77 protein-coding genes, 1 riboswitch and 1 other annotated feature (1 of these 79 only partly in view) are annotated in these 86,141 nt (G+C 42.4%); of the genes, 41 read left to right on the top strand and 36 right to left on the bottom strand.

The window, feature by feature from the left end; genetic code table 11:
• Nucleotides 1-1,069, bottom strand: partial view of an anthranilate synthase component 1 gene (locus QQK21_RS02000; protein WP_284190535.1) — the 5' portion only. It extends 497 nt beyond the left edge of the window; the window shows 1,069 of its 1,566 coding nt (coding positions 1-1,069); its start codon is at nucleotides 1,067-1,069; its stop codon lies beyond the left edge, outside the window.
• Nucleotides 1,070-1,198: 129 nt separating this feature from the next.
• Nucleotides 1,199-1,302 (bottom strand) — a sequence feature (Trp leader region).
• On the bottom strand, nucleotides 1,249-1,374 hold the full coding sequence (gene trpL2 / locus QQK21_RS02005; RefSeq protein ID WP_284190536.1) for a tryptophan operon leader peptide: 126 nt from the start codon (nucleotides 1,372-1,374) through the stop codon (nucleotides 1,249-1,251). It overlaps the preceding feature by 54 nt.
• A gap of 81 nt (nucleotides 1,375-1,455) precedes the next feature.
• On the opposite strand from trpL2, the gene rnm reads away from it, so the two are divergent.
• The 5 genes from rnm (at nucleotide 1,456) to rluB (ending at nucleotide 7,299) form a co-directional block, all read left to right on the top strand.
• Nucleotides 1,456-2,307 (top strand): RNase RNM, encoded by an 852-nt coding sequence (rnm, locus tag QQK21_RS02010; RefSeq protein ID WP_284190537.1) that lies wholly within the window; start codon nucleotides 1,456-1,458, stop codon nucleotides 2,305-2,307.
• A gap of 123 nt (nucleotides 2,308-2,430) precedes the next feature.
• Nucleotides 2,431-3,051, top strand: a complete 621-nt coding sequence (locus tag QQK21_RS02015; RefSeq protein WP_284190538.1) for an L-threonylcarbamoyladenylate synthase — start codon at nucleotides 2,431-2,433, stop codon at nucleotides 3,049-3,051.
• Between the two features lie 129 nt (nucleotides 3,052-3,180).
• The gene (locus QQK21_RS02020; RefSeq protein ID WP_284190539.1) at nucleotides 3,181-3,822 is read left to right on the top strand and encodes a cupredoxin domain-containing protein; all 642 of its coding nucleotides are present in this window, start codon (nucleotides 3,181-3,183) and stop codon (nucleotides 3,820-3,822) included.
• Nucleotides 3,819-6,167, top strand: a complete 2,349-nt coding sequence (locus QQK21_RS02025; protein WP_284190540.1) for an EAL domain-containing protein — start codon at nucleotides 3,819-3,821, stop codon at nucleotides 6,165-6,167. Before QQK21_RS02020 ends, QQK21_RS02025 begins: the two co-directional genes overlap by 4 nt.
• 193 nt (nucleotides 6,168-6,360) lie before the next feature.
• On the top strand, nucleotides 6,361-7,299 hold the full coding sequence (gene rluB / locus QQK21_RS02030) for a 23S rRNA pseudouridine(2605) synthase RluB (protein ID WP_284190541.1): 939 nt from the start codon (nucleotides 6,361-6,363) through the stop codon (nucleotides 7,297-7,299).
• A 61-nt stretch (nucleotides 7,300-7,360) separates the two neighbouring features.
• Here rluB and QQK21_RS02035 read toward each other — a convergent pair whose 3' ends face one another.
• The 4 genes from QQK21_RS02035 to trxB all read right to left on the bottom strand — a co-directional run bounded on the left by QQK21_RS02035 (nucleotide 7,361) and on the right by trxB (nucleotide 12,815).
• Nucleotides 7,361-8,161: a PhzF family phenazine biosynthesis protein gene (locus QQK21_RS02035; RefSeq protein WP_284190542.1), complete on the bottom strand. Its 801-nt coding sequence runs from the start codon at nucleotides 8,159-8,161 to the stop codon at nucleotides 7,361-7,363.
• A gap of 75 nt (nucleotides 8,162-8,236) precedes the next feature.
• Nucleotides 8,237-9,961 carry a heme ABC transporter ATP-binding protein/permease CydC gene (gene cydC, locus QQK21_RS02040; RefSeq protein WP_284190543.1) on the bottom strand — a complete coding sequence of 575 codons (1,725 nt, stop codon included), beginning with the start codon at nucleotides 9,959-9,961 and terminating at the stop codon, nucleotides 8,237-8,239.
• The gene (gene cydD / locus QQK21_RS02045; RefSeq protein ID WP_284190544.1) at nucleotides 9,954-11,741 is read right to left on the bottom strand and encodes a heme ABC transporter permease/ATP-binding protein CydD; all 1,788 of its coding nucleotides are present in this window, start codon (nucleotides 11,739-11,741) and stop codon (nucleotides 9,954-9,956) included. Before cydD ends, cydC begins: the two co-directional genes overlap by 8 nt.
• Nucleotides 11,742-11,852: 111 nt before the next feature.
• Nucleotides 11,853-12,815, bottom strand: a complete 963-nt coding sequence (gene trxB, locus QQK21_RS02050) for a thioredoxin-disulfide reductase (protein ID WP_284190545.1) — start codon at nucleotides 12,813-12,815, stop codon at nucleotides 11,853-11,855.
• A gap of 332 nt (nucleotides 12,816-13,147) precedes the next feature.
• Between trxB and QQK21_RS02055 the strand changes: the two genes are divergently transcribed.
• Nucleotides 13,148-13,987, top strand: a complete 840-nt coding sequence (locus tag QQK21_RS02055) for a TauD/TfdA dioxygenase family protein (protein ID WP_284190546.1) — start codon at nucleotides 13,148-13,150, stop codon at nucleotides 13,985-13,987.
• Between the two features lie 13 nt (nucleotides 13,988-14,000).
• Here QQK21_RS02055 and QQK21_RS02060 read toward each other — a convergent pair whose 3' ends face one another.
• Nucleotides 14,001-15,023, bottom strand: a complete 1,023-nt coding sequence (locus QQK21_RS02060; RefSeq protein ID WP_284190547.1) for a hypothetical protein — start codon at nucleotides 15,021-15,023, stop codon at nucleotides 14,001-14,003.
• A 63-nt stretch (nucleotides 15,024-15,086) separates the two neighbouring features.
• Nucleotides 15,087-15,824 carry an SGNH/GDSL hydrolase family protein gene (locus tag QQK21_RS02065; protein WP_284190548.1) on the bottom strand — a complete coding sequence of 246 codons (738 nt, stop codon included), beginning with the start codon at nucleotides 15,822-15,824 and terminating at the stop codon, nucleotides 15,087-15,089.
• Nucleotides 15,825-16,041: 217 nt separating this feature from the next.
• On the opposite strand from QQK21_RS02065, the gene QQK21_RS02070 reads away from it, so the two are divergent.
• Nucleotides 16,042-18,792: a M16 family metallopeptidase gene (locus QQK21_RS02070; protein ID WP_284190549.1), complete on the top strand. Its 2,751-nt coding sequence runs from the start codon at nucleotides 16,042-16,044 to the stop codon at nucleotides 18,790-18,792.
• Between the two features lie 82 nt (nucleotides 18,793-18,874).
• Here the strand turns inward: QQK21_RS02070 and QQK21_RS02075 are convergent, their stop codons facing one another.
• The 4 genes from QQK21_RS02075 to QQK21_RS02090 form a co-directional block, all read right to left on the bottom strand.
• On the bottom strand, nucleotides 18,875-19,699 hold the full coding sequence (locus QQK21_RS02075) for a DUF2797 domain-containing protein (RefSeq protein ID WP_284190550.1): 825 nt from the start codon (nucleotides 19,697-19,699) through the stop codon (nucleotides 18,875-18,877).
• A 94-nt stretch (nucleotides 19,700-19,793) separates the two neighbouring features.
• Nucleotides 19,794-20,522 (bottom strand): SanA/YdcF family protein, encoded by a 729-nt coding sequence (locus QQK21_RS02080; protein WP_431313095.1) that lies wholly within the window; start codon nucleotides 20,520-20,522, stop codon nucleotides 19,794-19,796.
• A complete protein-coding gene (locus QQK21_RS02085; protein WP_284190551.1) occupies nucleotides 20,522-20,851 on the bottom strand; it encodes a DUF3392 domain-containing protein in 330 nt (109 codons plus the stop codon). The genes QQK21_RS02080 and QQK21_RS02085 overlap by 1 nt, the downstream gene beginning before the upstream one ends.
• A 43-nt stretch (nucleotides 20,852-20,894) precedes the next feature.
• The gene (locus QQK21_RS02090) at nucleotides 20,895-22,583 is read right to left on the bottom strand and encodes an NAD-dependent malic enzyme (RefSeq protein WP_284190552.1); all 1,689 of its coding nucleotides are present in this window, start codon (nucleotides 22,581-22,583) and stop codon (nucleotides 20,895-20,897) included.
• A gap of 145 nt (nucleotides 22,584-22,728) precedes the next feature.
• Between QQK21_RS02090 and QQK21_RS02095 the strand changes: the two genes are divergently transcribed.
• Both QQK21_RS02095 and QQK21_RS02100 read left to right on the top strand, forming a co-directional pair.
• On the top strand, nucleotides 22,729-25,074 hold the full coding sequence (locus QQK21_RS02095) for a helicase-related protein (protein ID WP_284190553.1): 2,346 nt from the start codon (nucleotides 22,729-22,731) through the stop codon (nucleotides 25,072-25,074).
• A gap of 187 nt (nucleotides 25,075-25,261) precedes the next feature.
• The gene (locus QQK21_RS02100) at nucleotides 25,262-25,894 is read left to right on the top strand and encodes an outer membrane beta-barrel protein (RefSeq protein WP_284190554.1); all 633 of its coding nucleotides are present in this window, start codon (nucleotides 25,262-25,264) and stop codon (nucleotides 25,892-25,894) included.
• 72 nt (nucleotides 25,895-25,966) lie between these two features.
• On the opposite strand, the gene QQK21_RS02105 is transcribed toward QQK21_RS02100, so the two are convergent.
• Nucleotides 25,967-27,157: an amino acid aminotransferase gene (locus QQK21_RS02105; protein WP_284190555.1), complete on the bottom strand. Its 1,191-nt coding sequence runs from the start codon at nucleotides 27,155-27,157 to the stop codon at nucleotides 25,967-25,969.
• A 203-nt stretch (nucleotides 27,158-27,360) separates the two neighbouring features.
• Nucleotides 27,361-28,854, bottom strand: a complete 1,494-nt coding sequence (locus tag QQK21_RS02110) for an HD-GYP domain-containing protein (protein WP_284190556.1) — start codon at nucleotides 28,852-28,854, stop codon at nucleotides 27,361-27,363.
• Nucleotides 28,855-29,661: 807 nt separating this feature from the next.
• Between QQK21_RS02110 and QQK21_RS02115 the strand changes: the two genes are divergently transcribed.
• Nucleotides 29,662-29,808: a hypothetical protein gene (locus tag QQK21_RS02115; RefSeq protein ID WP_284190557.1), complete on the top strand. Its 147-nt coding sequence runs from the start codon at nucleotides 29,662-29,664 to the stop codon at nucleotides 29,806-29,808.
• A gap of 45 nt (nucleotides 29,809-29,853) precedes the next feature.
• Here QQK21_RS02115 and asnS read toward each other — a convergent pair whose 3' ends face one another.
• Complete coding sequence (gene asnS, locus QQK21_RS02120) at nucleotides 29,854-31,254, bottom strand: asparagine--tRNA ligase (protein ID WP_284190558.1); 1,401 nt, start codon at nucleotides 31,252-31,254, stop codon at nucleotides 29,854-29,856.
• 302 nt (nucleotides 31,255-31,556) lie between these two features.
• Here asnS and queD point away from each other — a divergent pair, with 302 nt between their 5' ends.
• The 4 genes from queD to QQK21_RS02140 all read left to right on the top strand — a co-directional run bounded on the left by queD (nucleotide 31,557) and on the right by QQK21_RS02140 (nucleotide 34,987).
• Nucleotides 31,557-31,919 carry a 6-carboxytetrahydropterin synthase QueD gene (gene queD / locus QQK21_RS02125; RefSeq protein WP_284190559.1) on the top strand — a complete coding sequence of 121 codons (363 nt, stop codon included), beginning with the start codon at nucleotides 31,557-31,559 and terminating at the stop codon, nucleotides 31,917-31,919.
• An 88-nt stretch (nucleotides 31,920-32,007) separates the two neighbouring features.
• Nucleotides 32,008-32,658 carry a hypothetical protein gene (locus QQK21_RS02130; RefSeq protein ID WP_284190560.1) on the top strand — a complete coding sequence of 217 codons (651 nt, stop codon included), beginning with the start codon at nucleotides 32,008-32,010 and terminating at the stop codon, nucleotides 32,656-32,658.
• 385 nt (nucleotides 32,659-33,043) lie between these two features.
• On the top strand, nucleotides 33,044-34,198 hold the full coding sequence (locus tag QQK21_RS02135) for an amino acid permease (protein ID WP_284190561.1): 1,155 nt from the start codon (nucleotides 33,044-33,046) through the stop codon (nucleotides 34,196-34,198).
• A gap of 231 nt (nucleotides 34,199-34,429) precedes the next feature.
• Complete coding sequence (locus QQK21_RS02140) at nucleotides 34,430-34,987, top strand: type II secretion system protein (RefSeq protein ID WP_284190562.1); 558 nt, start codon at nucleotides 34,430-34,432, stop codon at nucleotides 34,985-34,987.
• Between the two features lie 84 nt (nucleotides 34,988-35,071).
• Here QQK21_RS02140 and QQK21_RS02145 read toward each other — a convergent pair whose 3' ends face one another.
• From QQK21_RS02145 to QQK21_RS02155, 3 genes are all read right to left on the bottom strand, one after another.
• Nucleotides 35,072-36,433, bottom strand: a complete 1,362-nt coding sequence (locus QQK21_RS02145; RefSeq protein ID WP_284190563.1) for an L-serine ammonia-lyase — start codon at nucleotides 36,431-36,433, stop codon at nucleotides 35,072-35,074.
• A gap of 89 nt (nucleotides 36,434-36,522) precedes the next feature.
• Nucleotides 36,523-37,776 (bottom strand): aromatic amino acid transport family protein, encoded by a 1,254-nt coding sequence (locus tag QQK21_RS02150; RefSeq protein WP_284190564.1) that lies wholly within the window; start codon nucleotides 37,774-37,776, stop codon nucleotides 36,523-36,525.
• Between the two features lie 266 nt (nucleotides 37,777-38,042).
• On the bottom strand, nucleotides 38,043-38,648 hold the full coding sequence (locus QQK21_RS02155; RefSeq protein WP_284190565.1) for a CoA pyrophosphatase: 606 nt from the start codon (nucleotides 38,646-38,648) through the stop codon (nucleotides 38,043-38,045).
• Between the two features lie 84 nt (nucleotides 38,649-38,732).
• Between QQK21_RS02155 and QQK21_RS02160 the strand changes: the two genes are divergently transcribed.
• Together QQK21_RS02160 and QQK21_RS02165 are read left to right on the top strand one after the other, a co-directional pair.
• On the top strand, nucleotides 38,733-39,275 hold the full coding sequence (locus tag QQK21_RS02160; RefSeq protein WP_284190566.1) for a heme NO-binding domain-containing protein: 543 nt from the start codon (nucleotides 38,733-38,735) through the stop codon (nucleotides 39,273-39,275).
• A gap of 4 nt (nucleotides 39,276-39,279) precedes the next feature.
• Nucleotides 39,280-40,974 carry an ATP-binding protein gene (locus tag QQK21_RS02165; RefSeq protein ID WP_284190567.1) on the top strand — a complete coding sequence of 565 codons (1,695 nt, stop codon included), beginning with the start codon at nucleotides 39,280-39,282 and terminating at the stop codon, nucleotides 40,972-40,974.
• Here the strand turns inward: QQK21_RS02165 and pabB are convergent.
• Nucleotides 40,971-42,347: an aminodeoxychorismate synthase component I gene (gene pabB / locus QQK21_RS02170; RefSeq protein WP_284190568.1), complete on the bottom strand. Its 1,377-nt coding sequence runs from the start codon at nucleotides 42,345-42,347 to the stop codon at nucleotides 40,971-40,973. The two genes, QQK21_RS02165 and pabB, sit on opposite strands and share 4 nt — an antisense overlap.
• Before the next feature lie 205 nt (nucleotides 42,348-42,552).
• Here pabB and QQK21_RS02175 point away from each other — a divergent pair, with 205 nt between their 5' ends.
• From QQK21_RS02175 to QQK21_RS02210, 8 genes are all read left to right on the top strand, one after another.
• The gene (locus QQK21_RS02175; protein ID WP_284190569.1) at nucleotides 42,553-44,073 is read left to right on the top strand and encodes a fumarate hydratase; all 1,521 of its coding nucleotides are present in this window, start codon (nucleotides 42,553-42,555) and stop codon (nucleotides 44,071-44,073) included.
• 123 nt (nucleotides 44,074-44,196) lie between these two features.
• Entirely contained in the window at nucleotides 44,197-44,382 is a 186-nt protein-coding gene (locus tag QQK21_RS02180; protein WP_284190570.1) for a hypothetical protein, read from the top strand.
• 132 nt (nucleotides 44,383-44,514) lie between these two features.
• On the top strand, nucleotides 44,515-45,891 hold the full coding sequence (locus QQK21_RS02185) for a YcjX family GTP-binding protein (protein WP_284190571.1): 1,377 nt from the start codon (nucleotides 44,515-44,517) through the stop codon (nucleotides 45,889-45,891).
• Nucleotides 45,888-46,937: a YcjF family protein gene (locus tag QQK21_RS02190; RefSeq protein ID WP_284190572.1), complete on the top strand. Its 1,050-nt coding sequence runs from the start codon at nucleotides 45,888-45,890 to the stop codon at nucleotides 46,935-46,937. The genes QQK21_RS02185 and QQK21_RS02190 overlap by 4 nt, the downstream gene beginning before the upstream one ends.
• A 102-nt stretch (nucleotides 46,938-47,039) precedes the next feature.
• Nucleotides 47,040-48,584: a transcriptional regulator TyrR gene (tyrR, locus tag QQK21_RS02195; RefSeq protein WP_284190573.1), complete on the top strand. Its 1,545-nt coding sequence runs from the start codon at nucleotides 47,040-47,042 to the stop codon at nucleotides 48,582-48,584.
• Nucleotides 48,584-49,162 carry a ribosomal protein S5-alanine N-acetyltransferase gene (gene rimJ, locus QQK21_RS02200; RefSeq protein WP_284190574.1) on the top strand — a complete coding sequence of 193 codons (579 nt, stop codon included), beginning with the start codon at nucleotides 48,584-48,586 and terminating at the stop codon, nucleotides 49,160-49,162. Before tyrR ends, rimJ begins: the two co-directional genes overlap by 1 nt.
• Nucleotides 49,159-49,758 (top strand): HD domain-containing protein, encoded by a 600-nt coding sequence (locus tag QQK21_RS02205; protein WP_284190575.1) that lies wholly within the window; start codon nucleotides 49,159-49,161, stop codon nucleotides 49,756-49,758. The genes rimJ and QQK21_RS02205 overlap by 4 nt, the downstream gene beginning before the upstream one ends.
• The gene (locus QQK21_RS02210; protein ID WP_284190576.1) at nucleotides 49,759-50,232 is read left to right on the top strand and encodes a DUF2947 domain-containing protein; all 474 of its coding nucleotides are present in this window, start codon (nucleotides 49,759-49,761) and stop codon (nucleotides 50,230-50,232) included.
• Between the two features lie 62 nt (nucleotides 50,233-50,294).
• Here the strand turns inward: QQK21_RS02210 and QQK21_RS02215 are convergent, their stop codons facing one another.
• Complete coding sequence (locus QQK21_RS02215; protein ID WP_284190577.1) at nucleotides 50,295-52,460, bottom strand: S9 family peptidase; 2,166 nt, start codon at nucleotides 52,458-52,460, stop codon at nucleotides 50,295-50,297.
• 252 nt (nucleotides 52,461-52,712) lie between these two features.
• On the opposite strand from QQK21_RS02215, the gene QQK21_RS02220 reads away from it, so the two are divergent.
• Nucleotides 52,713-53,231 (top strand): hypothetical protein, encoded by a 519-nt coding sequence (locus tag QQK21_RS02220; protein WP_284190578.1) that lies wholly within the window; start codon nucleotides 52,713-52,715, stop codon nucleotides 53,229-53,231.
• Between the two features lie 101 nt (nucleotides 53,232-53,332).
• Here QQK21_RS02220 and QQK21_RS02225 read toward each other — a convergent pair whose 3' ends face one another.
• From QQK21_RS02225 to QQK21_RS02245, 5 genes are all read right to left on the bottom strand, one after another.
• The gene (locus QQK21_RS02225) at nucleotides 53,333-55,174 is read right to left on the bottom strand and encodes a hypothetical protein (protein ID WP_284190579.1); all 1,842 of its coding nucleotides are present in this window, start codon (nucleotides 55,172-55,174) and stop codon (nucleotides 53,333-53,335) included.
• Between the two features lie 45 nt (nucleotides 55,175-55,219).
• Nucleotides 55,220-56,143, bottom strand: a complete 924-nt coding sequence (locus QQK21_RS02230; protein ID WP_284190580.1) for a DUF7916 family protein — start codon at nucleotides 56,141-56,143, stop codon at nucleotides 55,220-55,222.
• A gap of 301 nt (nucleotides 56,144-56,444) precedes the next feature.
• The gene (locus tag QQK21_RS02235; protein WP_284190581.1) at nucleotides 56,445-56,699 is read right to left on the bottom strand and encodes a Rho-binding antiterminator; all 255 of its coding nucleotides are present in this window, start codon (nucleotides 56,697-56,699) and stop codon (nucleotides 56,445-56,447) included.
• Between the two features lie 67 nt (nucleotides 56,700-56,766).
• Nucleotides 56,767-57,063 (bottom strand): Dabb family protein, encoded by a 297-nt coding sequence (locus tag QQK21_RS02240; RefSeq protein ID WP_284190582.1) that lies wholly within the window; start codon nucleotides 57,061-57,063, stop codon nucleotides 56,767-56,769.
• Nucleotides 57,064-57,272: 209 nt separating this feature from the next.
• Nucleotides 57,273-57,947, bottom strand: coding sequence for a tail fiber domain-containing protein (locus tag QQK21_RS02245; protein WP_284190583.1), 675 nt, complete (start codon nucleotides 57,945-57,947; stop codon nucleotides 57,273-57,275).
• Nucleotides 57,948-58,276: 329 nt separating this feature from the next.
• Between QQK21_RS02245 and QQK21_RS02250 the strand changes: the two genes are divergently transcribed.
• Nucleotides 58,277-58,897, top strand: a complete 621-nt coding sequence (locus QQK21_RS02250; protein WP_284190584.1) for a DJ-1/PfpI family protein — start codon at nucleotides 58,277-58,279, stop codon at nucleotides 58,895-58,897.
• A 135-nt stretch (nucleotides 58,898-59,032) separates the two neighbouring features.
• On the opposite strand, the gene rplY is transcribed toward QQK21_RS02250, so the two are convergent.
• Nucleotides 59,033-59,311, bottom strand: coding sequence for a 50S ribosomal protein L25 (gene rplY / locus QQK21_RS02255; protein WP_284190585.1), 279 nt, complete (start codon nucleotides 59,309-59,311; stop codon nucleotides 59,033-59,035).
• 376 nt (nucleotides 59,312-59,687) lie between these two features.
• Here rplY and QQK21_RS02260 point away from each other — a divergent pair, with 376 nt between their 5' ends.
• Nucleotides 59,688-60,590 (top strand): hypothetical protein, encoded by a 903-nt coding sequence (locus QQK21_RS02260; RefSeq protein ID WP_284190586.1) that lies wholly within the window; start codon nucleotides 59,688-59,690, stop codon nucleotides 60,588-60,590.
• 75 nt (nucleotides 60,591-60,665) lie between these two features.
• Here the strand turns inward: QQK21_RS02260 and QQK21_RS02265 are convergent, their stop codons facing one another.
• Nucleotides 60,666-61,502, bottom strand: coding sequence for an alpha/beta fold hydrolase (locus QQK21_RS02265; RefSeq protein WP_284190587.1), 837 nt, complete (start codon nucleotides 61,500-61,502; stop codon nucleotides 60,666-60,668).
• 71 nt (nucleotides 61,503-61,573) lie between these two features.
• On the opposite strand from QQK21_RS02265, the gene QQK21_RS02270 reads away from it, so the two are divergent.
• Together QQK21_RS02270 and ribB are read left to right on the top strand one after the other, a co-directional pair.
• On the top strand, nucleotides 61,574-61,753 hold the full coding sequence (locus tag QQK21_RS02270; RefSeq protein WP_152430610.1) for a hypothetical protein: 180 nt from the start codon (nucleotides 61,574-61,576) through the stop codon (nucleotides 61,751-61,753).
• Nucleotides 61,754-62,281: 528 nt separating this feature from the next.
• A riboswitch (FMN riboswitch) is annotated at nucleotides 62,282-62,423 on the top strand.
• Between the two features lie 111 nt (nucleotides 62,424-62,534).
• The gene (ribB, locus tag QQK21_RS02275) at nucleotides 62,535-63,191 is read left to right on the top strand and encodes a 3,4-dihydroxy-2-butanone-4-phosphate synthase (protein ID WP_284190588.1); all 657 of its coding nucleotides are present in this window, start codon (nucleotides 62,535-62,537) and stop codon (nucleotides 63,189-63,191) included.
• Between the two features lie 54 nt (nucleotides 63,192-63,245).
• Here the strand turns inward: ribB and QQK21_RS02280 are convergent, their stop codons facing one another.
• Nucleotides 63,246-63,695 (bottom strand): DUF417 family protein, encoded by a 450-nt coding sequence (locus tag QQK21_RS02280; RefSeq protein ID WP_284190611.1) that lies wholly within the window; start codon nucleotides 63,693-63,695, stop codon nucleotides 63,246-63,248.
• A 136-nt stretch (nucleotides 63,696-63,831) separates the two neighbouring features.
• Nucleotides 63,832-65,379 (bottom strand): hypothetical protein, encoded by a 1,548-nt coding sequence (locus QQK21_RS02285; RefSeq protein ID WP_284190589.1) that lies wholly within the window; start codon nucleotides 65,377-65,379, stop codon nucleotides 63,832-63,834.
• A 700-nt stretch (nucleotides 65,380-66,079) separates the two neighbouring features.
• Here QQK21_RS02285 and QQK21_RS02290 point away from each other — a divergent pair.
• The 4 genes from QQK21_RS02290 to QQK21_RS02305 all read left to right on the top strand — a co-directional run bounded on the left by QQK21_RS02290 (nucleotide 66,080) and on the right by QQK21_RS02305 (nucleotide 68,492).
• Entirely contained in the window at nucleotides 66,080-66,745 is a 666-nt protein-coding gene (locus QQK21_RS02290; protein ID WP_284190590.1) for a winged helix-turn-helix domain-containing protein, read from the top strand.
• Nucleotides 66,738-67,187 carry a hypothetical protein gene (locus QQK21_RS02295; RefSeq protein ID WP_284190591.1) on the top strand — a complete coding sequence of 150 codons (450 nt, stop codon included), beginning with the start codon at nucleotides 66,738-66,740 and terminating at the stop codon, nucleotides 67,185-67,187. The genes QQK21_RS02290 and QQK21_RS02295 overlap by 8 nt, the downstream gene beginning before the upstream one ends.
• Before the next feature lie 170 nt (nucleotides 67,188-67,357).
• Nucleotides 67,358-68,047, top strand: coding sequence for a winged helix-turn-helix domain-containing protein (locus QQK21_RS02300; RefSeq protein ID WP_284190592.1), 690 nt, complete (start codon nucleotides 67,358-67,360; stop codon nucleotides 68,045-68,047).
• Nucleotides 68,040-68,492: a hypothetical protein gene (locus QQK21_RS02305; RefSeq protein WP_284190593.1), complete on the top strand. Its 453-nt coding sequence runs from the start codon at nucleotides 68,040-68,042 to the stop codon at nucleotides 68,490-68,492. Before QQK21_RS02300 ends, QQK21_RS02305 begins: the two co-directional genes overlap by 8 nt.
• A gap of 1 nt (nucleotide 68,493) precedes the next feature.
• Here QQK21_RS02305 and QQK21_RS02310 read toward each other — a convergent pair whose 3' ends face one another.
• The 4 genes from QQK21_RS02310 to radD form a co-directional block, all read right to left on the bottom strand.
• Nucleotides 68,494-69,837, bottom strand: coding sequence for an ATP-binding protein (locus QQK21_RS02310; protein ID WP_284190594.1), 1,344 nt, complete (start codon nucleotides 69,835-69,837; stop codon nucleotides 68,494-68,496).
• Complete coding sequence (locus QQK21_RS02315) at nucleotides 69,827-70,486, bottom strand: response regulator transcription factor (RefSeq protein WP_284190595.1); 660 nt, start codon at nucleotides 70,484-70,486, stop codon at nucleotides 69,827-69,829. The genes QQK21_RS02310 and QQK21_RS02315 overlap by 11 nt, the downstream gene beginning before the upstream one ends.
• Nucleotides 70,487-70,498: 12 nt before the next feature.
• Nucleotides 70,499-70,897, bottom strand: a complete 399-nt coding sequence (locus QQK21_RS02320; RefSeq protein ID WP_284190596.1) for a PepSY domain-containing protein — start codon at nucleotides 70,895-70,897, stop codon at nucleotides 70,499-70,501.
• 105 nt (nucleotides 70,898-71,002) lie between these two features.
• Nucleotides 71,003-72,739, bottom strand: a complete 1,737-nt coding sequence (gene radD, locus QQK21_RS02325; RefSeq protein WP_284190597.1) for a DNA repair helicase RadD — start codon at nucleotides 72,737-72,739, stop codon at nucleotides 71,003-71,005.
• Between the two features lie 72 nt (nucleotides 72,740-72,811).
• Between radD and rsuA the strand changes: the two genes are divergently transcribed.
• The 4 genes from rsuA to QQK21_RS02345 all read left to right on the top strand — a co-directional run bounded on the left by rsuA (nucleotide 72,812) and on the right by QQK21_RS02345 (nucleotide 76,683).
• A complete protein-coding gene (gene rsuA / locus QQK21_RS02330) occupies nucleotides 72,812-73,513 on the top strand; it encodes a 16S rRNA pseudouridine(516) synthase RsuA (protein WP_284190598.1) in 702 nt (233 codons plus the stop codon).
• A gap of 162 nt (nucleotides 73,514-73,675) precedes the next feature.
• Complete coding sequence (locus QQK21_RS02335; RefSeq protein ID WP_284190599.1) at nucleotides 73,676-74,881, top strand: Bcr/CflA family multidrug efflux MFS transporter; 1,206 nt, start codon at nucleotides 73,676-73,678, stop codon at nucleotides 74,879-74,881.
• A complete protein-coding gene (locus tag QQK21_RS02340) occupies nucleotides 74,881-75,540 on the top strand; it encodes a DUF2913 family protein (RefSeq protein WP_284190600.1) in 660 nt (219 codons plus the stop codon). Before QQK21_RS02335 ends, QQK21_RS02340 begins: the two co-directional genes overlap by 1 nt.
• A gap of 114 nt (nucleotides 75,541-75,654) precedes the next feature.
• Entirely contained in the window at nucleotides 75,655-76,683 is a 1,029-nt protein-coding gene (locus QQK21_RS02345; RefSeq protein WP_284190601.1) for an SGNH/GDSL hydrolase family protein, read from the top strand.
• Between the two features lies 1 nt (nucleotide 76,684).
• Here QQK21_RS02345 and QQK21_RS02350 read toward each other — a convergent pair whose 3' ends face one another.
• Nucleotides 76,685-78,136: a DUF2867 domain-containing protein gene (locus QQK21_RS02350; RefSeq protein ID WP_284190602.1), complete on the bottom strand. Its 1,452-nt coding sequence runs from the start codon at nucleotides 78,134-78,136 to the stop codon at nucleotides 76,685-76,687.
• A 338-nt stretch (nucleotides 78,137-78,474) separates the two neighbouring features.
• Between QQK21_RS02350 and QQK21_RS02355 the strand changes: the two genes are divergently transcribed.
• The 3 genes from QQK21_RS02355 (at nucleotide 78,475) to nhaA (ending at nucleotide 82,872) form a co-directional block, all read left to right on the top strand.
• Nucleotides 78,475-79,146, top strand: a complete 672-nt coding sequence (locus QQK21_RS02355; protein ID WP_284190603.1) for an ABC transporter ATP-binding protein — start codon at nucleotides 78,475-78,477, stop codon at nucleotides 79,144-79,146.
• Complete coding sequence (locus QQK21_RS02360) at nucleotides 79,127-81,331, top strand: ABC transporter permease (RefSeq protein ID WP_284190604.1); 2,205 nt, start codon at nucleotides 79,127-79,129, stop codon at nucleotides 81,329-81,331. Before QQK21_RS02355 ends, QQK21_RS02360 begins: the two co-directional genes overlap by 20 nt.
• A gap of 374 nt (nucleotides 81,332-81,705) precedes the next feature.
• The gene (gene nhaA, locus QQK21_RS02365; RefSeq protein WP_284190605.1) at nucleotides 81,706-82,872 is read left to right on the top strand and encodes a Na+/H+ antiporter NhaA; all 1,167 of its coding nucleotides are present in this window, start codon (nucleotides 81,706-81,708) and stop codon (nucleotides 82,870-82,872) included.
• A 54-nt stretch (nucleotides 82,873-82,926) separates the two neighbouring features.
• Here nhaA and QQK21_RS02370 read toward each other — a convergent pair whose 3' ends face one another.
• Both QQK21_RS02370 and QQK21_RS02375 read right to left on the bottom strand, forming a co-directional pair.
• Nucleotides 82,927-83,544, bottom strand: a complete 618-nt coding sequence (locus QQK21_RS02370; protein ID WP_284190606.1) for an OmpA family protein — start codon at nucleotides 83,542-83,544, stop codon at nucleotides 82,927-82,929.
• A 2-nt stretch (nucleotides 83,545-83,546) separates the two neighbouring features.
• Nucleotides 83,547-84,860, bottom strand: a complete 1,314-nt coding sequence (locus tag QQK21_RS02375; protein ID WP_284190607.1) for a TolC family outer membrane protein — start codon at nucleotides 84,858-84,860, stop codon at nucleotides 83,547-83,549.
• A gap of 305 nt (nucleotides 84,861-85,165) precedes the next feature.
• Between QQK21_RS02375 and QQK21_RS02380 the strand changes: the two genes are divergently transcribed.
• Nucleotides 85,166-86,141 (top strand): cadherin repeat domain-containing protein (locus QQK21_RS02380; RefSeq protein ID WP_284190608.1); only part of this gene is annotated, 976 nt, incomplete at its 3' end.

Below are 86,141 nucleotides of genomic sequence, written 5' to 3' on the forward strand. Positions count from 1 at the left end.
GCAGTTCGAGTTCGATGCGGCTATCCAAATCAAAATCAATTTGGCCATTGGGCTGTTTGCCTCGTGGACGTGTGCCTGCAATCGGATAGATTTCAACTTGATTGGTGTGTGTTTCGTACTTAAGGGCACTTTCAGGTGAGGCACCAAACAGAGTAAATAGCTCATCTTGCATAAAGAACATATATGGGCTGGGATTGCTTTGCTTTAATTCTTTATAGGCAACAAGTGGAGATGGGCAAGGAAGAGTGAAGCGGCGAGATGGAACGACTTGGAAAATATCACCTTTGACCACATACTCCTTAAGGTCGCGGACTATTTGACAAAAATCTTCATCATTGATGCTTGGTTTAGGTGATAAATCACTTCTTTTTTCGGCGACAGGTGAGTCTTTTAAGTGAGCACACTGATGTTGGATATCTTGTATACGTGCTTCTAAGTTGGCCTTTTCATCACTTGCTGCAAATAGGGTCGCTTGGACATCGCATGATTCACGTTGATGATCAACAACCAGCAAGGTTTCAGCAACGTAGAAGACATAATCTGGGCATTGATTGGAATGTACTGCGCTGCCAAGAGGTTCAAAGTTTGCTACTAGGTCGTAGGCAAACAGGCCACCAAGAAAGATAGCATGTTTATCTTGTTTGCTGATATCAAAACTGTGCTGTATCAGACGCAGAGCATCAAAAGACGACGCCTCACGCAGTCGAGAGTCTTCATCCAGCGTATTGCATGGTTCTTCAAATTCTAACGTGAGTTTTTCACCATCAAATGCATGATTGATGTTGCTGTGAATGTTTTGTGTTAAGTGCGCAAGCAATGATCGGCCGTTGTTGGTGAGAGCATGCATAGTGACAGTGTGTCCATAACAAACAATCCGCACCGCAGAATCGACAATTAATAGGCTTTTCAAGTTTTGCTTGGAGTCTATCTCAGCCGACTCAAGCAGCAGGCTATCGGTTTTGTTTTCGCACAATGTGTGGAATAAACGAGTAGGGTCCAGCGTGTAGGGTGCTGTCGTATGAATGACTTCCAAATCGCCTAACGTTTTGATTTCAATGGCCTTGTTCACAAGACCTCCTTTATTATTGATCATTTTACACTTCCCGCCGCATATAGTCGCACAAACAAGACAATCACCCAATGTGGAATTTGACCTAATTGTGATTGTAAGACCAGCTAAATGCATTATATTCGACAAAACAAAAAGCCCGCTTTATATAGCGGGCTTGATAACATTAATTGGGTAAATTAAAAGTATGTATCGGCCCACCTAGAACTTGTCCAAGAACGCCACCAAGAAACGCTTGCACTGCGATCGTGTTGACCGTTATTTGCAAGATTCGCTTTTTGATTTGAGTTAAATTCTTGTAACATGGTAAGTCCTAAATGAAATACTTTGTATTTGTGTACTAGTAAACTAGTTCATTGATAAAAAGTCAACTAAAAAATAAGTTTATGAAAATTGATTTACATAGTCATACGACTGCGTCTGATGGGCGATTATCAGTCAGCCAGCTGATAGACAGAGCAATCGAATTTGACATAGATGTGTTAGCCATCACAGACCATGATACCGTCGATGGACTGCAGCCTGCACATCATTATGTTGACTCAAATCAGTTACCGATCATCATTATCAATGGCATTGAAATATCGACCGTATGGCAAAACAAAGACATTCATATTGTTGGCCTTAACATTACCCCTTCATCTGATGCACTGACCGAGCTCATAGAGCAGCAAAAGCAACATCGTCACGTACGTGCACAATTAATTGCTCAACGTCTGGCCAAAGCCACTAAGGATGGGCTGTACGGGGAAGTGAAAGTGATTGCTGGTGAAGCCCCAATCACTCGCGCGCACTTCGCTAAGTGGCTAGTTGACAATGGTTACGCTAAAACGATGCAGCAAGTGTTTAAGAAATACCTGACTCGTGATAATCCGGGTTATGTTCCGCCAAATTGGTGTTCAATGAAAGAGGCGGTTGATGCAATACATCATGCTGGAGGCTTAGCGGTACTTGCTCATCCTGGACGCTATAATTTAACCGCAAAGTGGCTAAAAAGGCTAATCAGCGCATTTGTTGAAGCAGGGGGCGATGCTATGGAAGTTGCCCAACCACAGCAGGGACAACAAGAAAGACGTAATCTGGCAGATTATGCGATACAATACAACCTATTGGCTTCTCAGGGGAGTGATTTCCATTATCCCTCTCCATGGACAGAGTTGGGTAGAAACCTCTGGTTACCGTCTGGTGTCGAGCCAGTATGGAAAGATATGTCGTTTTATCACCCCACAGAAGGCTAAATTTTTTGGTCTAAATTTGAACACTTAGTTTGAGTTTATGGTTTGGTTGTTGATTAATAAGGTCGCAAGACTATAGCATTAACAAAATTATAGAGTCGAGAGACTCAGTGATGAGGAATTGTAATGAGCCAGTTTTTTTATGTACATCCAGAAAACCCTCAGGCTCGCTTGATCAATCAGGCTGTCGCCATCATACGCAATGGTGGTGTTGTCATTTACCCCACAGATTCAGGATACGCGTTAGGTTGTCAGCTGGAGAATAAGCAGGCGCTCGATAGGATCTGTAAAATTCGTAAATTGGATGAAAAGCACAACTTTACTCTGCTGTGCCGTGATTTATCCGAGATATCAATCTATGCGCGTGTTGATAACAGTGCCTTCCGTCTTTTAAAAAATAATACGCCGGGTCCTTATACGTTCATTTTTAAGGGAACCAAGGAAGTGCCGCGACGCTTGATGAACAGCAAACGTAAAACGATCGGTATTCGTATCCCAGACAATCGTATTGCTCTCGACTTACTTGAAGCGTTAGGTGAGCCGCTTATGTCGACGTCTCTTATCTTGCCTGGTGCCAATATTACGGAATCTGATCCAGAAGAAATCAGAGATAAACTTGAGCATGCCGTAGATTGTATTCTTAACGGCGGGTATCTAGGAGAGCAACCTACAACAGTCGTCGATTTTAGTGAAGATGAGCCAGTTATCGCTCGCTTAGGCTCTGGTGATCCAGCTCCTTTTGAGTGATTTGATTTTTAATCCTGCCAATTATGACTAGACAGAGCATAAGACATTGATGTTTATGCTCTGTCGAACCGCAAACTTGCCAACTGACTGCTATGCTGATTGTTAGGTCAAACCAATCACATATCAAATATGCGTTATATCATTTTCACTTTTTGTTTTATTTGTGCCGCTAGTTTTGCAACGCCAATCGACGTACGTGTGTTGGACAACAAAGGTGATCCAGTCAAAGATACCGTCGTCTATATAACAGCAACAAACCTACCGCGTGATGAGCCCTTGGAAAGTAAAACACTGGTCACTGAAGTCGCTCAGGATGGCCGAGCGTTTAAGCCTTATGTGTCGGTAGCAAGGGTGAATCAGACGGTATTATTCACCAATAAAGATGACTTCTCTCACCATATATATTCTATTACAGGCCCTGTTGAACTGTCTTTCATCATTCGAGCACAAGATCATGAAGTAAAGAAAAGCTTTCCTACTGAGGGGGTGGTTGCGATGGGATGCAACATCCATGATTGGATGAGCGGCTATATCAAAGTGATTGATACGCCTTATTATGCCATTACAGATTCGTCTGGTATGGGTCAGATTCATGTGCCTGTCGGTTTGGAGAATGCTGACATTATTGCTTGGCATCCGCAGATGAATGAAAGTGTAGAACAAAAATTAGACCAACAAACAACCGTTACGTTTGAGCTACAAAACGACATGTCACCCATACCTAAGCAAAAAAGCACTCAGGCAATCAGTTTTTACGGGTTATCTAAATGAATCAGTTTAAGAGCATACAAACGCAAATCCTTTTGTCTTTTTTGACTGTTTTGGTCGCAGTTCAATGTGTTCTTTTTTACTCACTGTTTCAGTCCAATACGAAAGAAAAGGACGAGCGGGCGCAGATACATCTTACGACAGCGCGGGCTGTATTTGAGAATCAGTTTTCGCAGCGAACGCAAAACTTAACCGCATTTGCTCAAACGGTGGCTAAGGATTTTGGTTTAAAGCAGGCATTGAAGGAGGATACTCGTAGCTTTTTGATTGCTTTAAATAATCATAGGCAGCGGGTGATCGCGGATTTGGCGATTGCCATTGATGCTAATGGTGAGTTTATCGGAAAACTTATCTATGACAAGCGAAGCAATCAGACAAGTGCAGATACTGATCCCAGTTCACTCAGCTTAAAGACCGATGTTCTGCCTGATGAAAACCGTCTGATCCTTTATGAATACAAAGGCATTGTTTACCAGTTAGCATTGGTGCCAGTCCAAAGTGGCGCTCAAACGGTTGCTTGGATTGGCTTTGGCTTTGCGGTCGATACCGACTTAGCTGAACGACTTTCGATATTAGCAGGTATGAACGTTGATATTGGCTATCAGAAGGGGGGGCAATGGTCATTGTTGGCCAGTAGTGTGAAAGGCAGAACCAATGGACAAGAATTAGAAGTCAAACCGCGATCGAGTGATAGCCATTTTATCGCAACGTCAGTCACCGTGGGCTTTAATGATGGCAAAGAACTGGTGGTGTCTTTGTATCTTTCTAGAGAAGATCTGTTCATTAGGCTGCAGAATCGTTGGTTACAAGTTGTTTTAATTGTATTGGCAACCTTTGGGTGTTCTCTTATTGCGGCGTATTTTTTATCAAAAAATCTCGCTAAACCGCTCCAAGAACTCGTCAAAAAGGCCCAACAAATTGCTCGGGGTGAGACTGGTATCGAACTCAATATTCAGCGTAGAGATGAATTGGGAGTATTAGCTCAGGAGTTCAACATAATGAACAAAGCGGTTAATGAACGTGAAGCTGAACTCAATTTTCGAGCCTATCACACTGATATCACCCAAATGCCGAACAAGGCGAAATTATTTGAAGATATAGAACACTTGGTAAGTATCCAATGTGACGGTTTTGTATTGATTCGCTTTCGGGTGCTGGAATTTGAGGAGCTGAATTACAGCTTGGGTTTGGATACCGGAGAAGAGCTGCAAGTGGCAGCGGCCAATCGTTTAATGTCACTTGGTGAAGGAGTGCAGTTTTATCAATTGGACTCGTCAGAATTTGCACTACTAACGACTTGTAAAACAACACTGACGGATGAGCAGAGTGTCAATGTTGTCCTACAGTGCTTATCGGGCGTGTTTGAGTTAAAACGCATATCGGTCACTATTCATACTGTTTCGGGTTATTGTCAGTACCCTAAACATGGAGAAACCGCTCGCCAGTTATTGCATAATTCAGGGATTGCTTTGCAACAGGCCATGAAAATGAAAGTATCCGGTTTGGAGTTTGCATCTAGTATGGCGAAGAGTGCGATTGAAAGAGTGCGTCTAACTCATGAATTGACTGAGGCTATTCAAGATAATCAATTGGTCCTTTATTATCAGCCCAAACTGAATTTAAACACATTACAAATTGATAGAGTAGAAGCTTTGGTTCGTTGGATTCACCCAGAACTTGGTATGATTGCGCCGGATGAATTTATCGAAATTGCGGAGACAACTGGGCAAATAGATGCGTTGACCGATTGGGTTATGCATAGCGCGTTAGGCCAACTTCAGGTATGGAAGCAAGCGGGGTATAAGCTCGGTATCGCAATTAATGTTTCTGCGGTGAATCTCAAACAAAAACAATTTGACGCTAAGGTCCTTCGGTTGATTTCTGAGTTCGATTGTCAAGAGAGTGAACTGACAATAGAAGTCACGGAAAGTGCCTTGGCTGATGACCCAGAACATGCGCTGTCAATGCTAAAAAGGTTGTCTGACAGTGGATTATCTATATCCATAGATGATTACGGCACAGGATATTCCTCCTTGTCGCAGCTTAAGCACCTTCCAGCTTCGGAGCTTAAAATTGACAAGTCATTTATTCTCAATGTTGCTAATGACGAGCAAGACAAAACAATTGCCAAATCAACACTAATACTAGCGAAACAATTTGGGTTAAAAACGGTTGCCGAAGGTATCGAAGACCGAACTTCTCTTGATTGGCTAATAGAAAATGGGTGTGACTATGCTCAGGGTTATTTTATTAGTCGACCACAACCAGCAGATCAGCTAACCACTTGGATGCAAACCCTTAATGACCAATCTTGGGTGAAAACCGAACAAAAATTAAATGCACACTGAGATTTCAGTCCGAGAGAGGAAATCGTGAATCAAGAGTATGAAATGGGCACTTTGTTAGAGGGTTAAGTGGCCTTTTAATGTAAAAATAAAGCATGCGTTTAGGATAAGAGTTTGCGATAATATGCGGCCGCGATTTCGGTCGCAAATGAGAATCGACGTCTGAGAAGACGACACAAAGGTAGATAGTAGATAAATGAACGAGAAATTGCAGAAAGTGTTAGCGCGAGCAGGCCATGGCTCACGACGCGAATTAGAAGCTTTGATTAAAGCAGGTCGTGTGAGTGTAAATGGAGCTGTGGCTAAACTTGGTGAGCGGCTGGAAGATGAGAATGCCGTAGTTCGTATTGATGGTCACATTGTTTCTGCCAAGGCGCAGGAAGAAGTGATTTGCCGCGTATTGGCGTACTACAAACCAGAAGGTGAGCTTTGTACTCGTCATGATCCAGAAGGCCGTCGCACTGTATTTGACCGTCTGCCAAAGATTCGAGGCTCTCGATGGATCTCTGTTGGCCGTTTAGATGCAAACACGTCTGGTTTACTGCTTTTTACCACCGATGGTGAGCTTGCAAACCGACTTATGCACCCCAGCCGACAAGTAGAACGTGAGTATTTGGTCCGGGTGTTTGGTGATGTTGATGAGAAGAAAGTACGTAATCTTGTCAGTGGCGTTGAATTGGATGACGGCGTAGCGCGTTTTGAAGATGTGGTATACGCTGGCGGTGATGGTATGAACCATACCTTTTATGTTGTCATCAATGAGGGACGTAACCGAGAAGTGCGTCGTTTGTGGGAATCTCAAGATTGTACGGTAAGTCGCCTAAAGCGTGTTCGTTATGGTGATATTTTCTTAGATAAAAAGCTTCCTCGTGGTGGATGGATGGAGCTTGATCTGAAAGAAGTGAACTACTTACGAGAGTTGGTGGAGTTGCGTCCAGAAAAAGAAACGCTGCTTGACGAAAGTAAAGCCAATACGTCGCGTAAGCGTGAGCGTTCTCGAAGCCAGAAGATTCGTCGTGCGGTTAAGCGCCATGAAGAACGAGTGAACAGTTCTGGCGGCCGTAGCAATAATCCAGCACGTAGAAAGACACGTAAAAGTGCGGGAGAGCAAGGCGCCCGGAATAAGCATCGTTAAGCGAGGCTATGAGCATTCTGGCACCACACAAAAAAGCAGCATTACGCTGCTTTTTTGATTTTTAGGCAAATAAAGTTCCCTTCAATGATGTCACCGCTTGCCCTTTGATTTTTACGCGGCCATTGTCCAGATATTCGAGATCAAGATAACCACCTCTTGATGAGGCTTGATACGCAGTCAATTTTGATGCGTTGAGCTTTTCGAACCAATAGGCTGATAGCGCACAATGCGCTGAACCGGTTACTGGGTCTTCATTGACGCCTACCCAAGGAGCAAAATACCTAGAAATAATATCGTAATCTTGGCTGGTCGACTGTGAGGTCACGACGATACCACGCCCACTCTCTGACAAAAGAGATGAAAAATCAGGATTGAGGTTAACGATGACGTTTTCATCAATGACTTCGACCAGCTGCTTAGTTTCAAAGTCACATACGGAAACGATCTGATGCTCTGATAGCCCAAGAGCCATTCTCTTTTTGTCGGATAATGCCGTGTCGAATGCCATTTTAGGTGAAGGTAAATCGAGTTCATAGCTATCGTGCAAGACCTTAACTTTTAACTCACCAGATAATGTTTGAAAGGTAACCTTATCTCCAGTACTGAGTTTGCCTTGTGCTTTCAATACGTGAGCCACCGCTAGTGTTCCGTGTCCACATAACTTGACTTCTGTTTCTGGTGTAAACCACCTCAGATTCATATCTTGTAGAGATAGAAAGGCCGTTTCTGAAACAGCCATTTCTCGTGAAATTGACAGCATGAGTTCAGTATCGAGCGATTCTTGGGTTATGCACACCCCGGCAGGGTTGCCCTTGAATATCTTATTGGTAAATGAATCGACTTGATAAATCTCTAATTCCATTCGGGAATATCCTTTCTTGTTGGGGTAACCATGGACACCCCACAACTTATTATCTCGCGACGTTTGAGGTATGTGTTAGTTGAGAGTTTGATTGAGTTCGAAGTAACGACGCTTATTTGCCAAAAGATCCACATGAGATCCATATTCAACAATTCTGCCTTGTTCTATAAGGCATATGGCGTCCATTTTACTCAGTTCAACGAGCCTGTGTGTAATAAATACGACCGTTTTATTCTCAAAGTGTTGCTCAAACAACTGCATAATCTGACGCTCAGTTTGTTTATCTAGACCTTCTGTTGGTTCATCAAGAAGGAGAATAGGACCATTGTGTAGAAGGGCTCGAGCAATACCAATTCGGCGCTTTTCTCCCCCTGATAACTGTCTGCCACCATCTCCAAGCCAGCTCTCTAATCCTTGCTCGTCGATAAGCTTCGACAGACCGACTTTTGATAATGCTTGATGGAGATCTTGGTCAGTGGCGTGTGGTGAAGCCATTAAAAGGTTGTCTTTTAACGTACCATTGAGTATATCTACTCTTTGGCTAACCACGGTTATCGCTTGGCGAAGTTGGCTCTCACTCCACTTTGTAATAGGCTGCCCAGCAATCTGGATATGTCCTTTTTGTACATCCCAATATCGATTAAGTAGCTGCAATAACGTTGATTTTCCAGAGCCTGTTTGACCCAAAATTGCAATTTTCTGCCCTGCTGGGATAAAAAGATTTACCTCGCTCAAAGCGTTTGTGTTGCCATCAGGATATTGGAAGCTTACGTCCTTGTATTCAATAGAGTACGACGATTCATGTTCTGTTGATTGGCTCGGGAACTGAACGTCCGGTGTGGAGAGAATAATATCGTTCAGTCGACGGGCTGAGGTAATGGTCTGTCCTAGATGCTGGAATGCGCCTGCGATTGGCATGAGAATTTCGACGCTTGCCATAGTCGCAAAGACCACGAGAGCAATCATTGGATTGGGTGATTGGCCGCCAACGCCATCGGCCGCAAGCCATAACATAAGAGCAATGGTCCAGCCATTGGCGAGAATGAGGAGTGCTTGGGCAATGCCTGCGAAGTGAGCGTTAAAGCGTTGATTGGTGAGCAAACGTTGCTGCACATCGAAAATGGCATTTCTATAGCGTTCTTCGGCACCGAACAGTGTCAGTTCGCTGTAACCTTGTAACCAATCAAGTGTGGCAACTCGCAACGTGGCTTTATTGCTGGTTAATTCAGCGCCATTTCGTTTACCGAGTTTGTAAAAAACGATAGGCCACAGCAAGAGTAACGTAATCAAGATTGCGCCAAGAATTAAACCGAGCTTAGCATCAAACCAGCTGAGCAGGGCGGTAAGGCCAATAATACCAGCAGAGCCGACAACCATTGGAGTGACTAAGCGCAGGTACACATGATCCATTGCGCTTATGTCGGCGACCAATCGGTTGAGTATGTCTGCATCTCTGAGGTTGGACACTCGTCCAGGAATTAATGGGGCGAGTTTAGAAAAGAAGAATATTCTCAGGTCGGTGAGGAGTTTGAAGGTGGCATTATGGCTGACCACTCTCTCTCCCCAGCGTCCAGCCGTTCTACCCATGGCGAATCCACGAACAAAAGCACCGGGTAGCATGTAATTGAATGTTTCTCTTGCGATAGTCAAACCAGCAACAGCCGCTGCCGAAAGAAACCAGCCCGAAAGAGTGAGTAGCCCAATCGACGCAAATAATGTCAGTAATGCCAGCAGCATGCCGAGTGACAATCCGAACCAGTGTTTTTTATAGAGTTTTAAGTAGGGTAATAAATCACGCATCGAGATTCCCTTTGTCGGTGTCAGAGAGAGCTTGGTTGGCGATCAGCATATTGCGAAATAAACCAGCTTGGTTACTCAGTTCTTGATAGTCACCTTGCTGTACTAGCATACCGTTTTCCATGACTAAAATTTGAGAGACATTTTTCAATGGTAAGAGCTGGTGGGTCACCATTAATGATGTCCTTCCCTCTATTTGGTTAGATAGACCTTCCATCACCAATTTCTCACTTCGTGCATCTAAGCTTGCTGTTGGCTCATCAAGCAGCCAAAAGTCTCCGTTTTGTATCATGGCTCTTGCAAGCGCGAGGCGTTGTGCTTGGCCAACTGACAAGCCTTCTGAACGATCTGAAATTTGGTAATCAAGCCCATGCTGAGTAACAAACTCAGAAGCAAAAGATTTATCCAGAGCTGATTGTATAGCATCCTGTTTAACATCATCTTTGCCCAAGGTGACATTCTCACGAATTGTGCCATGAACCAACAAGGGATTTTGGCCAACCCAACTTATGTTGTCTCGCCAGTTACTCAGATTCAGTTGAGTGCGTTCAATCCCATTAATGGTGAGTGAACCTTGGTAGGGTAAAAAGCCTAATATCGCGTTAATCAAACTGGTTTTGCCAGCGCCACTTGGACCAACCAAAGCAGTATGTTGATTGGCTTTAATGGTAAAATTAACCGGGCCAAGCAGTTTTGTGCCTTGTGATGAAAAGACTTCCAAGTTCTGGGCGCAAATCGTGATACCTGATGTTGTATCGATTGTTTTATCACCCGAGCGAACGGCAGCGGCGTCCGTTTGCAAAAACTCCACAATACTATCTGCAGCACCAACGGCTTGCTGTTTTGCGTGATAGAAGGTCCCTAAATCACGCAGAGGCTGATAAAATTCAGGTGCAAGAATAAGAATAAAAAGACCCGCGATCAGGGTTACACCTAATCCATAATCACCAAAGTTAATTTCGCCAATAAAGGCAAAGCCAAAGTATACGGCAGTCAGGGCGATCGAAATGGAAGTGAAAAACTCAAGTATGGCTGAAGACAAAAAAGCAATTTTCAGCACATCCATCGTCCGTGAGCGAAAAACTTCTGATGCACCACGCATCACTTCTGTCTCTGCCTTGGTTCTATCAAACAAACGAATGGTGGTCATCGATTGCAAACGGTCGTAAAAATGGCCAGATAGACGTTGCATCGCTTTGAAGTTTTTGCGATTGGCCTCGGCTGCTTTCATGCCGACAAGGGCCATAAATAGTGGGACCAGTGGTGCTGTGATCAAAAATATTAAACCAGCTACCCAGTTGATGGGGAAAACAACCACAAGAATAACGATAGGTACCAACACGGCAAGTGACATTTGGGGTAAGTAACGAGCGAAGAAATCATGCATATCTTCTACTTGTTCCAGCAGCAAGGTTGCCCAAGCTCCTGCTGGTTTTTCTTTGATGTAGGCAGGACCGAGTTCTCGCAATTTATCAAGAATCAGTTGCCGTATATAAAGACGAATTTGTTCACCACAACGATAACCAGCAAGCTCTCTACCCCATGAGCACAGTGCTCGAATACCAATGATTGCGCATAACGCAAAAAAATATGGAATAAGCTGCTGCTTTGGAACCTGATCGATGATCAATTGCTGAAGGATAGTCGCAAGTAAGGCGGCTTGAGCCAGTAAAAATAGGCTTGAAACGACACCAAGACCGACTGCAGCGAGCAGCCAGCGCTTTGCTAACTTGCTTTGCTGCTTGAGCCATTTGTTCAAGCTGCGCTGTTTATTTTTGTCCATTATGAGGCTTAATGATAATTATTTTGATGACTCTAAGCTGGCGATTATACAAAAGAAAGCCTCATGGTAATACCATAAGGCTTTGCGCTTTTGACTCAAAAGTGAAAAATATTATTTACCTTCTGCAAGTGTGTCTAGGTATCTTTCCGCGTCGAGTGCCGCCATGCATCCTGTACCAGCAGATGTAATAGCCTGACGGTAGGTGTGATCCATGACATCGCCTGCGGCAAAAACGCCGGGAACACTGGTTTGAGTGGCATTGCCATTCAGTCCCGATTGGACAACAATGTAACCGTCTTTCATTTCCAGCTGGCCTTGGAAAATCCCCGTATTTGGTTGATGTCCAATTGCAATAAATGCGCCCATTACGTCCAGCTGTTCAATGGTGCCTGACTGGGTATCTTTGATGCGAACACCCGTCACTCCCATCTCATCGCCGGTGATTTCTTCTAATACTCTGTCTGTGTGAAGGAAAATATTGCCACTTTCGACTTTATCCATCAGTCTACGGATTAAAATCTTTTCAGCTCGGAAGCTATCTCGTCTATGTATCAAGTGGACTTCAGAGGCAATGTTAGATAGATAGAGCGCTTCTTCTACGGCAGTATTACCACCGCCCACAACCGCGACTTTTTGGTTGCGATAGAAAAAGCCGTCACATGTGGCACACGCCGATACACCGCGTCCTTTGAATGCTTCTTCAGACTCCAATCCCAGATATTTGGCTGAGGCACCAGTGGAAATAATAAGTGCATCACAACTGTATTCGCCGTCGTCTCCTTTGAGCACAAAAGGACGCTGACTGAAATCAACTTTGTTGATGTGGTCGAAAATGATGTTGGTGTCAAAACGCTCAGCGTGTTCCTTCATCCGTTCCATTAGTGCTGGCCCAGTTAGGCCTTCTGGATCTCCTGGCCAGTTTTCAACTTCTGTGGTTGTTGTCAGCTGACCGCCTTGTTGCATGCCCGTCATAAGCACAGGGTTTAGATTTGCTCTGGCAGCATACACCGCTGCCGTATATCCCGCAGGACCTGATCCAAGAATAAGAAGCTTGCTATGTTTAATGTTGCTCATTTGTGCCCCGCTGATAATTGATCTGAACATACTGCTCGATTGTATGGAATATGGGCCGATATTGAAAGTGCCATAGCGCGACCTAAGTGTAAGTAATGGTTATAGCTTAGAATGCAAACGTTATCTTTATGTGTTGAGTTGAAAATGCAGCTGACGTTTAATAACAATGTTGGCCCTTGAGATGCGGATCTGCTTTCATTAGGCGAAGGACGGTTGTGGCTGATTGACGTCACGCAGCTTTTATAGTGAGAAGTCAGTGTCCGTTTATCGCGATGAAATAAATCATGGGCTTATAGGGTCAATTGTACAAACGGATGAAGTAAGGAAGAAATGTGAATATAACCCCTTTGACAGCAAATATTGGTGCTTATGTTGACGGTGTCGAGCTTTCCAATTTGACTGATGATGAATTTGAGGCGCTTTATCAAGCCTATCTTTGTTATAAAGTACTATTTTTTCATAACCAAGAAATGACGCCAGAGCAGCACATGTCGGTGGCTAAGCGTTTTGGCTTACTTGAACCTGTCCATCCGTTTTTTCCTCATCTGGACGACCAAGAACAAGTGGTTGTAATCGAAACATCGCGCGGTAATCCACCCAGCCAAAGTTATTGGCATACCGATTTGACATGGCAAAAAATACCTTGTCGTTGTTCTATCTTACATGCTCAGCAATGTCCAGACAAAGGAGGCGATACAATATGGACTTCCATGGAAGCGGTGTGGCTCAGTCTAACGTCAGATGAACAAAATATGCTGAAGGAGCTTACAGCAACACATGCTTTGCATGCCTTTGAAGGAAGCCGCTATGATTCCGTTGCAGAAGGTGGGCAAAGCTATGTTGCTAAAGTTTCCAACCATTATCCGCCCGTTATTCATCCATTGGTTGTTCGTCATCCTGAGACGGGGAATGCAACGGTGTATGTAAACGAGCAGTTCACGCGCAAAATCAATCAACTGCCAGAACGAGAAAGCGAAAACCTACTGAAAAAGTTGTATGAACGCGCTAGATTGCCCGACTTTCAGGTGCGATTCTCTTGGCAGGTCGGCTCTGTTGCAATCTGGGACAATATATCAACTCAGCATTTTGCGGTCACTGACTATGGTGATAATCCGCGTCGTTTACACCGCGTGACGGTGAGAGGTAAACCTCTCGAATCGTATTCGCTTTAATAGCAGAAGCAGATCAATTTCTGCCATATACGCGTGGGCGCTTGAATCGGTAAAACCCTTGTTGTTCTTCTTTTTCAAGCGTGGACGCTTCGTCATCGAAGTAGTTCATTCTTAAACGCTTTAATTCATGATCTAATTCATCACCCGAGAGAGTATCTAGCAATGCCTGCCTTTCACGCATGTATTGATAGCCAATCTGCCAACGAAGCTCATTTTTTTCATCCTTAAGTGCCGCTTTCTCAATTTGACGTTCGCTAAATCCAAGGTCTCTGCGTATGCTATTGAGCTGCTCTGAGCGTTCATAAGGGGACATCTTCCCCAAATCACGCTGAACCGAATCTAAACTGAAGAAAGTACTGGCTAGCATCGCTGGGCTTAGAATTTGTCCACCAACCTGTTCAGAGAAATTGGTTTCTATTGTGGCTTTGAGTGCGAATAAGCGTTGATTGATCTCCATATCATAAGCATGGTTTAAGAGTTCAATCGATTTACGTGTGTCTGCCATTCGTTGCTCACGTTCGGCAAGCTCTGCAGACCAGAGTATATCGGCATCCGATGCAAAGAGTTCGCGGCGCTTTGCCCATATAGCGATTTGTTTTTGTTCAAAAGTCATAGTAAGCAAGGATTTCATTTCGGTAAGCAGCCAGTGTTCATATTTTTGCATACGCGATAAGTTGGCAAAAATTTGCTCCGCATATGTTGGGAAGGCTACTTGAATGACAGAATGAAAAAGACTGTCAGTATCATCTTGGTATTTGTCTCGTAGATGCTGGCGAAAATCTTCTAATCCCACTTGTATTTCAACATGCTGGATGCTTTCACCCAACTCCTGACGTATTGTTTGTGCTAATTCGTGTACAAGCTCAGAATTATCTCTTGGCTTTGGTAGAGAGATTGCCGCGATTTGGTCATCCAGCGGTAGGATCTTAGTTTGTTCAACTTCAGAAATTGTGGAACTCGGGATTGTTAAGGGAATGAACCAGATACCCAATAAAACAAGGGCACAAAAGCTGTAAACCCATATCCATTTACTCATTTACTTCTCCTTGCGATTCATGTCTAGCCCACAATAACCTAGGCTAGACGTAGAGTGGGGGGGTTAAAGTACCGCTTCTAGATATGGCCAGATCGCTTGAGCTAACTTCTGAGAACCTGATGTGTTGGGATGGATATTGTCAGACAACACATCTTCCGACGTGATATTTGATCTAGGGTCGACAAATTGACAGGATACAGTTGTGTTATTGCACGCATCAATAAGTCTCCTATCACCATAATCGATCGCTTGATGTAGGTCAGTCTTGTTGCCAGTTGTGTAGTAGTAGCCCAAATAAATGACCTGCTGAACATCATTTTGTTTCATTTGATTGAGGAGGTTGACGGTGTCCACGTATACGTCATCTACCAAGCTTGTACATTTGTCGCTTAACTCAGGACGGTACCAAGTCGTTTTGCATTCGTAGGGATCAAATATCATTGCAGGTAGCAAAATATCGTTACCACCACCGTCCATAACGATGACGTTAATATTGGGGTCGTCAGCTTGTGCATCTTGATATTGTTCAACAACGGGTTTTGCAACAATCCCTCCGCTTAGCTTAGCACCGCTTAATGTATAATCACGGAATGTGGTGTTTGCCATCTCAGGCCCTTCAAGAAATTGTTGAAGTTCACCCGATAGGTCAAATATTGAATCACCTAGTGTGATTACATCGTTACGCTCGGCGTGTCGCACATAAGGATTGCCAGCACAAGCAACGAGCGCTGTGCAAACGGCTGCAGTCGCGCTTTTTTTCAGTAATGAGGTAATACCAACTTTATTGTTAATCGACGTCATGTTTTCTACTCACTAATTAATTATATTGAAGCACACATTTATGGTGCATTAGTGAATTTAGCTGGCCTTTTTGATAATTTCAAAGCATTGAATTTATTGATAAAATAATCTCTCTTTCGGCTGGGTGTTTTTGTTACATAGAGTTCATTATTAACGCTAGACATTGATATTATTAACGGTATATTTCTTGTGAATATAAAAACAAAGAAGTATTACAATGAAAAAGTTTTTTGCCTTATGTTGGCTGCTACTTGCCGGATGTGCTCAGAATCATCCATCTGGACCAATCCCAATTCAACCCAATACAAACTGGTCTTCTGGAGTGTTGGATAATGGTATGAAGTATCACCTTTATCCCATGGATTCTGAAGGTATATCTATTAGGCTATTGATTCGAGTTGGATCAATAGCTGAAGAGCCTCATCAGTTAGGTTACGCTCATTATGTTGAACACCTTGCTTTTGAGGGAAGTGAAAACTTCACCCCCAAGGAAGTGGAACACCTGATGGAAGCGACCGGAGCCCAAAGATCGCATGGTGTAAACGCCCATACTCAATACGATAATACGACCTACAAACTCAATCTTATTAATCCAGAGCCATTTGATCAGGCGCTGCTTTGGTTGAGAGATGTGGCAAGCCGCATTACTTTTTCTCCTGTGGAAGTTGAACGAGAAAAAAGTATTTTGCTATCAGAAAATAGGTATAGTGATTCTGATGTGTCTTTTGAGCAAAAGTACTACCAAAATGAGATAAAGGGGAGTATTTATGCTCAAAGGGACCCAGGAGGAACAAGTGAGGTTATTCGGTCTGCAACCTCTGACTCTTTAAAAGCTTTCTACGATAAATGGTACCAACCACAAAATGCTGAGATCATTATTGCGGGCAACATTGAACGTTCTAAAGTAGCGGCTATGATCGAAAAGTTATTTTCTGATTGGGCGGTCACCCATTCAGAACATGCGCCTAAGCCGCCAATGTTGATAGCAAGTGAAGGCGATTTTGTCTCTAAGGTTGCCACTGACGAAAGTGCGGTTTTCGGCCTTAAATTTGCCCGAGGTAGCAGTACAGTCACAACACAAGAACAATTACTTAAGAGTAAACTTGACTATATCGTGGCTCAATTAATTGGTATGCGCTTGACGTCTGTCCTTGATGAAGAAGCGATCCCATTTCATCGTCTGTATTCAAATTCGTATTCACTGGAGAACCTAATTTTCTACGAAGCATCGCTGGCTTTTTCGGAAGCAAACAGAGAGCTTGTTCAGTCAACTTTCTTGAATATTTTGGCTTCTTTGAGAGATCATGGTGTTAGTCAATCGGAATTAGATATAGTCATGGCTGAATATAAAAGTTTGCGTAGACATGCTGATGAAGATTGGGAAGTGCGAAAGCCTGAACGTTTTGTTAATGAGAAAATCACGCAAATACTCACAGGGGCGCCAACTCAATCACGTAAAGACTATAAACTCAATCTCGACCATGCGATTCGCAGTGCTGACGTTAATACGGTCAATCAGCATCTAAACAATATGCTATCTTCTTCTTATGGAATGTTCGTAGGTGTTGGTGCTAATGAATCCGTCGAGCATATTGAACAAGCAATGCCAGAGTGGAAAAGCATGTATCGAATCACAGGAGTTGTAAACAACCAAATTAATTTTGATGTTAATGGGTTGGCTGAAGTGAAGTCTTCTGGCCCATTACCCGACTCAGTTGTATACGAGAATGGCGAACAGCTTTGGTCGTTAGACAATGGTGTAGAAGTTCTTTTAGACCCTGATGTAAATAGTGATTTTGTCAGTATTGTCTATATGTCTGCAGGAGGGACAGCGGTACTAGATAGAGATTTGTTACCAGCGGCACAAATTTTGTTTTCGGTTATAGCAAGAAGCGGCACAGGAAACTTTAACGGGACGCAGATGAAAGCGTTTACTCGAAAACACTCTATTGAAATACAGGGGTCTATCAACGACACAGAACACGGCTTTGAAATGAGTGTTCCTAGAGAACACTTCAGTAAGGCGCTGCAATTTTTGTATACGAACATAGCGTATCCCAAGTTTGATCCTAAGCAGGTCGAGGTAATAAAACGAGAGTTTGCTGAGCAATCTATGTCATACCTAAGGTCACCCGTCGGTCAATGGTATGATGCGATTGATACCAATACATATGCTACCAGCAGTGCGTATTTCCCCAATTACGCACGAGATTTTAACAAGGTGACGGTTGATCAGGTTCAGCAAGCATTTGAGCAATTGTTTAGGCAGTCACGTAATACAAAAATGGTGATTGTTGCTGATGTAAAGGCTTCAGATATTCAAGATTCGATAAACAATTATGTGGCTACTTTACCACTGCAAGAAGTGAGCACGCTTGACTATCATATTGATTACAACCCGCGACCTGATGCAAGAATTCATCTCGCCATCAACAATGAACAGAAAGGTCAATTTGTCCTCCGAACACACAACAAACATGCCAGAGCACAAGATGCACGTCTCGAAATCGTTGATCAGATAATTGAGAATATACTGGAAAGTCGGTTAAATAATTACGTGCGTGAAGATCTCAGCCTAGATTATTCTCCAGCTAGCTATTCGAAAATGAATTTTAACCAGCCAGTAACAGATTGGGTGATTGAATCTCAGGTTGCAGTGTATGATTTGCCAAAGGTAGAGAAGGCCGTAGACAAAGTCGTGGCTGATTTACAAGCCTCCATTACAAATGATGAGCTGTCGGTTGCCAAAAAGCAGCTTGAGGTGAATTTAGAAGATATGGTGAGCAATGCAGAAAGTAGTGCGTGGCTGCGAGCCCTGTATATGGTCAATGGTTTTGGCAAAGACGCACTGGTTAATGCTCAAAATGTAATCGTAGATGTTTCTATTGACGAAGTAAAAACACGCATCGACGAGTCTTTTGGACAAGAAACGGAGCGCTATCGATACATTTTAAGTCCACTTGACTGATTAGAGTTTGCTGTCTTTACTTGTTTGGCATCGAAAAGCCCCTAAATTTTGTTAGGGGCTTTTTTATTTGCTATATCGCTCATTAACGACTGAGTTCGACTTCATATGAGGTAAATTTTCGAATATTGATAACGCCTGTGTCGAAAATTAAATATTGCCCTTTTATTCCTTCTAGAGTGCCAGTCACTTCTGGATTCTTATCGAAGTTGTGTGATGTAATCTTAGTCGGATGTTGAAGCACTGGATACTCAATTGAGGTGATCTCACCATCAAGAACTTGAATGGCATCCTCACCAAATTTGTCTTTTAGTTCTTTAATCTTGGGCTCAATCAGTGGTAGCAGTTCGGCGAATTTTTGTTTTAGAGCGAGTGATTCTCCATCTTCTTTGAGCAAGGTTCTCCAGTTCGTTTTATCCGCAATATGCTTAGCAATTTCAACTTCAATCAGTCCTGAGATTTTGCGCGTTCGAACTTTGAAGATAGGTAAGCCTTGTGTCGCTCCTTGGTCTATCCAGCGAGTTGGGATTTGAGTATGCCGTGTAATACCAACTTTAACCCCAGAGGTATTTGATAGATAGACATAGTGATCGACCATGCAGTTTTCCTCTCCCCATATTGGCTCACGACAAGTGCCTTGATCATAATGACATGTCTCTGGTTTCATTATGCACATATCGCAGCTGGCAAGCTTTTTCATACAGATGAAGCAGTGACCTTGTGAATAGCTTTTTTTTGTTTTCTTACCGCATGAACAACAAAAAATATTGCCCGTATAGGTTAGAGTTAGAGACTGCCCAATAAATGGCTTAAGATCAATGGCTTGATCGCCAATGGGGAGTTGATAACTAACTTGTGAATCTAGTGAAGAACGCATCTTTTTCAGCGTACCTTTTGCGATGGAAGACATAGACATTGCTCTTGATTTTGTAATTTTGATTCAGTTTATCAGATAAGGGGGATTGAAGATAACCAAGGGTTAAGCTAATAACAATAGAGCGTTTTTATTGCTTATTGCTTATTACTGGGTTGTTACTAACGACTTCTTCACCATGTATAGGCTCTTTAGGACCAAGGAATTTGGGTCTTTCGCGCATAATGTAAAGGTCTATTACCGCTTTTGCTCTGGCAAAAACCTCACGCAACCGGACTTGGTAGCCTGAATGAGATGTCGGGCCGGGAACGGCAAAGCACTTGGCATTGATATGATGGAAATTGGCGATAAATAATGCCCGCTCACAATGAAATTTTTGAGTGATGATAAGAAAATTATCGGTTTCGAATATCTCTTTAGCCCTGACAATTGAGTCAAGTGTTCTAAAGCCCGCATAATCAAGAAAGATGTTGTCTTCTGGAATATCTGCTTTGAGCAGATCTCGTTTCATTGTCCAAGGTTCATTATAAGAACGATGAGCATTGTCACCACTAAGAAGAAAGTTTTCGACTTTTTTCCTCTGGTATAAATTTATGGCAGCATCAATTCGGTTACTGTAGTAATCATTGAGTACTTTACCTAAATATTTGCTGGTACCAAGCACGACCGCTACATCAAATTTTCCAATTTCCTCAGATACACTATAAAGCTGATCTTTGGTTTGGTACGAAACCCAACGGTCGATGCCAAATAACGCAGCAGAACCACACAAAACAAAAACTGGCAACCACTTGGCACCCTTTAGCAGAAATGCCAAATAGTTATCTGAGGGTTTAGGTTGGTGGAAAAGCCTTCTCACTAAATTTGTCGATTCCGTTGTGCCCATGAGCCGATAAATATAAAGCATACAACAACTATGGAGAACATGATGCCTGTATCTAGGCTATGTAATGTCCGAGTTAGGTAAGGTGTTGCTTTTACAATAATTAATCCGTACCCAAATGCATTGATCAAAATAAATGCGCTAGTCCTTAATAAAAAATGCTGATTACGAAGCATTTTTCTAAGTAAAGTATTGATCTCACCGCCAAAAACGACGAGTAGGCAGGCAATAAGAGCGATGGATATTTCATCCAAATAAGGCAGAAGATATTGCCCAGCTGGGGAAAAAAAGTCAAAAATCATCATATATCAGTAGGCCCCCGTTACCAGGGGCTTAAACAGTTAAAAGTTAGAAAGAGGTACGCTTGTATTTGCGGTAAACAGGTTGCCAGAAGTGATGCTCAATAGACTCTTCTAGTGCATCATCAGGGATCTCCAGTGCAACCCCTTCTTCAATGGCTTTTTTGGCCACAGCAAAGGCAATTTTCTTAGAAACGGAATGGATGGCTTCTAAAGGAGGGAGTAGAGCACCTTGACCATTCACTGCCATAGGGGAGCAGGTTGCTAATGCTCGGCTGGATTCCATCAGCATTTCATCTGTGACTCGCTTCGCTTGAACCGAGAGGACACCTAGACCAATACCAGGGAATATATAGCTGTTATTGCATTGGGCTATTGGGTAAGTTTTGCCAGCGTGAACCACAGGGTCGAATGGACTACCAGTAGCAACGAGTGCTTCACCATTTGTCCATTCGATAATATCGTGTGGTGTTGCTTCTACTCGACTGGTTGGGTTTGAGAGAGGGAAGACAATTGGACGTGCGCAGTGTTTATGCATTTCCTTGATAACATCTTCACTAAATAACCCTGGAGCACCTGAAACACCGATTAATACAGTTGGCTGTGCATTACGCATAACATCTAAAAGAGAAAACCCCGTTCCTTCAGCTTCCCAGCTATCTGTTACACTGTGTTTTTGCACGAGCCGCTGTTGGAAATCGAGTAAGTTAGGCATACCTTCTTGTAGTAAGCCCCAACGGTCAACCATGAACACTTGTGAGCGAGCTTGTTGGTCAGAAATGCCTTCAGAAATCATCTGAGAAATAATGGCTTCTGCGATTCCGCAACCGGCGGACCCAGCCCCCAGAAAAGTGATTCGTTGGTCTGACAGTTTCGTTCCAGCTGCTTGACATGCAGCCAATAGAGACCCAACGGTCACGGCAGCAGTACCTTGAATATCGTCGTTGAAACAACAAATCCGGTCTTTGTATCGCTCTAGTAAGGGCATGGCATTTTTCTGAGCAAAATCTTCAAACTGAATTAATGCATCTGGCCAGCGGTGGTGAACGGCTTGAATAAAGTCCTCAACAAACTCGTCATATTCTTCACCGGTAATTCGAGGGTGACGCCAACCCATATACATAGGATCAGCAAGGCGCTGTGGATTGTTGGTACCAACATCCAACACAATAGGCAAAGTGTACGCAGGGCTTATACCACCACATGCCGTATAAAGTGCTAGCTTACCGATAGGAATCCCCATGCCACCTATACCTTGGTCTCCAAGGCCCAAAATGCGTTCGCCATCTGTTACGACGATGACTTTTACGTTATGGCTTGTTGCATTGTTTAGTAGGTCGTCGATTCTGTCTCGATTGGCATAAGAGATGAAAAGCCCACGGCCGCGTCGGTAAATATTTGAAAAATTCTCACATGCTGCGCCGACCGTCGGTGTGTAGATTATCGGCATCATTTCTGAAACATGGTTTTGCAACAGCCGGTAGAACAAGGTTTCATTAGTATCTTGGATATTGCGCAGATAGATATGCTTTGCCATATCACTTTCAAAGTTTTTATATTGTTGGTATGCGCGTTCCACCTGCTCCTGAATCGTTTCGGTTTTTTCTGGTAACAGGCCTTCCAAATTGAAAGACGCTCTTTCTTCTGCAGAAAAGGCGCTGCCTTTGTTCAGAAGTGGCGTACTAAGAAGAGCTGGACCAGCATATGGAATGTATAATGGGCGTTTATCGTTATTCATCACTTGCCTATAAAATGTAGGGTCTTAGGGAACGGGAACCAGAAAATGATAGGGATTACTGACCATATTGTAAACCGAATATTCCTGCATTCTGGAACAGAATAAGTATATACTTTCCATCTTTTCCAAGATCTTGATGTGCACTATGTTCAGCTTACCCATAGAGACCCTTAAGTCTGACTTTCTTAACCGTTTATCTACTCACAATATGATAGTAGAAGCCGAAACTGGCTCCGGCAAATCGACGAGGTTACCCGTTTGGGCAGAAGAGAGTGGAAAAGTGTTGGTTGTTGAGCCAAGACGCATCGCTTGTACGTCGCTTGCGCAGTTTATTGCCAAGCAAAGAGAAGAGCCTGTAGGAAAGTCGGTTGGCTATTCAATAAAGCTTAAAAACTGTTTCACTAATGATAGCCAGATAGTTTTTGTTACACCTGGGGTAGCACTCCGATGGTATTCTGATAATAGACTGTCTGGGTTTGATACTGTCATTGTGGATGAATTTCATGAGCGTCGCTGGGATACAGATCTGCTGGTGGCTCTGCTGAGGGAAACAAATACTCATCGCTTGGTTGTTACCTCGGCAACCATAGAAGGGCACAAATTGGCCCAATATATTGGTGCCGAGCGATTGCAATCGTCAGGGCGAAACCATGATGTGACTATTTTATATCGAGGCTCCGATTCTCGCCAACTGCCAGAAAGTCGACTGCTTGAACAGAGAGTAAAAAAAGAGGTCGAGCAGTTGCTATCTTTAGATGGCGATATTTTGGTTTTTTTGCCGGGACGAAAAGAAATTGCACAATGCCAAAGTTGCCTTTCTCACCTACCCAATGTGATAGTCGTACCACTTCATGCTTCAGTTACCGACCAACAAAGAGATCTTGCACTTACGCCTCAGAGTCAAAAGAAAATTGTCTTGGCCACCAATGTTGCTGAGACGTCACTCACTATCCCTAATATCGTAGCAGTAATAGATTCGGGGTTGGAACGTCGAACCGAGCAAAGAAATGGTAAAACAACTTTATGCCTAAAACATATCTCTAGGGCGAGTGCACGGCAACGAAGTGGGCGAGCAGGGAGAGTAATGGATGGGGTTTGCGTACGTTTGTATGGTCAACATGCTGCGTTATCGGAGGTAACGCCACCAGAATTGCATAGGGAAGCACTTGAAGAGGCGATGCTTGCTGCCGCATGTTGTGGATACAAAATATCAGACTTGAACTTTTTGGAACCCTTGCCTGAGAAATCGCTTCGTCAGGCAGCAACGATGCTGGAAAATATGGGGGCTATAGACTCACTGGGTGATGTGACTCCGCATGGACAGTGTCTCTATCCACTGCCCATTGATGCCTTGTATGCCGATCTTGTTGCCCGTATGCCAAAAAGGAATCTTCAAGAAGCTATGGTCGATCTTACCTCAATAATGTCAACGCCCAATGCAATATGCCGCTGGAATTGCAGTGAGCAATCACAACAACAGCTTCAAAGTGAAGAGCCGTTAGGTAGTGATGTGGAACTTATGATCCGAGTCTTACGAGGGCAAATATTGTCGGGTGTTACCATCGAACAAGAAGCATTGAAGGAGGCCAAGTTGCTCTCAGCTCAGATGCGAGCGATGTTTGAATTACCGCAGCTGGAGGTTGCATCACGCTATGCTCATGAGGAATTGGCGGAATCTATAGCCGATTTGCATCCAGAACTCTTATTTGTTCGTCGAGAAAAGCGACGAGAGGCATTTGCCAATGGTTTGATGGAAGTCGTGTTGGGGCGCAATAGCAGGTTACTTGATGCCACAGAGGCTATTTTGGTTATGGATACCCATAGTTTACCTGGACGAGGGCTAAAGCAAACATTGAATATTGCCACATTTACCATGCCAGTGAAGCTGTCCGTCTTTGAGAAACTTAATATTGGAGAGTGGGTTGACGGGAGTACCTTAATGGTCAATGAGGTTCCGCATATTGAAATGTGTTTAATGTATGCTGGTCGCAAAGTGGTTACAAAAATTCAATTAGCCCATGGGGAGACGGCAAGTAAGCTCCTTCTCGAAGCGGTGAAGCAAGAGGATGTGTTTCCAGGTTTTGCACAACGTCGTCACGAGCAAATTGAACACTGGAAGCTCTATCAGGCCATAGAAGGCCATCCTTTAACGAATGAGTTGGAGGAGCTTAGCTTTGAATCTTGGTTTCTGCAGCAGCTTGAGGCACTCGAACTTACTGAGTTAACGGATTTGCAAATGTTCAGTGCCGATGATTTCGCTTTTGACGGTATCCCTTCGTGGGAATACGAAGAGTTTTCTGCTCGCTATCCTTTTCAACTTTCGATTGGTGACTTGAATCTGACGGTGGAGTATTTGCCGAAAAAGAAACTGGTTTATGTGGTATACCAATCAGGGCTTCGGAAAGGTTCCCCTAAAAGGTGGGAGTTACCAAGATGGTCTGGATGGCGAGTCCAATATAAAAAAGCAAGTAGAATCGTTGATGTTCGTTAATCCTTATTTGCCGGCAGCGTGAAGGTGAGAGCCTAAAGCATCAAAGCCTCGATAAAAGACATTTTTGTACACCAACAGTCAAGTGGTGTGAGTAAGCTATACTTTTTAAACGCACACAACGGCCATTTTGTTTTACAAGTATTTTTGCTAGTGAATGGCGTGACCAATCAGTGTTTCAGGGGGGATGATGGATGCAAAACTAACTTGTAGCGTAGTTTTTGTAACGTTTTTGGGCGAAATGTTTATATCCCCAGTTAATGCTGAGAACCGTTTTAATTACAACTATCTTTATGCCGATCTTGCGGCCGGCTCTTTTAACGATGATATAGGGACCAACAGTAACGTTACTTCACTCTCTGTGGGTGGAAAAAAGCTGATTCAAGAACATATTCTTGCCACATTGGACTATGAAGCTAGGTTTATTCATCCAAACAATAATACCACCACTGAAAACTATACCCTGTTACCTGGTGGAGCCCTTCGTTATTCGATAGAAGAGGGGTGGGACTTAATAGCCGGCGCAAAACTGGGTTATGTTTGGTCATCTCAGACCAATGATATTACTGATGAGAAAGTGTTTAGTGATGGGGATTTCATGTGGGGAGGGGATGTATCCCTCAAGTATGAGCTTGATCAGCATTGGCAAATATCGTTAACAGGAGAAATGAGACGCAGTGACATTTTGGATGAAGACATCTTTAATATACGGGCTGACTATCAAATTTTCCCTAGAATGGCTTTAGCAGGATTTTATAACCACAGGAACAATGGTAAAACCACAGTAAATGAAGGTGGCATTAGCGTCAAATACTGGTATTAACTCTTTGATATGATTGCTTGTACAGTAAAAGAGCCAGTTGACACTGGCTCATGTGTATTTGGTGACCTGTAGCTACAAAACAGCGGCTATGGCTTTACAAAGTGGCTGCATGTTTGATCGAGTCATACCCGCTACACTGATGCGACCTGAGCCGACGATGTAAATTCCGAATTCGTCTTTTAAACGAGCGACTTGTTCCTTTGAAAGGCCAGAGAATGAGAACATACCATTTTGGCGCTCTATAAAGCTAAAGTCAGCATTAACACCTTGCTCTTTCAGTGTCGCGACGAAAAGCTCTCTCATGTCTTGAATACGATCGCGCATTTCTTTCACTTCTGCTTCCCATTCATTACGGAGCTGGTCGTTGTTCAGAATATGGGTTACAACAGCACTGCCATGAGCAGGAGGGTTTGAGTAAATTGAACGTATAATCGCTTTAACTTGAGAGAATGCTGTGACGGCAATTTGCTCTGATTCTGCCACAAGAGTAAAGGCACCGACTCGTTCATTGTAAAGACCAAAGTTCTTAGAGAATGAACTGGCGACCAGTATCTCTTTATTATACTGTGAAAAAATTCGCAGACCGGACGCGTCTTCCTCAACGCCTTTTGCAAAGCCTTGATAGGCAAAGTCGAAAAGGGGCAGTAGCTGCTTTGATGCAACGAGTTTCGCGAGCGTTTCCCATTCGTCGTCCGTTGGATCAATACCTGTTGGGTTATGACAACAGCCATGCAAAAGGACAATATCGCCTTTCTGAGCACGCTCTAAGTCAGATAACATAGTAGCAAAATCTTTGTCTCTGGTTTGAGCATCATAATAACTATACTGGGCTGTTTCCAAACCAGCTGCAGCGAATACACTGTTGTGGTTAGCCCAAGTCGGATTGCTTATCCAGATTTTGACATCACCAAGCTGGCGTTTAATAAATTCTGCCGCTACACGCAACGCGCCAGTTCCGCCTGGAGCCTGAGCCGTTTTTGCCAATTTATTGGTGACAATATCAGCATGGTTGCCAAACAAAAGTTTTTGTACCGCTAGGGCATACTCGGCCGTACCTTCGATTGTCAGGTAGGATTTGGTTTTTTCATTTTCAATCAGAGCAGCTTCAGCTTTCTTAACGGTTGCTAATACAGGGGTTTCACCTTGCTCATTTTTGTAAATGCCAACACCAAGGTTAATTTTGTCTGCACGAGGATCGTTTTTGAACTCTTCAGTAAGTCCAAGGATAGGATCTGCGGGTGCAGCAGTGACTTTTTCAAACATAATTGTCATCCGTGTTAATCGAAGGAAGGGATAGTAATATTGTACTTATTTATACCTTATCTGGTCTTGTAGAAACAAGATTGGAAAGCAATAAAATGCATAAATGAGTAAACTTTATTTTGTTATCTTACAAGTTTCGTTCAAACCTTCAGTTGACTATGATTTTTTATTTGAATGTCTACTTACGCTAGGCGGTCTGTTTTTTAATTCTGAACTGACAGCTCTTGCTCGACTTTTGCATTCTCCTCTCGTTCAATACGCCTATATTTGTCAGCAATATCGATAAATTCCTGCTCTATGGCTAAAAAAGCATTCACAATTTCGGGATCAAAATGTGACCCGCAGCCCTCTAGTATGATGGCCTTGGCTTGCTCATGTGGAAAGGCCTTCTTGTAAACTCGCTCACAAATTAATGCATCATATACATCCGCAATGGCCATCAATCGGCCTGAAATAGGAATACCTTCTCCTTTGAGCGCCCTTGGGTACCCACTGCCATCCCATTTTTCATGGTGTGTTAGGGAAATTTCTTTTGCAAGCTGAAGAAAAGAATTACTGCCGAGGTGCTTTTCGGCTACAGAAAGGGCATTTGCGCCAATTTCAGGGTGGCGTTTCATGACGTTAAATTCTTCAGCGGTTAATTTGCCGGGCTTAAGTAAGATATTATCAGGTATTCCTACCTTTCCTACGTCGTGCAGCGGGGCTGACTTATAGAGCAATTCTATATAGCTTGGGGTCAATAGAGCTTTATGTTTATCAAACTGACTTAAGTAAGTGGCTAGTGCTCTAACATACTCTTGGGTTCTCAAAATATGAGCGCCCGTTTCATTATCTCGAGACTCAGCCAATGCTGATAAGGAAACAATAGCGACGTCCCTTGTTGTTTTTACTTCATTCTGACTTGATTGTAGGCTGTCGAGCATTGTATTGGTCAGAGAGGCCATCGAGCCCAGTTCGTTATGCTCAAAAATTGGTAGTCGCTTTGTGATATTTCCTTCTGTTACTTCCAATAATGACCTTTCTTGAGAGAGTAGGACCTTGCGGATGAGTTTAGCCCAAAGAGCTAATATTGTGACAACGTAACACCCAAGAGTGATTGAGATATAAAAAAACTCTTTGAGTACGCTTATTGCGCCCGTACCGTTAAGCAAGTGTTCTGGGTTGCGTTCTAACCAGAATATGTCTTTCATAGCAACCATACAAAGAAGTACCGTTAACGTGACGATTAACATGCATACCATAATGGTCATTTGTTTCACGATGGATTGACGTTCTCCGCTTAATTGGAAATCGTGTTGATTTTCAGTCGCGTGAAAATGTTTTATTTTGCATGACAGTTGGAGAATTAAACCTGACAGAAAACCAAATAATGTCATACCTAGCACAACCTTCAAGTTACTCTCAAATGCAAAGTCGTAGTCAAGATTGTAAAATAGTGCCAGTGGTAGGCTAGCTAAAAAGAAGAGAATGGTGTCGAGTTTGGCATGATTCTGATTTTTGATTAAATCGTGGCTGTGAAGAAAAACATGCCGGGTTAAAAAAAGCAGTGAAAAGGTCGTTCCGACATGCAAAAAAATCTCCCACGGAGAGAGACTCTCTAAAAAGGGACACACTCTTCCCCCGTAAAAGGCGAAGACCACTCCAGCGATCAGGTACAGTTCGAAGGTAAGTGGTGCATCATAGTTTGAGTTTAGCATACCGAGCCCTTTATTTATGTTCACTCGCCGAGTGAGTACAAATTGGAATCATCATATAACTATGACCTGCAGCGGCTATGATTTATTTCAGGCATCCGAGTTTTATATTCCACCAGTTGAATTTGATCAGCTTATTTTGAAATCTCCCTCAACCCTAGCAGAGATATTAATATTTGGCATAATCCAACCCAAGCCATCCTCCTCCCCAATGCGTTTGCGAAGGTCGATAAGGTTACAGTTCATAAAAAGGGAAGCTGTTCATTCAGCCACTGAGGGATGGACTCAATAATGTCCTTCTTACTTGTGTACTATTAGCATGGTTATTTTCAGCTGCCCGCAATGTAGTTTGGATTGCCCTTTTAAAATTAGAGTAATTACTTTTATCATACGGCAACGTGCATTTATAACTGGATTAAATACAAACCATGATCTTTCCTGATCCTTTATTTTCTTTCATGATGTAAATTGTATCCTTAAATATATGGTGTTATTTTTGACATCAATAAGCTTAGACGTCGTACCATGTCTAGTAGGCACAAAGACTTATCTATTTATCTTTATGATCTATGTTTGCATGGTATTGCTACGAAATTCGTTTAACGCATGATGAATGTTTTATCTAACGCAACAGAACCTACGCTAACAAGCAGGGTTAAATAGTAATGTAAGTTACACCATGTTAAAGATTACAAAAAAAAGCAGGACAAGCCGGCTTATGGATAAGGAAGTGTATTATTATGCCGGAGAAATATTAGCCGCTAAGTCCTCGTACAACCCTTTTTTTCAAAAGGCTCCAAAGAGAACTATGTGTTGGAATGGTATTTGGGTGGTTTTGCGCGTAAGCATGTAGGCGCTTTAGACCACGACCATGCCGAAGCGAAATTTGACCATCGTTTACAGCTATGGACAGAGCGTATATCACACAATGCTGAAATTGTACGTCCCATGAAGTAAAAAACCTCCCTCGGGAGGTTTTTATTTTACGACTTAAGATTTGGTCTAAAAGTTTGCAGAGCGTGGTGTGCGTGGGAATGGAATTACATCTCGCACATTGCCCATACCTGTTACGTATGAGACAAGTCGCTCAAACCCTAAGCCGAACCCTGCGTGTGGCACTGTCCCGTAACGTCGTAAATCACGGTACCAGTTCATGTGTTCTGGATCGATACCCATGTCGCGCATGCGTGAATCGAGAATGTCAAGACGCTCTTCACGTTGGGAGCCACCAATAATTTCTCCTATGCCCGGAGCAAGCACATCCATTGCCGCAACGGTTCTACCATCGTCGTTTAAACGCATGTAGAAAGCTTTGATGTCTTTCGGGTAGTTTTTGACAATAACAGGTGCTTTGAAATGCTCTTCTGCAAGATAGCGCTCATGCTCAGAGGACATATCAATTCCCCATTCAACGGGAAACTCAAATTCACGGCCAGAATCTAGAAGAATTTGGATTGCATCAGTGTAATCTACTTGAGCAAAGTCTGATTCAACAAATGCTTCCAGGCGGCTAATTGCCTGTTTGTCAATACGTTGTGCAAAGAACTCAAGGTCGTCACGACGTTCTTCCAACACCGCTTTAAATACATATTTCAGCATATCTTCTGAAAGCTTAGCGATATCTTCTAGGTCGGCGAATGCTACCTCGGGTTCTACCATCCAAAACTCCGCTAGATGGCGACTTGTATTGGAATTTTCAGCTCTAAAAGTAGGGCCGAATGTGTAGACTTTGCTCAACGCACAGGCGTAGGCTTCAGCATTAAGTTGACCAGATACCGTCAAGAATGTTTCCTTGCCAAAAAAGTCTTCGTTGTAGTCGACTTTACCATCTGGTGTGCGAGGAAGGTTTTCCATATCTAGAGTCGAAATACGGAACATTTCACCTGCACCTTCAGCATCAGAAGCGGTAATTAGGGGGGCGGAGACCCAGTAATACCCTTGTTCATGATAGAAACGATGGATAGCTTGAGAAAGGCAGTTACGAACTCTGGCAACGGCTCCAATGACATTGGTTCTTGGGCGAAGGTGAGCAACTTCACGTAAATATTCTATCGAGTGACGTGTCTTCGCCATCGGATAAGTATCGGCATCTTCCACCCAACCAACAACGTTGACTGCGGTCGCGGCAAGTTCAAAATCTTGTCCTTGTGCCGGCGACTCAACAATCGTACCTGTTACTTCTACAGAGCAGCCCGTAGTGAGCTTGAGTACTTCTTCGTCGTAATTATTGAGGCTATTTGGGACCACGGCCTGAATCGGGTCGAAACAAGAGCCGTCGTAGATGGCAAGAAAAGAGATTCCAGCTTTGGAATCGCGACGCGAACGGATCCAGCCGCGGACAGTTACTTCACTGTCAACAGCTAGCTTACCGCGTAATACGTCAGATACAGGCGCGTAAGTCATGTTGCAAATATTCTCCATTGAGTAAAATCAATCCTGTAATTGTGTGACCCAGTTGTACCCACAAGCTGGATGACACGGAATTGTAAATGTTTAGTGCAACATATTACCTTTCAATTTTAAGGCTTCAACCTTTATTCGTCGTAAGTGAAGTAAAAACGCATAAATTACTGTTAATAATCAGTGAATGTTGGACTTCTAGTGTTCACTATCGAAGAAATATTCCGATAAACAGTCCATGAAACTTGTCACTACTATACTATTTCCTTAGTATTGCGTGTCTTTTGTAATGCCCGAGAACCAAAATGAAAACTGAATTATACAAAGAGTTTATGTTTGAAGCAGCTCACCACCTTCCCAACGTTCCCGAAGGACACAAGTGTGGGCGCTTGCATGGCCATTCTTTTTTAGTTCGAATCCATATAAAAGGTGAGGTTGACGAGCATACTGGGTGGTTAATTGATTTTGCTGAGGTTAAAGCTGCGTTTAATCCTATTTATGAGCAGCTCGATCATCATTACTTAAACGAGATTGAAGGGTTAGAAAATCCCACGAGTGAAGTTCTCGCTAGATGGATATGGAAAAAACTCAAGCCAGCGTTGCCTCTTTTGAGCAAAGTGGAAATCAAAGAAACCTGTACGGCAGGTTGTATATACGCAGGTGAGTAAAGTTTGGACAAACTCAAGGCTAGCCCTTTGTTTTATCATTCAACATAAGATATATCGTTCAAACACTCGCTTTATATGAGGGAAACGCATGCTCGCACGCTTCGCAACAATAGTACAACTTGTTTTGGCTTTGTCGATTTTTTATCTCGGATACACGATTCATCAAGTGACAAAGCAGGCGAGTGTGTTAGTGGAAAGTTATCCAGAGATTATTGCGGATATTGATTCATTAGCAAAAACGCTGCAAGTTGAGGACTGGTTGAAAGTGATCGAAGCGGCAGAAAAAATGGTCCCTAGCGTAGTGAACAGTGTCGATCAGGTTTCCCAAAGTGTCGCAGCGGTAAACCAAACAGCGTCATCCATTGATGCTAAGTTACCTATGGTATTGGAAGAGTTGACTCGTTACCGCTTAGATGTGTTTCCCGTCGCTGTGGATGAAGCTGCTAGTTATCGAAAGGATATCATTCCTTTTGTGATAGCAGAGAGCGAAGGCTATCGTCACACGACGATACCTTTACTGATACAGGAAAGTGCTAATCTGCGCAGTGAAATTCCCCCTATGTTAGCGAAAGCTGATGAAATTGTTGAACAAAGCCAACAGCTCGCTGAGCAAGCAACATCAGGGGCAGTAAAAGGGGTTATTATGTCTCCAATCAATATTATCAAAGATGCTGGCTCCAAAATTAAAGGTAAGATCATTTTGGAAGAGGAAGAGACAGAAACGCCTCAACCAGAATAATGGTAAGGAGGTGATTTTTTATAGGAATATGCGTCATTTATTCAAGGTGGACATTGCATTATTGTTGCTAATGACTAAGATAGTCGGTTCCTTCATATTGGTAGGAAAGCCGTATATGGAATACGGTATGGCCTAAAGGATTGTCTATTCAAGTCGGATTTTACATGATCTTAAAAATTACCACTCCAATTTTAGAACCAACCGAAGGTTCGCCGCATGGATACACCTTTTTAATCGCTTGGCTTAAAGCATCATATATATCTTGTTCATTACCCCATTTTTTCTCCTTCAAAGCTCGCTATTCTTTTCGTTTCTGATTGTTAGCCATAGCGCTAGGCAAGCGTATTACCTTACTTTTTTATAACCAAATTTAGATTAGAAATTTATGAATACGAAACTTTTGGGTAGCGCCCTTATTATTTCTGGTACCGCATTGGGTGCGGGTATGCTTGCCATTCCAATGGTCTTAGCCCAATTTGGCCTTTGGTATGGCACTTCACTGATGATCTTTATCTGCTTTGGAACAACGTATGCCGCTTTGTTGTTACTTGAAGCATCGTTAAAGACGGGGAGTGGGTTAGGGCTGAACTCAATCGCGAGAAAGACATTGGGAAAACCGGGACAAGTTGTGACAAACCTGCTCCTTTATGCTTTGCTAATTTGTTTGTTAATGGCCTATATACTGGGTGCCGCAGATCTGTTTGCTGAGCTTAGCTCTATCATTGGGTTTTCTCTGTCTTCCCAACATAGCCAAATAGTGTTTACTTTAGTATCAGGAATTATTATTGCCTGTGGCACTGGCGCTGTCGATAAGCTTAATCGAGCGTTATTTTTTATTATGATTGCCAGTTTAGCGATCAGTCTGGTGATCTTGTTGCCTGATATTAGGTTTACTAACCTTACCCATGCGGTAAGTAGTGATAAGACAGAGCTAATTAAAACCAGTACTGTCTTGTTTACTAGCTTTGGTTTTATGGTCGTCATTCCATCTTTGGTTGCCTACAACCATGAAGCAGATGATAAACAGTTAAGAAACATGGTTATTTTGGGTTCTATGATCCCACTAATATGCTATTTAAGTTGGTTATTTGCTGTCGTCGGAAATTTGAGACCGGATCAATTGGGTCAGTTTTCGAATGTGTCCGAGCTTATTCTCGCTTTTGAGGATACCTCTCCGTGGATTGGTACTATTCTATCTGTATTTACTGGCCTTGCACTTTTGACCTCATTTTTTGGTGTGGCAATGTCTTTGTACAACCAAAACCGAGATATGTTTAGCCAAAACAGATTCGTTACGTATGTACTCACCTTTATTCTGCCTTTAGTGGGGGCTCTTTTGGCGGCAGACCAATTTCTTGCGGTGTTGAGTTATGCGGGAATCATACTGGTTTTCTTAGCTGTATTTATACCGCTCACTATGGTTTATGTGATTCGTCGCTACGGGTTGGAGCCTATGAGGTATCAAGCTGAAGGAGGTAAAGTTATGTTGTTATTTTCTCTTGGGTTTGGTGTGTTTCTGATCGCTTCGCAACTACTGTAGAGACACCAAACTAATCTTCACCTAGGCCTCCAATTGCTGAGGCCTTTTTGTTTGATCGTGCCCTGTACGCCTTTACACCTTCTATATTCTTTATCCTTACTTATATGAATTATATTTATTATTTCCTGTATATAAATTGGTCAAAAATGGTTGTTTTTCCATAAGTCATATATATAATTACGCGCTAACTTTTTAGCTATTGAGCTTTTTGCTGTATTTGAAAGAGTTGTAATGAAAAAAAATGGTTTCAGTTTGGTAGAGCTGGTACTTGTTATTGTTATACTGGGCATTGTATCGGTAACAGCAGCTCCGAAGTTTCTTACCTTTCAGCAGTCAGCTCGAATTTCAGTGATTCAAGGTATTTCAGGTACAATGAAAAGCACGATAACACAGGTTATCGCAAAATCTCACCTAAGTGGTCTCAGTCCCATTATGGCTATTCCTCTAAGTCAAGCTGACTATTTAGTGGATTTTCCTTTTGGTAAAGTGGAAGTGGACTGGGGTAGCCTCTGTCCTGAAAGTGTCGGGGAGGAAGGCGCTAAGTTGACGATGATGGATTTTCTTCATTTGACAGGCGATGAGAACATAAAATCTCTGGCAGGTAATCGCTACACAGTTGTTGGGTATAACTTTCCATTCACTGATAAAAGGGAACTCACAGCGGATGATCTTCCAATCCTTCCTACTGGCTGTTATGCCATTTATGATTCTTTTGGCCGTTCGTCGCCAGAGCAATGCCCTTCTGGTGGCTGTCAATGTAAGGTCAATATAGAAATTAGTGGCTGCTAAGCTGGGCTGTACCGCAAGTTACTGGGTGAAAGGAGGGGCAATTGAGAGAGCGTATTACCCCACCTTATTATTGATTAAAGCTTCTTAACAAATCACCTTCACAGCGAGACCGCCTTGAGAAGTTTCGCGGTATTTGGCGTTCATATCTTTACCTGTTTCAAGCATTGTTTCTATGACTTTATCCAGTGAGACGGTAGGAGCTGAGGAACGACGCAATGCCATTCGCGATGCATTGATGGCTTTTACAGCCGCAATACCATTACGTTCAATACACGGAACCTGAACCTGACCTGCAACCGGATCACAGGTTAACCCTAAGTTGTGCTCCATTGCAATTTCGGCTGCCATGCATACTTGCTCGGGGCTTCCTCCCATAAGTTCTGCTAGGCCAGCCGCTGCCATGGAGCAAGCCACACCGACTTCTCCCTGACAACCGACTTCAGCGCCAGATATAGACGCATTTCGTTTATACAAACCACCAATGGCACCTGAAGCGGCAAAATAGCGAAGATAATCTCTTTCTCCAACGGTTTGAATAAACTTGTCATAGTACGCAAGTACGGCAGGAATAATGCCACATGCACCATTAGTTGGAGCCGTGACAACTCGTCCACCTGCTGCGTTTTCCTCGTTGACAGCAAAAGCAAACATATTGACCCAGTCTACTACGGACATCGGGTCATTGGTGGTCTTTTCCGACGTCAGTAGCTGTTGACGAAGAGCCGCTGCTCGGCGAGGAACACGCAGCGGACCTGGAAGAATACCTTCAGTATTCATACCACGTTCCATACACTCACGCATGGTTTTCCAGATATTAGCAAAATATGTACGGGTTTCTTCTTCTGAATGTAACGCCGCTTGGTTTTTCATCACTAAGGTACTAATAGAAAGTCCGTTTTCTTTACATTGATTTACCAATTCATCGGCACTTGTAAACTCATAGGGCGCCTTAATTGCACTTTGCTGCTCTTTGCCAAAATTTTCTTCATCGACAATAAAGCCACCACCGATGGAGTAATACGTTTTCGAATATAGCCTTTCATTTTCAACCCAAGCGTGGATCTGCATACCATTTTCATGCAGTTCTAGGTTAGTTCTATGAAAAGTCATTCCCCCTTCTTTGGGAAATGAGACAGTGTGGCAATGCATGCCAACGGGTAGACGTTCTGTTTCTTCGACTCTTGAAATGAAGCTAGGAATAGAATCAATATCGACCTTTTCGGGAGTATTACCAGCAAGACCCATGATAATGGCGATATCAGTATGGTGACCTTTCCCTGTCAGTGATAGCGAACCATAAACGTCAACGGTAATTTTGGTGATGTCACGCAACTTTCCCATTGAACGTAAATCATCAATAAATTCTTTACCCGCTTTCATTGGACCTACAGTATGAGAACTTGAAGGTCCAACACCGATTTTATAGATATCGAAAACACTAATCATATCGATTTCCTCAAAACAAAGCCTCCCATTAGTAGAGGGAGGCTTCTTATTATCGTTATATTTTTACTCAACCACGTGTAAAGTCGTGGTTAAAACGCGCCGTAGATTACCGAAGTAATAGCGGCAAGGCCACAGATTGTTGTAAAAATCTGTACTGGTGCAGAAGTTTTAAATTTTGCCATAGCGGGAACTTTTTGCATGGCAATCACAGGCATCAAAAACAAAATTGCGGCAATCATAGGAGCACCCATAGTTTCAATCATATCAAGAATACTTGGGTTAATGATTGCGACAATCCAAGTGGTGATCACAATAAAAAGCAAAGATCCTTTTTCTACTAGACTTACTGGCATTGTGGAGCGTGACTTGACTAGCCCAACTAGGCCTTCATGTGCGCCAAGGAAGTGTCCAAAGTAGCTTGATGTGATTGCCGCAAAGGCAACTAGAGGGCCTAAGTAAGAAATGAGTGGTGATTCGTGCGCATTGGCCAGATATGACAAGACAGATATGTTTTGCTCTTTCGCCATAGCCAGCTGTTCTGGCGAAAGTGATAACACAACGGAGAAAACAAAAAACATCACAAAACCCATAAGCATCATAGCGGCACCGCCAGTGATAGCATCGGTTTTTCTTACCGCACTCTCGCCATATTGGCGTCTTTGCTCTTTTGCAAATTGTGAAATAATTGGGCTGTGGTTAAAGGAGAAGACAATAATTGGAATGGCAAGCCAAACTACAGTGGGCATCGCAGACCAGTCGGGCGTCACTTCAACCATAGAGCTATTCCAATCTGGGATCAGATAGACAGACAACGCCAACAAAATGAACACAAGAGGGTAAACCATTGCAGATGTGGCTCTGAGCATAAGTTCTTTTCCAAACACTACTCCTGCAGTCATTGCGGCAATAAGTGCTCCAGAGAGAAGCCATCTAGGAATGGATTCCATGCCAATTTGATTGGTAAGAAATGAGTCTACGGTATTGGTGATACCAACACCATAGATGAGAACAATAGGGTAAATGGCGAAAAAATAGGCGAAGGTAATAATGTTAGCGCCAGTTTTACCAAAGTGCTCTTCAACCGTGTCAGTAATATCGGCATCCGGGTTTTTAGCGGACAAAACAAAACGAGCCAAGGACTTATGGGCAAACCAAGTCATGGGAGCCGCAATAAGCGCTAGAACCACCAATGGCCAAAAACCACCGGCACCAGCTTTGATCGGCAAAAATAATACGCCAGCCCCCACTGCGGTGCCAAAAAGTGATAGGCACCAAGTGAAGTCTTTGTAACTGAAATTACTAGACGATTGTGCGGCATAATCCGCAGAATTTGTAGGATTCATTTTATAATACTCATTTTGGGAACAGGAAATAAGCTGGGTGCAATTTTGCATAAAATATTGCACAAAATATAGATCTAAATCATGAATTGATGTGAGTAATAATATCAAATGCAAAAAGTAAGGATTTGTTCACGAAACTGATGGTTGGATGATGATTTTTTTTAATGAATTTGATTATAAAAACTAATGGAGGGCTGTGGATTCAATCTTCCCTACAGTCAGGTCTGTTATCAGGCTGGATGATTATGCGTTAGAAGTGTCCAGCTTCAATAGTACATGATGTGTTTTTGCATCGCATAAATAATCTGAGCAGTCATTCCCCAAATAAAATAATGTCTGTAAGACAATCCGAACACCCGGTGAGTTTGTTCCTGTACGTGGAAGCGTTCACTGTGGAGATGATGCTTATCTAGCACAATAGATGCAGGCACTTCGAATACCTCGTCAACTTCATTGATGTCTATTTTGGTACGATAATCTGAAGAGACAAAGGCCAAAAATGGCGTTACTGTGAAATGGCTGACAGTAACAAGCTCTGGCATCTGACCAAAGATCGCAATATCTCTAGATTTAATTCCAATTTCCTCAAACGTTTCTCGCAAGGCGGTGTCCGCTAGTGAATGATCGCAGGCTTCATGTTTACCTCCAGGAAAACTGACTTGACCAGGGTGGTGTTTGAGATGTTTCGCCCTTTTAGTGAAGATAATGTTTAGTCCATTTTCGCGTTCTACAAACCCAATTAAAACAGAAGCCTTACGCAATGACTTGTCTGAGATGTGAGCGACACGTTTTAGAGTTTCATGATGGTAATCAACCGCGGTTTGTAACTGAAACTTCTGAATTATTAGGTTTTTATTGAGCTCTGACAACACGTTAGCTCTGTCTCCTTATTTGAAAAACGAGGTAGTATGACTCATGCTTGAACAATAGCCATATTGTTAAGGATAGCCCATTCTATGAAAGGAATCATTTTCACAGAATTTATGGACTTGGTCGAAAAAAAGTTTGGCCTAGATGCGCTCGATCAGCTGCTTTTAGATGCTGGTGATGAGGGCGTATACACGTCAGTTGGCAGTTATGATCACAATAATTTGGTGCGTTTGATTGTGCAGTTAAGCAAGCAAACAGGTATTGCTGCTGAAGAATTACAGAGGGTGTTTGGCCAGTCGGTATTTGAAAACCTTTATCAATCCTTGCCAAAAAAGAGTCACTTACAATGTTGTACAAGCTCTGTTCAATTTATCCGTTTGGTGGAAGATTATATTCATGTTGAAGTGAAAAAGCTTTATCAAGAAGCCAATCCGCCTCGATTTGAATTTATTTCTGAAAATGAAACCGAAATGGTTTTTGATTATAAAAGTGCTCGCTGTATGTCCCATGTGTGTCTAGGTCTTATTGAAGGGTGTGCTCAGCACTATGGTGAGGTAGTTGATATTGTCATGCATAACAATGACAAAAGCGGTAATGATGTCAGATTTAAAGTTGCTATTGTAGGGTAAATGGATGACAAGCCGAGGTGCGATAGAAAGAAAATTGGCCAGAGAAATCGCTGCTCGCAAGCAAGCTGAGTTGCTATTGGAGCAAAAAAGCCTCGAGCTACATGAAGCCAACCAACAATTGAATCTCGTTTTGAGTGAGCTCAAACGTCAAAGTCACATTGATCTACACAAACTTCAATTTGAATCTCAAATCAATGAAACGCTCCTCTACTTTGGTCGCGCTTTCTTGGGGCGCACGTTAAATGATGGACTGATCATGAGTCTTCTTGAGCGTTTGGAATCATCATTTGCATTAGGGCTTTGTGGCGTTTTTTTAGTTTCTGGTTCGGTATCAACAGTAAAAGAAAGCCAGTTTGGATCTACGGCAACGACAGATGTTCAAGGTATAAGACCTTTTGCAGTTTGGCATGATACAGTTCTGTCTTTACCTTTGGAAGTTGATCACAGATTGGTTGGTGAACTGTCGGTTAAAGTGCTTGACCAAGATATTGAAGCGGATTTTGTCGTCAGCCAATTGCGTTTGGTTGCTGATCTTTTGTGTAGTGCGATTAATCGACAAATTATTTTGACCAGCAACCAGCAGGCAAGAGCTCGCGCAGAAGAGTCAGAAAAGGCCACGAAAGAATTCGTTGCCATGATAAACCACGAACTGCGAACCCCTTTAAATGGTTTACTTGGCAGTGTTGAGTTGCTTTCTGATACACAGTTAGATGAAGAGCAGCGAACTTTTCTTGTCAATATTTCGCATTCAGGCGAACTGCTCCGCCATATTATTAATGATATTCTCGATTTTAGTAAAATGAGTGCAGGGATGATGGAGTTAATTCCATGCCAGTTTTCTAAAGCTGATCTTACCGGAATGCTAAAGAGCGTGTTTGCCAACCGGGCACTCGATAAAGGTATTGGTCTAAGTATTGATTGCTCTAAGAAAGTCCCTGCTCGACTAGAAGGTGATTTTGATCGCATATGTCAGGTACTTATCAATGTGATAGGGAATGCAATTAAGTTTACTGTAGACGGAAGTGTTGACGTTGTTATTAGGTGGAAAGACAGTAAGCTGAGTGTTCTGGTCAAAGATACTGGCCTTGGTATCCCCACAGAGGCCCAAGCGTTTTTATTCGACCCATTTGTGCAAGCTGACTTAACCGCAAAACGTAAGTTTGAAGGAACAGGATTAGGCCTTGCTATATGCAAAAATTTAATAGAGCTAATGGGGGGAGAAATCAGCTTTGTCAGTCAAGAAGGAGTAGGTACTCAGTTTGATATACTTATTCCTTTAAAAGCCATCTCAGCTCGGCAAAAGAGTCAATTAATTCAAACACAATCCCCCTCAAAACAATTGGAAACACTTTCCATTTTGGTCGTGGATGATATTCGGATGAATCAGGTTATCTTTAACCAAATGATGCGCAAAATCTCGGTCGTCCCAGACATAGCCAATAATGGCTTAGAGGCCATTGATACCGTAGCAAAGCGGGATTATGACATTATTTTTATGGACTGTAGAATGCCTGAAATGGATGGGTTTGAAGCAACGGAATACTTGCGCCGGCAAAAATACACCAAGCCCATTATCGCACTGACAGCTGGTACGACGTTAGAAGAACGAGATAGGTGCATCCAGAGCGGTATGGATGACATTTTGAGTAAGCCGTATACCGCTAAAGAGTTGAAGTCAATGATTGAAAAATGGGCTTAGAATTGATCTCCCTCCAATACTGGCAGAATACGACAAAGTTTATCGAGAGTTTCTTGGTATTCATCACAACTGTTGCTGTCAGCAACTAGGCCGCCACCAGCCCAAACATAGATGTGCTCATCTTCTGCAATAAGCGTTCGTATTGTAATACTTGTATCCATCGTCCCATGTCGACTGATATAGCCGATACTACCACAGTAGGCATTACGACGATGTGGTTCGAGCTCTTCGATGATTTCCATTGCTCTAATTTTTGGCGCTCCGGTTATGGAGCCTCCTGGGAAACTAGCACGTAATAGATCCGTGGGAGTATAGTTTTCAGCGAGTTCAGCTCGAATTGTACTGACAAGGTGGTGGACTGCTGGAAAGCTCTCTACATCAAAGAGTTTAGGTACATGTACAGTGCCAGGCTTGGCAACTTTACCTATATCATTTCGCAGAAGATCAACAATCATAAGGTTCTCTGCTTGATCTTTCTCAGAATTTGCGAGTTCTTGCGCGTAAATTAAATCGATATCGCTACACGCGTGCCGTGGCCGTGTCCCTTTTATCGGTTTCGTCTCTATCTGGGTATCGCTAAGCCGCAAGAACCTTTCTGGCGAGACACTCAGTATGGTACTGTTGTCGGTACGGATAAAAGCGGAGAAAGGACCTTGGTTAAACTGTTCTAGCCTCTGGTAAGCTTGCCATTCACAACCTACATATTTTGCTTTAAAGCGTTGCGCTAGATTGATTTGATAACAGTCTCCTGAATGCAAGTAGTCTTGAACTTTACAAAAGCGCTTGACATATTCTTGCTTTGTCATGTTTGACTGCCATCCTGACGTCAGTGCAAAATCCTTACTAGGTGCTGGGTCTTGACCTTGCAACCATAGGTAATGTTGCTCAGTGTTTTCTCCAACAATGTATGCTGTTTTGTCTCTGTGGTCGACAATGACAGCCCAGCTATACAGCCCCACTGCCATATCGGGCGTTATTAAATCTTGTTGAGCGATTTGTGGCAGTCGTTCGATTCTTCGTCCCAAGTCATAAGAAAAGTATCCCAATGCACCGCCAACAAATGGCAAATCACCGTGGTAGTCTATTTGGGGTAACCACTGCTTCTGCTGCTTTTCCAGTAGCAAGAAAGGATCATCACAAGATTCGAAGTGACCATCGGGATTCGTAACTCTGGTGATTTGCCCAGAAGTGACAATTTTGGCTACGGGTGCGGCGACCAATACATCGAAACGGCTATCAATATGATTTTTTGATGCCGAACGCAATAACATTGCCCAAGGCTGAGAGGCAATCTTATTGAAAAGTTGGATTGATAAACTTGGGTTATAGGTAAGAGGCTTGATTTCAAGGCAATTTGATGTCTTTTGATTCATTTGTTTTTTTGTGACAAAGAGATGGTTCACTGCATAGCAAGAGGAGTAAAGCAAGAGTATCATACTGCGACCTATTGCCGCTACAATGACGTCTTATAATAACAAGATAGTCTCAGCTCATCTAAACTTGTGATTAAAAGCAAGAGAATAAGCTTAGCTATACATAGCGGTATTAAAAGGAAGCATAACGATAACGAGGCATGCAATGACGGTAATTCGCAAGCAAGATGTGATCAGCAGTGTCGCTGATGCACTTCAATATATTTCTTACTATCACCCTCTGGACTTTGTTCAAGCCCTTGAAAAAGCCTACAACAAAGAGGAGAGTCAAGCGGCTAAAGATGCCATTGCTCAAATCCTAATTAATTCTCGCATGTCCGCTGAAGGCCATCGACCGATTTGCCAAGACACGGGCATTGTTACCTGTTTTGTCAATATTGGCATGGAAGTCCAATGGGACAGCACAGACATGACAGTACAACAAATGGTCGATGAGGGAGTCCGCCTGGCCTACACTAACCCGGACAATCCGCTTAGAGCTTCAGTGTTACTTGATCCGGCAGGAAAACGAATCAACACCAAAGACAATACGCCAGCCGTTGTTCATATCTCGATGGTGCCGGGCAATAAAGTTGAAATACAGATAGCAGCCAAAGGTGGGGGTTCTGAGAACAAAACTAAGATGGCGATGCTCAATCCATCTGATGATATCGCTGAATGGGTTGAAAAAACGCTCCCCACAATGGGAGCTGGTTGGTGTCCACCAGGGATGTTAGGGATAGGTATTGGTGGCACTGCGGAAAAAGCCGCAGTTCTCGCCAAAGAATCGCTAATGGAACATATAGACATTCAAGAGCTTATCGATCGTGGTCCCGAGAATGCTGAAGAAGAACTCCGCCTTGACATCTTTAATCGAGTGAATAGGCTAGGTATCGGTGCCCAAGGTTTGGGTGGCTTGACAACTGTGGTGGATGTCAAAATCAAAACGGCGCCTACCCATGCGGCATCTAAACCTGTATGCCTAATCCCTAACTGCGCAGCAACTCGCCATGTGCACTTTACTCTCGATGGCTCAGGTCCAGCAGAACTCACGCCCCCTAAATTGGAAGATTGGCCAAAAATTACTTGGGAAGCGGGTGAAAATACCCGTCGTGTTAATCTAGATAAGGTTACCAAGGAAGAGGTTGAGCAGTGGAAGACTGGTGAGACGGTTCTGCTTTCGGGTAAGATTTTGACTGGTCGTGATGCGGCTCATAAGCGTATTCAAGGTATGCTAGCGAATGGAGAGGGGCTACCAAAAGGCGTCGACTTAAAAGGTAAGTTTATATATTACGTAGGCCCTGTTGATGCCGTGGGTGATGAAGTCGTGGGACCTGCAGGACCAACAACCTCCACTCGTATGGATAAGTTTACCGACATGATGCTTGAAGAGACTGGCATCATGGGTATGATAGGTAAAGCTGAACGTGGCCCTGCGACAGTAGAGTCGATTAAAAAACACAAAGCCGTGTATCTGATGGCAGTCGGTGGTGCAGCTTATTTGGTGGCTAAGGCCATTAAAAAAGCGAGAGTGGTTGCATTTGAAGACTTAGGTATGGAAGCGATTTATGAATTTGAAGTCGAAGATATGCCCGTGACGGTTGCTGTTGATTCCAATGGTGCCAATGCCCATCAGATTGGTCCAGATACTTGGAAAGTAAAGATTCAAGAAATGGAATCTCAGTAAAGGTTGTTTCTATACCTATTTTCAATAAGATAGGCATACAAAGAGTTTAGGGTGTGGCTTTGCTGCACCCTTTTTATATGGTACTTACCATCTAGTACAACATAGGCAATGTCAGGAGTTTTTATGCCACGATTTATCCGAATTTTGCAAACGCTTATCGCTGTCCTCATTGGCTGCTTTGTTGGTTATGATATGATTTTCTATGGTGTAAGTGTTTTCGATCAGAAATATGTACGTTTAACCTTAGTTTTGTTCGCTCTTTTGGAGCTCGCTTTGTTCGTTATATACAAACTTATCGAAGATGATTGAGCCACCGATATTTGTCCTTGAACTCGTCTTTTGCACAAAACATCCCGTTTATTGCAGGTCAAAACTCGCGTTCATCTTTGATTAAGGTATCTGACATTAAGATGGCAGAGAGTTCAGAATAAGAGATCCTCAATGAAGCATTTATCCCGAGAATTGAATCAGTTGATCAGCCGCAGTGTCGATTCACATGTTCGGATCGCTGTTACAGGTTTATCCCGTGCGGGTAAAACGGCATTTATCAGTTCATTGGTAAATCAACTATTACATATTTCGACCCACGACAATCTTCCTCTACTCGCTTCCGCCCGAGATAAACGGGTGGTAGGGGCGAGGCGGGAGCCACAGATAAATATGATGGTGCCGAGGTTTGGGTATGATGAAGCTATGAACCAGCTGTTCTCACCAACTCCCGCTTGGCCAGAACCGACACGTGATGTGAGTGAGATCCGCCTTGCGCTGAAGTACAAGCCGATAAAGAAAACCAAGAAGTTATTTAGCAGCACTTCAGTACTTCATCTTGATATTGTTGATTATCCTGGCGAATGGCTGTTGGATTTGCCTTTATTGAATTTGGATTTTCATCAATGGTCGCAAACTCAATTTGCGGCGTTAAAAGGCCTACGTGGTGAACTAGCAAAAGATTGGCTGGATAAACTGGAATACCTCTCTCTCTCTGCAGAAGTTGATGAGAAACGTCTTGAAGATATTTCGAAAGCGTATACTCGATACCTACATGACTGCAAAAATCGGGGTCTACATTGGGTCCAGCCGGGCCGTTTTGTTTTGCCGGGTGAGCTAGAGGGAGCCCCTGTTTTACAATTTTTTCCTTGCCAATATAACGAAGAAGAAAAAGTACCTAAGGGCTCCAATTTGGCGATGTTGATGGCACGCTATCAGGAATATCAGCAGAAGGTAGTCAAAGCATTCTATAAGCACCATTTCTCAACATTTGACCGTCAGATAGTCTTGGTTGACTGTTTACAGCCTCTTAACGCAGGTGATGAATCTTTTCTCGATATGCGACACGCAATTGAACAAATTATGCACAGCTTTAGGTATGGGAAGAGTAATATACTTAAGCGTTTGTTTTCTCCGCGTATTGACAAAATATTGTTTGCGGCGACCAAGGCTGATCATGTGACGCCTGAACAGCATCCTCATCTAGTCTCTCTACTGCAACAGATGGTTCATCCTGCGTGGCAGAATGCCGCTTACGATAATATTGAAATGAGCTGTATGAGTATTGCGTCTATTCAGGCAACACAAAGTGGTTTTATTGATGTCAATGGGCAATCGATGCCAGCAATTCAAGGAACAAGCGCTGACGGAAGCATGTTGACGATCTTTCCTGGCGAAGTGCCTACAAAGTTGCCGCCACCAGACTTCTGGTTGAACAATAAATTCAATTTTTACTCTTTTCGGCCTATCTCCGAGTCTGTAGATGAGCCATTACCTCATATACGTATGGATAAAGTACTTGAGTATTTGATTGGAGATAAGCTCAGATGAACGATTCTCAGGATAAAAAATTGAAAGGTCAACAAATCTATACTCAAACGTTAAGCGAATCGCCTGAGAGGGAAACTGCTGAATTCTTGGTGCAACGACAGTTTGATAATGACGACCAATTTGTTTTGGCAACTGTCGAAGCTGAGAAAGCGGGAGAAAAAATTGAATCAGGCATAGAGAGGGCGATACGTCCTCGTCAAAGAAGACGCTTTCTTGCCGGTGGTCTTCTCAGCTCGTTGGCAGCATTAGTCGTTTGGCAGTCGGTAGATAGCCTATATACAGCGATTCAAACGGGGGATTGGCTCTCGGTCGGCTGGACGGGTTTTTTGCTAGCACTTGCTTCGCTTGGTGTGGTCACGATAGGTAAAGAACTATGGGCTCTTAAACGGCTACGAAGGCAACTCACGGTTCAAGATAAGATAGAGTCGTTAATCAAAAAAGACAGCGTTGGGCAGGGAAAAGCCTTTTGCCAGTCTCTGGCAAAAGAAACGGGTGCGTTATCTTTGTCTTCAGCTTATAAACGTTGGTATCAAGGCGTAAATTCTTCACACAGTGATAAAGACATTATCGAGATGTATGATGCAATTGTTGTGTCTGAACAGGATAAAAGCGCGACGAAAATAGTGACACAATACTCGACAGAATCTGCGGCACTTGTCGCTATTAGTCCGCTTGCTACCGTAGATATGTTGCTGGTTGCTTGGCGAAGCTTCAAAATGATTGAAAGCTTGGCTGCGATTTATGGCGTTCAGCTTGGATATGTATCTCGACTGGCACTTTTTAAGGCAATTTTGGTTAATATGGCCTTGGCAGGGGCCAGTGAGTTAGCGATAGATGCAAGTATGGATCTCTTGTCTATGGATCTTGCCGGAAAAATCTCCGCTAGAGCAGGTCAAGGGTTGGGCGTGGGTATACTCACTGCGAGAGTTGGACTTAAAGCGATGTCTTTACTCAGACCTACTCCATGGTATCCAGAAAGGCAAGTGAAACTTGGTGCTATTCGTAAACATGTGGTGGAAAAAATTACTTCTTTAACAATCAAATAGCGTGATTGTGACGCTGGTAATGTTGCTTTACTTGACGAAAAATTTTACTTAGGTAAAACTACTGTCAACTTTTCCTGACACTTCAGACTAGGGACTTCCTCAGTGCGTTTAGAAGTAACATGTGAAGACAGACTCGGGCTTACGCGAGAGCTACTCGATATTCTGGCTTCTAGAAATATTGACTTACGTGGCATTGAAATTGATACCAAGGGTATTATCTATCTCAATTGTCCAGATATTGACTTTGATACTTTCAGTGAATTGATGGCCGAAATCCGCCGAATTGCAGGCGTGAAGGACGTGCGGAAAATACAATTCATGCCAATGGAAAGGCACAATACAGAACTCATATCTTTGCTCAACAGTCTCCCAGAGCCCGTTCTAGCCATTGATATGAAGGGTAATGTTGATATGGCCAATCATGCCGCATTGAGTTTGTTTAACTGCGAGCATGAGGAAATAATTGGTCATTCTGTAGCGAGCTTATTACCTCACTTCAATTTCTCGAATTGGACTGACGGTAAAGTGACGCGCCATAGAGAAGATGTCGTCATCGGTGGACTTGATTATTCCATGGAAGTGATGCCAGTCTATATTACTGCTGAATCCAATGAATCAGTATTGGCAAGTACAGTAATGATCATCCGTTCAAGCCAAGAAAAACCCGTGTTGGTAGATTCGTTACCCGTGCATAATAATTTGGGCTTTGAACACTTTGTTGGTGTGTCTAATCGACACAAGGCCTTGATGGGTCAGGCGAAAAAGCTATGTGTATTGGATCAGCCATTATTGATTCAGGGAGAGACTGGTACTGGCAAAGAAATGCTTGCTAGAGCATGCCATAACCGTTCACACAGAGCGGGTTCTCCGTTTATGGTACTCAGTTGCGCGTCGATGCCTGATGATGTTGCTGAAACTGAGCTATTTGGTCATGCTCCGGGCTCATTCAATCATGAGCAAGGGCATAAAGGAATATTTGAGCAAGCCGATGGTGGTACCGTATTCCTTGATGAAATTGGCGAGATGAGTCCACATCTGCAAATAAAACTTCTCAGATTGTTGCAAGATGGCACTTTTAGAAGGGTTGGTGCAGAGCAAGAGATTCATGTTGACGTAAGAGTCATTGCTTCAACTCGCCATAATTTGGGTGAGCTGGCAGAATCAAAGTCATTTCGTGAAGACTTATTCTATCGATTAAATGTCCTGACGTTAAATATCCCCGCTTTGCGCGAACGGCCTAACGACATAGCACCATTGTTGGATTTATTTGTTTCGAAATACGTTAAACAATTAGGTGTGAAAAAGCCTGAACTCAGTGAAGACTTAGTTGATCAGCTTATTAATTATCAATGGCCAGGCAATATGCGCCAATTAGAGAATATGGTGTTAAGGGCACTAACGGAACTTGACTCATCAACTTTGACAGTGGACTTATTTCATTTGCCACAGCTAGAAAGTGCTATTTCAAACGTCTCGGCGATAAATTTAGATGGCTCATTAGATGAGATAATGAAGGACTATGAATCGCAAGTATTGGAGCGTTTGTATCAGTCTTTTCCTTCAAGTCGCAAGCTGGCAAAAAGGCTCAACGTTTCTCACACCTCAGTTGCAAATAAATTGCGTGAATATGGAATAAGAAAGGGCTAATGAAACGAGTAAGTACGCCGAGAAACGTTTATGAGCAGAATGAGAATATCATTTTGCGTACTTCTGAACCAACGGACGGTAAGTTGATTGCAGACTACTTTGTTGCTAACAGAGCCTTTCTTAGACCTTGGGAGCCACGCAGAGAAGAGGCGTTTTATTCAGAGCAGGGCTGGACGAAAAGACTTGTTAAACTTCACGAACTTCATCGAATGGGGCTGGGTTACTATTTGATCATTCTGGATAGTGAATCTGGAGATATGATGGGAACCGTCTCTTTTAGCAATATATCTCGCTTTCCATTCCATGCCTGTAATCTAGGCTATTCTTTGGCAGAAAATGCTCAAGGTAAAGGGGTGATGACCAAAGCCATGAGGTTAGCAATTAAGTATATGTTTGACATTCAAAATGTACATCGAATAATGGCGGCTTATCTTCCTCGCAACCATCGTAGTGAAGCCACTTTGATGCGTCTCGGTTTTAAGAAAGAGGGGCTAGCGAAAGACTACTTACTTATCGATGATATTTGGGAAGATCATATTTTGAGTTCATTGGTTAACGAAAATTGGAAAGCGAGATGAATCGTCTAGAGAAGCAATTGTCCTTAGTCATGGAGTTGGATAAGCTGAAATCTATTCTGCGAAGAACTCGGGTCAAAAGTGCTGAGAATCGTTTGGAAAATAGCGCAGAGCATAGCTGGCATGTTGCACTTATGGCTATTTTGGTGGAAGAACATGCAAATGAGTCCGTTGATATTGCTCGAGTAGTAAAAATGCTACTCTTGCATGATATTGTTGAAATTGATGCGGGTGATACTTTTGTCTATGACACTCAAGCTACCCAATCACAGAAAGAGAACGAATTGTTGGCGGCAGAGCGTCTCTTTACTATGTTACCGGAGGATCAACAAGAGGAATTGTTTGCAATTTGGCGCGAATTTGAGGCTGCGCAATCAGCCGATGCCAAGTTTGCCAAAGCGCTTGATAGACTTATCCCAATGTTGTTGAATTACCACAATGGTGGAAAGAGTTGGTTAGAGAATGGCGTCAGCAGCGAGCAAGCATTAACGGTTAATCGCAAGATTGAAGAGGGTTCTCAAGTCTTGTGGGAACACGCCAAAAAGATGATAGATGATGCTACCCAACGAGGGTGGCTTATAGCCCAACAAGGAAAATGAATGTCTTACCTCACTTTGGACGAATACCAAAGAAAATGGATCTTTTCCCATCATTCTATGCCTGTTTCGGAGCAAGATTTAGAGTCAATAAAACCTATGACTCCAGCTCGCGCCTCTCAGCTTTGGAAAGAAAACATTAGTGCTCATAGCCCTGATGTGGATCGTTTGAGTGCGTCTGATTGGCCAATGAAAGATGCAAACTGGAAAGAAACCTTGGATTGGATGATAGCGTGGGAATCAGATGAGCAGTGTTTACCAGTAGGTATCGATGAATTCCTAAACTGGCAAGATGATGTGACGGTCTATTTTTGCTATGAAAAGTACAACGTTATTGAAACTAAATGGTCAGTATTCAAGCGAAACTGGAAGAATTTTTTGTTTTACGATGATGGCCCGATTTTAATTGGCCGCCGGCGCAAAGAAGCTTTGTGGTTTGATAGCAAAGGAAATGTGAAATTAGGGTACAGGGATTAAGACCTCTTATACCAAATTACTGATTAAAGCCCGCTTCTTGCGGGCTTTATGTTAGTTAAATTTTATTTTTCATTGAGTAAATCGAGGAAAAATGCATACTCTAGAGCATCCTCTTTCAAACGTTTGAAACGACCTGAAGCACCGCCGTGGCCTGCTTCCATATCAGTTTTGAACAGTAGTGCATTGTTATCAGTCTTCATCTCTCTCAGTTTTGCTACCCACTTCATGGGCTCAAAATATTGAACCTGAGAGTCATGTAAACCCGTTGTGACCAGCATATTTGGATACGCTTGATTGCTCACATTGTCATAAGGTGAATAGCTTAACATATAGTCATAAAAGATTTTGTCGTTTGGATTGCCCCACTCATCATATTCGTTAGTGGTCAACGGGATAGATTCGTCAAGCATAGTTGTAACTACATCAACAAAAGGTACATGGGCAGCGACCCCACGATATAATTCAGGTGCTTGATTGACTACCGCTCCCATCAATAGGCCTCCGGCAGAGCCTCCCACAGCAAATACCTTATCCTTTGAACCGTACCCCTCATTGGTAAGGGCTCGTGTTACATCGATAAAATCATTAAAAGTGTTTTGTTTAGTGAGCTTTTTGCCATCTTCATACCATGGTCTGCCCAGTATTTCTGAGCCCCGAATATGGGCGATGGCATACACAAAGCCGCGATCCAACAAGCTTAATCGGGCAGAGCTAAATGATGGATTAATGGTATGTCCATAAGAGCCATAACCGTATTGGTATATTGGGTTTGTGCCATCTTTTTTAAATTTGTCTTTGCGGTATACCAATGAAACAGGGATCTGCTTGCCATCTCTAGCCGAGACCATGATGCGTTCAGATTGGTAATAGTTAGCATCGAAGTCACCAAGCACAGGCGTTTGTTTCAATATTTCTGGCTTGCCTGTTGCTAAGTCAAAATCATAGTAGGTTCCGGGAGTGGTCAAACTGCTGTAGTAAACTCTGAATTTGGAATTGGTAAGCTCATAATTACCTGTAAAATAGGCAGAAAAAGCGCTGTCGTTAAACGCTAGAGGGAACTCTTTACCTGTTGAAAGTTGACGAACGGTAACGGTGGATAGACCATTTTTACGCTGTTCATAGACCAAGTGATCGTTAAACAGCGTAAAATCAACCAGTTGAGTATCTTTATCGGCAGCAATAACGTCTTGCCACATAGTGCGGTCTTGAACATTATCTTTTCTCACTTTCATTAACCGGAAGTTGACTGCCTCATAATTTGTGTAGATATAGTACCAATCGTTAAGTTTGGCTATGCTATATTCAATGCCTTTTTCCCTTGGGTAGAAGGGTTTAGCTTCTGCTTGTGGGTTGTTGGCATCAATGATTGAGACACCACTCGTTTCTGTACTGAAATGGGTGATAAATATTTGCTCACCGTCTTTGCTTTTACCAAGAGAGGTGTAATAGGTATCGTCAAATTCTTCGTAAATTAACGTATCGCTACTTTGTGGCGTCCCGAGAACGTGACGATAAACTTGATAGCCAAGTAAGGTTTGCGGATTTTTTTTGATGTAATAGAATGCCTTATTATCATTTTGCCAAGCAATATCGCTCTCAGCACCTTCTACTCTGTCATTTAAATAGTCACCTGTGTCTAGGTTTTTGATACGAATGGTATACACACGTCGACTTAAGGTATCTTCACCATAAGCTAATAGAGCGTCATTTGGACTTACATAAAGACTTCCTATGCTAAAAAACTCATGCTCTTTTGCAAGTTCGTTGGCATCGAGTAATATTTCAGAGTTTGTTCCAGCAAAGTCTTTTGCTCGCCGATATATGGCGTACTCGTTATCCCCTAAGACCTGATTAGAATAAAAGTAGTTACCCTGTTTAACGGGAACAGAATTATCGTCTTTAGCAATGCGACCTTTTATTTCCTCAAATAGCTGTTGTTGCAATGACTCAGTGTGTTTTAGCACAGCATCGGCATATTGATTTTCCTGCTCCAAATGATGCAACACTTCTGTATCTGCACGTTGGTCATCACGCATCCAATAGTAGTTATCAATGCGGGTCTTGCCATGATTGTCTAGAGTGTGGGGAACTTTTTTGGCTACTGGTGATTGAGTTTTCTGTACCGTTAATTCGATTTGAGATGGTTGAGTCATGTTTTGAACTCCTTGGTTGCTACAGCCAGTGATCAGCGTCGCCGACATAGCCAATGTTATAAGGGAGAAACGCATCAAAGCTCCTTAAAGTGTGCTCAAAGATACACCTGTGTGCGCCTAGTCAGTAGTATTATTATATCAATAAGATAGGCGTGATTTCTTATGTGGCGGCTAGCTAAGCTAGCAAACAAAAGGGGTAGGATCAAACATTATCACAAGGAATAACTTATACCGTTTGGCATTCATAAAGGTTAGAAAAACGATAGACAAACCATTTCGAGTAAGCTAGAAAGGTATATGTTATCTTGCTGACTAGGAACTTAATTTATGAGAAAAATCTATATTGCTTCATCTTTAATTGCATCACTTGTGACCCTAAATGTGTATGCTTCTCCTATTACTCCAGAGGAGGTAGAAGCTGCCCAAAAAGGATGGGGAGAGGGCATTATTGCAATTGGTAAAGCAAAAGATGCTCGCAGTGCGGCGATTAAGCATATTGAGACTTTTTACGCCTATGACTTAGGTACGGTACTTTTTAAGCCCACGTTAGCAGTAGAGGATCAGTTTAGGCACTCGAAATCTGAGGCACTCTCTTACTTTGTTGGCGGGGAAATAGCTGAAGATAAAGGTTTTGCTCTTGCTCCTTACACCAATGTACGTTGGGAAAATGAAGGTGTAATCACTGACAAGCACTCAGACATGGCGATGGCGATGGGCAATTATTATTTTACCAAAACCGATGGGCAAGAAGTTAAAGTTGAATACACGTTTGGGTACATCAAAGACGATGCCGGAAACATTAAAATAAATCTACATCACTCATCTTTGCCATACAGTCCCAAGTGATTTTATTGGCTAGACAAGTTTGGTGTGTAGATGTGTATATTGCACGCCGTTAGAGAAAGCCCGCGAGTGTCTCAATCGCGGGCTTTATAGACTGACTAGCATTAAAATCCGGTATTAGGAAACTGATACAGCTTTTCCGTTACCCTAGTTCTGTCTGCCGTACTGATATTATCGAGAAAAGCGCCTCGAATTTCTTCTAGCAGTGGAAGTGACTGCACTGCATCCACATCTGTACCTAAAAGGCGAGCGAGAGAGGGGGTATTCATCAATGTACTCAACGCCTCTTTTTGAGAGATCGCTTGGTGATTTGTTGTGAGTTTAATATCTCGAGCAACGTCTTTAGCAAGGTTATCTTCAATCTGAGCGACAAGTTTAAAGTAGCGGCGATGTGCAGTTAGGTGAATGTCACGTCTCATCGTTTGCTGCCGGAGGGACAAATGGTTTGACTGCGTATTAGGTAACGAGTCACCAAACAGCGTGTCGCAGGCTTGTTTTACATACGTATCGTCACTTTGAATAGCGGTGTATAGGGGTTTTATATTACTTGAACTTTTGGCTAAAGGACGTTTGAAAAAAGCACTAAGAGTGGTAGTTAAGTCCTTGTTGAGCCCTGATGTTACGTATTGATTCATAACCGAATGACTTTGAAGATACAGAGTGTTGGCTTCTTGTTCATTGTGATTTTCGATCGGCAAAACCAATAAATGGGATTTGGAGCTGTTGGTTGTATGTAAATACACTGACTCCCCAACGGTACCTGCTCCTGCAGTGGTTATGCCGTTTGCATCAGCAATGTAGCTTAAGTGAAGTGCATTGTGACCAGGTATTGCTTTGGCACCACAGATCACAAAGAGATGATTTTTATATTCTGGCTTATGCTTATTTATGCCATTGATGATGTGCTCAATGATGGCGTTATTCTTTTTATGTGCGTAGACATACGTTATTCCCTTTACGTGTTCAGGTGATATTGATTTGTCGCCAGTGATCACGCCAGTGAAGCCGTCTATTGGAAAGACTTCTTCTGGGGTTTTGGCGCAACTAAGAGCTATGTTGTAAACAGCTTGCCTTGCCTCCTCAAGAGTACTATTCGCAGTTATACCTAGCTTCTTCAAAGAGTTGACAATATCACTTAACGTATTTTTTTCTCCTAGCCCGATATGAGATATCTGTTCTCCTGTTCCACCTAATACTTTAGCCAGAAGTGCATTCTGGGGGGCGTTGTCATCACGCATGTCAGGCTTTAGCATGATAGCGTGGTTTTGCTGATCAATTCTGTGGGTTTTGGATATATCATGCTTGCTTGCGGCCTTTTGCAGATCCGGTGCCATATCGGTTAAAACGTAGATTTTTTCTTTGGCTATCGCGCTACCGCAACTTGTATCTGTGAGGGTAGAAAAGAGATTTTTTGCTGTGATGATTGGTATTGAACCATATACAGATTCGTGACTGTTAGGATTGAATAGTCTAGCGTCGAGAAGGGTCTTGTCGCTAACTTGACGTTGAGGATATGAAGCGAGTCGACGCATTATTTGGGGGTCATCTGAGCCCCCATTTTCGGTTAAATATCCATAGATAGGTTTATCACATTGTGACAAGATTACATGAATGTTGTTTACAGCAAGTAATCGACATAAATCCAGTAGTGGTTTGGTTAGCGGGCTTTTTTTAGAGCTTGTTTCAGGCCAAGCGGGTGGGACGTGGAAAATAACGCTGCTTCCATAGGGTAGTTTGTTCTTTTCTAATGCCATTTTGACAATATTGAGTGTTCTACTAGTGTGTCCCCCACCAGTTGGTGAATAACCGACAACGAGACATTTGGCATTCCCAGTTGTTGCTGTGTGATACAGGGCGTTGGTTATCTCTAGCTGATTGTTATTGGCCTCTTTTGGTGATGGATTAGAGTAAACTGACGTTTGGGAAAAGGTGTTATTAATAAACATGTTTATTTCCGCTATTATATTTTTTGTTATATTTAATCGTTTTTCTTATCTTAATATTGAGCGAGCCATACGAGCATAGGTGTGACGAACGCCGCGAATAGTAATACTGTAGTTGCGAATATTTTCTGGTAGTGCAATTCCGGTGTAGCCTGTGTCGCCGATATGATGCAAGTCAGCACCAGCCATTTTACTCATCAATGCAATACGTTTAATCGTTTCTGTGTCAGCCCCTTCTTGAGATGTTCCTATGGCCGTCATCGCTAGCACATTATGACTGTGTGCTTTTTCTATTAACTTAGATACGTAAGATTCGGTCATACCTGGCAAGGTTCCTGGTGCTGGCAACAAAATGATATCAGCACCACAGTCAGCAAAGTATGAGACGTCTGAGTCAGAAATAATATGTTTCCCCCCTTCAGATACTATACCGGCACCGTGCATTTTGCCGGTGATGATCAAGATGTCATCTTTCTGGTGAGCTCTGATTTGTTTGAGGGATTGCGCAATGGCTTTGTTAGATACGCCATTATTCGGGTTGCCGGTAATTACAATGAAGTTACATCCCATGTCAATGAGTTTATTAACATTGTCAGAGGTCGCTGCTCTCCCTGAGCGCATCGCCCAAAGTTCATCGTGTTCCTGAGCAAAGTCGGGATCAACGGCCTCCAAGTTGACGCCAACGGGACGGCCAGTCAGTTGCTTTAATCTGGTTATAGTGTTTATGGGATGGGTATCTTGTGGTAAACCCATAACTTTGGGATTATCGACGTCAAACATATTGAGTAGGAGTAAATCGGCACCTTGAGAGGCAGCTAGCTCTGCATTAGTAATGCCCATAAGCATGGGTTGCACTAAAGAGATTGTCTCACTTAGCAATACTCGCCCTTCACTTGCTTTAATTGCATGTATCAGTTCTGACTTACTGATATTCGCGAAATCAGAAGCGCTGCAATCTAATAATCTTTTCATAATGATGTGTTTTCGAGGGGAGGAGTGCTGGCCTTTTTTTGTTAATTTTTTGAATCAAAAGGCCAACACAGCCTAGCTATTTGGTGATAATTATATTTTCAAATTTATCGACTTGATAAAAGGGTAAATTTGGAGATATTCCATTTCCCTTTTTAGATCATTTTGATTTTCTGGTGTTTGTTGTTCGAGATGACATACAAAAGCCAACCAGATAACGTGAGGATTGCAGGAAAGTGGAACACATAGGCTGAAAGTCAACCGCCTTACAAAGCAGAAAGGCAGCCAGCCTATGCCATAGTTTTTAACTTATTTGCTGAAAGATAATTTCTCCAAAATGAGGATTATCGATTAATGCTGTCATAGATACTAAAGTTTCAGTCGGTATTTGCATATCACCACTTTGAGTGCCTATCACAATACACTCTTTACGTTGCTCATTGTAAGTTGTTGTTTTAGCCTGACCTTCAAAAACTTGAGCAGATTCAGTCACTAAACGAATAGGAATCTGGTAAAGACAAGCTATTTCTATGTAATCGTATTCACTGCAAGAAATCATTTTCAATCCTTTTACAACAGGGTCAATTAGGAGGCTTGTGAGTTAAGAGTTTCACAAATTACTTTGGCTATATGGTGTAGTCAAAGACAACAATATCTTTAAGTATTGGCCTAAATATATTTTTTAGCTCATTGTGCTTAGGGTGAGGTAGATAGCGTTTTCGACCAGCTTCGTCGCTGAATGTCATCATAACGCAGTGAGTGTAATGTTTGTTTTTTCCTTCAGGGCTATCATTTAGCCCCCATTCCACATCTTCTATCCCGTCTATGTTATTAGGCATGGATAAAAAAGATTGCTTCAGCTCTTCGATTTGCTTTGATGTTGCATCATCTTTAAACTCAATGAGGAGAATGTGTCTTATCATAGCTTGGCCTAATTTAAGTGTTAAAATAAAGTTTATTATCAATAATACAGCTTTACTAAAACAGTGCAAATTGTAATCTTTGCTCTATTTTGAGGGAAAGTATTAAAGTAATGAGGCGATATAATACACTAGTGCTATTTCAGTCATGGGTTGATGGTGACAAATAGCCACCATCAAGAGGCACGCAGACTTCGAGCTAGTTGGTGATGTTATGGCTGTGATTCTAAGGTCTCTACCCTTGCTTTTAGTTCTTTTATTGACTCAAGTAGAACCGGTATCAATCCTATGTAGTCGACTCGTAACGTGTCTTGAATATCTGTCTTAACAAGTTCTGGTAGCTCAGCTTGTACCTCTTGGGCGATAACACCATATTCATACTGGCCAGCTAAGTGACCTTGGATACTGTCAGGACGCCAAGAGTAACGATAGCCATTGAGGCGGCTCAGTTTAGCTAAACTGTTTTGTAGCGGTTGGATGTCTTGTTTCAAACTAACATCGCTTATTCTTGGCATGCTATTGGTTGGAGGAATGTACCCCATGGCAACGGAGTATGAGTTAGTTTCCTCATCATAAAGCATAAATCGATACCAAGAACTCATAGAATTGTGTGCTGGCTGAGCAAGATAAAGATTGCCAAAGTTTGTTTTGCATTGTTGATTGATGGCAAGGTAGTGAGATCTTAAAACCAGAAAATAGTCGCCATGCTGCTCCTCTCTTTCTATCCAAGAACCATCAATGACAACTTGTTCATCATTCTCATCGATTAACCAGTCCCAATGACTTCCGTCAGGTTTTGCACAGAATACATTTGATTCGTCAGCAAGTGTATAACCTGAAAATATGACAGAGAAACCCACACTTAATATCAAATTAAATAACTTCATCGCTTCCCCATAGACCACTTATAAATTGTGGTTATTATACTTTTACTAATTATTTATGCAAATTGATTTATATTTGCCGGATATTTTTTGTGATCTGCTCTATGATGTTACTTGTTTTGTCATAAGTTGAGCTAAGAGAGGGCTGACAAAAATGGCGAATAATTGCTCTCCTTGGTTCTTGAGGTATTGATTTTGTAAATTAAATATGTCGGTAATACCGCCACAGAGTTATTAAAACCATACTCACCATGTTTAATATTGAGGCAATCTTTCTAAGGCAAAAATAAGGAAACTGGCATGTTGATTTCAGCCAAATTTAAGAGGGAACTATGAAGAAAATGGTATACTTAGCCGTTTATGAGGGCATCTCTGATTGGGAATATGGCTATGTGCTTGCCCATATAAACTCTCCAGACTTTCAAGCAAATCCTAATGCCTATGGGATACAGACTGTAGGTAAATCCAAACATCCGATCAGAACGAAAGGAGGGGTGAGCATTCTTCCTGATCTGGAGCTTAACGAGCTAAACCCAGAAGACGGAGCAATGTTTATTCTTTGTGGCAGCGACCATGCGGCTACTGGTGGAATCGATGATTTTGTTCGAGTGGCTAAGCAATTGTTGGAGCAAGGTGTATTCATTGCTGCAATATGTGGAGCGACAGCGGCTTTAGCAAAACATGGGCTTCTCAATAACATTCCGCATACCAGTAATGCCAAAGAGTATTTGGAAATGACAGGTTATGCGGGTGGGAAGTATTATGTAGAGAAGCCAGCGGTATCAAGTGAGGCTATAATAACGGCAAGTGGTATAGAGCCCGTCGCTTTTGCAGTAGAGATTTTCAAAAAGCTCAACATATATTCAGATGATGTGCTTGATGCATGGATAACACTATTTGAACACAAAGACATCAAAGGTTTTTATGAACTGATGGAGTCAGGCTCGAAATAAAACATTTTGTCTATAAACGGTGAAACCCCGATGTTGGTAGCATCGGGGTTTCGAATTTTAGAACTCTCGGTTGGTAAGGCCGATATTCTTTATGCAAAAGGCAGGATTTAATCCTACAAATTCCTTGGTAGGGAATTAGATACGGATGAAGTCCATGTGCTCAACTTTTGGCTTGTAAACGTGACGTTGAACGTCTTGCGGCTTAACTTTCACTTCAGCGCCGTCGATCACAAGAACAATACCTTCGTAGAACTCAGGCTTATCCATTTGGTTAACGATGTCATCGTGGTTAAGAACAATTGATACTGGTGCAGCTTCACCACCGTAAACGATAGCAGGGAATTGACCAGCATGACGTAGGCGGCGGCTCGCACCTTTACCTAGTTCAGTACGTACTACTGCTTCAAATTTCATAGTATTACTCTCAAATTTTAAAAATGAACTTCACATCCGACAATGCGACCTTGCCGTAATGTGGTATATCGCTCAGGAGGAAATTGGTAGTTACTTCATAAGCGAGCGCGGATACTACCATTGTATTGATTTTCTCGCAATAAAAAAGCAACACAATATGGATGAGATTATTGCACTGATGATTGCAGCTAAAGGTTCAAAAAGTGTTTGTTATCTTGTGATTATTTTTACTTGTTAACCGTATTTCTCGCCTCCAAGTGCAATAAATTTTCTCCCATCACGTTGAGTTTGAGTCAATAAATAAATTATTTTGTCATTTACAGCCAAAGCCCTCATCATAGAGGGATACTGAGTCTAATGCAGTGTTTGAAAAAACATGACTAAGAAACAAAATACCATGATAGTTTCCGAACAAAGGATTCAAATGTTGGACTCTCATTTCAGTACTATAGATACCGATATGGCGATATCTATGTCCTTCGTGCGTCGAGCACAAAAAATGTCGTTTTCTAAACTGGGTGAGAAGATAAGTGGTCTAAATTGCTCAACTTTACGGCGATATATGCAACAGAGTTATCCTTGTGTTCGGCCAATTCACGTTGTCGCTGCGATGTCTTGGGTAATGATGGTACCAATGACGAGTTTTTACTACGCCTTAAGAGTTAGAGAACATTATCGAGGGATGGACGACAGAGCAATTGAAGCACTGTATTGTGTTGGGCGTTTACCGTCACAACAGTTCGATCTTTATTTGGAAATGGTGGCCAATCTAATGGATAGTGAGGCACGGTCACATTTCAAAGCTTTTCAAACTAAGTTGTTAACCGAGACAGTTCCGTCATCTTGTTATGATGACTTACTGCCCCCCAAGGTACTCGATATTAATGAATTTGCTATCGATTACTACCGCTCTATTTCTATTACCGTGCGACAATTTCGACAAGACAACAATATTCCTATCGATGTGATTGCCCGTGTACTTGGGCTGACGGAACACCAATATAGGGTACTTGAAGATGTGAATAAAATTAGGGATTTCTCCGTAGCCATAGGGTTTAGGATAAAAGTCGGTTTTGAGTTGTACTCCCATGTCAACTTTACTTCAGAAATGCAACTATTCCCGCAGTTTCATCAACTGCGTCAACATCAGCACATTCGCGACGCGCTCATTGTTGAGTCCTTTCGTTTACTTAATGCAGAGTCGAAGAATCTTGCTTCAGATTTATTAACTTCGCTATCAAGCTATTACACAAAAAGTGAGACATTTGACGACGAATGAACATAATCAACCTGAAATACGCATTTGCTCAGGTTGATTATGTGTCTTAAAAAAATCAGAATGTCGTCAGGTTGCTTAGCTGATGCAAGCTAGCGTATTTAGCAATGTTTGCTGTGTTTCTGCTTGAGCTAGCATCAAGGCTGCTACTTTATTGGGGTGCTGCAGATGGACTAAGTGATCGGCGTTTTTTATCACGACTAGATGACTATGCTTGAGCTGGCTTGAAAATTTTTTTGCCGTTTGCAAGGTGACATAAGGGTCAAATTCACCAACACAGATAGTACAGGGGATCGCTATGTTTTGAACGTTGCTGGGCGTGTGAACGAGCAGACGCACTGAATTTTCAAAAAACATGTCGATTCGATCTTGAGACATAGATGAGATGCTACGTTTTGTTGCTCGTATGATGGCTTCATTTTTGGGGATATCATGGTTACGTACGGTGAGGGATTCGGTAAATGAGGCCGCAAAGCGTTGTGATGTATCCATGGCTGCAGCGATCATTTTTTTTGTTGCTAGTCTGCCCGACTCTGGGATTCCGGGGACTCCACCGCAGATTGACATCGATTGTACATTTGGCCATATATCACAAAGTTCGACCGCGATAGCTGTCGCGTAAGAAAAGCCGACAATGTGGGCTGTCTTGATGCCCAAATAGTTTATCAAGTTGTGCAGCATTGTCGCTTGTTCTCGGATACTGACAGTGGAGGCCAAATTTTGAGTGCGTCCAGTGCCTGGAATTTCAATCGTAATACAATTAATTTTGGTTGCGAAGTGTTTTGAGAATGAGTTTACGCTCTCAATATCTTGTAAGGCTCCTAATAAAAAAATTAGAGTTTGCTCTGAGCTGACGCATGGGTAAAAAGAGTAGCGATAGTGATTACCGTCTAAGATTGTTTTAATAATTTCCATTATATTTTTCTCTTCGTGGAACAAATTGAAGAGGCTATTGATGATATAAAATAAAGGTTGTGGCTAGAAGAATGAAAAATTGTCGTTTGGAAAATCGTTTAGCTGAGGCTGAACAACCCGTTAAAAACTTTATGGCGGACTTGATTGAAGAACTAAACAAAAGAGGCTCTATTTCACAAGACCCTAAATTGTCTCTGCGATATTTTGGCATAAAGCTGGAGATCAAATTGGTGTCTTTTGATGGGGATTGATGATTTTTTTAAATGGTTTAACTGAAATATTTATTTACTCTAGATGACCCTTCATCCAGAGTTCAACCTGCTCCATGCGCTGTTAACACATATTGGATTATACGCGATGAAAACTCTAATGCAGGAAAGCAGCAATATTCCATGATTTTGGCTGCACATGCGGCCGGAAAAACAGTATCCGTCGTTGGCATGAATACTTGCATTCGTTGGGGAGATGGCGAGGATGTTAACGAAATTGTAATTCTTAACTAAACGCAGTATTTAATTAATTTGGTTAGAGCATATGATATGTGTTCAGTCTATAAATACCTTATGGCCTATCTTAATGATAATATAATGTGTATGGTATGTTAAGGAATATAAACTAGATACTAAGCCCTCTAAAACAATAGTGAATAAAGGCGCAAATTGGTGAGCTTAAAGGTTATCGATAACTCATCACAGATAGATGGTGAGTTATTTGATATTAATCCTATTCATTTTTGATCCCTTCTTATAACATATCGGCGTTTACAATTTTAAGTTGTAATCTGTTCTCAGGGCGGGGTGAAATTCCCCACCGGCGGTAAATTCACTATAGAAAAGCCCGCGAGCGCTCGAATTCTCGAGGACAGCAGATCTGGTGAAAATCCAGAGCCGACGGTTACAGTCCGGATGAGAGAGAATTGAAGCACAATACTTACTCTATACCACATGACTTGATGTGGTAAGGGTAGGTGTAGGCGTTGTTTTAGCACTCCCATAGCCCTGATTCTGGTCTTAATGAATTTTGGAGAAAACCATGAATCAGAAATCCATTCTTGCCGACTTTGGCGATCCTATCACTCGCGTTGAAAAGGCTCTTTTAGCCCTTCAAGAAGGGCATGGCATTTTACTGCTCGATGATGAATCTCGTGAAAATGAGGGGGATTTAATCTATTCAGCACAATACCTAACAGATGAGCAAATGGCACTAATGATACGAGAATGCAGTGGTATCGTCTGCTTATGTTTGACAGAGTCTCACGCAGAAAAGCTGAATCTTCCCCCTATGGTGACAAAGAACACGAGTGCCAATCAAACAGCATTTACTGTAAGTATTGAAGCTAAAGTGGGTGTGTCGACGGGCGTTTCTGCGCGCGATCGTGTCACGACGGTGAAAGTTGCAATAGCAGACAATGCAAAATCAGAGGATTTGGCACGTCCAGGGCACGTTTTCCCTTTGCGTGCGAGAAACGGGGGAGTTTGTGCAAGGCGAGGGCATACGGAAGGGACGGTTGATCTGATGACATTAGCAGGGCTTCACCCTTCAGGTGTTTTATGTGAGCTAACGAATCCAGATGGTTCGATGGCTAAGACACCTGAGGTTGTCTCTTTTGCTCATAAGCATAAGATGCCAGTTCTTACCGTTGAGGATATTGTTCAGTATCGCATTCATCTAGAGCGTAGTTCTGCGTGAGTGTATACGACGATAGACATTGATTGAAAGGAGCCGGTGGTCGGCTCCATGTTTTTACTTGTTGCTGGGCTTATTTCTCTCGATAATGCTTATAGATACCGCAAGGAACAAAATATCTTTTACGAGGAAAAAGTTGGTCACTGGTATACCGTCGGATATTTTCCAAGTATTTGGGGTGGTGAGTAAAAAACTTAGTGTCGTAATGAAGATAGCGGCTGCGGCTATACCTGAATAAAACCCAACTTTTGGGTTTTTAATGCCGACTATGAGCCCGATCGCAACAATAATTTCCGCTGTACCTATGATGTTGGATACTGTTTGAACAGGGAAAAGATCGTACAACCAATTCATAGCAAAATGATTTTTTACCAAGGGCTGAATGAGTTTGGCTTCTGTAGGGGTGAATTTATAAATTCCAATCCAAACGAGCACTAAGCAAACACCCCAAACACCGATAAGGTAGCCAATGTTGTCATTTTTTGTATTATTTTTTACTGTATGCATAAAGTCATCTTCCTCATTGTTAGCATAAAAAAGAAGACCCCAATCAGCTTTAAAAAATTTCATTGAGAACAGTGGCCTATAAGATATTCTATGAGAAAGTTAGGACGGTTTGAGTATTTGTCTCAACGAAACAAATTTATTGTAAACCTTCAATTTGAAGTAGTGTTTCCCATGTGACTTTAACAAAGTCGTCGATATACTTGTCTGCACCATTGCCACTGATTTTGTCCTCGAGAGGATGTTGACCAACAACGTCAGAGATAAACATACCTGAGATGACTTTGAGTGGATGAGGACTATCGTTGATGGCTCTGAATATATGTGCAGTTTCGACATCAACCGATCCTACTTGATTTGCTTGTTGTTGTGACAGCCAAGGTTGTGTTTCGATAAGCGGTGAGTTTACAGTGATGTTTGAACAGGCAGTTGTATTTATATGCGAAAAATGATTTGGCATCAGGATTTGGTGAGTACTGAGGTCAATGATTGAATCTTTATAGTAGGAGCGATTTAAATGAAGATAATCTCCCAATTGCGCATCACCTGCAATTCGGCCGCCCGCTCCACACATCACTATCTTGCTAAAACCACAATCAGCAAATGCTTTCACCGCATCATAAGATAACTCACCGTTTGGCATTCTTAAGGCTGCTACCGCGATGGTTTTATTGTTTCTGTTGAGAATGGCAGAATCAAAAATAAAGGGGCCTATTTTGTGATGGTGTGGATTTAATTCTCTGTATCCTTGCCCTTCATTTTCCCCTGACAAGTGGAATATTTGATTGGCAATGGCTTCCATTACCTTCCATCGAGCACCGATGTAGAGAATTTTTTCGTCAGCTTGAATATTATTTAACTGATCTTTTAGCTCCATCAGTGATGTAGACTTTAACTCGTCGATATTACCAATTGATGTGATCTTGGGCCCTACATCGATACCCGCAAAGTGGAACTGAAGTAACTGGTGTTCAAGTCGTGTATAAGAACCAATTCCGGAGACAACCACTTTATTGTCTTTAGTGTGGTGATTGGTCAAAAGGTAGAAGCGAGTTGATGTCGGAGAGGATATTTTGTAACAAGTGTCGAATCCCTTACCTTTATAATGAGTGGCAATGTCTTGGTCGCTGGCATTAAAAAGGAAAAATTCAGCACCCGATTTTCGGATCACATCCATTAAACCTGACGGCAGTCGGTTGGCAAGATAAGCCTCGACATTTACCGTATGCTCGACAGATGTGCTCGGTAGGTTAATGGGTAATTGCTGAAGCACAGGTTTTGCCATACGGCTTTCATCAATGCTTGATACGTTGGCGTTAGGAGTTTCTATCTTTTGCAACGACAATTGTCCGAGGCTAAACACCTTCCCTGAACCGATGCTATTTTTGTCAGTACCAGAGATATACTGTGAAGGGTTTTGTATAGCGGTTAGTGTTCGAACGATATTTGAATTTTGGTTGCTATTGTATGGATTTTTATCAATAAAGCCCGCTCGTATGGCATTCATCCGATCGCCTGCTTGGCGAATTTCTAACTTCAGCAATGTTGGTAATTGGCGTCTTATAATTCGAGAGCAAATTTCATCAGAGAGGTTATGAACACGCTTGACATTAAAGCTTGAGCTCAGTTTTGATAAATTTTGTTGTTCAAATGAGGCAGAACTTGGCTGCTTAGTTGATAACTTCATTATGAGTTGTCATTCTGGGGTAGGAGCCATTCTAGCACTTATTATTATAATGTTATGAGACAAATACCTTAATATCTATTCTTGGTTTGAAACCATAGTTCAGGGTCACATTATAGGAAAGTTTTGCAAGTGATCAGGGCTGATTTAAAAAGTGAATGGAGGAACAATGAATATTGGTATCGATATGAGTTTGCATCTTCTGTCTAAGCAATGTGGTTTGTCGTTTGCTCGAAAAGTCGCACATCAAATGGAGTTTAACTGGCACGAATACGAATAATAGACATTGCACATCCTCAATGTTTTCTTGATATGAAAACTAATCTATAAATGAGCCGTTTTACAAAGACTAAATACTCTACTTAAAGTGCTTTGATTTTATTGCTAAGCATAAAATTTGGTCTTATTTGTCGGTATTTTTGGCCACAAGGAAAATTATAAAAATTCACTATGACTAAATAACGAGCGTTTAATTCGTCTCAAAGTGTGAGTTTTACGCACATTATTTGCATAATTTAATTAGTGTATAAATTCTAATATTGATGCTTTTGCTGCTTATTTATACGAATTCATGCTTTAGTCTGCAACACAGATAACAGATTGTTAATGAAACTGTGAGACAGGACCACAAAGCTTTTGTTTTTCATAGATTTTACGATATCGTATACCCACATAATCTAATACCTTTATTCAGTTTATGTCGATGTTGACAATTAATGAACACCTTATTCTCAATTTACTGGCGGGTTCAGTAGAAGATATTACTACTGGTTACAAGATGATGTTGGGTGGTAATGAAGTCGCTATGCTCAAATTTATGCTTGAGCATCCAAATGAGCCACTCACTAAATCTATTCTTCTTGAACAGGTATGGCATAAAAAAGGCGTGATTGTTGAAGAAAGTAGTCTTCTTCACTGTATTTCAAGTTGCCGGAAAGCTTTACGTGATAAAGATGCTGAAATTATTAGTACTGTTCGAGGGGTTGGGTATCAGTTTAATGGCAGAATTGGAAGTTATAACCCAAAGTCTATTGTTCCAATTGCAAATCATACAGCTCCACAATTCGATGTCAGTGCCAGAGAGAGTGATTCTAGCTGGTTAGTGTTAAATAGGCAGCGTTGTGCATGCTTGGTTATGTTTGTTTTAAGTGCTTTTGCCAGTCATTGGACAGTATCTTCTTGGATTTCGCCTTGGGTTGAAGCTGATTATACCGAAGCCTTCTACAAACAATGCACTTTGTCGACGTTGTCTCCAATCGTCTTAAGCCAAGTTCGAGCTTTTAACACAGAAAATCAAGTCATCTTGATTCAGGAAGACGGAACATCTATCAGCTATCGTTCCGGGGATGTAGAGGTGAGCTGTGAATAAAAAGTTGCTTATTTTCAGTGTAATCACGGGAATATTGGTAGGAGGCATATCTGCTTATGTGAATTCACCTAAGATGAACCGAAGTTATGAGAGCAAAACAGAGATCATCGTCTCCACGCAAAGTGGAAGTGAGAGTATTGGCTTGCTTACCCAGCTTAGTTTTAAGCGCTCAGGGCAATATGAAATGTATTTTCTTACCGATGACTTGGTTGGTTTCAATGTGTCTGGGCGGTATGGATTTAGTTCAAATGGACTATCGCTCATGCCAAGTTTGTCGGAGCGTGTTATTCCAAATGGAAAGAAACTGTCGTTGATCGAAACGATATTTAGCCAGCATGGTATACATTCAATGGAAGAGCTTAAAATTATTCGTCTTGATGATGAAAAAACAATATTAGTTGCACCAAGGTATTCATACCTGTACACCAAGACTTATATTTGACCATCTAGTAAAAAGCAAATTATAGCGAACTTTTTCCTTTATAAATCAATTATTTGATTTTTTTTAATAATGGTTCATGTTGAAACATCATCAAGCTGACAATCTCTTAACTTAGGACAAAAAAATCTTAGGTATAAAACGTAGCAACATTTCTTAACCTAAGAGACCTTATGCTAATCATTAACGGAAACTCGGTTTTCGATTCCGACCAAGGTTATATTCAAAATTTAACTGGTAACGTACGTCATCCAATCGGTGTGAATGAAATTACTTTGCTCAACTTTATGGTGGAGAACGTTGGTAGGACGCTGAGCAAAGACGAACTTATGTATCATGTATGGCAAAAGCGTGGCATTGTCGTTGAGATGAGCAGCTTGATGCATTGTATTTCTTGCTGCCGGCGAGCACTTGAAGACCACTCTGGTGAAGTGATAAAAACAATACGGGGAGAAGGATATCGATTTGTTGGTGATATTGAGAAATATTACCCAAGTGATGATGCTCCTACAAGGACAGGTTGTCTCGTTGACAATGGACTTATTCGTATTGACATGAATAAGCATACCAATACCCCAAAAGGGCGCGTAAACGCTCGGATTAAATGGCTTGCTTTGGGGCTGTTTATTTGCTCTGCATTGGCTAGCTATTCTGTGGTTGAAAACGTGTGTTCACCTATTTCCGATGTCTCATTTGAGCAGACACATTTTAGCACATGTTGGTTTTCACCCGACAGTAGTGGGGTTAAAGTGCGTTATCAAGATGTGAATCTGTATGATTTTGGGGAGTTAACTTTATTGGTTGATCAAAGCGGACGCTCGCTAAGTTTTCGACCCAAAAGTGGGGTGTTGAGCTGTGAGTAAGCAAATCGCTATTGTCATTATTGTTGTGGGTTCTATGCTTGGAGCAATAGCGGCTTATCTTAACAATAACACGATAAATAGGCATCTGAGCAGCCATACGGTTGCTTACATATCATCAGTTGACCCTGACAATAGTTTTGGAATTACCTTGCCTTTGAGACTTGAGCTGATACTAAAGCAAGACAGTACTTATGGTGTTTATGCTTTTCTACCTAAAAGTCAGGTCGGATACACTAGCTCAGGCTGGTACCAACTTGATGGCGATGGGATATTTTTTGCCATGAGAAGACACAATCGGTTAGATATAGAAGCAAAGAGAAATGGAGTAATTGAGCAATTATTTGTCCGTCCCGATACATTTAGCGGTCATATGAGGCTGGTTCAGTTGGGTGAGCATAGTGCGGCGTTAGTGGGGAGTAAAGTCGCTCTACACATGATCGATTAAATCATTGGGCCAGCTTCATCGATAAAATTACTTTGAGTCCACCCAAAGTGCTTTGCTCAAGCGCTAGTTTACCTCTGTAGCTATGTGCCATTTCACAAACAATATTAAGGCCTAAGCCAGTTCCTGGCGTGGTTTCATCCAATCGCACACCACGTTTGACAACAGTATCTAATTCGTGTTTCGGTATTCCAATGCCATCATCTTCAATGATGATCTCGATAGTTTCAGGCTTGTCTTTATGCAGAGCAGAATAGACACGAATGAGGCTACTTGACCATTTGTATGCGTTTTCAATAATGTTGCCCAGCATTTCATCGAGATCGGTTTGTTCCACAGCAACGTTTAAATCGCTATCGAGCTCATTGATAAGACTAATACCGCGATCAGCGTAAACTTTATCAAACGCCATAGAAATTGCATCGACTCTCTCAGATGGGCATGAACTCACGGCCAAGATATTTTTAGCTCCAGCCATTCTAGCCCTACCTAAGTGGTAATCAATTTGATTTTGAATTTGTTCTAATGAAGGACGCAATTGTTCCTGCGTCATGGCGTCTTTTGCCGATACTTCATTTTTCAGTACTGAAAGAGGTGTTTTTAGTGCATGTGATAGGTTTCCTGCATGATGGCGCGCTCGCTCAAGCAGCTCTTGATAGTGGAACACCAGTGCATTTAAGTCTGAAACAACGGGAGCCACCTCTTTTGGGTACTCCTCATCTAACTGAGTTTTTTTTCCTGAGCGAAGTTGAGACAGTTCTTTGTGCATCTTGCTCAGTGGGCTAAGTGACCACTGAATTTGAATAGTGATTAACGCAAGAATGCCAATGTAGAGCAGAGCCAGAATGAGCCATAGCTGTCCCATTAGACTACGTACGGTATCCGCAATAGGTTGCTGGTCAGTTCCTATCACAACTTCAATGGGAGCAGGGTAATCGGGATAATATAAGGTTGATTTAATGTAGATGAGCTTTTCATCTCTAGCACCCAGTAACACATGTTCATCCTTAGCAATTAAGGTTTTGTCCCAGAGTGAGCGTGAACGAAGTAAAGCTTTATCAGTTTTGGCTGACCAATAAAAGCCACTGTATGGGCGAGTAAACCTAGGGTCAGATAGGGGCGAGGTCAACTTAAGGTTGCCTTTGTCATCGGCTTCTAGTGCTGCCGCGATTTCGTCCATATAAATGGCGAGTTGCTGTTTGGTGTCTTCTTGCATGTAGAGATATACCTGCGAAGGCATCATAAGCCCAGCAGCGATAATCATAACGGTTAACCAAACAACAGCAGCAAGAACTAAACGGCTTTTTAGACTCAGCCGTTTTATTAGCCGTATCTTTTTAATCGGCATGGAGCTGATATCCTAATCCCCTCACCGTTTTAATAATTTTAGGGGAGATTTTCTTCCTAATACGCCCAATAAATACTTCAATAGTGTTGGAGTCACGGTCGAAGTCTTGTTTATAAATGTGTTCGACCAATTCACTGCGTGATATCACTTTGTCAGGATTATGCATAAAGTAGGCAACGACCTTATATTCCAAAGCGGTAAGATCGACGGCTTGTCCAAGCCACATCACTTTGGAAGTACGTGTATCTAGGCTAAGAGAACCCATTTGCATGACAGGAGAAGCGTTACCAGAAGCACGACGAAGTTGGGCGCGAATTCTGGCGATAAGCTCAACCATTTCAAAGGGCTTAGTTTGGTAATCATCCGCGCCTGCGTTGAGCCCTTCCACTCGTTGAGTTAAACCGTCTCTTGCGCTAAGAATGATAACTGGAGTATTGATGTTTTCGTCGCGGATGCTTTTTAAAACGGTCAATCCATCGAGTTTTGGCAAGCCGAGATCGAGAACAATCGCGTCCCATTCTTCAGATGTTGCCCGATAGAGTGCGTCAATACCATCGGTCGAGAGTTCGGGAACCCAGCCATTCTTCTCAAATGACTCGATTATTTGCTCACCTAGGCGAGGTTCATCTTCCACTACAAGTATTTTCATGTGTGATATCGTTTAGTTTTTAAGGGCTTGTTTAAAATTTCGACCTTCAATCAGAATCATTTCTAAAGTCTGAGCGTTGTATTCTACTTTAATGATGTTATTGTTGTAATTGAGTTTAAGTTCATACACCCACTCATCATCATCTTCTTCGAGTTCAACTTTGATGATTCGGCCGCGTAAGTCTTTTTCAACCGTCGTGTAAAGCTCGGAAAATGGTCTGATATACCCTTTGTGTACGGCATCATAGACTTCGTCTTGATCGTCTTCGAACTCGACTTCTGCCCCTTGATGATGAATATCTTGTACTAATGCATGACCGTTCTTATCCGAGTCTGGCTTGGCATATACAGGGATACTAGTCAATACACAAAAAGCGGTAATAAGTAGACCAATTAACTGCTTATGAAACATCGCGTTATCTTGATTGAAAGTTCTATGACTGAGTATAACGAATCTTTTCTGAATACAAAGTGAATATTGTTTTATAATCTGCTGACAGGTAGGTTGGCGTAAAACTTATAGTAATTCGTCGGCAAATATTTTGTCACGAATTTTCCAAAATCGTCCCGACTTTTTGGCAATTACAAATTGTGGGGGGCGAAAGCGGTGTTGGTGATTGACGATTCGACTTGGAGACAGCTCTGAAAAAGGTCGATGTTTATCGGCAAGATGAGCTCTAACAAACCTATTTTTAAAGTCTTGTTTTTGTTTTGGCGTAGTCAACGACCAAAACTCATGGACTAGCGCTCTACCATCACCATAATAAGATATTTTGAGGCTATTTTTCCCTTTATCGTTTTTGTGAAGTGTTAGTTCCATTGAATGACATTCAAATACGAGGGCGTCTTTGAGCTTTAATGCTTCTTTAAGTTTTTTGTCAGGATCAACTAATGTGGCATCGCATTCATGACAAATTCGCGCTGCTATATCGTTGTCCGCGCCACATTCGTTGCAATACTTCGCTCTAAAACGGTAGTCACAATGCTCTCGCTTTTGGGTGGTCTTATCTTCAAAAAAACCTTGGCATTTTCGACCATAGTGTTCAAGCAAAAAACCATTGGTATCCAGCTTTCCCCAAAAGTTATTGTTAAAGCCGCATGCAGGACAGGGAATAGTGATAATTTCACTGTCAGGAGAGGGTTTGGCATCGCCAACCTCAGGTTGATATAAATCATAGCTGTTGCCAGCATAGTCGATCACTAGGCACTCTGTTTTACCCGAAGACAACCTGAGTCCTCTGCCAACGATTTGCTGATATAAACTTATCGATTCAGTGGGGCGTAAGATAGCAATGAGATCAACATGTGGGGCATCAAAACCGGTCGTCAAAACAGAGACGTTAACCAAAAATTTGATTTGTTTCTTTTTAAACTTTTCTATGATGGAACCCCGTTCATATGTTGACGTATCACCTATTACCAAAGCGGATTGTTCAATGGGGAGTAAAGATAGAACCTCTTGAGCGTGGCGCACAGTAGAAGCAAAGATCATTACGCCTTGTCTATTGTGAGCAAGCTGAATAATTTGCTGAACGATCTGTGGTGTTGCTCGCTGAGCTTGGTTAATAACCATATCCAACTCGGTTTCCTTATATCTTCCTGTGCTGGACGGTTTTAATTGAGAAAAATCATAACTGAGAATGGGGGCGTCCACTACTCGAGCGGGCGTGAGGAAATGTTCATCGAGTAGATAGCGGATGGGCAATTCGAAAATGCAGTCTCGAAAGAACCTAGGCTCTTGTGTTCTCACGAGTCCGCGAGTGTGGTATTGGTAAATCCACCCCATGCCTAAACGGTATGGGGTTGCCGTAAGACCCAATACCTTAACACCTGGGTTCAGCTCTCTTAGATGGCTGATGACCTTTTGATAACTGGTGTTTTTGTTGTCTGCTACCCGGTGACATTCATCAATCACCAAAAGAGAGAACTGATTTTTGAAGTCTTCAAGGTTACGGACGACGGATTGAACAGACGCAAATACGACTTGTTGATGGGTTTCTTTTCTTCCCAACCCTGCAGAGTAAATAGCACCTTGGAGTTGGTAGCCTTCGTATTTTGCATGGTTTTGCTCAACCAACTCTTTAACATGTGCTAAAACAAGTACTTTCCCTTTCGCTAATCGAGCAAGTTCGGCAATAATTAGGCTTTTTCCTGCACCCGTTGGTAGAACTAGGACGGCGGGACTGGAGTGTTTACGAAAATAGTGGATGACGGCTTTTACCGAATCTGCTTGATAAGGTCTTAATGTGTACATAAATTGTGTGAAATCACTCAACTATTTAGGCTAGGCACCCTATAATACATCACTGATGTAGATGAGGTAATCATGCGTTTAGATAAATACCTATGTGATGCGCTAGGAGCAACACGTAAAGAAGCGACAAAAATAATTAAAAGTGGTGATGTTACGGTCAATGATATTGTGCAAAAAAGTGGTGCCGTAAAAGTTACCGATACTTGTCTTGTTGAGTGGCAAGGAAGAGAAATTCAAAAACCAGGCCCACGCTATATTATGTTGTTTAAACCTGACGGTTTTGTGTGCTCTCATGAAGACGGGTTTAACCAGACTGCGTTTATGTTGTTAGATGAGGTTAAGATAGAAGATCTCCATTTTGCAGGTCGTTTAGATGTTGATACTACCGGCCTAGTGCTTATTACTGATGATGGTAAATGGTCTCATCGTATTACGTCGCCAAAGCACAAGTGCGAAAAAACTTATCGTGTTTGGCTAGCCGATCCTATAGGTTCAGACTATGTTGAGAAGTTTGCCCAAGGAATAGAATTACGTAATGAAAAATCAGCAACCTTACCCGCTAGACTTGAAGTGGTTGATCAAGATAAAAATGAGCTATTGCTGACCATTACTGAAGGAAAGTATCACCAAGTTAAACGAATGTTTGCTGCTCTAGGCAACAAGGTAGAAAAGTTGCACAGAGAGCGCATCGGTCAAATTGAGTTAGACGGTGAATTAGCACTAGGTGAATATCGTTTCCTAACTCAAAAAGAAATTGATTCGGTTTGGAATTAATAATCCATAATTGGAAACAGTTTAGTTCCAAATTGGAAGTAGTCTTTTGTATATTGTTGACCCAATATGATGCAACTAGATAGTAGCATTTTGTGGGTAACTGCTTTCTATTTTGAATGAATTTCAAGTGGTTTGCCGCTCCCAATCATCTTATGGAGATTTATGCCTAATCACGTTCTGACTTCAAAATCTTGCCAAAATACGACATTCTGGCTGTTTTGTGTTTTGGGAGCAGTGGGTACCTTAACGCCATTCGCCATTGATATGTACTTGCCAGCAATGCCTGCCCTTGCTCGTGATCTTGGGGTGTCTGAAGGTGCAGTACAATTCACTTTGACAATATATACAGCGGGTTTTGCTGTAGGTCAGCTTCTTCATGGCCCTTTGGCTGATAGTTATGGGCGTAGGCCGGTTCTCATTGTAGGAGTGATATTGTTTGCTCTTGCTTCGGTTATAAGTGCTACAACACAAGGTATTGATGCCCTTATATGGATACGCGGACTCCAAGGCTTTTCAGGGGCCGCCGCTGCTGTAGTGATTCAAGCTATCGTTCGAGATATGTTTGACCGAGAGGACTTTGCTCATGCAATGTCTTTTGTTACTTTGGTTATTACTATAGCGCCATTGATAGCCCCTATGCTGGGTGGGCATATTGCAATCTGGTTCGGTTGGCGTGGTATATTTTGGGTATTGGCCTTGTTTTCTGCGCTGGTTATAGCCCTTGTGTTGTGGAAAATCCCAGAAACATTGAGTCAGGAAAACAGACAACCTCTCCGATTAAGATCGACCTTGATCAATTATCTTGGCGTCTGTCGTAATCCCACAGCGATCGGTTTAATCTTTACAGGTGCTTTCTCTTTTGCTGGGATGTTCTCTTTTCTGACCGCAGGCTCTTTTGTTTATATTGACATATACCATGTTGAGCCTAACGAATTTGGCTATTTATTTGCCTTTAATATCGTAGCCATGATCTTGATGACTATGGTAAATGGTCGCTTTGTTAAGCGGGTAGGGTCACATGCAATGCTTAAGTTTGCATTGTCAATTCAACTCCTTGCCGGAATTGGTTTATTTTCTGGGTGGGCACTTGACCTTGGCCTATGGGGCACTGTACCTTTCGTGGTCCTATTTATAGGCACGACGGCAACTATCGGTAGTAATACCATGGGTTTATTACTCAGTGGCTATTCCACAATGGCAGGCACAGCTTCCTCTCTTGCAGGCACTCTTCGTTTTGGGACTGGTTCTCTAATGGGAGGGGTTATTGCCATTATGCCTGACGGTGTCGTTTGGCCAATGATTACTGTTATGACGACGTGCTCGGTGTTGTCCGCGGCGTTTTACTGGATACTTGGAAGAAGGGCGTAATGTCTCAGTATACAATTGAAATTCAAAACTTAGTGAATTGTGCATTGAAGGAACTTGCAAATGAGCATAGTTCCGGGAAAGTGGTGAATGCGCCTGTTCCAAATAATCATTATTTAGTTCGATGGGTGACTCGTTCACTAAAGTCGCAACGTTTTCACCGTTGTGTTTTGGGAGACCTAACCCGATGGCAGAAAGAAGGTCGTTCGAAAGGCAATAACGCAGCGTTGATGAATACATTTCAGCGTATTGCAAAATTTTATGCGGATTTTTTTCCGACTAACGCGGCTGAATGCCCGATAAAAGATCGTCAAATTAATGATTTTTTGGATTTTATGGAAGAGCAGGGTTGGGAGATATCAACATCAGAGCCACTTGTAAATTGCGGTAAAGTCCAGATTTTCACTGAAGGCCCCAACTCGGTTGCACTATGTTCAAATCAATGCGATGACTGCTTTGATGGAGAAGATTTAGTTAAACCTATGAGTTGGTTTGTGCGTGGTAATCATGCTTTATTTATAGAAAAGGCAGCAAGTGCTGGTTTTATGCTGCACAAAATCACGGATTATAAGTCCAATGTCAAATATCATGGTGAGTACTTGGTTTATCCTGCAAATCAAGGTGAGCAGTTGGCTGAAATACCCATAGGGTATCCGATCTAGGTTTAATCTTAATTAAGTGAACTCTTACGATTCAGAAGTTTAGAATCTTAGTGAGGATGCCCAAGTTGTAGGTTAAAGGGCCATCCCACAAGTACATTAGTATAGAGTTACCACATGAGATTATTACCCTTGTTCGCATTACTATGCCCAATGTATCTGTTGGCGAGTGATTTTAAAAACATTTCTAGCTTTGGCGATAGCCTATCAGACAGTGGCAATAAGTTTGCGGTTTCTCAAGCATTCAACAAAGCAACCAAAGGGGCTGTTCTGGCAGCCGCTACTCAACCCAATTGGCAAGGAAGGGCGAGCAATGGTCGAGTATGGACAGAATATCTTGCCCAAATGCTAGAATTACCGCCTGTTTCTCCAGCAAGAGTTGAGATCAATACCGATGTCCATGTAGAGAAAAGAGGCGAAAAAAGTTCATACTTTATCCACATGGAGCGACAGATTGGGAACAATTGGTCGGTCGGAGGGGCGATGGCCTTATCTGGTAACTTCAATAATCTTGGTACAAGTAAAGATGTCCTTTCTTTTAGTGGTGGCAAGGTACTCCCCAACGTAAGTTCTCAGATATCAAATCGCATTACTGAAAAAGGAGTGTTTGATAAAGATACCATTGTTACCTATATGGCCGGCACCAATAATATGTGGTATAGCTTATATGGTGAATTAGGGCAAACAGGGTTTCAGGCGGCAGAGTTGGTTGCAAGTGATATAAAACAACTTATTCATTACCAAGCTGATACTATAGTCCTTTCCAATATCCCAGATTTTTCAATGGCTCCTTGGTTAAAGGAAAAGTCGACCGAAACCAAGATGTTTATACGAAACTTTAACGAGACATTAAAACATCGTGTTGAGAGAATTAAGCAGACTAATCCAACCGTTAACATTATTTATATCGACGCGTATTCATTTTACAAAAATATTAAAGATCAGGTACTGGCATCTGGTGTCTATGAAGACGAAGCTCTGAACATTAGAATGACGAATGTCACTGATGCGTCATTATTGGTGGAGACCGGTGAGATAATACGGAATCCAGATCAATCCATGTTTTGGGATGGCATCCATCCAACGACCAATATGCATAAGCTTTATGCTAAGTATGTCGCTGATGCCATTAAAAATAATATTTGAATTATTGTATTGGTGGACCTTGTGAATATTTTTGAGCTTTGCTGACAATCGCTTTTACCATGCCTTTGAATATAAATATATGGGCGGGCATCATAGAGAACCAGTATAAAAGGCCTCTAAACCCTTGAGGGTGCCACCATGCGGTGACTTTTAACTGGCGTGTATAGCCTAGATCTGTTACTGAAAACTCTAAGCGCCCCAATCCAGGGGCTTTCATGCCAAACAATAAAGAGAGAAATCGATTCTCCTCACATCGTATGACCTTCCAAGAATCAATGTAGTCACCGACTTTAAGTTCGGGGCCAGATGGAGAGCGTCTTATCGGCCGGCCGCCGCCGAATAGAATGTCAATCCATTCTCTCGTTCGCCAAAGTAGATTGGCATAAAAATAGCCTTCCCGACGACTGCCAATTTTTTGGATGGTTTGCCAAAGAGCTTCGAGGCTAACCTGCGTTTCTATGCTGGCACCTGTTTGCTTTGCATAGTATCCATAGCCTGGTTGCCAGCGTTTAAACGCTGTTGGGTCAAATCCCCAAACTTCACTGTCGACAAAATCACTTTCTGCCGCAATAGCTCGGCGAACCATTTCCTCGTAACCAAGCAGTTCCTGTGGGTATTGGATATGAATGCCTTTCCAATCGGCAACAAAGTCATGCTTCAAACCTGAAAGCAATGCTGCGCCTATCGATGTTGGAACAGAGGTCACTATGCCAAGCCAATATGAGGCAAATTTGGGAGTCAGTAAATGGGTAGAAAAAATTCGAATAGGTTTATTGATAACCTTGCTTATTGTTAGAAATTGGTCTTTGTAGGTGAGAATATCAGGTCCACCGACTTCAAATAGGCTGTTAGTCGTTGGACTTTCCTTCGCTAGTTCGATCAGATAATGATTTAGGTTTTCAAGCGCGATAGGGTTGGCTCTAGAATCAAGCCATTTAGGCGTTAACATCAACGGCATGTTAAAGACAAAATCACGCATAATTTCAAATGCAGCAGAACCGGGCCCAATAATGACACCAGCTCTGAGTTCGGTTACAGGGCATCCTGCTTGGCGGATGATGTCCCCTGTCATTAAACGAGCTTTGAGATGTTCAGAATTGCCAGTTTGAGGCTGAAGGGCACTGAGATAGATGACATGCTTGACACGACTTACGCTCAGTCCCGCCTGAACATTGCGAGCAAGAGAGAGCTCATAGTTGAGAAAGTCATGGCCATGTGCCATACCATGGACAAGAAAATAGATAATGTCGAACTGCGGAACAAGGCTTATAGTGGCTTGTTTATCAGAGAGATCGAGAAAGATTAAATCAAGATTTTTGTGCTTCTCAACTCGAGCCCTAAGATAATCAATTTGTCTTGCTGCTGCCGTGACATGGTAACCTCTAGCACATAACTCACTTAGCAATTGGGAACCGACGTAACCTGAAGCTCCCAATACCAGTACTTTTTCCATTGTATACCCCATAAAGGAAGGTCTTAGTGTTGGATTTTATTAAACGTTAACCAGTGACGGTCGGAAATACTTGATAAAAGACACTCAAGTAGAATCTATATTTATTCTCTTCCATGACAGTAGCATACTCATTTAAGCTCATCAGTATGTGGAATGTACTTAAGCATTATATTGATTAAATTATTATATTTTTGGTGAAGTTAGGGGTTACTCCAAAGTAATATTGATAGGTTAATGAAAATTAGAGTATATCTTGTGAACCAGAATCCAAAATACTTTCTCAACACGATATTTTAGTGTAGATTCACAGTCCAATTTTGAAAATTGTGAGATTGTCGATGTTGCAACTGACAGACCTTTGTAAAGGTTACGTGGATGGTGGAGAGTTTCACCCCGTCCTACAAGGTGCTGAGTTGTCATTAAAGCAAGGTGAGCAAGTTGCTTTGATGGGAGAGAGTGGTTCTGGGAAGAGCACATTGCTTAACTTGATAGCTGGTCTAGATACTGTCGATTCAGGTGAGATTTTATTTCCCAACTTTTCAATGCATCAAATTGGCGAGAACCAACGAACGGCATACAGAAGAAACAATATTGGTCTCATCTTTCAACAGTTCAACTTAATTCCTACCTTAAATATTGCTGATAATATCCGTTTTTGCCGGCAATTGAAGGGGTTATCCGATGATGTGGCATTGTGGCGACAAATCCTTTCTTCATTGGACCTTATGCCACTTTTAGGGAGATACCCAGAGGAATCCTCCGGCGGTCAACAGCAGCGCGCTGCCATTGCACGTGCCCTGTATATGGAGCCTAAGCTATTGCTAGCAGATGAACCTACTGGAAGCTTGGATGAGCGAAATTCAGAAGCGGTGATGCGTTTGCTGACGAGCCTGACTCGACAATTGGACTGTACATTACTGCTTGTCACTCATAGTGAGCGGGTGGCTTCTCATATGGAGGGGAGGCTGCGTCTCCAAGGAGGGCTGCTTCATGTTGTGGCCGGTAGTTAAAGCACTGCTGGGCCATTACAGACGCTACCCTTTTCAAATCCTTCTTGTCTGGCTCGGTCTTACCCTAGGTGTGTCTCTTCTTGTTGGTGTCACTTCGATTAATGATCATGCAAAGAAAAGCTATCAAGATGGCGAGAAACTGTTCTCTAGTCCTCTCCCATATCGAATCCGTCCAAAGCATATCACTAGTAAAATACCACAGGGTTTTTATGTTCAGCTTCGTCGTGATGGGTTCAATCAATGTGCCCCTTTTGAACGGCTAAAGTTGAATCTTAGTGATAGTTCAGATTTGATATTGATTGGCCAAGGCTCGGGTATTTCTCTAATAGCCTGCGGAGAAATGCCGGAAGAGAAGTTTACCCGCCTGAAAAATCATTTACCTAATGGACTGAGTATAGCGAGAAATTCTCGTGCTGAGTTGGAGTCGTTGACGCAAGCATTTCACATGAATTTGAGCGCTATGGGAATGCTAGCATTTCTTGTTGGCTTGTTTATTTTTTATCAGGCGATGTCTCTATCTCTCACCCAAAGACAGCCTCTTGTTGGAGTTATGCGGCAGACAGGAGTGTCTGGGGGACAATTGGCATTGGCACTCTGCATAGAGTTGTTAATCTTGATTTTGGTCAGCTGGTTATGTGGTAATTTTTTTGGGTTACTACTGGCAAATCAGCTAATACCAGCAGTATCAGAAAGTTTGCGTGACTTGTATGATGCAAATGTTGGGCTTATGGTCTCATGGAACTGGCCATCGGCTTTTTATAGCTTACTTATGGCAATATTAGGGGCTTTTCTCACATGCGCATGGCCGATAGTTCGTTTACTTCGATCCCAACCAATTCGTCTTACTGCTAGGTTATCACTAGTGCGATTTGCTGGTACCGAGTTCACGCTACAAGCCGCTTTAGCATGTGTATTGTGTGTTATTGCCATTGCTATTTACCAAGCTCCTCAGACCCAAGGTTCGGGACTCATAATTATTGCACTCATGTTGGTGAGTGTGGCTTTGTTTACCCCATATTTGATATGGAAACTTTTTGATAGCCTATCGTATGTACTTAAGTGGCCAAAAGTGCGCTGGTTTTTCGCTGACGCAGCAGCAAGTATGAGTTATCGAGGTGTCGCTACAATGGCATTTATGCTTGCAATGGCTGCCAATATGGGCGTTGAAACTATGGTTGGGAGTTTTCGTGAGACGACGGATAAATGGTTGAGCCAGCGTTTGGCCGCTGACCTTTACATCTATCCAAATAGTAGTTCTGCGACTCGAATGAGCGGTTGGTTATCGGAGCAACCTGAAGTTGAATCGGTTTGGTGGCGATGGGAACAACAAATTGAGTCAAAAGATGATACTGTCCAAGTTGTGAGCACTGGTTATTCAGATGGAGAGTGGGATTCACTGACGGTAAAAATAGGTATTCCCAACTATTGGTACCATTTGCATCATTCCAAAGGTGTAATGATAAGTGAATCAATGGCGATTAAGCGTGGCATTCGTCCAGGCGATTACATAGACTTATCCGGCCAACTCGGGAAAAGGTGGCTGGTAGTTGGTGTTTATTACGATTATGGTAATCCCTACAATCAGGTGATGCTATCTCATCCTAATTGGTTAAAGGCGTTTAAAGATAGCGGTTCTGTGACTTTGGGCGTTATGCTTAAAGAAGGAATTGCGTCTACGGGACTGAAAAAACGTTTGGGCTCTATTTTTCGCGTTGGAGCAGAGCGAATTTATGACAATAGCCATATTCACACTAAAGCGATGAAAGTGTTTGATAGAACTTTTTCTATTGCAGATACACTTGGCAATATCACTTTAGTCATTGCTGTTTGTGGTATTTTTTTCGCTAGCCTCGCAGGAGAGGTTTCTCGTCAGCGACATGTTGCATTGCTGAGGTGTTTGGGAATAACGGGAAAAGAGTTGGTATTCATGGGAAGCATACAGCTATTTGTGTTCGGAGCTATTTCAGTGTTGATCGCCTTCCCATTAGGCCTGGTGTTAGCCAATTTAATCGTCGATATTGTCATGAAGCCGTCACTTGGTTGGACACTTAATCTTCAATTTATGTCAGGAGAGTATTTTCAAACTAGTATCATGGCGATGTCTTCACTTATGTTGGCAGGTGCTCTGCCTATAATGAGAATGGTCAGACGAACACCAATGAAGTTTGTGCGGAATTCTCTGTGATGTCTAATGGGAAACGAAAACCCATAATATGAAACCTAAATGTTGAGAAGTTCAACGTAACTCTGACTACAAAAGCAATCAATAATGAGGTTTAGCTGCCTTTCGTTAAGCTTTTGGTTTTATGTTGTCGGTGGGATATTGAATCACGGTGATCATCTTGTGTGTCAAGATCTCATCATCGTTGATTCTATAGGCGATTTTCGAGATTTATCTATAATTAAGACAAGAATATACGTGGTGTCATTGTTGTTTTCCTCGAAAATTCCGAAGTGTTCTATCCGAACAAGCGATTTTTCCTTAAGGAAATCTATGCGTAAACTCAGATCTATTGGCTATTCAATGTTTATCAACATAATAATTAAAGGGACAATATCATGAATGATATTATTCGCCACTTTTTCAAAATGGAGTCAGCGGGAGGAATTCTACTCGTTATTGCGGCTGCAATTGCAATGGTTATTGCCAATTCATCATTCTATGACCTGTACCAAACGGTATTGCACTCTTATGTATTGGGCATGTCTGTTTCACATTGGGTTAATGATGGACTCATGGCGATATTCTTCTTCCTCATCGGTTTAGAAGTAAAACGAGAGTTGTTAGAAGGTGCTCTCAAATCCCGAGAAACGGCTATCTTCCCTGCAATTGCCGCTGTTGGTGGTATGCTGGCTCCTGCACTTGTTTATGTTGCATTTAACTACAGTGATGAAGGGGCTATTCGAGGCTGGGCGATTCCTGCCGCAACAGACATTGCTTTCGCACTAGGTATCATGGCTCTGCTTGGTAATCGTGTGCCAGTAAGTTTAAAAGTGTTTTTGTTAGCACTGGCTATTATTGATGACTTAGGTGTGGTGGTTATCATTGCTTTTTTCTATACAGGGGAGCTGTCGACCATTGCGTTAGGAGTGGGTTTTGCAATGACGGCTGTACTATTTGTCCTAAATACACGGAAAGTGACTAAGCTTACGCCATACATGATAGTGGGCGCGATACTGTGGTTTGCAGTGCTGAAATCTGGTGTGCATGCGACTTTGGCTGGAGTAGTGATTGGTTTTGCGATCCCTCTACATGGAAAGAAAGACGAACCATCTCCGTTGAAGAGGATGGAGCATGGGCTGCACCCATATGTTGCTTTCGGTATTTTGCCTATTTTTGCTTTTGCAAATGCGGGTATTTCACTTGCTGGCGTTTCTATGGATGGCTTAACTTCCATGCTTCCGTTAGGAATTGCACTTGGGCTACTCATTGGTAAACCCCTTGGTATATACAGCTTTAGTTGGATTGCTGTTAAAGCAGGGATTGCAAAATTGCCAGAAGGGATTAATTTTGTACATATTTTTGCGGTGTCTGTGTTGTGTGGCATTGGTTTCACTATGTCAATATTTATTTCCTCTCTCGCTTTTGGGGAAGCGAATCCAGAGTATGACACCTATGCAAGGCTAGGTATTTTAATGGGCTCAACGACGGCCGCTATCATTGGTTACATTCTTTTGAGCGTGTCATTACCCAAGAAGGCAGAGCTAGCAGATCGACGAGCATAGCCAATAAACAAAGAACGCTCCCGAATGAGGGAGCGTTCTTTTTAGACAGGGAGACTATTTTTCTATAACACTAAATATGTTCCACTCTTCAACAACTCTTTCATTGAGTCCAACAACGGTTGCAGTAACTCTTCGATTTGTGGCATGAGCGACTTCGTCGTCACCTTCGTCCTCTAAACGACTTTCTCCAAAGCCTATTATAGACACACGCTCTGGTGCTATTCCAAAATACAACAATTCGTCCTGTACGGCGTTCGCTCTCTGCTCGGATAGTCTGAAGTTATAACTCTCAGGGCCTACTTTACTCGTGTGTCCTTGAATCTGAATGGATGCAGATTTGTATTTCTCCAAGAAATCGGCCATGGTTTGAATTTGATCTGAGAAAGCTGGATTAATTTCATAAGAATCATGAGCAAACAGAACTCTTAGAGCTAATTCTTCCTGCTCCTGAATCAAATTGGCGCATCCGTCGTTAGAAATTTCCGCTCCTTTAGGTGTATCAGGGCATAAATCTCTCGCATTAATAACTCCATCACGGTCATCATCAAGTAAATCGGCAACTTGGGTCGCTACAGGTGTTTCTATATAGTCGTACTCATCCTCGCTGGCCCATAGTGTGGCAGAAATTGCAAAGCTAATGGCGGTGATTGTACCTAAGATTCCATTCGTCATTATCAATACTCCACTTGCTGTGCCCACTCGGAGGGAACGTCCACTAATAAAGCATCCAACAAATTACCGGTCGCATTCATTACTCGATATTTGGCGTATTGCTCTGCGTAATGAGCATCTAAATAATCTTTTCTTGCTTCAAATAATTCATTTTCTGTATTGAGCAGGTCAAGTAAGGTGCGTTGACCGATTTGATATTGCTTTTTATATGCAATGACGGTTTCCGATGCTGAGTCGACATGATCCGCAAGAAAGTTCTTTTGTTGAAGAGTAAGATCAAGCGCACTCCATGAAAGCCTCAAACTCTCTTCCACTTGACGATACGCATCATTGCGTAAGTCTTTTGCTTTGTTAAGCTGGTAGGCAGATTGTTCAGCAATATCTTTATCGGAGCCACCGTTGTAAAGATTGTAACTTAGTCTGAGCATTGCCAGTGACTCATCACTACTCCCTATATTGCCACCTGCATCTTCTCTCCATGTTTGACTGGCTTCAACTGAAATTGTTGGATAGTAGGAGCCTTTAGATTGTTTGTATTGATAGCGAGCAGATTCAACATCAGCTTGAGATATCCTAATAACAGGGTGCTTATCAAATGCTGTTTGTAGAGCATCCTCAAGTGATAACGGCAATCTAGACTCATCGGCTCGAGGATAAATCAACCCCAAAGGACGTTGTCCAACCAGACGTCGGAACTGAGTATGGGTATCTACTAAGTTATTTTGCGCGGCAAGCAAATTACCATGAGCTTTAGCAATACGAGCTTCTACTTGGGTGACATCTGCTGTCGAACCAATACCAGAATCTGCCCGTTTTTTGATATCTCGGTATATTTCTTTATGCACGGCTAAGTTGCTCTCTGAAAGTGCCAGAACTTCGTTCGATTTAACGGCATCCAGATAAACTTGTGTTACCTGTAGGGCGAGGTCAGAGGCATCTGCCCATAGTTGCAACCTTGATGATTCGGCTTGCGCAGCGGTTCTATCCATATCGTTTAACGTTGCGTTCCCATCCCAAAGTAACTGTGTTAGTACGATAGAAGCTTCTTTCCTAGTTAGATCACTATCGGAACGTCCCGTGGATGCCGCTGGACTGATATTTTCTCGGCCAATTCCAGCGTCTAAGTCAATATTGGGTAAGTAAGCTCCTTTGGACGCATCTGCTATCTTCAGCTCGCTTTTATACTGATTAAACACACTCTTTAACTCAGGGCTTGTTGCAAGAGTGATAGATACCGCTTGTTCAAGCGTTTGGCCATTAATAGTTAAACTGACTAAAGCAACGCTGCTGGCTAGAATCGTTCTCGTTAGGCTCAAGGTGCCTCCTTTTCTCTACTTCCTTAACTCAAACCGAGGAAAACTTCGTGACCAATAAAATGGAATCACACCGATTATGAGTACACTGCATCGAAATTCTAGTACAACTAATTGAATATTTGAGTTCTTTTTATCAAAAATGAAGGTTGCGTTAACGAAAAACTTTCGTATGGACTTTTTTGTCCATATGTTGGCGAAGAGATGTGGATACAACTACAGTTTATACTATGTACAAGTGCGCGTATTGAAAAGTTCTGTACCTTAAAGCTGGCGATACTTTTGTGCTTTTAGTTGGGGAAACGAGTATGAGCTCGAAAACGTTAATGCCGTTTTTAATGGCGAATTCGACGGTAGTTATTGATGTCAATGGACAGCTTAGGGAGCTCCTTCCGGGTGAAGTCCCAAGGCCAGGTGAAGTGACAGTTGATATTGGCGCTGGAGCACCTTCTGCCACCGATCTTGAAGCTCAGTTAGTAACCGATGACGGTGAAGTGTCAGACATTAATCTCGACAGTGAGATTGCGTCGATCTTTGACCAGTTAGAACAAGGTGTCGACCCCACTCAAAACGAAGACTTTGCTACCGCGGCTGGTGGACAAAATGGTTCAAGTCCGACAGGCACAGGAGATATAGCAAGGACTGGAGCGGAAAGTATCGCTCAGACAAGTTTTAATACCTCAGGCCTTGAGGCTCAGGGGTTATCCCAGACTCAAAGTCTCACGTTGTTAAATATAGTGACAGAAACAGTGACTGGTACGGATTTAGGTACTGCAGCCGTTGGAGATGAAATACCAGTACTAGACAACGCGCCCACCTTCACCCCCAATGACGGTGAGGCGTACAGCTTTAGCTACAACGAAAATGCGACCGATGACTATGTGATTGGGACGGTATCGGCCAGTGACGCAGACGGTGAAAGTGTCAGCTACAGCATCAAAACCAATATCCTAAACAGTTTTGATCAGCCTTTATTTGAGATTGATGCGACAACAGGGGCCATCAGTTTAACCCCGGCGGGCGTGGCGGCGTTTACCAACGATTATGAGCTGGCGAGCAACGCGCACAGCCTTGTGGTCACGGCGACCGAAGCGGCAGGGCTTGGCGATGTGCAAAGCACCGATGTGACGGTCAATCTGAGTGAGATTAACCTTGATGATAACGCGCCCACCTTCACCCCCAACGATGGGGACGCGTACAGCTTTAGCTACAACGAAAATGCGACCGATGACTATGTGATTGGGACGGTATCGGCCAGTGACGCGGACGGCGAAAGTGTCAGCT

Source organism: Vibrio zhanjiangensis, from assembly GCF_030161235.1.
GTDB lineage: Bacteria > Pseudomonadota > Gammaproteobacteria > Enterobacterales > Vibrionaceae > Vibrio > Vibrio zhanjiangensis.

What these genes read in the sequence shown, in the direction of transcription:
- QQK21_RS02235 (WP_284190581.1), bottom strand. Translation starts at nt 56,699, where the DNA reads ATGATTTCTTGCAGTGAATACGATTACATAGAAATAGCTTGTCTTTAC.
- QQK21_RS02345 (WP_284190601.1), top strand. Translation starts at nt 75,655, where the DNA reads ATGAGATTATTACCCTTGTTCGCATTACTATGCCCAATGTATCTGTTG.
- QQK21_RS02190 (WP_284190572.1), top strand. Translation starts at nt 45,888, where the DNA reads ATGAACGATTCTCAGGATAAAAAATTGAAAGGTCAACAAATCTATACT.
- QQK21_RS02205 (WP_284190575.1), top strand. Translation starts at nt 49,159, where the DNA reads ATGAATCGTCTAGAGAAGCAATTGTCCTTAGTCATGGAGTTGGATAAG.
- nhaA (WP_284190605.1), top strand. Translation starts at nt 81,706, where the DNA reads ATGAATGATATTATTCGCCACTTTTTCAAAATGGAGTCAGCGGGAGGA.
- QQK21_RS02265 (WP_284190587.1), bottom strand. Translation starts at nt 61,502, where the DNA reads ATGGAAATTATTAAAACAATCTTAGACGGTAATCACTATCGCTACTCT.
- rluB (WP_284190541.1), top strand. Translation starts at nt 6,361, where the DNA reads ATGAACGAGAAATTGCAGAAAGTGTTAGCGCGAGCAGGCCATGGCTCA.
- QQK21_RS02105 (WP_284190555.1), bottom strand. Translation starts at nt 27,157, where the DNA reads ATGTTTGAAAAAGTCACTGCTGCACCCGCAGATCCTATCCTTGGACTT.
- radD (WP_284190597.1), bottom strand. Translation starts at nt 72,739, where the DNA reads ATGTACACATTAAGACCTTATCAAGCAGATTCGGTAAAAGCCGTCATC.
- rimJ (WP_284190574.1), top strand. Translation starts at nt 48,584, where the DNA reads ATGAAACGAGTAAGTACGCCGAGAAACGTTTATGAGCAGAATGAGAAT.
- QQK21_RS02175 (WP_284190569.1), top strand. Translation starts at nt 42,553, where the DNA reads ATGACGGTAATTCGCAAGCAAGATGTGATCAGCAGTGTCGCTGATGCA.
- QQK21_RS02285 (WP_284190589.1), bottom strand. Translation starts at nt 65,379, where the DNA reads ATGAAGTTATCAACTAAGCAGCCAAGTTCTGCCTCATTTGAACAACAA.
- QQK21_RS02240 (WP_284190582.1), bottom strand. Translation starts at nt 57,063, where the DNA reads ATGATAAGACACATTCTCCTCATTGAGTTTAAAGATGATGCAACATCA.
- QQK21_RS02335 (WP_284190599.1), top strand. Translation starts at nt 73,676, where the DNA reads ATGCCTAATCACGTTCTGACTTCAAAATCTTGCCAAAATACGACATTC.
- asnS (WP_284190558.1), bottom strand. Translation starts at nt 31,254, where the DNA reads ATGACTTACGCGCCTGTATCTGACGTATTACGCGGTAAGCTAGCTGTT.
- QQK21_RS02065 (WP_284190548.1), bottom strand. Translation starts at nt 15,824, where the DNA reads ATGACGTCGATTAACAATAAAGTTGGTATTACCTCATTACTGAAAAAA.
- QQK21_RS02180 (WP_284190570.1), top strand. Translation starts at nt 44,197, where the DNA reads ATGCCACGATTTATCCGAATTTTGCAAACGCTTATCGCTGTCCTCATT.
- QQK21_RS02280 (WP_284190611.1), bottom strand. Translation starts at nt 63,695, where the DNA reads ATGCATACAGTAAAAAATAATACAAAAAATGACAACATTGGCTACCTT.
- QQK21_RS02230 (WP_284190580.1), bottom strand. Translation starts at nt 56,143, where the DNA reads ATGAAAAGATTATTAGATTGCAGCGCTTCTGATTTCGCGAATATCAGT.
- QQK21_RS02210 (WP_284190576.1), top strand. Translation starts at nt 49,759, where the DNA reads ATGTCTTACCTCACTTTGGACGAATACCAAAGAAAATGGATCTTTTCC.
- QQK21_RS02165 (WP_284190567.1), top strand. Translation starts at nt 39,280, where the DNA reads ATGACAAGCCGAGGTGCGATAGAAAGAAAATTGGCCAGAGAAATCGCT.
- QQK21_RS02140 (WP_284190562.1), top strand. Translation starts at nt 34,430, where the DNA reads ATGAAAAAAAATGGTTTCAGTTTGGTAGAGCTGGTACTTGTTATTGTT.
- QQK21_RS02095 (WP_284190553.1), top strand. Translation starts at nt 22,729, where the DNA reads ATGTTCAGCTTACCCATAGAGACCCTTAAGTCTGACTTTCTTAACCGT.
- QQK21_RS02110 (WP_284190556.1), bottom strand. Translation starts at nt 28,854, where the DNA reads ATGCTAAACTCAAACTATGATGCACCACTTACCTTCGAACTGTACCTG.
- QQK21_RS02150 (WP_284190564.1), bottom strand. Translation starts at nt 37,776, where the DNA reads ATGAATCCTACAAATTCTGCGGATTATGCCGCACAATCGTCTAGTAAT.
- QQK21_RS02025 (WP_284190540.1), top strand. Translation starts at nt 3,819, where the DNA reads ATGAATCAGTTTAAGAGCATACAAACGCAAATCCTTTTGTCTTTTTTG.
- QQK21_RS02215 (WP_284190577.1), bottom strand. Translation starts at nt 52,460, where the DNA reads ATGCGTTTCTCCCTTATAACATTGGCTATGTCGGCGACGCTGATCACT.
- QQK21_RS02130 (WP_284190560.1), top strand. Translation starts at nt 32,008, where the DNA reads ATGCTCGCACGCTTCGCAACAATAGTACAACTTGTTTTGGCTTTGTCG.
- QQK21_RS02145 (WP_284190563.1), bottom strand. Translation starts at nt 36,433, where the DNA reads ATGATTAGTGTTTTCGATATCTATAAAATCGGTGTTGGACCTTCAAGT.
- cydC (WP_284190543.1), bottom strand. Translation starts at nt 9,961, where the DNA reads ATGCGTGATTTATTACCCTACTTAAAACTCTATAAAAAACACTGGTTC.
- QQK21_RS02315 (WP_284190595.1), bottom strand. Translation starts at nt 70,486, where the DNA reads ATGAAAATACTTGTAGTGGAAGATGAACCTCGCCTAGGTGAGCAAATA.
- QQK21_RS02340 (WP_284190600.1), top strand. Translation starts at nt 74,881, where the DNA reads ATGTCTCAGTATACAATTGAAATTCAAAACTTAGTGAATTGTGCATTG.
- QQK21_RS02090 (WP_284190552.1), bottom strand. Translation starts at nt 22,583, where the DNA reads ATGAATAACGATAAACGCCCATTATACATTCCATATGCTGGTCCAGCT.
- QQK21_RS02360 (WP_284190604.1), top strand. Translation starts at nt 79,127, where the DNA reads ATGTTGTGGCCGGTAGTTAAAGCACTGCTGGGCCATTACAGACGCTAC.
- rsuA (WP_284190598.1), top strand. Translation starts at nt 72,812, where the DNA reads ATGCGTTTAGATAAATACCTATGTGATGCGCTAGGAGCAACACGTAAA.
- QQK21_RS02060 (WP_284190547.1), bottom strand. Translation starts at nt 15,023, where the DNA reads ATGAGTAAATGGATATGGGTTTACAGCTTTTGTGCCCTTGTTTTATTG.
- QQK21_RS02185 (WP_284190571.1), top strand. Translation starts at nt 44,515, where the DNA reads ATGAAGCATTTATCCCGAGAATTGAATCAGTTGATCAGCCGCAGTGTC.
- QQK21_RS02035 (WP_284190542.1), bottom strand. Translation starts at nt 8,161, where the DNA reads ATGGAATTAGAGATTTATCAAGTCGATTCATTTACCAATAAGATATTC.
- QQK21_RS02075 (WP_284190550.1), bottom strand. Translation starts at nt 19,699, where the DNA reads ATGTCTTCCATCGCAAAAGGTACGCTGAAAAAGATGCGTTCTTCACTA.
- QQK21_RS02350 (WP_284190602.1), bottom strand. Translation starts at nt 78,136, where the DNA reads ATGGAAAAAGTACTGGTATTGGGAGCTTCAGGTTACGTCGGTTCCCAA.
- QQK21_RS02320 (WP_284190596.1), bottom strand. Translation starts at nt 70,897, where the DNA reads ATGTTTCATAAGCAGTTAATTGGTCTACTTATTACCGCTTTTTGTGTA.
- QQK21_RS02135 (WP_284190561.1), top strand. Translation starts at nt 33,044, where the DNA reads ATGAATACGAAACTTTTGGGTAGCGCCCTTATTATTTCTGGTACCGCA.
- trpL2 (WP_284190536.1), bottom strand. Translation starts at nt 1,374, where the DNA reads ATGTTACAAGAATTTAACTCAAATCAAAAAGCGAATCTTGCAAATAAC.
- rnm (WP_284190537.1), top strand. Translation starts at nt 1,456, where the DNA reads ATGAAAATTGATTTACATAGTCATACGACTGCGTCTGATGGGCGATTA.
- QQK21_RS02020 (WP_284190539.1), top strand. Translation starts at nt 3,181, where the DNA reads ATGCGTTATATCATTTTCACTTTTTGTTTTATTTGTGCCGCTAGTTTT.
- QQK21_RS02085 (WP_284190551.1), bottom strand. Translation starts at nt 20,851, where the DNA reads ATGATGATTTTTGACTTTTTTTCCCCAGCTGGGCAATATCTTCTGCCT.
- pabB (WP_284190568.1), bottom strand. Translation starts at nt 42,347, where the DNA reads ATGAATCAAAAGACATCAAATTGCCTTGAAATCAAGCCTCTTACCTAT.
- QQK21_RS02355 (WP_284190603.1), top strand. Translation starts at nt 78,475, where the DNA reads ATGTTGCAACTGACAGACCTTTGTAAAGGTTACGTGGATGGTGGAGAG.
- QQK21_RS02270 (WP_152430610.1), top strand. Translation starts at nt 61,574, where the DNA reads ATGAAAAATTGTCGTTTGGAAAATCGTTTAGCTGAGGCTGAACAACCC.
- QQK21_RS02015 (WP_284190538.1), top strand. Translation starts at nt 2,431, where the DNA reads ATGAGCCAGTTTTTTTATGTACATCCAGAAAACCCTCAGGCTCGCTTG.
- rplY (WP_284190585.1), bottom strand. Translation starts at nt 59,311, where the DNA reads ATGAAATTTGAAGCAGTAGTACGTACTGAACTAGGTAAAGGTGCGAGC.
- QQK21_RS02260 (WP_284190586.1), top strand. Translation starts at nt 59,688, where the DNA reads ATGACTAAGAAACAAAATACCATGATAGTTTCCGAACAAAGGATTCAA.
- QQK21_RS02100 (WP_284190554.1), top strand. Translation starts at nt 25,262, where the DNA reads ATGGATGCAAAACTAACTTGTAGCGTAGTTTTTGTAACGTTTTTGGGC.
- QQK21_RS02290 (WP_284190590.1), top strand. Translation starts at nt 66,080, where the DNA reads ATGTTGACAATTAATGAACACCTTATTCTCAATTTACTGGCGGGTTCA.
- cydD (WP_284190544.1), bottom strand. Translation starts at nt 11,741, where the DNA reads ATGGACAAAAATAAACAGCGCAGCTTGAACAAATGGCTCAAGCAGCAA.
- ribB (WP_284190588.1), top strand. Translation starts at nt 62,535, where the DNA reads ATGAATCAGAAATCCATTCTTGCCGACTTTGGCGATCCTATCACTCGC.
- QQK21_RS02300 (WP_284190592.1), top strand. Translation starts at nt 67,358, where the DNA reads ATGCTAATCATTAACGGAAACTCGGTTTTCGATTCCGACCAAGGTTAT.
- QQK21_RS02225 (WP_284190579.1), bottom strand. Translation starts at nt 55,174, where the DNA reads ATGTTTATTAATAACACCTTTTCCCAAACGTCAGTTTACTCTAATCCA.
- QQK21_RS02370 (WP_284190606.1), bottom strand. Translation starts at nt 83,544, where the DNA reads ATGACGAATGGAATCTTAGGTACAATCACCGCCATTAGCTTTGCAATT.
- QQK21_RS02160 (WP_284190566.1), top strand. Translation starts at nt 38,733, where the DNA reads ATGAAAGGAATCATTTTCACAGAATTTATGGACTTGGTCGAAAAAAAG.
- QQK21_RS02250 (WP_284190584.1), top strand. Translation starts at nt 58,277, where the DNA reads ATGAAGAAAATGGTATACTTAGCCGTTTATGAGGGCATCTCTGATTGG.
- queD (WP_284190559.1), top strand. Translation starts at nt 31,557, where the DNA reads ATGAAAACTGAATTATACAAAGAGTTTATGTTTGAAGCAGCTCACCAC.
- QQK21_RS02070 (WP_284190549.1), top strand. Translation starts at nt 16,042, where the DNA reads ATGAAAAAGTTTTTTGCCTTATGTTGGCTGCTACTTGCCGGATGTGCT.
- QQK21_RS02245 (WP_284190583.1), bottom strand. Translation starts at nt 57,947, where the DNA reads ATGAAGTTATTTAATTTGATATTAAGTGTGGGTTTCTCTGTCATATTT.
- QQK21_RS02310 (WP_284190594.1), bottom strand. Translation starts at nt 69,837, where the DNA reads ATGCCGATTAAAAAGATACGGCTAATAAAACGGCTGAGTCTAAAAAGC.
- trxB (WP_284190545.1), bottom strand. Translation starts at nt 12,815, where the DNA reads ATGAGCAACATTAAACATAGCAAGCTTCTTATTCTTGGATCAGGTCCT.
- QQK21_RS02220 (WP_284190578.1), top strand. Translation starts at nt 52,713, where the DNA reads ATGAGAAAAATCTATATTGCTTCATCTTTAATTGCATCACTTGTGACC.